This is a genomic window from Mycobacterium sp. ITM-2016-00318 (genome assembly GCF_002968285.2).
Lineage (GTDB): Bacteria > Actinomycetota > Actinomycetes > Mycobacteriales > Mycobacteriaceae > Mycobacterium.
Window position 1 is genome coordinate 2,051,160 of the sequence record NZ_CP134400.1, and the last position, 113,274, is coordinate 2,164,433.

General features: G+C 66.8%; 112 protein-coding genes and 5 pseudogenes (2 of these 117 running past the window's edge). 68 read left to right on the top strand and 49 right to left on the bottom strand.

Going from position 1 to position 113,274, the window contains the following annotated elements; all coding sequences use genetic code 11:
• A protein-coding gene (gene fni, locus C6A82_RS09890; RefSeq protein WP_105346644.1) for a type 2 isopentenyl-diphosphate Delta-isomerase crosses the window boundary here: on the bottom strand, nt 1–14 show its beginning. Its footprint begins 1,000 nt before the window's first position; only the first 14 of its 1,014 coding nucleotides appear in the window; it begins with the start codon at nt 12–14; its stop codon lies off the left edge, out of view.
• A 34-nt stretch (nt 15–48) separates the two neighbouring features.
• Here fni and ftsY point away from each other — a divergent pair, with 34 nt between their 5' ends.
• The 7 genes from ftsY (at nt 49) to C6A82_RS09925 (ending at nt 9,293) form a co-directional block, all read left to right on the top strand.
• On the top strand, nt 49–1,371 hold the full coding sequence (gene ftsY / locus C6A82_RS09895) for a signal recognition particle-docking protein FtsY (RefSeq protein ID WP_199193846.1): 1,323 nt from the start codon (nt 49–51) through the stop codon (nt 1,369–1,371).
• A gap of 178 nt (nt 1,372–1,549) precedes the next feature.
• Entirely contained in the window at nt 1,550–2,932 is a 1,383-nt protein-coding gene (locus C6A82_RS09900) for an ammonium transporter (RefSeq protein WP_199193847.1), read from the top strand.
• 8 nt (nt 2,933–2,940) lie between these two features.
• A complete protein-coding gene (locus C6A82_RS09905; protein WP_066983268.1) occupies nt 2,941–3,279 on the top strand; it encodes a P-II family nitrogen regulator in 339 nt (112 codons plus the stop codon).
• A gap of 73 nt (nt 3,280–3,352) precedes the next feature.
• A complete protein-coding gene (locus C6A82_RS09910) occupies nt 3,353–5,860 on the top strand; it encodes a [protein-PII] uridylyltransferase (protein ID WP_311101769.1) in 2,508 nt (835 codons plus the stop codon).
• A 9-nt stretch (nt 5,861–5,869) separates the two neighbouring features.
• Nucleotides 5,870–7,426, top strand: coding sequence for a signal recognition particle protein (ffh, locus tag C6A82_RS09915; protein ID WP_105345758.1), 1,557 nt, complete (start codon nt 5,870–5,872; stop codon nt 7,424–7,426).
• On the top strand, nt 7,427–8,521 hold the full coding sequence (locus C6A82_RS09920; protein WP_105345760.1) for an amidohydrolase family protein: 1,095 nt from the start codon (nt 7,427–7,429) through the stop codon (nt 8,519–8,521).
• Nucleotides 8,505–9,293, top strand: a complete 789-nt coding sequence (locus C6A82_RS09925) for a CDP-diacylglycerol diphosphatase (RefSeq protein WP_233216958.1) — start codon at nt 8,505–8,507, stop codon at nt 9,291–9,293. The genes C6A82_RS09920 and C6A82_RS09925 overlap by 17 nt, the downstream gene beginning before the upstream one ends.
• Nucleotides 9,294–9,296: 3 nt before the next feature.
• Here C6A82_RS09925 and C6A82_RS09930 read toward each other — a convergent pair whose 3' ends face one another.
• On the bottom strand, nt 9,297–10,124 hold the full coding sequence (locus C6A82_RS09930; protein WP_396836790.1) for a D-alanyl-D-alanine carboxypeptidase family protein: 828 nt from the start codon (nt 10,122–10,124) through the stop codon (nt 9,297–9,299).
• 103 nt (nt 10,125–10,227) lie between these two features.
• The gene (locus tag C6A82_RS09935) at nt 10,228–11,124 is read right to left on the bottom strand and encodes a D-alanyl-D-alanine carboxypeptidase family protein (protein ID WP_105345763.1); all 897 of its coding nucleotides are present in this window, start codon (nt 11,122–11,124) and stop codon (nt 10,228–10,230) included.
• A 58-nt stretch (nt 11,125–11,182) separates the two neighbouring features.
• Between C6A82_RS09935 and C6A82_RS09940 the strand changes: the two genes are divergently transcribed.
• From C6A82_RS09940 to trmD, 5 genes are all read left to right on the top strand, one after another.
• Entirely contained in the window at nt 11,183–11,605 is a 423-nt protein-coding gene (locus tag C6A82_RS09940; protein WP_105345765.1) for a nuclear transport factor 2 family protein, read from the top strand.
• A gap of 175 nt (nt 11,606–11,780) precedes the next feature.
• A complete protein-coding gene (rpsP, locus tag C6A82_RS09945; protein ID WP_105345766.1) occupies nt 11,781–12,344 on the top strand; it encodes a 30S ribosomal protein S16 in 564 nt (187 codons plus the stop codon).
• On the top strand, nt 12,341–12,583 hold the full coding sequence (locus C6A82_RS09950) for an RNA-binding protein (protein ID WP_099040063.1): 243 nt from the start codon (nt 12,341–12,343) through the stop codon (nt 12,581–12,583). The genes rpsP and C6A82_RS09950 overlap by 4 nt, the downstream gene beginning before the upstream one ends.
• A gap of 9 nt (nt 12,584–12,592) precedes the next feature.
• Nucleotides 12,593–13,114, top strand: coding sequence for a ribosome maturation factor RimM (rimM, locus tag C6A82_RS09955; protein WP_105345767.1), 522 nt, complete (start codon nt 12,593–12,595; stop codon nt 13,112–13,114).
• 12 nt (nt 13,115–13,126) lie between these two features.
• On the top strand, nt 13,127–13,813 hold the full coding sequence (gene trmD / locus C6A82_RS09960) for a tRNA (guanosine(37)-N1)-methyltransferase TrmD (RefSeq protein ID WP_105345768.1): 687 nt from the start codon (nt 13,127–13,129) through the stop codon (nt 13,811–13,813).
• On the opposite strand, the gene C6A82_RS09965 is transcribed toward trmD, so the two are convergent.
• Complete coding sequence (locus tag C6A82_RS09965; protein ID WP_105345769.1) at nt 13,810–14,736, bottom strand: serine hydrolase; 927 nt, start codon at nt 14,734–14,736, stop codon at nt 13,810–13,812. The two genes, trmD and C6A82_RS09965, sit on opposite strands and share 4 nt — an antisense overlap.
• A gap of 104 nt (nt 14,737–14,840) precedes the next feature.
• Nucleotides 14,841–15,758, bottom strand: coding sequence for a serine hydrolase (locus tag C6A82_RS09970; protein ID WP_105345770.1), 918 nt, complete (start codon nt 15,756–15,758; stop codon nt 14,841–14,843).
• A 285-nt stretch (nt 15,759–16,043) separates the two neighbouring features.
• Here C6A82_RS09970 and rplS point away from each other — a divergent pair, with 285 nt between their 5' ends.
• The 4 genes and pseudogenes from rplS (at nt 16,044) to C6A82_RS09990 (ending at nt 18,337) form a co-directional block, all read left to right on the top strand.
• Nucleotides 16,044–16,385, top strand: coding sequence for a 50S ribosomal protein L19 (gene rplS, locus C6A82_RS09975; protein WP_105345785.1), 342 nt, complete (start codon nt 16,044–16,046; stop codon nt 16,383–16,385).
• A 43-nt stretch (nt 16,386–16,428) separates the two neighbouring features.
• Complete coding sequence (lepB, locus tag C6A82_RS09980) at nt 16,429–17,268, top strand: signal peptidase I (protein WP_105345772.1); 840 nt, start codon at nt 16,429–16,431, stop codon at nt 17,266–17,268.
• Nucleotides 17,268–18,006, top strand: a pseudogene (locus C6A82_RS09985) (ribonuclease HII). Before lepB ends, C6A82_RS09985 begins: the two are co-directional and overlap by 1 nt.
• A 25-nt stretch (nt 18,007–18,031) precedes the next feature.
• Nucleotides 18,032–18,337 (top strand): DUF2469 domain-containing protein, encoded by a 306-nt coding sequence (locus C6A82_RS09990; protein ID WP_018600763.1) that lies wholly within the window; start codon nt 18,032–18,034, stop codon nt 18,335–18,337.
• 4 nt (nt 18,338–18,341) lie between these two features.
• On the opposite strand, the gene C6A82_RS09995 is transcribed toward C6A82_RS09990, so the two are convergent.
• From C6A82_RS09995 to C6A82_RS10025, 7 genes and pseudogenes are all read right to left on the bottom strand, one after another.
• Nucleotides 18,342–19,046, bottom strand: coding sequence for a dienelactone hydrolase family protein (locus C6A82_RS09995; protein WP_105345775.1), 705 nt, complete (start codon nt 19,044–19,046; stop codon nt 18,342–18,344).
• Between the two features lie 93 nt (nt 19,047–19,139).
• A complete protein-coding gene (locus tag C6A82_RS10000) occupies nt 19,140–20,330 on the bottom strand; it encodes a serine hydrolase (RefSeq protein ID WP_105345786.1) in 1,191 nt (396 codons plus the stop codon).
• A 213-nt stretch (nt 20,331–20,543) separates the two neighbouring features.
• Nucleotides 20,544–20,618, bottom strand: a pseudogene (locus C6A82_RS26950) (cytochrome P450); the annotation flags it as partial.
• 782 nt (nt 20,619–21,400) lie between these two features.
• Complete coding sequence (locus C6A82_RS10010; protein ID WP_105345777.1) at nt 21,401–22,003, bottom strand: TetR/AcrR family transcriptional regulator; 603 nt, start codon at nt 22,001–22,003, stop codon at nt 21,401–21,403.
• Nucleotides 22,004–22,054: 51 nt separating this feature from the next.
• Nucleotides 22,055–22,561 (bottom strand): DUF3237 domain-containing protein, encoded by a 507-nt coding sequence (locus C6A82_RS10015; RefSeq protein WP_105345778.1) that lies wholly within the window; start codon nt 22,559–22,561, stop codon nt 22,055–22,057.
• Nucleotides 22,558–22,821, bottom strand: a pseudogene (locus C6A82_RS10020) (nuclear transport factor 2 family protein); the annotation flags it as partial. The gene C6A82_RS10015 and the pseudogene C6A82_RS10020, both read right to left, overlap by 4 nt.
• Nucleotides 22,822–23,042: 221 nt before the next feature.
• Complete coding sequence (locus tag C6A82_RS10025; protein WP_233216959.1) at nt 23,043–24,101, bottom strand: acetylserotonin O-methyltransferase; 1,059 nt, start codon at nt 24,099–24,101, stop codon at nt 23,043–23,045.
• 149 nt (nt 24,102–24,250) lie between these two features.
• Here C6A82_RS10025 and C6A82_RS10030 point away from each other — a divergent pair, with 149 nt between their 5' ends.
• Genes C6A82_RS10030 through C6A82_RS10055 form a run of 6 tightly spaced genes read left to right on the top strand, consistent with a single transcriptional unit; the run spans nt 24,251 to nt 30,320 of the window.
• The gene (locus C6A82_RS10030) at nt 24,251–24,991 is read left to right on the top strand and encodes an HAD-IIA family hydrolase (protein WP_105345788.1); all 741 of its coding nucleotides are present in this window, start codon (nt 24,251–24,253) and stop codon (nt 24,989–24,991) included.
• The gene (locus C6A82_RS10035; RefSeq protein WP_158261642.1) at nt 24,988–25,152 is read left to right on the top strand and encodes a hypothetical protein; all 165 of its coding nucleotides are present in this window, start codon (nt 24,988–24,990) and stop codon (nt 25,150–25,152) included. The genes C6A82_RS10030 and C6A82_RS10035 overlap by 4 nt, the downstream gene beginning before the upstream one ends.
• Before the next feature lie 3 nt (nt 25,153–25,155).
• Nucleotides 25,156–26,073 carry an arginase family protein gene (locus tag C6A82_RS10040; RefSeq protein ID WP_105345781.1) on the top strand — a complete coding sequence of 306 codons (918 nt, stop codon included), beginning with the start codon at nt 25,156–25,158 and terminating at the stop codon, nt 26,071–26,073.
• 12 nt (nt 26,074–26,085) lie between these two features.
• Nucleotides 26,086–28,260: a thiamine pyrophosphate-dependent enzyme gene (locus tag C6A82_RS10045; protein WP_311101771.1), complete on the top strand. Its 2,175-nt coding sequence runs from the start codon at nt 26,086–26,088 to the stop codon at nt 28,258–28,260.
• A 42-nt stretch (nt 28,261–28,302) separates the two neighbouring features.
• Nucleotides 28,303–29,508 carry a CoA transferase gene (locus C6A82_RS10050; RefSeq protein ID WP_311101772.1) on the top strand — a complete coding sequence of 402 codons (1,206 nt, stop codon included), beginning with the start codon at nt 28,303–28,305 and terminating at the stop codon, nt 29,506–29,508.
• Complete coding sequence (locus C6A82_RS10055; protein WP_105344682.1) at nt 29,505–30,320, top strand: acyl-CoA thioesterase II; 816 nt, start codon at nt 29,505–29,507, stop codon at nt 30,318–30,320. Before C6A82_RS10050 ends, C6A82_RS10055 begins: the two co-directional genes overlap by 4 nt.
• On the opposite strand, the gene C6A82_RS10060 is transcribed toward C6A82_RS10055, so the two are convergent.
• From C6A82_RS10060 to C6A82_RS10095, 8 genes are all read right to left on the bottom strand, one after another.
• On the bottom strand, nt 30,289–32,787 hold the full coding sequence (locus tag C6A82_RS10060; protein WP_105344683.1) for an AMP-binding protein: 2,499 nt from the start codon (nt 32,785–32,787) through the stop codon (nt 30,289–30,291). The two genes, C6A82_RS10055 and C6A82_RS10060, sit on opposite strands and share 32 nt — an antisense overlap.
• Entirely contained in the window at nt 32,784–33,851 is a 1,068-nt protein-coding gene (locus C6A82_RS10065; protein WP_105344700.1) for an ABC transporter ATP-binding protein, read from the bottom strand. The genes C6A82_RS10060 and C6A82_RS10065 overlap by 4 nt, the downstream gene beginning before the upstream one ends.
• 5 nt (nt 33,852–33,856) lie before the next feature.
• Complete coding sequence (locus C6A82_RS10070; RefSeq protein ID WP_105344685.1) at nt 33,857–35,431, bottom strand: iron ABC transporter permease; 1,575 nt, start codon at nt 35,429–35,431, stop codon at nt 33,857–33,859.
• Nucleotides 35,432–36,445, bottom strand: coding sequence for an iron ABC transporter substrate-binding protein (locus C6A82_RS10075; RefSeq protein ID WP_105344687.1), 1,014 nt, complete (start codon nt 36,443–36,445; stop codon nt 35,432–35,434).
• Nucleotides 36,446–36,686: 241 nt separating this feature from the next.
• Nucleotides 36,687–37,508, bottom strand: coding sequence for a DUF1206 domain-containing protein (locus C6A82_RS10080; protein ID WP_105344688.1), 822 nt, complete (start codon nt 37,506–37,508; stop codon nt 36,687–36,689).
• A 144-nt stretch (nt 37,509–37,652) separates the two neighbouring features.
• Nucleotides 37,653–37,877 carry a hypothetical protein gene (locus C6A82_RS10085; protein ID WP_233216905.1) on the bottom strand — a complete coding sequence of 75 codons (225 nt, stop codon included), beginning with the start codon at nt 37,875–37,877 and terminating at the stop codon, nt 37,653–37,655.
• Between the two features lie 249 nt (nt 37,878–38,126).
• On the bottom strand, nt 38,127–38,852 hold the full coding sequence (locus tag C6A82_RS10090) for an alpha/beta fold hydrolase (protein WP_105344690.1): 726 nt from the start codon (nt 38,850–38,852) through the stop codon (nt 38,127–38,129).
• A gap of 31 nt (nt 38,853–38,883) precedes the next feature.
• The gene (locus C6A82_RS10095) at nt 38,884–39,297 is read right to left on the bottom strand and encodes a hypothetical protein (RefSeq protein ID WP_105344692.1); all 414 of its coding nucleotides are present in this window, start codon (nt 39,295–39,297) and stop codon (nt 38,884–38,886) included.
• A gap of 130 nt (nt 39,298–39,427) precedes the next feature.
• Here C6A82_RS10095 and C6A82_RS10100 point away from each other — a divergent pair, with 130 nt between their 5' ends.
• The 6 genes and pseudogenes from C6A82_RS10100 to C6A82_RS10125 all read left to right on the top strand — a co-directional run bounded on the left by C6A82_RS10100 (nt 39,428) and on the right by C6A82_RS10125 (nt 45,483).
• Entirely contained in the window at nt 39,428–39,796 is a 369-nt protein-coding gene (locus C6A82_RS10100; protein ID WP_105344694.1) for a YraN family protein, read from the top strand.
• Complete coding sequence (locus C6A82_RS10105; RefSeq protein ID WP_105344696.1) at nt 39,796–41,307, top strand: YifB family Mg chelatase-like AAA ATPase; 1,512 nt, start codon at nt 39,796–39,798, stop codon at nt 41,305–41,307. The genes C6A82_RS10100 and C6A82_RS10105 overlap by 1 nt, the downstream gene beginning before the upstream one ends.
• Nucleotides 41,304–42,437: a DNA-processing protein DprA gene (gene dprA / locus C6A82_RS10110; RefSeq protein WP_105344697.1), complete on the top strand. Its 1,134-nt coding sequence runs from the start codon at nt 41,304–41,306 to the stop codon at nt 42,435–42,437. Before C6A82_RS10105 ends, dprA begins: the two co-directional genes overlap by 4 nt.
• Before the next feature lie 68 nt (nt 42,438–42,505).
• Nucleotides 42,506–43,362, top strand: a pseudogene (locus C6A82_RS10115) (siderophore-interacting protein).
• A 25-nt stretch (nt 43,363–43,387) separates the two neighbouring features.
• Nucleotides 43,388–44,548 (top strand): alpha-hydroxy-acid oxidizing protein, encoded by a 1,161-nt coding sequence (locus C6A82_RS10120; RefSeq protein ID WP_105344699.1) that lies wholly within the window; start codon nt 43,388–43,390, stop codon nt 44,546–44,548.
• Between the two features lie 32 nt (nt 44,549–44,580).
• The gene (locus C6A82_RS10125) at nt 44,581–45,483 is read left to right on the top strand and encodes a tyrosine recombinase XerC (protein WP_311101773.1); all 903 of its coding nucleotides are present in this window, start codon (nt 44,581–44,583) and stop codon (nt 45,481–45,483) included.
• 61 nt (nt 45,484–45,544) lie between these two features.
• Here C6A82_RS10125 and C6A82_RS10130 read toward each other — a convergent pair whose 3' ends face one another.
• Complete coding sequence (locus C6A82_RS10130) at nt 45,545–46,984, bottom strand: YdiU family protein (protein ID WP_105341352.1); 1,440 nt, start codon at nt 46,982–46,984, stop codon at nt 45,545–45,547.
• 83 nt (nt 46,985–47,067) lie between these two features.
• Here C6A82_RS10130 and C6A82_RS10135 point away from each other — a divergent pair, with 83 nt between their 5' ends.
• Nucleotides 47,068–47,322 (top strand): hypothetical protein, encoded by a 255-nt coding sequence (locus tag C6A82_RS10135; protein WP_105341354.1) that lies wholly within the window; start codon nt 47,068–47,070, stop codon nt 47,320–47,322.
• Nucleotides 47,315–47,953 carry a cyclase family protein gene (locus tag C6A82_RS10140; protein ID WP_311101774.1) on the top strand — a complete coding sequence of 213 codons (639 nt, stop codon included), beginning with the start codon at nt 47,315–47,317 and terminating at the stop codon, nt 47,951–47,953. The genes C6A82_RS10135 and C6A82_RS10140 overlap by 8 nt, the downstream gene beginning before the upstream one ends.
• Before the next feature lie 82 nt (nt 47,954–48,035).
• On the opposite strand, the gene C6A82_RS10145 is transcribed toward C6A82_RS10140, so the two are convergent.
• Nucleotides 48,036–48,527 carry a M23 family metallopeptidase gene (locus C6A82_RS10145; protein WP_105347413.1) on the bottom strand — a complete coding sequence of 164 codons (492 nt, stop codon included), beginning with the start codon at nt 48,525–48,527 and terminating at the stop codon, nt 48,036–48,038.
• A 291-nt stretch (nt 48,528–48,818) separates the two neighbouring features.
• Here C6A82_RS10145 and rpsB point away from each other — a divergent pair, with 291 nt between their 5' ends.
• From rpsB to C6A82_RS10160, 3 genes are all read left to right on the top strand, one after another.
• Complete coding sequence (rpsB, locus tag C6A82_RS10150; RefSeq protein WP_105347415.1) at nt 48,819–49,682, top strand: 30S ribosomal protein S2; 864 nt, start codon at nt 48,819–48,821, stop codon at nt 49,680–49,682.
• Nucleotides 49,683–49,692: 10 nt separating this feature from the next.
• The gene (gene tsf / locus C6A82_RS10155; protein ID WP_105347416.1) at nt 49,693–50,508 is read left to right on the top strand and encodes a translation elongation factor Ts; all 816 of its coding nucleotides are present in this window, start codon (nt 49,693–49,695) and stop codon (nt 50,506–50,508) included.
• A 69-nt stretch (nt 50,509–50,577) separates the two neighbouring features.
• Entirely contained in the window at nt 50,578–51,993 is a 1,416-nt protein-coding gene (locus tag C6A82_RS10160; protein WP_105347418.1) for an amidase, read from the top strand.
• Here C6A82_RS10160 and C6A82_RS10165 read toward each other — a convergent pair.
• Complete coding sequence (locus C6A82_RS10165) at nt 51,990–52,430, bottom strand: MarR family winged helix-turn-helix transcriptional regulator (RefSeq protein WP_105347420.1); 441 nt, start codon at nt 52,428–52,430, stop codon at nt 51,990–51,992. The two genes, C6A82_RS10160 and C6A82_RS10165, sit on opposite strands and share 4 nt — an antisense overlap.
• Before the next feature lie 36 nt (nt 52,431–52,466).
• Between C6A82_RS10165 and C6A82_RS10170 the strand changes: the two genes are divergently transcribed.
• The 4 genes from C6A82_RS10170 to C6A82_RS10185 all read left to right on the top strand — a co-directional run bounded on the left by C6A82_RS10170 (nt 52,467) and on the right by C6A82_RS10185 (nt 55,473).
• Complete coding sequence (locus tag C6A82_RS10170; RefSeq protein ID WP_199193896.1) at nt 52,467–53,156, top strand: class I SAM-dependent methyltransferase; 690 nt, start codon at nt 52,467–52,469, stop codon at nt 53,154–53,156.
• Nucleotides 53,157–53,273: 117 nt separating this feature from the next.
• Nucleotides 53,274–54,026, top strand: coding sequence for a UMP kinase (gene pyrH / locus C6A82_RS10175; protein ID WP_105347422.1), 753 nt, complete (start codon nt 53,274–53,276; stop codon nt 54,024–54,026).
• Nucleotides 54,027–54,043: 17 nt separating this feature from the next.
• A complete protein-coding gene (frr, locus tag C6A82_RS10180; protein WP_105347424.1) occupies nt 54,044–54,601 on the top strand; it encodes a ribosome recycling factor in 558 nt (185 codons plus the stop codon).
• Nucleotides 54,601–55,473 carry a phosphatidate cytidylyltransferase gene (locus tag C6A82_RS10185; protein WP_105347426.1) on the top strand — a complete coding sequence of 291 codons (873 nt, stop codon included), beginning with the start codon at nt 54,601–54,603 and terminating at the stop codon, nt 55,471–55,473. The genes frr and C6A82_RS10185 overlap by 1 nt, the downstream gene beginning before the upstream one ends.
• 101 nt (nt 55,474–55,574) lie before the next feature.
• Here C6A82_RS10185 and C6A82_RS10190 read toward each other — a convergent pair whose 3' ends face one another.
• On the bottom strand, nt 55,575–57,077 hold the full coding sequence (locus C6A82_RS10190) for an HNH endonuclease signature motif containing protein (protein WP_105347428.1): 1,503 nt from the start codon (nt 57,075–57,077) through the stop codon (nt 55,575–55,577).
• An 81-nt stretch (nt 57,078–57,158) separates the two neighbouring features.
• Here C6A82_RS10190 and C6A82_RS10195 point away from each other — a divergent pair, with 81 nt between their 5' ends.
• The gene (locus C6A82_RS10195) at nt 57,159–58,151 is read left to right on the top strand and encodes an LLM class flavin-dependent oxidoreductase (protein ID WP_105347429.1); all 993 of its coding nucleotides are present in this window, start codon (nt 57,159–57,161) and stop codon (nt 58,149–58,151) included.
• Here the strand turns inward: C6A82_RS10195 and C6A82_RS10200 are convergent.
• A pseudogene (locus C6A82_RS10200) lies at nt 58,079–58,333 on the bottom strand (EamA family transporter); the annotation flags it as partial. The gene C6A82_RS10195 and the pseudogene C6A82_RS10200 overlap by 73 nt on opposite strands.
• Nucleotides 58,334–58,379: 46 nt before the next feature.
• On the opposite strand from C6A82_RS10200, the gene rlmN reads away from it, so the two are divergent.
• Nucleotides 58,380–59,495 (top strand): 23S rRNA (adenine(2503)-C(2))-methyltransferase RlmN, encoded by a 1,116-nt coding sequence (gene rlmN, locus C6A82_RS10205; protein ID WP_105347431.1) that lies wholly within the window; start codon nt 58,380–58,382, stop codon nt 59,493–59,495.
• On the opposite strand, the gene C6A82_RS10210 is transcribed toward rlmN, so the two are convergent.
• Genes C6A82_RS10210 through C6A82_RS10220 form a run of 3 tightly spaced genes read right to left on the bottom strand, consistent with a single transcriptional unit; the run spans nt 59,486 to nt 61,570 of the window.
• The gene (locus tag C6A82_RS10210; RefSeq protein ID WP_105347432.1) at nt 59,486–59,917 is read right to left on the bottom strand and encodes a nuclear transport factor 2 family protein; all 432 of its coding nucleotides are present in this window, start codon (nt 59,915–59,917) and stop codon (nt 59,486–59,488) included. The genes rlmN and C6A82_RS10210 overlap by 10 nt on opposite strands.
• Nucleotides 59,917–60,474, bottom strand: coding sequence for a TetR/AcrR family transcriptional regulator (locus tag C6A82_RS10215; protein WP_105347434.1), 558 nt, complete (start codon nt 60,472–60,474; stop codon nt 59,917–59,919). The genes C6A82_RS10210 and C6A82_RS10215 overlap by 1 nt, the downstream gene beginning before the upstream one ends.
• A 43-nt stretch (nt 60,475–60,517) precedes the next feature.
• A complete protein-coding gene (locus tag C6A82_RS10220; RefSeq protein ID WP_105347460.1) occupies nt 60,518–61,570 on the bottom strand; it encodes a phosphotransferase in 1,053 nt (350 codons plus the stop codon).
• Between the two features lie 145 nt (nt 61,571–61,715).
• On the opposite strand from C6A82_RS10220, the gene C6A82_RS10225 reads away from it, so the two are divergent.
• A complete protein-coding gene (locus C6A82_RS10225) occupies nt 61,716–62,876 on the top strand; it encodes a CoA transferase (protein WP_105347435.1) in 1,161 nt (386 codons plus the stop codon).
• Here C6A82_RS10225 and C6A82_RS10230 read toward each other — a convergent pair.
• The gene (locus C6A82_RS10230; RefSeq protein ID WP_105347462.1) at nt 62,857–63,393 is read right to left on the bottom strand and encodes a TetR/AcrR family transcriptional regulator; all 537 of its coding nucleotides are present in this window, start codon (nt 63,391–63,393) and stop codon (nt 62,857–62,859) included. The genes C6A82_RS10225 and C6A82_RS10230 overlap by 20 nt on opposite strands.
• Before the next feature lie 79 nt (nt 63,394–63,472).
• Here C6A82_RS10230 and C6A82_RS10235 point away from each other — a divergent pair, with 79 nt between their 5' ends.
• Nucleotides 63,473–63,664, top strand: a complete 192-nt coding sequence (locus C6A82_RS10235) for a ferredoxin (protein ID WP_105347437.1) — start codon at nt 63,473–63,475, stop codon at nt 63,662–63,664.
• A gap of 70 nt (nt 63,665–63,734) precedes the next feature.
• Here C6A82_RS10235 and C6A82_RS10240 read toward each other — a convergent pair whose 3' ends face one another.
• Both C6A82_RS10240 and C6A82_RS10245 read right to left on the bottom strand, forming a co-directional pair.
• Nucleotides 63,735–64,550, bottom strand: coding sequence for a thioesterase family protein (locus C6A82_RS10240; RefSeq protein WP_105347438.1), 816 nt, complete (start codon nt 64,548–64,550; stop codon nt 63,735–63,737).
• Nucleotides 64,547–65,365 carry an SMP-30/gluconolactonase/LRE family protein gene (locus C6A82_RS10245; RefSeq protein WP_105347440.1) on the bottom strand — a complete coding sequence of 273 codons (819 nt, stop codon included), beginning with the start codon at nt 65,363–65,365 and terminating at the stop codon, nt 64,547–64,549. The genes C6A82_RS10240 and C6A82_RS10245 overlap by 4 nt, the downstream gene beginning before the upstream one ends.
• 75 nt (nt 65,366–65,440) lie before the next feature.
• On the opposite strand from C6A82_RS10245, the gene C6A82_RS10250 reads away from it, so the two are divergent.
• From C6A82_RS10250 to C6A82_RS10285, 8 genes are all read left to right on the top strand, one after another.
• Nucleotides 65,441–66,178, top strand: coding sequence for an NIPSNAP family protein (locus C6A82_RS10250; protein ID WP_105347463.1), 738 nt, complete (start codon nt 65,441–65,443; stop codon nt 66,176–66,178).
• Entirely contained in the window at nt 66,175–67,416 is a 1,242-nt protein-coding gene (locus tag C6A82_RS10255; RefSeq protein WP_105347441.1) for a cytochrome P450, read from the top strand. Before C6A82_RS10250 ends, C6A82_RS10255 begins: the two co-directional genes overlap by 4 nt.
• Nucleotide 67,417: 1 nt before the next feature.
• Entirely contained in the window at nt 67,418–68,386 is a 969-nt protein-coding gene (locus C6A82_RS10260; RefSeq protein ID WP_105347443.1) for a zinc-binding dehydrogenase, read from the top strand.
• Complete coding sequence (locus tag C6A82_RS10265) at nt 68,383–69,129, top strand: HpcH/HpaI aldolase/citrate lyase family protein (protein WP_105347445.1); 747 nt, start codon at nt 68,383–68,385, stop codon at nt 69,127–69,129. Before C6A82_RS10260 ends, C6A82_RS10265 begins: the two co-directional genes overlap by 4 nt.
• Entirely contained in the window at nt 69,126–69,848 is a 723-nt protein-coding gene (locus C6A82_RS10270) for an SDR family NAD(P)-dependent oxidoreductase (protein WP_105347446.1), read from the top strand. The genes C6A82_RS10265 and C6A82_RS10270 overlap by 4 nt, the downstream gene beginning before the upstream one ends.
• Nucleotides 69,849–69,906: 58 nt before the next feature.
• Complete coding sequence (locus C6A82_RS10275) at nt 69,907–70,776, top strand: alpha/beta hydrolase (RefSeq protein WP_105347465.1); 870 nt, start codon at nt 69,907–69,909, stop codon at nt 70,774–70,776.
• A gap of 234 nt (nt 70,777–71,010) precedes the next feature.
• A complete protein-coding gene (locus C6A82_RS10280) occupies nt 71,011–72,441 on the top strand; it encodes a hypothetical protein (protein WP_105347448.1) in 1,431 nt (476 codons plus the stop codon).
• Between the two features lie 42 nt (nt 72,442–72,483).
• On the top strand, nt 72,484–73,647 hold the full coding sequence (locus C6A82_RS10285; protein WP_105347450.1) for an acyl-CoA dehydrogenase family protein: 1,164 nt from the start codon (nt 72,484–72,486) through the stop codon (nt 73,645–73,647).
• Here the strand turns inward: C6A82_RS10285 and C6A82_RS10290 are convergent.
• On the bottom strand, nt 73,644–74,576 hold the full coding sequence (locus tag C6A82_RS10290) for an LLM class flavin-dependent oxidoreductase (RefSeq protein WP_105347452.1): 933 nt from the start codon (nt 74,574–74,576) through the stop codon (nt 73,644–73,646). The two genes, C6A82_RS10285 and C6A82_RS10290, sit on opposite strands and share 4 nt — an antisense overlap.
• Entirely contained in the window at nt 74,573–75,400 is an 828-nt protein-coding gene (locus C6A82_RS10295; protein ID WP_105347453.1) for a MaoC/PaaZ C-terminal domain-containing protein, read from the bottom strand. Before C6A82_RS10295 ends, C6A82_RS10290 begins: the two co-directional genes overlap by 4 nt.
• A 64-nt stretch (nt 75,401–75,464) precedes the next feature.
• Between C6A82_RS10295 and C6A82_RS10300 the strand changes: the two genes are divergently transcribed.
• Nucleotides 75,465–76,385, top strand: coding sequence for an LLM class F420-dependent oxidoreductase (locus C6A82_RS10300; RefSeq protein ID WP_105347455.1), 921 nt, complete (start codon nt 75,465–75,467; stop codon nt 76,383–76,385).
• 3 nt (nt 76,386–76,388) lie between these two features.
• Here C6A82_RS10300 and C6A82_RS10305 read toward each other — a convergent pair whose 3' ends face one another.
• From C6A82_RS10305 to C6A82_RS10330, 6 genes are all read right to left on the bottom strand, one after another.
• The gene (locus tag C6A82_RS10305; RefSeq protein ID WP_233217077.1) at nt 76,389–77,204 is read right to left on the bottom strand and encodes a PaaI family thioesterase; all 816 of its coding nucleotides are present in this window, start codon (nt 77,202–77,204) and stop codon (nt 76,389–76,391) included.
• A complete protein-coding gene (locus C6A82_RS10310; RefSeq protein ID WP_105347456.1) occupies nt 77,201–77,692 on the bottom strand; it encodes a nuclear transport factor 2 family protein in 492 nt (163 codons plus the stop codon). Before C6A82_RS10310 ends, C6A82_RS10305 begins: the two co-directional genes overlap by 4 nt.
• 81 nt (nt 77,693–77,773) lie before the next feature.
• Nucleotides 77,774–78,964, bottom strand: coding sequence for a cytochrome P450 (locus C6A82_RS10315; protein ID WP_233217078.1), 1,191 nt, complete (start codon nt 78,962–78,964; stop codon nt 77,774–77,776).
• Nucleotides 78,964–80,493 carry a bifunctional 3-(3-hydroxy-phenyl)propionate/3-hydroxycinnamic acid hydroxylase gene (locus tag C6A82_RS10320; RefSeq protein ID WP_311101775.1) on the bottom strand — a complete coding sequence of 510 codons (1,530 nt, stop codon included), beginning with the start codon at nt 80,491–80,493 and terminating at the stop codon, nt 78,964–78,966. Before C6A82_RS10320 ends, C6A82_RS10315 begins: the two co-directional genes overlap by 1 nt.
• Entirely contained in the window at nt 80,490–81,428 is a 939-nt protein-coding gene (locus C6A82_RS10325) for a fumarylacetoacetate hydrolase family protein (protein WP_105342941.1), read from the bottom strand. Before C6A82_RS10325 ends, C6A82_RS10320 begins: the two co-directional genes overlap by 4 nt.
• Nucleotides 81,425–82,555 carry a VOC family protein gene (locus C6A82_RS10330; protein WP_105342940.1) on the bottom strand — a complete coding sequence of 377 codons (1,131 nt, stop codon included), beginning with the start codon at nt 82,553–82,555 and terminating at the stop codon, nt 81,425–81,427. Before C6A82_RS10330 ends, C6A82_RS10325 begins: the two co-directional genes overlap by 4 nt.
• Nucleotides 82,556–82,661: 106 nt before the next feature.
• Here C6A82_RS10330 and C6A82_RS10335 point away from each other — a divergent pair, with 106 nt between their 5' ends.
• Nucleotides 82,662–83,324 carry a TetR/AcrR family transcriptional regulator gene (locus C6A82_RS10335; RefSeq protein ID WP_233216797.1) on the top strand — a complete coding sequence of 221 codons (663 nt, stop codon included), beginning with the start codon at nt 82,662–82,664 and terminating at the stop codon, nt 83,322–83,324.
• Nucleotides 83,325–83,477: 153 nt separating this feature from the next.
• Entirely contained in the window at nt 83,478–84,263 is a 786-nt protein-coding gene (locus C6A82_RS10340) for a family 16 glycosylhydrolase (protein ID WP_105342936.1), read from the top strand.
• Between the two features lie 51 nt (nt 84,264–84,314).
• On the opposite strand, the gene C6A82_RS10345 is transcribed toward C6A82_RS10340, so the two are convergent.
• Complete coding sequence (locus C6A82_RS10345; RefSeq protein ID WP_105342935.1) at nt 84,315–84,992, bottom strand: DUF427 domain-containing protein; 678 nt, start codon at nt 84,990–84,992, stop codon at nt 84,315–84,317.
• A 143-nt stretch (nt 84,993–85,135) separates the two neighbouring features.
• Between C6A82_RS10345 and C6A82_RS10350 the strand changes: the two genes are divergently transcribed.
• Nucleotides 85,136–86,566, top strand: coding sequence for a wax ester/triacylglycerol synthase family O-acyltransferase (locus C6A82_RS10350; protein WP_105342945.1), 1,431 nt, complete (start codon nt 85,136–85,138; stop codon nt 86,564–86,566).
• Nucleotides 86,567–86,570: 4 nt separating this feature from the next.
• Here C6A82_RS10350 and C6A82_RS10355 read toward each other — a convergent pair whose 3' ends face one another.
• Nucleotides 86,571–86,825: a DUF2631 domain-containing protein gene (locus C6A82_RS10355; protein WP_105342933.1), complete on the bottom strand. Its 255-nt coding sequence runs from the start codon at nt 86,823–86,825 to the stop codon at nt 86,571–86,573.
• A gap of 77 nt (nt 86,826–86,902) precedes the next feature.
• Between C6A82_RS10355 and C6A82_RS10360 the strand changes: the two genes are divergently transcribed.
• A complete protein-coding gene (locus C6A82_RS10360) occupies nt 86,903–87,736 on the top strand; it encodes a mycofactocin-coupled SDR family oxidoreductase (protein ID WP_105342931.1) in 834 nt (277 codons plus the stop codon).
• Here the strand turns inward: C6A82_RS10360 and C6A82_RS10365 are convergent.
• Entirely contained in the window at nt 87,729–89,021 is a 1,293-nt protein-coding gene (locus tag C6A82_RS10365) for a deoxyribodipyrimidine photo-lyase (protein ID WP_311101776.1), read from the bottom strand. The genes C6A82_RS10360 and C6A82_RS10365 overlap by 8 nt on opposite strands.
• Before the next feature lie 62 nt (nt 89,022–89,083).
• Between C6A82_RS10365 and C6A82_RS10370 the strand changes: the two genes are divergently transcribed.
• The 3 genes from C6A82_RS10370 to C6A82_RS10380 are packed head-to-tail and all read left to right on the top strand — an operon-like array spanning nt 89,084 to nt 91,310.
• Nucleotides 89,084–89,953, top strand: a complete 870-nt coding sequence (locus tag C6A82_RS10370) for a TIGR03619 family F420-dependent LLM class oxidoreductase (RefSeq protein WP_105344993.1) — start codon at nt 89,084–89,086, stop codon at nt 89,951–89,953.
• 57 nt (nt 89,954–90,010) lie between these two features.
• Nucleotides 90,011–90,481 carry a histidine kinase gene (locus tag C6A82_RS10375; RefSeq protein WP_105344995.1) on the top strand — a complete coding sequence of 157 codons (471 nt, stop codon included), beginning with the start codon at nt 90,011–90,013 and terminating at the stop codon, nt 90,479–90,481.
• Nucleotides 90,482–90,506: 25 nt separating this feature from the next.
• Entirely contained in the window at nt 90,507–91,310 is an 804-nt protein-coding gene (locus C6A82_RS10380) for a DUF4097 family beta strand repeat-containing protein (RefSeq protein WP_105344997.1), read from the top strand.
• A 62-nt stretch (nt 91,311–91,372) separates the two neighbouring features.
• Here the strand turns inward: C6A82_RS10380 and C6A82_RS10385 are convergent, their stop codons facing one another.
• The 3 genes from C6A82_RS10385 to C6A82_RS10395 all read right to left on the bottom strand — a co-directional run bounded on the left by C6A82_RS10385 (nt 91,373) and on the right by C6A82_RS10395 (nt 94,611).
• A complete protein-coding gene (locus C6A82_RS10385; RefSeq protein ID WP_105344998.1) occupies nt 91,373–91,957 on the bottom strand; it encodes a fasciclin domain-containing protein in 585 nt (194 codons plus the stop codon).
• A gap of 133 nt (nt 91,958–92,090) precedes the next feature.
• Nucleotides 92,091–93,848 (bottom strand): cytochrome c biogenesis protein DipZ, encoded by a 1,758-nt coding sequence (locus tag C6A82_RS10390; protein WP_105345000.1) that lies wholly within the window; start codon nt 93,846–93,848, stop codon nt 92,091–92,093.
• A gap of 91 nt (nt 93,849–93,939) precedes the next feature.
• A complete protein-coding gene (locus tag C6A82_RS10395) occupies nt 93,940–94,611 on the bottom strand; it encodes a fasciclin domain-containing protein (RefSeq protein WP_105345002.1) in 672 nt (223 codons plus the stop codon).
• A gap of 304 nt (nt 94,612–94,915) precedes the next feature.
• Here C6A82_RS10395 and dxr point away from each other — a divergent pair, with 304 nt between their 5' ends.
• The 6 genes from dxr (at nt 94,916) to C6A82_RS10425 (ending at nt 102,018) form a co-directional block, all read left to right on the top strand.
• A complete protein-coding gene (gene dxr, locus C6A82_RS10400) occupies nt 94,916–96,064 on the top strand; it encodes a 1-deoxy-D-xylulose-5-phosphate reductoisomerase (protein ID WP_199193762.1) in 1,149 nt (382 codons plus the stop codon).
• The gene (locus tag C6A82_RS10405; protein WP_105345006.1) at nt 96,061–97,287 is read left to right on the top strand and encodes an RIP metalloprotease; all 1,227 of its coding nucleotides are present in this window, start codon (nt 96,061–96,063) and stop codon (nt 97,285–97,287) included. The genes dxr and C6A82_RS10405 overlap by 4 nt, the downstream gene beginning before the upstream one ends.
• An 8-nt stretch (nt 97,288–97,295) precedes the next feature.
• On the top strand, nt 97,296–98,447 hold the full coding sequence (ispG, locus tag C6A82_RS10410) for a flavodoxin-dependent (E)-4-hydroxy-3-methylbut-2-enyl-diphosphate synthase (protein ID WP_105345008.1): 1,152 nt from the start codon (nt 97,296–97,298) through the stop codon (nt 98,445–98,447).
• A 54-nt stretch (nt 98,448–98,501) separates the two neighbouring features.
• The gene (locus tag C6A82_RS10415) at nt 98,502–99,356 is read left to right on the top strand and encodes a GNAT family N-acetyltransferase (protein WP_105345009.1); all 855 of its coding nucleotides are present in this window, start codon (nt 98,502–98,504) and stop codon (nt 99,354–99,356) included.
• Between the two features lie 119 nt (nt 99,357–99,475).
• The gene (locus tag C6A82_RS10420) at nt 99,476–100,147 is read left to right on the top strand and encodes a GNAT family N-acetyltransferase (RefSeq protein ID WP_105345016.1); all 672 of its coding nucleotides are present in this window, start codon (nt 99,476–99,478) and stop codon (nt 100,145–100,147) included.
• A gap of 53 nt (nt 100,148–100,200) precedes the next feature.
• Complete coding sequence (locus tag C6A82_RS10425; protein ID WP_105345011.1) at nt 100,201–102,018, top strand: penicillin-binding transpeptidase domain-containing protein; 1,818 nt, start codon at nt 100,201–100,203, stop codon at nt 102,016–102,018.
• 45 nt (nt 102,019–102,063) lie between these two features.
• Here the strand turns inward: C6A82_RS10425 and C6A82_RS10430 are convergent, their stop codons facing one another.
• From C6A82_RS10430 to C6A82_RS10440, 3 genes are read right to left on the bottom strand one after another with little or no spacing between them, the layout of a single operon-like run.
• The gene (locus C6A82_RS10430) at nt 102,064–103,245 is read right to left on the bottom strand and encodes a sulfotransferase (protein ID WP_105345012.1); all 1,182 of its coding nucleotides are present in this window, start codon (nt 103,243–103,245) and stop codon (nt 102,064–102,066) included.
• Nucleotides 103,242–104,330: a DUF1214 domain-containing protein gene (locus C6A82_RS10435; RefSeq protein WP_105345014.1), complete on the bottom strand. Its 1,089-nt coding sequence runs from the start codon at nt 104,328–104,330 to the stop codon at nt 103,242–103,244. Before C6A82_RS10435 ends, C6A82_RS10430 begins: the two co-directional genes overlap by 4 nt.
• A gap of 42 nt (nt 104,331–104,372) precedes the next feature.
• The gene (locus tag C6A82_RS10440) at nt 104,373–107,678 is read right to left on the bottom strand and encodes a LuxR C-terminal-related transcriptional regulator (protein WP_311101777.1); all 3,306 of its coding nucleotides are present in this window, start codon (nt 107,676–107,678) and stop codon (nt 104,373–104,375) included.
• 108 nt (nt 107,679–107,786) lie between these two features.
• Between C6A82_RS10440 and C6A82_RS10445 the strand changes: the two genes are divergently transcribed.
• From C6A82_RS10445 to C6A82_RS10465, 5 genes are all read left to right on the top strand, one after another.
• Nucleotides 107,787–108,371, top strand: coding sequence for a DUF1707 domain-containing protein (locus tag C6A82_RS10445; protein ID WP_105348732.1), 585 nt, complete (start codon nt 107,787–107,789; stop codon nt 108,369–108,371).
• Nucleotides 108,372–108,419: 48 nt separating this feature from the next.
• Nucleotides 108,420–109,277 carry a type I methionyl aminopeptidase gene (gene map, locus C6A82_RS10450; RefSeq protein WP_105348733.1) on the top strand — a complete coding sequence of 286 codons (858 nt, stop codon included), beginning with the start codon at nt 108,420–108,422 and terminating at the stop codon, nt 109,275–109,277.
• A 79-nt stretch (nt 109,278–109,356) separates the two neighbouring features.
• Nucleotides 109,357–110,844, top strand: a complete 1,488-nt coding sequence (locus C6A82_RS10455) for a cobyric acid synthase (RefSeq protein ID WP_105348735.1) — start codon at nt 109,357–109,359, stop codon at nt 110,842–110,844.
• Between the two features lie 9 nt (nt 110,845–110,853).
• Nucleotides 110,854–111,522: a hypothetical protein gene (locus C6A82_RS10460; RefSeq protein WP_105348737.1), complete on the top strand. Its 669-nt coding sequence runs from the start codon at nt 110,854–110,856 to the stop codon at nt 111,520–111,522.
• Between the two features lie 62 nt (nt 111,523–111,584).
• The gene (locus C6A82_RS10465) at nt 111,585–112,148 is read left to right on the top strand and encodes an alpha/beta fold hydrolase (protein WP_105348738.1); all 564 of its coding nucleotides are present in this window, start codon (nt 111,585–111,587) and stop codon (nt 112,146–112,148) included.
• A gap of 5 nt (nt 112,149–112,153) precedes the next feature.
• On the opposite strand, the gene ngg is transcribed toward C6A82_RS10465, so the two are convergent.
• Nucleotides 112,154–113,274, bottom strand: partial view of an N-acetylglutaminylglutamine synthetase gene (gene ngg, locus C6A82_RS10470; protein WP_105348740.1) — the 3' portion only. The gene runs 772 nt beyond the window's last position; only the last 1,121 of its 1,893 coding nucleotides appear in the window; its start codon lies off the right edge, out of view — the gene reads right to left on this strand; its stop codon occupies nt 112,154–112,156.

Sequence of the window (113,274 nt, forward strand, 5' to 3'; positions counted from 1 at the left end):
TCCATGGGGTCCATCGTCACCGTCTACCCATATTGGGACAATGACTGCGTGTCCGAGTCTTTGTGGATCGCAATCGCGGTCATCGCCGTCCTGGTCGTCGCTGCAGTCGTGGTGTACGGCCTCGTCCGATACCGCCGCGGCAAGATCAAGCTCGACTCGTCCACCAGCACCGACACTGCCACACCGGTCGATCGGTCAGGCGGATACGCCGCCTCTTCGACCATCACGTTCACACAATCGTCAGCATCTGCGACGGCCCCGCCGCCCACCAAGGCGCCACCGGAACGCCTCGACACCAGCGGTCTGCCCGCGGTCGGCGACGACGCCACCATCCCGCGTGATGCGCCCAAGCGGCCCATCGCCGACGTGGCGCTGCCCGAAGCGCCCAGCGCGCCCGCAGCGCCCGAGGTTGAACAGGAAGCGCCCGCGGCCCCCGATATCGGCGCTATCGCACCGACGGAAGGTCGCCTCGAGCGCCTACGCGGGCGTCTGTCCAAGTCGCAGAATGCGCTCGGCCGCAGCATGCTCGGCCTGCTCGGCGGCGGCGACCTCGACGAGGACTCGTGGCAAGCCGTCGAGGACACGCTCCTGGTCGCCGACCTCGGCGCGGTGACGGCCGAATCGGTGGTGACGGCGCTGCGCGGGCGGCTGGCCAGCGGCCGGGTACGCACCGAAGCCGACGCGCGCGCGGTTCTGCGCGAGGTGCTCGTTGCCGAACTGCAGCCCGACCTCGACCGTTCGGTCAGAGCGCTGCCGCACGACGACCACCCGTCTGTGCTGCTGGTCGTCGGGGTCAACGGAACCGGCAAGACCACCACGGTCGGGAAGCTGGCGCGGGTGCTAGTCGCCGACGGCCGCAGGGTGGTGCTCGGTGCGGCGGACACCTTTCGCGCAGCGGCGGCCGACCAGCTGCAGGCATGGGCGTCCCGGGTGGGCGCACAGGTCATTCGCGGCGCACAGGGCGCCGACCCCGCATCCGTGGCGTTCGACGCCGTCGACAAGGGCATCGAGACCGGCGCCGACGTCGTGCTCATCGACACCGCGGGCCGGTTGCACACCAAGACCGGTCTGATGGACGAACTCGGCAAGGTCAAGCGCGTGGTGAGCAAGCGAGCAGCGGTCGACGAGGTGCTGCTTGTGCTCGACGCGACGATCGGACAGAACGGCCTGGCGCAGGCCCGGGTATTCGCGGACGTCGTTGCCATCACCGGTGTCGTGCTGACCAAACTCGACGGGACAGCAAAAGGTGGAATCGTGTTTCGCGTCCAACAGGAACTCGGTGTGCCGGTCAAGCTGGTCGGTCTCGGCGAGGGCCCCGACGATCTGGCCCCATTCGAGCCCGAAGCGTTCGTCGACGCACTCCTCGGTTGACGAATACCATCTTTGAAAACCGCTCGATGTAACACCGGCGAAACGTAACCAGCGCATCCGTTCACACGAGCGAAACGCACAGGCGTCTTAGACGAAACAACCACTCAGCATTGTCTGAAGACCAGGCAACGGTCGGAAACCCTTTGCGGCCGTGCCTTGTCGAAGGAGGAAACAGCGAGTGGATGGATTCCCGACTATGGGCATACCGGACACCGGCGACACCGCGTGGATGCTTGTGAGCTCCGCGATGGTGTTGCTGATGACACCGGGCCTTGCGTTCTTCTATGGCGGCATGGTGCGCGCCAAGAGCGTGCTCAACATGATCATGATGAGCGTCAGTGCCATGGGCGTCGTGACGGTGCTCTGGGTGCTCTACGGTTACTCGCTGGCGTTCGGCAACGACGTCGGCAATCTGTTCGGTGATCCGACGCAGTTCTTCGGACTGAAGGGTCTGATCGGCGGTAACGGTGCCGAGGCCGTCGTGGCCGACGCGGCCGCGGGAACCGAAGCCGCCGACGCGATCAACATCCCGCTGGTCTTCACCTTCCCGGCCACGGTTTTCGTCGCGTTCCAGTTGATGTTCGCGATCATCACCGTCGCACTGATCTCCGGCGCGGTCGCCGACCGCATCAAGTTCGGTGGCTGGTTGCTGTTCACGGCGCTGTGGGTGACATTCGTGTACTTCCCCGTCGCGCACTGGGTGTTCTCGTTCGACGGTGGCACCGCTGAAACCGGCGGCTGGATCGCCAACAAGCTCGCGGCGATCGACTTCGCGGGTGGCACGGCGGTGCACATCAACGCCGGTACCGCGGCGTTGGTCCTCGCCATCATCCTCGGTAAGCGCAAGGGCTGGCCGGGCACACCGATGCGGCCGCACAACCTGCCGTTCGTGATGCTCGGGGCGGGTCTGCTGTGGTTCGGTTGGTACGGCTTCAACGCGGGCTCGGCGACCTCGTCGAACGGCACCGCAGGCTCGACGATGGTCACCACCACGGTCGCGACGGCGGCTGCGATGCTGGCGTGGCTGCTCACGGAACGCATCCGTGACGGCAAGGCCACCTCGCTGGGTGCCGCGTCGGGCATCGTCGCAGGCCTGGTTGCCATCACGCCGTCCTGTGGTTCGGTCAACGTGGTGGGCGCGCTGGCGATCGGCTTCATGGCCGGTGTGCTGTGCGCTCTTGCGGTCGGCCTGAAATACAAACTGGGCTACGACGACTCGCTCGACGTGGTCGGTGTCCACCTCGTTGGTGGTTTCATCGGCACCTTGATGATCGGCCTGGTCGCAGCGCCGGAGACCTACAACGGTGTCGCGGGCCTGTTCTACGGCGGTGGCTTCGACCAGCTGTGGCGCCAAGCGGTTGGCGCAGGTGCGGTTTTCCTCTACTGCGCGATTGCCAGCACTATCTTGGCTCTGATAGTGAAGTTCACTGTGGGGCTCCGTCTTGACGAGGAAGATGAAGCCACCGGAGCGGACGAGTCCGAGCACGCCGAAACGGGCTACGACTTCGCGACGGTCGGAGCTGGTTCGACACTCGGCCGTCACCCCGGCGTGGAGGGATAAGGGAGAACATGAAGCTGATTACTGCGATCGTCAAGCCGTTCACGCTCGAAGATGTCAAGACCGGCCTCGAGCAGACGGGAATCCTCGGAATGACCGTCAGCGAGGTGCAGGGTTACGGACGGCAGAAGGGCCACACCGAGGTGTACCGCGGGGCGGAGTACTCCGTGGACTTCGTGCCGAAGGTGCGCATCGAGGTGCTTGTCGACGACTCGGCCGTCGACAAGGTGGTTGACGTGATCGTGCAGGCCGCTCGCACCGGGAAGATCGGCGACGGCAAGGTGTGGGTGAGCCCGGTCGACACCGTCGTCCGCGTCCGCACCGGGGAGCGGGGGTCGGACGCCCTGTAACCAGGCGAAGTGAGACGTCGTCTCCCGGTGCAACGTGAGCGTTAAAAGGTAAAGGGCCGGGGGAGGACACGAAATGACAAAGCAAAAACCAGATTCCGCCGCCGGCGTTCCCCTAGCAAGCTGTGGGCCCACCCCATCGGGGGTTCCGGCGGCGGTTTCGTCGAAGGCCGCGACCGATCTGACCGCGGCATGCGCCCAGTTGCTCTCCGGTTCCCACCACCTCGATGCCGCTGCGCTTCGCGATGCATGGGTCGAACTGCACGAGTTCTGGCTTTCGACGAAGGCCACCGAGATCGGGATCACCCGAACCAGCGGGTTCGCGATCGTCGCCACCGGTGGCCTCGGGCGCCGCGAGCTGCTGCCGTTCTCCGACCTCGACCTGATGCTGCTGCACGACAACCTGCCCAAGAAGGTCGTCAGCGAGGTCGCCGAGAACCTGTGGTATCCGTTGTGGGACGCCAATATTCGGCTGGACCACAGCGTGCGCACCGTAGCCGAGGCGATGACGGTTGCCGCACAGGACATCTCGGCTGGGCTCGCGATGCTCGAGGTCCGCCACATCGCCGGTGACGCCGATCTGTCGTCACTGCTTGTCGGCGGCGCGCGTAGGCAGTGGCGCACCGGAATCGCCTCACGCTTCGACGAACTCGTCGAACACACCAGGCAACGATGGCAACGCAGCGGCGAAATCGCCCACCGCGCCGAGCCGGATCTGAAAGCTGGCCGCGGCGGCCTGCGCGACGTGCAGCTTCTCAATGCGCTGGCGATCGCTCAACTGGCCGACGTGTACCCGAGCCGGTCGCTGGCCTCACCGACCGAAACACTCGGCGAGGCGCACCTCGCCCTGCTCAACGTGCGCACGGAACTGCACCGGGTTTCGGGCCGCGGCCGCGACCTTGTGCTGGCCCAGCACGCCGACGAGATCGGTGCCGCGCTGCACATCGGCGACCGTTTCGACCTGGCGCGCACGCTGTCCGACGCCGCGCGCACGATCAGCTTCTATGTCGACGCCGGGATACGCACCGCCGCCAATGCTCTTCCGCGTCGGGGCTTCGCCGCGCTGCGGCGCCCCGTCCGTCGCCCGCTCGACGAAGGTGTCATCGAGTTCGGCGGCGAGGTCATCCTGGCCCGCGAGGCACGGCCCGAGCGCGACCCGGGGCTGATCCTGCGGGTGGCCGCGGCGTCGGCGACCACCGGCCTGCCGATGGCGGCGTCCACACTCGCCCGGCTCGGCCAGACCGCGCCCGAATTGCGCACCCCGTGGCCGCAGCAGGCCCTCAACGACCTCCTTGTGATGCTCGCCGCAGGGCCGTCGGCGGTCGCGACCATCGAAGCGCTCGACCGCACCGGCCTGTGGGGTCGGCTGTTCCCGGAGTGGGGCGCCGTTCGTGACCTGCCACCGCGCGACGTCGTGCACATCTGGACCGTCGATCGCCATCTCGTCGAAACCGTTTCCCGGGCAAGCGCATTCACCACCCGGGTGTTCCGGCCCGACCTGCTGCTGCTCGGTGCTCTCTGCCACGACATCGGCAAGGGCCGAGGGGGCGATCACAGCGTGATCGGAGCGGAACTCGCCACGCAGATCGGCACGCGGCTCGGGCTGTGGCCGTCCGACATCGAACTGCTCGCCAAGGTGGTGCGGCACCACCTACTGCTGCCGCACACCGCAACTCGCCGGGACCTGCAGGACGCGAAGACCATTGAAGCGGTCGTCGAAACACTCGACGGCGACACCGTGCTGCTGGAGTTGTTGCACGTGCTGGCCGAGGCCGACTCGCTGGCGACCGGTCCCGGTGTGTGGGGCGACTGGAAGGCGTCCCTCATCCGCGACCTCGTGCAGCGGTGCAGGCTGGTGATGGCGGGTGAGGCGCTGCCACGTCCGGAACCCCTTGATCCCCGCTTCATTTCGCTCGCCTCAACCGTCGGTGTGCATGTCGAGATGACGCCGGGTGAGGGCGCACACATCTACGACGTCACGATGATCGCACCGGACCGGCGCGGGCTGCTGTCGAAGGCGGCCGGTGTATTGGCACTGAATTCGCTTCGGGTGCACTCGGCTTCGGTCAACGCTCATGAGGGCTCGGCGATCAACACGTTCGTCGTCTCACCGCACTTCGGTTCGCCGCCAGCCGCCGAACTGTTACGCCAACAGCTCATCCTCGCCCTCGACGGCGAACTCGACGTGCTGGCGTCGTTGGACCGTCGCGACCGGGACGCCGCACAGTACGGCACGGCCCGCGCGGGCGAAGTGCCCGCCGGTGTGCCGATAAACCATGCCTCGGCGCCGCCGAAGATCCTCTGGTCGGAGGGTGCCGAACCGGGCGAGCTCGTCGTGCAGATCCGATCCAGCGACCGCGGGGGCCTGCTGGCGCGGCTGACCGCGGTGTTCGAGCGCGACGGTGTCGACATCGCGTGGGCGAAAGTGACCACCTTGGGCTCGTCGGTTGTCGACCTGTTCGGCATCGTGATCCCTGCCGAGAAAGCAGCGGACGGCTCGACGGTCCGCGACGAGCTCGACAAAGATCTCTATGAGGTTCTGCCGGCGCCGCCGCCCGCGAAGCCGGTGTCCGAGGCCGGTTAGGCTAGCTGCGTGTTTGAATCTCTGTCCGACCGGTTGACCGGTGCCCTGTCGGGCCTGCGTGGCAAGGGGCGGTTGACCGACGCCGACATCGACGTGACCACCCGTGAGATCCGGCTGGCGCTGCTCGAGGCCGACGTCTCGCTGCCCGTGGTGCGCGAGTTCGTCAGCCGCATCAAGGAGCGGGCGCGCGGCGCCGAGGTCTCCGCAGCGCTGAACCCGGCCCAGCAGGTCGTCAAGATCGTCAACGAGGAACTCATCGGAATCCTCGGCGGGGAGACCCGTCAGCTGGCATTCGCCAAAACCCCGCCGACCGTGGTGATGCTTGCGGGCCTGCAGGGTTCGGGTAAGACGACTCTGGCCGGCAAACTCGCGAAATGGCTGAAGGGACAAGGCCATACGCCGCTGTTGGTGGCCTGTGACCTCCAGCGCCCCGGCGCGGTGAATCAGCTTCAGGTCGTCGGCGGCCAGGCAGGGGTCGAGGTTTTCGCGCCGCATCCCGGCGCGTCGGCCGACGGTTCCGTCGACACTGACGCCAGCGCCCCGGTCAAGGTGGCCTCTGACGGCCTCGCCGAGGCCAGGGCCAGGCACTTCGACGTGGTCATCGTCGACACCGCGGGCCGGCTCGGCATCGACGACGAGCTGATGGCACAGGCCGCCTCGATCCGTGAGGCCGTGGATCCCGACGAAGTGCTGTTCGTCGTGGACGCGATGATCGGCCAGGACGCCGTCACCACAGCGGAGGCGTTCCGCGAGGGCGTCGGGTTCACCGGCGTGGTGCTCACCAAGCTGGACGGCGACGCCCGCGGCGGCGCCGCGCTCTCGGTGCGCGAGGTCATCGGCGTGCCGATCCTGTTCGCGTCGGCGGGCGAGAAACTCGACGACTTCGACGTCTTCCACCCCGACCGGATGGCCAGCCGCATCCTCGGCATGGGCGATGTGCTCACACTCATCGAGCAGGCCGAGCAGGTCTTCGACGCGCAGCAGGCCGAGGATGCCGCAGCCAAGATCGGCTCGGGCGAACTCACGCTGGAGGACTTCCTCGAGCAGATGATGGCCATCCGCAAGATGGGGCCGATCGGCAACCTGCTCGGCATGCTGCCCGGCGCCGGGCAGATGAAGGATGCGCTGGCCGCGGTCGACGACTCTCAGCTCGACCGGGTGCAGGCCATCATCCGCGGCATGACACCGCAGGAGCGCGCCGAGCCGAAGATCATCAACGCGTCCCGACGGCTGCGCATCGCCAACGGCTCCGGTGTCACTGTGTCGGAGGTCAATCAACTCGTCGACCGGTTCTTCGAAGCCCGCAAGATGATGTCGCAGATGGCAGGCCAGATGGGAATGCCGTTCGGCCGCAAGGGTTCGTCGCGCAAGAGCGCGAAGGGCAAGAAGAAGGGCAAGAAGGGCGGGCGGGGTCCTACACCGCCGAAGGTCAGGAGTCCGTTCGGCGCCGGTGCCGGTGTGCCGGAGGGCTTCCCCGATCTGTCGAACATGCCGAAGGGTCTCGACGAGCTGCCGCCCGGCCTGGCCGACATCGACCTGTCGAAGCTGAAGTTCCCCAAGAACTAGATGACGTCGCCGCAGCGCCTCCACGTCAGAGGTCGGGGATTGCCCGACGGCGAGCCGGTTGAGTGGTGGATCGTCGACGGGGTGCTGAGCGCCGAACCGGTCGCCGACGCGCAGACCGTCTTCGGTGCCGACGGTGTCGGCGGCTGGATCGTGCCGGGTCTGGTAGACGCGCACTGCCATGTCGGCCTCGGCGAGCACGGCCCGCTCGACAACCTGGACGACTGCATCGAGCAGGCCGAGACCGAACGCGGGGTGGGCGCGCTGCTGCTGCGCGATTGCGGCTCACCGATCGACACGCGTGCCCTCGACGAGCGCGACGATCTGCCTCGCATCATCCGGCACGGCCGCCATCTGGCCCGGCCGAAGCGCTACCAGCGCGACTTCGCGATCGAGTTGGAGGACGAATCGCAGCTGCCGGAGGCGGTCGCCGAGCAGGCGCGCTGGGGCGACGGCTGGGTCAAGCTGGTCGGCGACTGGATCGACAGAGAGGTCGGAGACCTGGCGCCGCTGTGGTCCGACGATGTGCTCGAGGCGGCGATGAAGGCGGCGCATGCCGAGGGTGCGCGGGTGACCGCTCACGTGTTCGGCGAGGACGCGCTGCCCGGTCTCATCACGGCCGGGATCGACTGCATCGAACACGGCACGGGACTGACCGACGACACGGTCGCGCTGATGGTCGAACACGGAACCGCGTTGGTGCCGACGCTGATCAACATCGAGAACTTCCCGGGGATCGCCGACGGCGCGGCGAAGTACCCGCGGTATGCCGGCCACATCCGCGACCTCTACGAGAAGAGCGGCGCCCGGGTCGCGGCCGCACACGAGGCGGGGGTGCCGATCTTCGCGGGCACCGACGCGGGCAGCATGGTCGCCCACGGCCGCATCGCCGAGGAGATCGATGCGCTGAAACGGATCGGGATGACACCGACCGAAGCGCTCGGCGCGGCGAGCTGGACCGCCCGCGGCTGGCTGGGCAGGCCTTCGCTGGAGCACGGCGCCCCCGCGGATCTCGTCTGCTACGCCGAGGACCCGCGCACCGGTGCAGCCGTCATCAACGACCCGGACGTGGTCATACTGCGTGGCCGCGTCCACTAGTTCCCGGCGGCTGCGCGCCGCGGCCGCACTGCTGACGGTGCTGGCGCTGGCGGCCGGCACGCCGTGCGCGGTGGCCGACCCCAACGCCTTGTGGGACATCGTCAACGGCCAGTGCGTGCCCGCCGAGCTGACGGTGCACCGGCCCGCACCGTGCGCACACGTCGATCTGGGCGGCGGCTACGCAGTGCTGAAGGACTTCGTCGGCGCGACGCAGTTCCTGGTGATCCCGACCGCGCGCGTAGCAGGTATCGAAAGCCCTGAGGTCCTCGCCTGGAATGCGCCGAACTACTTCGCCGATGCGTGGCGCGCCCGCGCGTATGTCGAGCAGCGCGCAGGGCGCGGGCTGCCGCGCGACTGGGTGAGCCTGGCCGTCAACTCCGCTGCGGCGCGGTCGCAGAACCAGCTGCACATCCACGTCGACTGCGTGCGCGCCGACGTCCGGAAGGCCCTGGCGACGCACGCCGGGGCCATCGGACCGACGTGGTCGGCGTTTCCCGTGCCGTTGGTGGGGCAGCAGTACCGCGCGATCGCGGTGGCCGCCGACGGGCTGGACGGCGTCAACCCGTTCCGGCTGCTTGCAGACGGCCTTGCCGGCGGAGATGTGATGGCGGCGCAGACTCTGGTGGCGGTCGGGACCACCGGCGTCGACGGAGCGCCCGGATTCGTTCTGCTCGCAGGACGCGCCGACGCCGCTGATCCAGGCAGCGGCCATGGCGAAGACCTTCAGGATCACGACACGTGCCCGCCGCCTGCCGAGGTGATGGGCAAATAAGGCTCAGGGTTGCGCGAAGCCCCAGTCGAAGAGGCTGATCGCCTGACCGTACAGATCGCCGTCGCCGTACATCTCGACGACGACGAGCCTGCGGTTACCTCTCTGGGCCGCTGCGACGAAGGTGTCGCGCGCGAGGTTCGTGTAGCCCGTCTTGCCGGCGATCGTGCCGGGATAGCGTGACAGCAGCTGGTTCTGCGCGGTGATCGTCTTACCGGGGAAGGCTGCCGATGGCTCGCGGAAGATCTGTGCGATCAGCGGATAGGTGAGTGCCGTGCGGTAGATCACCGCGAGATCGTGGGGAGTGGTGATCGACTCCCATCCGGGGCCGTCGAGGCCGGACGGCGACGACGCACGCGTGCTCCGTGCGCCGACAGCGGCCGCCTTGCGGTTCATCGCGGCGACCGCGACCTGCTGCCCGCCCAGCATGTCGGCCAACATGTTCGCCGCGTCGTTGCCCGACACCATCAGCAGGGCTTCCAGCAGCTGCCGGGTGGTGTAGACCTGGCCGGGTTCCAGCCCGACACATGAACATTCGACTTCGGTGTGGGATTGGTTGGCGCGCGCGAAGTTGTCCGGCCGCAGATTGTCGAGCACGACCATGGCGAGTAGGGGCTTGATCGTGCTGGCAGGCGCATGCTCCCCGAACGGGTCGTGCGACGCCAGAATGCGTCCCGAGTCGAGATCGGCGACCAGCCACGCCTGTGCCGGACCGTCAGGGAGAGCGACCGCGCCGGCCGGTTGGACACCCGGCTCAGCTGACGCGGTCGGCGCGGCGACCGCAGAGCCCGTCACAGCGAGCGCGGTTGCCAAGGCTGCCAACATATTTCGCACGAACGCCGAGAGTAACCTGCGCAAACACCGGTTTCGGCCGCGCGCAGGTCTCGGATCCGTTGCGGATCAACAACTTTTGACTACGTTTGTTTAACGTCGATCGCTACAGCGACGCGACGCTCAACTGCGTGTCCTGGGCGAAGCCCCAGTCGAAGAGGCTCACCGCCTGATCCCAGTACGTCGGGCCACCCTCCTTGACCAGCCCGTACATCATGGCGATCACCAGCCGGCGTCCGTTGCGGTCGGCGGCGGCGACGAACGTCTTGCGCGCGGCGTCGGTGAACCCGGTCTTGCCGCCGAGCGTGCCTGGATAGCGGTGCAGGAGTTGGTCGTCGTTGACGATGGGGCTGTCGCCCGTCTTCGTCGGGAACGTGGCCGCAGGCTGGGCGATGATCCGTGCGAACACCGGGTTGGCCATCGCCGCGCGGAAGATGACCGCAAGGTCGCGCGGCGTGGTGGCCCCTGGGCCCGCCGGTCCGTCGAGACCCGACGGTGTCGACGCGTAGGTGCCGAGCGCGCCGATGGCGGCGGCCTTGGCGGTCATCTTGGCCACCGCGACGTCGTAGCCGCCGATCATGTCGGCCAGTGCATTGGCGGCGTCGTTGCCCGACATCAGCAGGACCGCTTCGAGCAGCTGCCGTGCGGTGTAGGCGCGGCCCGGCTCGACGCCTGCGCACGTGCACTCGACCTGGGTGTCCGCCTCGGTTCCGAGGACCGTCGCATCGAGATCGGTCACCTCGTCGAGCGCGGTCAGCACCAACAGTGTCTTGATCGTGCTGGCCGGGGGATGAGGGACGTTCATCTCACGCTCGGCGAGCACCTGCCCCGTGTCCATATCCGCGACGATCCACGCCGGTGCGGGACCCTCGGGCGGCGGCGACACGTTGCCGACCGGCTGGACGACGGGCTCCGCCTCGGCCATCGGCACGTCGGACAACGGTGCCACCGACAACGAGAGCATGCTCAGGCATGCGGCCACGACCGCGAAAAACCTCCCCATGGGTTTAGCACAATAACCCTGATCCACGGGTGGCCGCTGGCCGGTGTTCAATCGACCCATGCTGAGCCTCGAAGAAATCTCCGACCGCCTCGAACTGCAACACCTGCTGATCAGCTATTCCGAGGCCATCGACCGTCGCGAATTCGACGAGCTGGACGACATCTTCACCCAAGACGCCTACATCGACTACCGCGACACCGGAGGCGTCGACGGCCGATATCCGCAGATCAAAGCCTGGCTGGCCGAGACGCTGCCGACCTATTTCGAGCGCAACGCCCACATGCTGGGACTGCCTGCGATCACGCTCGCAGGCGATACCGCCACCGCGCGCACCTTCTGCTTCAACCCGATGATCCTCAAAGGGGAAAAGCCCAAGGTGATGCAGGTCGGCGTCTGGTACGACGACGAGTTCGTCCGCACCGCCGCCGGCTGGCGGCTGTCCCGCCGCGTCGAGATCAAGTGCTACGACAAAATCTTGTGAGGCCGCCGCAGCACGATTTCGCCCGGTAGCGGCTGTTCTGGCACAATGGGCGGCTGTCCGCCGCAGGACCACGGCCCCGCGGCGGTCACACACGTAAGGCAAAACCGGATCCGGGCAACCGCCCGCGGTCGCTGAATTGCAGCGTGGCAACTGCACGAGGAGAGTTCGCTTAATCATGGCTGTCAAGATCAAGCTCACCCGGCTTGGCAAGATCCGCAATCCCCAGTACCGCATCGCCGTCGCCGACGCGCGCACCCGCCGCGACGGACGCTCGATCGAGGTCATCGGCCGGTACCACCCGAAGGAAGATCCGAGCCTCATCGAGATCGACTCGGAGCGCGCCCAGTACTGGCTCAGTGTCGGCGCCCAGCCCACCGAACCCGTGCTCGCGCTGCTGAAGATCACCGGCGACTGGCAGAAGTTCAAGGGCCTGCCCGGCGCGGAAGGCACGCTGAAGGTCAAGGAGCCCAAGCCGAGCAAGCTCGATCTGTTCAATGCGGCGCTCGCCGAGGCCGACGGCGGCCCCAGCACCGAGGCCACCACCGCCAAGAAGAAGAAGGCGCCCGCGAAGAAGGCCGCCAAGGTCGCCGGAGCCGATGCGTCGGCGACATCAGAGGATGCGGAGACCACCGAGGCGCCGGCCGTCGAAGCCGAGGCCGCTCCCGTCAAGGACGAGTCCGAGCCGGCAGCTGAAGGCGCAGACGCCACGGTGCCTGCCGAGCAGGCCGACCAATCGTGAGTTCGGTCGTCGTCGACGCGGTCGAGCATCTGGTCCGCGGCATTGTCGACAACCCCGACGACGTCCGGGTCGACATGGTGACGTCCCGCCGCGGCCGCACCGTTGAGGTGCACGTGCACCCCGAGGATCTCGGCAAGGTCATCGGGCGCGGCGGCCGGACGGCAACCGCGCTGCGCACCCTGGTCGCGGGCATCGGCGGCCGGGGCATCCGCGTCGACGTGGTGGACACCGACCAGTAGCAGTCCACGATGGACCTGGTAGTCGGACGTGTCGTGAAGGCTCACGGCATCACCGGCGAAGTTGTCGTCGAGGTTCGCACCGACGATCCCGACACGCGTTTCGCGCCGGGCACGCGACTACGGGCACGACCGTCGCGAGGCGGGCCGCAGCGCGAACTCGTCATCGAATCGGCCCGCGAGCACAGCGGGCGGCTGCTGGTGCGATTGGAAGGCGTCGCTGACCGCAACGGTGCCGAAGCGTTGCGCGGCAACGTCTTCCTCGTCGACACCGAGGATCTGCCGCCGATCGACGACCCCGACGAATTCTACGACCATCAGCTCGAGGGGTTGCGGGTGGTGACCATCGACGGCCGGCTCGTCGGAAACGTCAACGAAGTGCTGCACACCGCGGCGGGCGAATTGTTGTCGGTGACGTCGGAGACGGGCGCCGAAGTGCTGGTGCCGTTCGTCAGCGCCATCGTCACTGAGGTGTCGCTGCAAGACGAGACCATCGAGATCGACCCGCCCGAAGGTCTTCTGGAGCTTCAATGAGGATGGCCAACCGTGCTCATTGAGGTCGTGACGATCTTCCCCGACTACCTGGATCCGCTGCGACAGTCGTTGCCCGGCAAGGCGATCGAGGCCGGCACCGTCGACCTTCGGGTGCACGACCTGCGGCACTGGACGCATGATGTGCATCGGTCAGTCGACGACTCCCCGTACGGCGGGGGGCCGGGAATGGTGATGAAGGCCCCCGTGTGGGGTGACGCGCTCGACGAAATATGTTCGCCGCAAACACTTCTCGTTGTCCCGACGCCCGCAGGGCGGCTGTTCACGCAAGCGACGGCACAACGCTGGGGCGAGGAGTCGCACCTGGTGTTCGCGTGCGGCCGATACGAGGGCATCGATCAGCGCGTGATGGACGACGCCGCGCAGCGGATGCGCGTCGAAGAGGTTTCCATCGGCGATTACGTATTGCCCGGCGGCGAGTCGGCTGCGCTGGTGATGATCGAGGCCGTCGTGCGCCTGCTACCGGACGTGTTGGGAAATCCCGCGTCACACCAAGAGGATTCGCACTCAGACGGTCTGCTGGAGGGTCCGAGTTACACCCGGCCGCCGAGTTGGCGCGGCCTGGATGTGCCCGATGTGCTGCTCTCGGGGGACCACGCGAAGGTCGCGGCGTGGCGACGGCAGCAGAGCCTGGACCGCACCCGCGAACGCCGACCGGATCTGATCGACGGGCCCGACTAGATCTTGCCGCCGGGGAACATCGTCTTGACCGCCTGGGTCATCCTGTCGCGCGCCGCCGCCGCACCGGTCGGATCCAGCGATCCCATCGCCATGACATAGCGACGGTCGGGTCCGATCGCGCCGGTGGAGACGTGCAACTGGTTGCCGCCGTTCCAGCAGCAGAACCAACCCTGTTTGACTGCGACGGGCTGGGCATAGAGGCCCTCGGGAATGCCGAAGCGCTGCGGGTAGCCATCGATCCCGGTCGGCGTCGACTGTGCGAGGTTGCCCATGATGACGGCGGCCTGTTCGGCTGGGAGGCCGCCGCTGCCGTCCAGCAGCATCTTGTAGTAGCGGACGAGATCGCTTGCGGTGCTGGTAGTGACATCCCAGTGCCCGTTCCAGGGCGCCGCAGTGCCGCCCAACCCGTACCGCGCCTTGACGCGGGCGATGACGGCGTTGCCTCCGAGGCGGTCCCAGAACGTCTGGGCCGCGCCGTCGTCGGAGGACCGCAACATGACGTCAAGGGTCTTGCGGTCGGTGGGAGACAGTGTCGTCTCGCCCTTGGAGTCCCTCAACAGCAGTTCGTCGGCGATGAACAGCTTCACCACCGAGGCGATCGGAAACGATGAGCCGCTCCCTACCGAGACGGTCTGGCCGGTGTTGCGATCCAGCACGACAACCGACATGTCGGCGCCGGCGTTCGCCGCGTCGGCGACGGCCTGCCGGGTGCGTGCGTCGAGGCCGTCGAACCCCGCAGAGGGTGCCTTCGGCGGCGCCTGGGGCATCGGCAGAGTGTTGTTCTGAGGCTCGACGATGGCCGCCTGCGGTGCATCCGAATCCGGTGGTGTGCCGGAACCCTGCGCTTCACAACCGGCAACGAGCAGCGCCGCGCACATGATGGCCGCGATCGCCGTCGACCGACTCGACGGCTGCCCACGCATAGCTCTCCTCACAGGAACGATGAACAAGTCTTTACCCGGCGAGGCGATGCGCCAACCATGATGCGACACCTGCCGTCCGCGCGGTCCCAGCCTAGTAGGGCGGGCTAGATCCGCCCGCCGGGGAACATCGTCTTGACGGCCTGGGTGATGGTCGCTCTGGCCGCGTCCGGGGTCGCAGGCTGGTCCGACGCGATCGCCATGACATAGCGGTGGTCGGACCCGATGATGCCCGTCGAAAGATGCATCCAGTCGGCGCCGACGCAGCACATCCAGCCCTGTTTGACCGCGACCGGTTCGGCGTAGAGGCCTTCGGGGATGCCGAACCGCTGCGGGTACACGCCGCCCGGCATCATCCCGTCGATTCCCGTCGGGGTGGACTGCGCGAGGTTGTCGACGATCATGTCGGCCTTGTCCCGGGGCAGGCCGCCTGCACCGGACAGCATCATGTCGTAATAGCGCACCAGGTCGGCCGCCGTGCTGATGGTGTTGAACCACAGTCCGTTCGGTCTGGTGCCGGAGAGCCCGTAGCGGGCCGCGACCCGCGTGACGATTGCGCTTCCGCCATTGCGTTCCCAGAACACCTGCGCCGCGCTGTCGTCGGAGGACCGCAGCATCGACTGGAAGTACTTGAGGCCCTCCGGCGAGAGCGGCGGACCGCGCAGAAGCATGTCGTCGGCGATGAAGAGCTTGACCACCGAGGCGATCGCGATGCCTCTGCCGTTGCCGTTGGTGATCCGTTGACCCGTCGACCGGTCGAGCACGACCGTGGTGATGTCGGCGCCCTTGGCGGCGGCGTCCGCGGTGGCCTGCGTGGTGCGGTCGTCGAGTCCGTTGAACGACGAGGCGGGTTCGTCGGGCGGTGCCTCGGGCAGCGGTGCCAGCGGTCCCTGCGGCGCGACGACGGTCAAGGTAGGTGGGTCCGGCCTGGCCGACGGCGGTGTGCCGTACGACCGGGCCTCGCACGCGGCCACAGCAAGCGCCGCTGCGATCACCGCGACCAGCCTCGATGGCCGCCGACGCATACGAATCCTCCAAGAAGTGCTTCAAGCGGGGAACGGGCGTGGCTGACGCCGCCCGCCCGTAGTCGTCAGCCTAACCAATTGGCGGTTGCCTGTGCGCCCCGGCGAGGCGAGCGATTTCACTGCATGCGGACCCGTCTGGCACAATTGACCAGTTGTCTGTGCGGGATGCGGGCACGGCCGGGCCGTGAACCGCGAGATGCACAAGATACGCCCGAACCCATCGGCGCGGCGACGCGTGACACCGCGGGGCCGCCGAGAGCCGCGAACAGCAAGGAAGAGTCACCGATGAACACGCTGGACTTCGTCGATCAGTCGTCGTTGCGCGACGATATTCCGGACTTCAGCCCCGGGGACACCGTCAACGTGCACGTCAAGGTCATCGAGGGCGCCAAGGAGCGCATCCAGGTGTTCAAGGGCGTCGTGCTGCGTCGCCAGGGCGGCGGCATCCGCGAGACCTTCACCGTGCGCAAGGAAAGCTACGGCGTCGGCGTCGAGCGGACCTTCCCGGTGCACTCGCCCAACATCGACCACATCGACGTCGTCACCCGTGGTGACGTGCGTCGCGCCAAGCTGTACTACCTCCGCGAACTGCGTGGCAAGAAGGCGAAGATCAAGGAAAAGCGCTGACGTCGCACGCGGTTGTCAGACGCGTCGTGGCTACGCTGATCCCGTGAGCGGATCCACGGACTCCCCAGACTCCTCAGCTGAGCGCACGCTCGACAACGACGCCGAGGCGACCGACGAGCAGGCCGACGAGGCCGACGACAAGAAGAAGCGCAAGGGCGGGGCACTCCGCGAGGCCGCAATTCTCGTGGTGATCGCGGTGGGTCTGTACTACCTCATGCTGACTTTCATCGCCCGGCCCTATCTCATCCCGTCGGAGTCCATGGAACCCACGCTGCACGGCTGCACAGGATGTGTCGGCGACCGCATCATGGTCGACAAGCTCACGTACCGGTTCACCGAGCCAAGGCCGGGCGACGTGGTCGTGTTCAAGGGGCCGCCGAACTGGAACGCCGGCTACAAGTCCATCCGCTCCGACAACCCCGCTGTGCGGTGGGTGCAGAATGCGCTCTCGTTCATCGGCTTCGTCCCGCCGGACGAGAACGACCTCGTCAAACGGGTGATCGCGACCGGCGGCCAGACCGTGGAATGCCGTCAGAGCACCGGTCTGACCGTGGACGGCAAGCGGCTCGACGAGCCGTATCTGGACCTTGCGACGATGAACGTGCCCGATCCCGACAAATACCGGTGCTTCGGGTTCGAGTTCGGGCCCGTCAAGGTGCCCGACGAGCGGGTGTGGGTGATGGGCGACAACCGCACGCATTCGGCCGATTCGCGGGTGCACTGCGTCGACAATCCGGCCGACTTCCAGAGCGGGATCAAGTGCACCGGTGACCCGAACGCCGGAACCATTCCGCTGGACAACGTCATCGGAAAGGCGCGATTCATCGCCTGGCCGCCATCGCGATGGGGTGGGGTTAGCTCGGTGGATCCGCAGACGCAGTAGTGCCTGCGACCTGGCCGCCGCGAACGGTCATCCGCAAGTCCTCCGGGCTGCGCACGCTTGAGTCGGCGCTGTACCGCTCCGGCCTCGGGCCTGTGGCCGGAGTCGACGAGGTCGGCCGCGGCGCCTGTGCCGGACCCCTGGTCGTCGCCGCGTGCGTGCTCGGGCCGAACAGGCTGGAGAGCCTGGCCGCGCTTGACGACTCGAAGAAGCTCACCGAAAAGGAACGCGAGCGGCTGTTTCCCTTCATCCGCCGGTACGCCGTGGCGTATCACGTGGTGTTCATCTCGTCGGCCGAGGTGGATCGCCGCGGGGTTCACGTGGCCAACATCGAGGGAATGCGACGGGCGATCGCGGGGCTGTCGCTGCGGCCGGGATACGTGCTGAGCGACGGGTTCCGGGTACCCGGCCTCGCGGCGCCGTCCCTGCCGGTGGTGGGCGGCGACGCGGCGGCGGCCTGCATCGCCGCGGCGAGTGTGCTGGCGAAGGTCAGCCGCGATCGGCTGATGGTGAAGATGGAGGCAGAACATCCGGGCTACGGATTCGCCGACCACAAGGGCTACAGCACGCCGGCCCACGGGGCCGCGCTCGCCCGACTCGGGCCGTGCAGCCAGCACAGATACTCGTTCATCAACGTTCGGAGGGTGGCCACGCCGACGGGCACCAAGGTCGTCACCGAGCTCGTGGGTGACTGCCTACCGGAGCAGCGCGGCGAATTCGGGTAAGGGAAGATGGTTCTAAACGATCACGAAGGACTGTTGAAGCGATGAGTGCCGAAGATCTCGAGAAGTACGAGACCGAGATGGAGCTCTCGCTGTACCGCGAATATAAGGACATCGTGGGGCAGTTCAGCTACGTGGTGGAAACCGAGCGGCGGTTCTATCTGGCAAACAGCGTGGAGCTGGTGCCCCGCAACGCCGACGGCGAGGTGTACTTCGAGCTGCGGCTGGCCGACGCCTGGGTGTGGGACATGTACCGACCCGCCCGGTTCGTCAAGCAGGTTCGGGTCATCACCTTCAAGGACGTGAACATCGAAGAGGTCGAGAAGCCGGAGCTGCGGCTGCCCGAGTAGCGGGTCAGCTTTCGGTCTCGTGCAGGTGCTCGCCGAAGAAGGCGAAGACCCGCGACCAGGCATCCTCCTCGGCCGCCGCGTTGTAGCCGAACCCGAAGATGCGGACGAGCGGTTGGGCGGGCAGCTGGTTGGCGAAGCCGTGTCCGGCACCCGGATATGCCTTGATGTCGGCCGGGATGTCCATCTCGTCGACGGCCTTCTGCAGTTTGTCCGCCGCCCCGATACCGATGGGGTCGCGACGGCCGAAGCTGGCGACGATCGGGCAGGCCCCGTCGAGCGTCTCGCGCAGGTTGCGTGGCAGCGGCGTGCCGTAGAACGGCGCCGAGGCGCCGAAGCCCTTGGGGGACATCACGAGTGCAAATTGGCCGCCCATGCAGAAACCCGCGATGCTGACGGCGCCGGTGGCCTGCGGCATGGCGAGCAGGTGATCTCTGGTGGCCAGGATGTCGTCGAGCGCACGGCCGCGCTGGCTCAACAGCTCGCGAAAGACCCGGGTGATGCACCGGGCCCGCCCGCCGCGGGCGAACATGTTCGGCGTGATCGTGATGTACCCCGCGGCGGCCACCTTTCGGGAGATTCGCTCGTTGTCAGGTCCGTAGCCGATCGCGTCGTGGACGATCACCACGCCCGGCCACGGTCCCATTCCGTCGGGAACGCTGCACAGCGCGTCGATCGGACCGTCGGGTGCGTTGATCGTGATGGTGTCCACGCTGCCAATCTAACGGCGACGCCGAGCGTGGGCCTTGTGTACGGAAAAGGCCCGAACTCCTGACCTCAGGCACACGCGCGATGTCGGGCATCGTCACGACAACTGGGTGGCGATCTCGTCGAACGCGGCGATCGTCGGGAACAACTTCCCAGGGTCTTCGGGCAGCGGCCAGCTCGACAGCTTGGCGGCGACCATATCGGCTGCGCGGTTGACGTAGATCAACTGGCCGTGAATCCCGGTGCACACCAGCACGTTGTTGCCCGGATACGGGAACCAGACCTGGTTGCGGTACATCCCGCCCGGCATTCCGGTGTCGCGCGGGCTGGCTGCGAACGCCGTTCGTGAGTCGAGCCCGCCCGCGAACGTGTCGGCGATCCACGACAACGAGACCACACGTTCGCCCGTCGCCGATGTGCCGCCGTTGAGGAACAGCGAACCGACTCGCACCAGGTCGGACATGCACGCGTTGATGCCGCCGTCGAACATGCCGGTGCCGACGGAGTCGACGCCGATCGACGCGTTGATGCGCGCCCCGAGTTTGGACCACAGCAGCTGCGACATCAGCTCGGGCATGCGCATCCCGCCCGCCGCCTCGCAGATCCAGCCGAGCACATCGGTTTCGCAGGACCGGTATTCGAACGGCCCGCCGTGGGGTGACTTCTGCCGCAGTGAGACCAGGAAGTCGTACATCGTCGACGGCAGGTCGGCCACCGTTCGCGGTGCCCATCCGATGGCCTGCTCTATCAGACGCACCTCGGCCATCGGGTCCTGGTAGTCCTCGGAGAACTTGATGCCCGAGCGCATGTCGAGCAGGTTGCGCACTGTGGCCCCCGCATAGCCGGACTCGGCGAGCGCGGGCACATAGTGGGTCACCGGGGCGTCGGGATTCACGGCGCCGCTGCTTACGAGCGCACCGACGACCGTCGCTACCAGCGTCTTGCTCACCGACATCAGAATGTGTGGCGAGTCGGCCGTCATGCCGCCGTAGTAGTGCTCGCCGAGCAGCTTGCCGTGCTGGGTGACCATCCAGCCGTCGGTGATGGTCGCATCCATCACCTCGCCGACGGTCGTCCGCCTGCCGTTCGTCCGGTCGTACAGCGGGATGCCGGCCAGCTCCGTCGGGGCCTGCGACATCTCGGCGACCGGGCCGGTCCCGCGGGAGATCACCGCGGTGGGCAGGAATTCGGCGACGTGCTGAAACGCCCAGTGCAGCTGGGGGGCCGACTGCCAGTTGGCCAGCGTCACGCCCGGCGGCACCCGTCCGGTGTCGCCTCCGAGAGCCATGGCGACGACTGTAGTGGCCCAGCTGCTCAGCCGGGCCACCGCTTTTTCCGACGGTGGGTGCACAGACCTGCGCGGGTTGCGTGTGCGCGTGCACGACACCTGGAGTGTCATCTCCCGGTGGGGAAGGGTGGCGATGCCGCGGGGCACAGCACGGGGCGGTTTGCGCCTTCGTTCGGTGCGGGACACCGTCAGGTCGACGTCACCCATGATGGTGCCGATCGCGATCGTGAGCTCGTTGTGCGCGAACGCCGCTCCTGGACAGCGCCGGTAACCTCCGCCGAACGGCACGTATTCGAAGGGGTCGGGGTGCGGTCCAGGAACCGATCGGGATTGAATCGTTCCGGGTCGCGCCAGATGGATGGGTTGGAATGCAATGCAGGAACGGCGGTCCGACGATATCGCCGGCCCGGCATTTCCTTCCGATGACGGTTCGCGGCTCCGCGAGTTTGCGGTGCGGTGTTGGCGTTCAACAACTCCGACACCACCCGTTCGAATGCGTCGCTGCCTGAGCCGGGTGCGACACCGAGAACGGTTTGGATGATGATCCGCTTCGTGATCGCCTGCGAGATGTGGTGAAGCCGCACCCGATCGCCCTGTCGCAACTGCTGCGAGTCAGTCGCGACGGCGTGCGCCATCGCGCGAGCCCGATCACGTATCTGGGCACCGCGAAAGGCGGGGGACAGGTGCCGGCGCTGACGTCGGTGCTGTTCACCTGAGGTCAGGATCACCGAGGACGGCCCGACGATCGGTTCGATGGGGTTCGGTGTCGGCGCGCACAGCACATCGCGCGGCAACGTCAGGATCTCGCGCGCGCCCTCGGCTGTCGCGACGAAGTGGACACGGCCCATGCCGGGAAAGATGACGGTGAACGGTTCGGTGCGCTCCGCACACTCGCGCATGACGCCGTCAGGGTCGAAGCCGGCGCGCAAGGACCGCCACCAGTCCCCGCACCAGCGCGTGAGCGCGCCCGGCCAACGTGTCTGCACATCTGACTACGACGACTGTGTGCAGCCCAGGGTTCGGGTTACCTCGCTCACACCGACGGTTACGCATTTGCCGAGAGGTTCGCGTCAGTCGAGCCGCAGTCCGTTCAGCACGTGGCTCAACTCGGCAAGCGCCCTGCGGTGAGCCGCCTTCTGGTTGTCGGCCCGCGCGACGTTCATCGATGTCTCGCACAGGGCGCCGTAGAGGAACACGGCAAGGGGTGTGGCAGGCCGTGGCGCGATCCGGCCCGCCTCCACCGCCTGGAGGATGGCGGTCTCCATCATCTCCATCATCGGGGCCTCTATGCGGCGCACGCCTTCCCATCCCACCGCCGCGAGCGCGTCGAGCAGCATGATCCGTTGCAGTCCCGGCTCGAGGCACTCCTCCAGGAAGGCCCGGCAGCACGCCTCGAACGCGTCCCACGGGTCACGCTTGGACGCGTAGACCTCGGGCATCACCGCGCACAGGCGGTCGACCTCGCGTGCGAACACAGCCTCGAACAGCTGCGGTTTGCCCTCGAAGTGGTGATAAACGGCGCCTTTGGTGACGCGGGCTTTGGCCGCCACCGCATCAAGCGAGGTGTCCGCGTATCCGTTTCGGGCGAAAAGTTCGCGCGCGGCGTCGACGAGCGCGGTGATCGTCGCCTCGGTGCGCTCCGACTGAGTTCGTCTTGCCTGCTTGGTCGGCACGAACTCACGATAACGGCTGCTCAGCAACGGCCTGCTCCAACCCGCGCCGGGTCACAGAACCCGGTAGATGCGGTAGTCGATGTGATCGGGCGACAGCACGTTGTAGCCCACGGCGACAATCTCGTTCAGCCACGTGTACCGCTCGTCGGCGGTCTCGAACTTCGGGGTCGTGCGCACATAGGTCTGCTCGAATCCCAGCACCTCGCCCGCCGCGAGCCGCTCGAGGCCGTCGGCGGGAATCTTGATCACACCTCTGGTCTGGTAGTGGATGAGGGCGCCGTCGTGAGTGCGCAGCGTCGCGCGGACGTCTATCCGGCCCACCTGGTCGGTGCCCACAAGCAGCCAATCCCCGCCACCGGGCAATATCTCGCCGCGTAGCCGCGGCCCGTCGATGACGCCGCCTCGTGCGATGAAAGTCAGCCTGGTGCCCACCGCCGTTGGAATCATTTGTGCAGGTTGAAGATCGACGTGCATGTCGAAGAGATGCTCGGCAGGTAACCGGTCGAACAGTGGAAGCTGCTCGGCTGGGCTGCCACTCTCGGTGGCGATGGCGGTCATCGGTTCGCGGCCTCCATTGCGGCCTGCAGTTGGACCGAGTCGATGAACGTGTCCTTGCGCGCGACGAGGCCGTCGGGGGAGACCACGACGATATCGAGGCAGTCGAAACGGATGTCGCCCGAGATCAGCGCCCAGTCAAGCACCCAGTGGTCGTCTCCGTAGAACACTCGATACGTCTCGAACGCGAAGTCGGGGAACAACTCGAACAGTTGCGAGAAGGTGGCGCGGACGGCATCGCGTCCGTCGACAGGATCGCCGCCGGTGTGTGTCCAGAACCGGGTGTCTTAGGTGTGCAAGGCGACGATCGCGTCCGGATCGCGCTTCGCCCATGCGGCGAAATAGCGCTCGGAGGTCGCTTTGATGTCAATGGCGGCAGCGGCGGTGGGGGACATGAGGGCTCCGATCTCGCGATGATACATACTCTAGGTAGGTAATAACCTACCACGGGTATGCAATTTGTCCATCCCGATGGGTCGCGAGGTCAGCGTTTGAAGCCGTACACCATCGACGTCGGACCGATGAGGTGTCGCACCTTGATGTCTTGAAATCCACTGAAGAGCAATGATTCCGCGCACTCAGAGGTGGTGGATTCATAGCCGTCACGCGTCTCGAGCATGATGTTGAGGCTCGACAACAAGCTGTGGAAGCGGTTCTTCGACCGGCCGGGCATGGGCATCGCGTCGTAGACGATCAGCGCACCTCCGGAAGGCAGAGCCTCGCGCGCCTTGCACACCAGTTCGCGCCTGCCGTCGTGGCTCTGCCCGTGGAAGACGTGTCCGAAGGACAGCACGTCGGCGGCCGGCAGCGGGCCTTCGAAGAAGTCGCCTGCGGCGAACCCGAGCCGGTCGTGAAGGCCGAACGACTTCACGTAGTCGGTGAAGACCGGCTCGACGACGGGAAGGTCGAAGCCCGTGCCGTGCAGGTGTGGGTGGGTCAGTGCGACCCGCACCGCCAACGCACCCTGCGCGCAGCCGACATCGGCGAACGTCGCGAAGCGTTTCCACGGAAAGCGGGCAGCCAGCAGCGTGACTTCCCCGGTGGAGATGCCCGTCATTCCGGACAGAAACCTCCTGAGTGCGACTGGGTCGCGGTAGAGGACGTCGAAGAACTCGTTCCCGTCGTGCTCCTCGACGGCCGCGGGGACACCCGTCTGCAGCAGATCGTCGAGGCCGGACCAGAGGTCGTACAGCCGCGTGCTCGACAGTTCCATCAAGCCGCCGATGTAGGTCGACTTGTGCCGGTCGAGGAACGTCGACGCCCGCAGCGTGTTCGCATATCGGCCCGCCCTGTCGCGCCGAAGCAGGCCCGCGGCGACCAGCGCGTCGAGTGCGGTCGCTGCGGCCCGCGGGTGCCAACCGAGTCGTTCGGTCAGCTCTCCCGCCGACATCGGCCCCTGCGCCAGCAGCGTGAACACGCCTTTCTCGACGGCCGTCATGACCAGCCGCGACGACCAGAACGCCATCCCGCTCTCGATGATGTCCTGCGGATTGACCAACCTGCGCAGTAGCGCGGACACCACCGGGTTCTGAAAGGCGCGCATCAACCGACGTTCACGCTGCACATCGACTGTGGACCTGTCATCTGACATATCGCACCTCCGCTCCTTGATTGTCGCGAAGGCCGGAACCGGCCGAACGGAATTGGCAGACTAGGCGGGTGGAATCCGCGCGCCACTGCTGGCTGACCGATATGGACGGTGTTCTCGTCCACGAGGATCGTGCTCTGACGGGGGCCGCCGAGTTCCTGCAACGACTCGTGGAGAAGAAGCGCCCCTTCCTCGTCCTGACCAACAACTCGATCTTCACCCCGCGCGACCTTTCGGCGCGGTTGGCCCGATCCGGCCTGTCGGTGCCGGAGTCGGCGATCTGGACATCGGCGCTGGCCACGGCGGACTTTCTCGGCGACCAGCTGCCCGGCGGGTCGGCCTACGTCATCGGGGAGGCGGGGCTGACGACCGCTCTGCACGAGGTCGGCTACACGCTCACCGATGTCGCGCCGGACTTCGTCGTGCTCGGCGAAACGCGCACCTACTCGTTCGAGGCGATCACCAAGGCGATCCGGCTGATCCTGGCAGGCGCTCGGTTCATCGCGACCAATCCCGACGTCACCGGACCGTCGGCAGAAGGCCCGACGCCCGCCACGGGTTCGGTCGCGGCGATGATCACCAAGGCCACCGGGCGGGAGCCCTACTTCGTGGGCAAGCCCAACCCGATGATGTTCCGCAGCGCGCTCAACCGCATCGAGGCGCACTCCGAGGACACCTACATGGTGGGTGACCGGATGGACACCGATGTCGTGGCCGGAATCGAGGCCGGCTTGGAGACCATCCTGGTCTTGACCGGGTCGACGACGCGCGACGAGGTCGAGCGGTATCCGTTCCGGCCCAGCCGCATCCTGCCGAGCATCGCAGAAGCCATCGAGCTGGTGTGATTCCGTCGATCGGCGCCAGAGGTCCTGGCCGAAAGGCCAAGAACGAGATTTTCGACGGCGCCACCCCATACACGACCTATGTTCGGGGAGTGATCGTCGACGGGGACCGCGGAGTGCTGCTGACCGGCAGGGACGACAGCGCGCTGATCACGGAGGGTTAGCCGATGGCCGAGATCGAACTGATCGGAGTTCCGTTCGACGGCTACGGGCGACCGGGCAACCAGGCTCGGGCGGCGGTCGCTCTGCGTGACGCCGGCCTGCTCGACGCCTTCGAACACCATCACGTCGCAGGACACGGTGATCTCGAGTTGCCCGCAGGCGACCCCGCCCGCGGTCCGACCAGCCTGGTCAACGAGGCGGCATTGCTGGCGATGACGCGGGCGCTCAACGAGCGCGTCGGATCGGCGGTGACGGCGGGCAGGTTGCCGATCGTCTACGGCGGCGACTGCTCAACACTGCTCGGCATCGTCACCGCACTGCGCGATCACGTCGGCGACGTCGGCCTCGTGTTCATCGACGGCCACGAGGACACCATGCCGCTCGATGTGTCCGAGGACGGTGAGGCGGCCAACACGGAACTCGGGCTGCTGCTCGGGCTGACGGGCCGCACGCTGGCGGGGGGACTCGGCGACCGGCTGCCTGCGCTGCGCCGTGACCGGCTCGTGGTGCTGGGCCCTCGCGACGACGCGTGGCGCCGGCAGTTCAACGTCGGCACGCTCGCCGACAACGGGGTCTGGGTGGCGCCGCTCGCCGAGGTCGCCGACGACCCCGCAGGCGCGGGACGCCGGGCCATCGAGCAGCTCGCCAGTCGGGTCGACCGGTGGTGGCTGCACATCGATCTCGACGTACTCGATCCGGTGGAGTTTCCCGCCCAGGGTGTGCCGGACTTTCCCGACGAGCCCGGCGGCCTCACCTGGGAGCAGCTCACCGACATGGTGATGGCGCTTTTCACCACGTCGGCCTCGTGCATCGGCGGCAGCGTCGCGATCTACGACCCCGACCAGGATCCGGACTCAAGGGGCGCCGCGCAGATCGTCGCGTTCATCCGTAACGTAGTGGCCCGCCCCACGATCAGTCGCTGAACCAGGAGACCCGTGGCCGAACACATCGACGAGCACTTCACCGCTGCCGTCGCGGCGATGAACTCCTCGACGCGCCGAAGCCCGGATGACCAACCGGTGCGCGACGGGTCGTCGTTAACGGCGCGAGTCTGCCTGGCGCTGTTCGACGTTCAGGTGGTTAGTCGGCATCTCGACCTGGCCGCGCGGTGGTTGCGTTCGCAGGGCAGGGGTTACTACACCATCGGGTCGTCCGGCCACGAGGGCAACGCCGCCGTCGCCGCCGCGCTGCGTCCCACCGACCCGGCGCTGCTGCACTACCGCTCAGGTGCCTTCTTCCTTGCGCGCGGCGTGCTGGTCGACGGGCGCGAGCCGCTTCGCGATGTGCTCCTCGGCCTGGTCGCGGCCACCGACGAACCGATCGGCGGCGGGCGGCACAAGGTGTTCGGCCGCCATGACCTCCACATCATCCCTCAGACGTCGACGATCGCCTCGCATCTGCCACGCGCGCTGGGGGTCGCGTTCTCGATCGCGCGGGCGAAGAAACTCGGTGTCGCCTGCGCGTGGCCCGACGACGCAGTGACGGTGTGCAGCTTCGGCGACGCGTCGGCGAACCACTCGACTGCGGTCGGGGCGATCAACGCTGCGCTGCACTCGGCGTACCAGGGCGTCCCGCTGCCCCTGTTGTTCGTGTGCGAGGACAACGGCATCGGCATCAGCGTCAAGACACCGCGCGGCTGGATCGAGCAGAGCTACCGAAACCGGGACGGTTTGGCGTATTTCGGCGCCGACGGATGCGACCTGCCCGACGCGTTCGACGCCGCGACCGCGGCCGCCGACTGGGTGCGCACCCGTCGCCGCCCGGCGTTCCTGCATCTGCGCACGGTTCGGCTGATGGCCCACGCCGGCTCCGACTACGAACCGGCCTACCGCAGGCCCGACGAGATCGCCGCCGATTACGAACGGGACCCGTTGGTGCGCACCGCCGAACTGCTGGTGTCGGCGGGGGTGCTGACGCCCACCGAGGCGATCGAGCGCTACGAGGCCAAACGCGCCGAGGTGATGGCGGTGGCCGCCGATGTCGCCGACTCAGCACAGCTCGACAGTGCGGAGGCGGTGATGGCACCACTGGCGCTCGGTGCGGCAGACGTGGCAGGTGCGGCGCCCGCTTCGCTGGCCGCGTCGGTGCGGGCGGGTGATCCCGACGCACCGATGACCGTCGCGATCGGGATCAACCGCGCGCTCGCCGACATCCTCGACCGCCATCCCGAGGCGATCGTCTTCGGCGAGGACGTCGCACGCAAAGGCGGCGTCTACGGGGTCACCCGCGGCCTGCTCAACCGGACCAGTTCGGCGAGGGTGTTCGACACGCTGTTGGACGAACAGTCGATTCTGGGCTTGGCGCTCGGCGCAGGCGTTTCCGGACTGCTGCCGATACCGGAGATCCAGTACCTCGCCTATTTGCACAACGCGGCGGACCAGATTCGCGGCGAGGGCGCGACGCTGCAGTTCTTCTCCAATCGGCAGTACCGCAACCCGATGGTCGTGCGGGTGGCGGGTTACGGCTACCAGAAGGGATTCGGCGGGCACTTCCACAACGACAATTCGATCGCCGCCATCCGCGACATTCCCGGCGTGGTGATCGCGTCACCCGCGCGTCCCGACGACGCGGCGGCGATGCTGCACACCTGTGCCGCCGCCGCGAAGACAGCAGGCGCGGTGTGCATCTTCCTCGAGCCCATCGCGCTGTACCACACCCGCGACCTTCACTGCGACGGCGACGAGCAGTGGCTCGCGGGCTATCCCGCCGCGGGGGTGGTCGTGGGCAGAGCTCGAACCTACGGCGAGGGAACGGATTTGACGATCCTCACCTTCGCCAACGGTTTGCGGATGAGCCTGCGCGTCGCGCGACGACTCGAGGCGCGTGGCATCGCGGCCCGCGTCGTCGATCTGCGGTGGCTGGCGCCTCTGCCCGCCGTGGACATGCTGCGCGAGGCGAACGTCACCGGTAAGACGCTGATCGTCGACGAAACCCGGCAGACCGGGGGAGTCGGCGAGGGCGTCATCGCCACGCTGCTCGAGCACGGCTATACCGGAGAGCTGGCCCGGGTCGCCAGCGCGGACAGCTTCATTCCGCTCGGCGACGCGGCGCTCGAGGTGCTGCTGTCCGAGGAGACCATCGAGGCGGCGGCGGTCAAACTGGCAGGCTGAGCAACCCGAGGGCGTCGGTATCACGCTTGATAGCTTGAGCCGGTGACTGATGTCCCGAGCGCCGCGCAACCCCTGTCCGGAGTGCGGATCGTCGAGATCTCCAGCTTCGTCGCAGTGCCGTTGGCAGGCATGACCCTCGGTCAGCTCGGCGCGGAGGTGGTGCGGGTCGACCCGATCGGCGGGGCCGCCGACTACCACCGCTGGCCGGTCACCGACGAGGGCACCAGCATCTACTGGGCAGGGCTCAACAAGGGCAAGCGGTCGGTTGCCGCCGACTTCCGGTCGCCGGAGGGACAGGAGCTCGTGCAGCGGCTGATCGCCGACGCCGGGGTGCTGATCACGAATGTCGCGGGACGCGAATGGCATTCCTACGACACGCTCACCGAGCTGCGACCCGACCTGATCCACGTCGAGGTGTCGGGGCGGACCGACGGAGGCACTGGCGTGGACTACACCGTCAACGCCGGCGTGGGATTCCCCTTGGTGACCGGACCTGCCGACCTCGCTACTCCCGTCAACCACGTGCTGCCCGCCTGGGACGTGTCATGCGGTCTGTATGCGGCGCTGTCGGTGGTGACTGCGCTACGACACCGCGACACCACAGGACGCGGCCAGCGGATCTCCATTCCGCTCGAGAACGTCGCGCTGGCGACGGCGGGCAACCTCGGCTTCCTCACCGAGGTGATGGTGAACGGCGAGACGCGGCAACGGATCGGCAATTCGATATACGGTCAGTACGGTCAGGAGTTCGCCAGCGGCGACGGAACGTCGTTCATGGTCGTCGCGCTCACCCGGCGGCACTTCCGGGACCTCACCGAACTCACCGGAACGACGAATGCCGTTGCCGCGTTGGAAGAATCACTCGGCGCCGACTTCACCGACGAAGGTGACCGGTACCGGCACCGCGACGCGCTGAGCGGACTGTTCGCCGAGTGGTTCGCCGCGCACCCGGCCGCCGACGTCGCCGACGCGCTGTCGGCGTCGTCGGTTCTCTGGGAGCGCTACCGCACCTTCGCCGAGGTGGCCGTCGACGAGCGGGTGACGGCCAATCCGTTGTTCACCCGGCTCGACCAGCCTCGCATAGGCGAATACCTCGCACCGGGCCTGCCGGTGGCGATCGACGGTGTTTACGCTCCCGCGGTCGCCGCGCCTGAGCTCGGCGCGGACACCACGGAGGTGCTCGCCGAGTGGCTGGGGCTCGGCGCGGGTGACGTCGAGGCAATCAAAGAATCGGGGACCGTCCGGTGAGCCGGCTGCTTCGACTACTGGAGCTTCACCGTGGTCCCGACGACGGCACGTGGGTCGGACCGGCCAGCGGCCCGGAAGGCAAGCGCTCCTTCGGCGGTCAGTTCGTCGCGCAGAGCCTGGCCGCCGCCTGCCGCACCGTCGGATCGGACCGCTCGCCGACCAACATGCACCTTCAGTTCCTGCGCGGTGGGCAGGCAGGCGATCCCGTCGAGTACACGGTCACACCGGTGTTCGACGGACGGACCGCGGCGGCCCGCCGGATCGACTGCCGCCAGGATGGGCGGCTGCTGACGACGTCGTCGGTGTCCTTCGCGGTGGACCTTGCCGGACCCGAGCACGGCCGTCGGGATGTCATGCCGGGCGATCCGGATGCGCTGCCGAGGACCGGGCCTGCCGGGCCCGCGCCGTCGATGCCGCTCGACGAGCTGGACATCAGGATCGCCGACGACAACAGCGGCCACGAGTTCGTACGGCGGTTCTGGTGGCGGGCAACGGTTCCCATCCCCGACGAGCCGCTCATTCACACGCTGGTCGCGGTCTATGTCACCGACGTGTACATGATCGACCCCGCGCTGGCTGTGCACGGTCATTCGATGCAGGCAAGGACTCACCGCAGCGGCACCACCGATTCGTCCATCTGGTTTCACCAGCCGGTGCGCGCCGACGAGTGGAACCTGCTGGAGACCAGGTCGCCTGCCGCCGCGCGTGGACGCGGTGTCGTGACGGGCAGCCTTGTTCGCGCCGACGGGGTCGTCGCTGCGACGCTGGTTCAGGAAGGGCTCATCGCAGAGCGGGAACCGAAGCCGCAGTAGCGGCGCCCCGGCTGCGCTCGCGGATGCGGGTGCGCGTCGCGTTGACCAGTCGGGTGATCAACACCCCAACGACGATCGCGCCGATGACGCCGAGCAGCGGATGGGCATCGAACAACGGGTAGATCTGGTAGTGCGTCAGGTAGGTGTACAGCGATGCCTCCGCGACGGTTCCCGCCACGGCCGTGCACCATGCCGGGCAGCGGATCGCGGGTAGCCAGATCAGCAGCAGGAAACCCGCCAGCACCAGCATCTCGCGGTGCGTGTTCTCGAAATAGCCGTACATACTAACGATCAGCACCACCGTCACCAGCAGCCGTTGCCACACCGTCGACGACTTCGCCGCCACCCAGCCCACCGCGAAGAACCAGAAGGCCAGGATCGTGAACCACGCCTCGCGACCGAAGTGCAGGCTCAACAGGTCGTAGCGCACCGCCAGCCCGAAGGCGAGGAAGGCGGCGGCGAAAGCGAACGGCCGTCGACGTTCCAGCCGGTCGGCGGCGGGTAGCCAGACGACAAGGGTCAGCGCCAGCAGGATCCACACCAGCACCTCGATGAACCACAGGCGGCCTGCGGTCATGCTGTCGTCGGGGCCGAAGAACTTCTCGACCAGGAGCAGATTCGTCCAGTGGTAGTCGTCGGTGATGACCAGCGCAAGCGCGATCCAGATCGCCGAGGGCACGATGATCCACGTCATCGTCTTGCGTAGGTGTCGGACACGATTTGCACGAGGAACGGGCGTCAGGCAGAACCGGCCGAAGTTGTAGCCCGCGATCCCCAGCAGGAGGTGCGCGCCGCCCCACATCTCGTAGAGCGTGGCGTGGGAGCCGACGATCAGCACGATCGCCGCCGCGCGCAGCGCGACGCTGGTTTCCAGCGTCGCGCCGAGCCACGGCCACGACCGGCGGCTCGGCGGTGAGGTGCGCTCAAGCTCGGCAAGTGGCCGTCGCTGCCAATCCGACGGGAGCCTGCCGAGAGCCCGCTCCAGCCGAACCGACATCGCCACGTAGGACAGGGAATTTCCGCCGAGGTCGACGAAGCTCTGCTCGGGGCGGATCGTGCCGGCATCGATCTGCAGCACGTCGGCGAACAACGCGCGCAGGTCGCCGGAGGACTTTGCGGTCTCGCCCGTTCGGTGAGCCTCGTCTCGGATGGCTTGGTAGTCCGGTTTACCCGACGGCAGCAGCGGCAGTTCGGCCATGGAGATCACCCGAACGGCGGTCGCAGGCAGTCCGGATGCAGCCACCGTAATGCGTTGCACGGCAGCACTCTCACCGCTGACGGCCGCGATCACCAGGCGCTCGTCGTCGTCGACGCAGAACGCCGTCACGCCTTCTTCGCGCAGCGCGGCCTCCACCCGCTGCAGGTCGATCCGCAATCCGTAGAGCTTGACGAAGCGGCTGCTTCGGCCGATCACCTCGTAGAGCCCGTCCGGCGCGCGTCGAGCGACGTCGCCGGTGCGCAGCGTGTCGACCGTCTTGCCGAGCGCCAGGTCTGCCGGGCTGTGCGCGTAGCCCATCATGACGTTCGGACCCTGGTACACCAGCTCGCCGACGTTTGGTTCGGACCACCCGTCCAGCGGTTCGAGTGAGAATGAGCCGCCGGCGATGGGGCGCCCGATGAAGGCGGGCTGTGACTCAGCGAGTTCCGGTGGCAGATAGGCCATTCTGGCGGTAGCTTCGGTCGCGCCGTACATGACGAACAGTTGCCAGCCGTTGTTTCGCCCGAGGGCCGCGAAGCTGCGCACGCGTTCGGGTGGCAGCCTGCCACCGGCCTGGGTGACGTAACGGAGGTCGGGTAGATCGGTGCCGTCGAAGCCGATCCGGTCGAGCATCTCGAACGTGTAGGGCACGCCGGCGAACGAGGTGCCGTGGTGCTCGCGAAAAACCGACCAGAAGTCGTCGTCGACGACCGAGCGATCGGTCACGATGAGGCCGGCGCCGCGGATCAGATGACTGTGGACCACAGACAGGCCGTAGCAGTACGACATCGGGAGCGTCGTTGCAGCTCTGTCGATTTCGCTGATGTCCAGAAACTCGGCGATCGACTCGGCGTTGGCCACCAGGTTACGGCGCGACAACCTGACCAGTTTCGGCGAGCCGGTGCTGCCCGAGGTCGACAGCAGCAGCGCCAGGTCAGGGTGCAACCGGTGCGCAGTGCCGTGCCGCCGCTCGTGGAAGCCGCCGCTGTCGACGATGACGTCGGGGTCATAGGCCTGCAGCACGGCAGAATGACTGCGGCCGGGAGAAATCGGAAGCACCACGTGATCGCCCGCGAGCGCACCGAGATAGTGCACCAACGTGGTCAGGTCGTTGCGGGTTTCGACCATGACCAGCCTGCGGGTCGGACCCAGCATGGCTGCGATGTCAGCCGCCCGGTCGGCGAGTTCACGGTAAGTCAGCGAAGTGGCGTCGGTCAGCACAGCGACCCCGTCGCCGTGGCTGCGCAGATGGTCGACGAGCAGTGTCATCTCAGCACGACCCCGTTGCCGATCACGTCGATTCGCACTTTGGCGTCGATCGGCGGCGGGTCGAGGCTGTGCTGCCGCACGATGATCGGTGCGATGTCGTCCGCGGGGTCGATCGTCAGGAGCACGTCGTGGCCGAGAAACTCGGTGGCCACCACCGTGCCGATGCCGTTGTCGGCTTCCTGTCCTTTGCTGCTCACGTGCGCGGCGCTGTCGGAGATGACCGTCGCCACAAGCTGTTCGGGCCGAAGCGCAAGCGTGGCGGGCCCGTCGCCGAGCGAGGTCTGCACAGGCACCCCGCCCAGCGCGCAGTGGGCGAAACCGGAGGAGACGGTGCACGGCAGGGCGATGCAGTCGCCGAGGAACTCGGCGGTGAAGCGGTCGTTGGGCCGGCGGTAGACCTCCTGCGGGGCGCCGACCTGGGTGAAACGTCCGTCGCGCATGACCGCTATCTGGTCGGCGATCGACAGCGCCTCCTCCTGGTCATGCGTCACCAGCAGCGTCGTCACCCCGGCCTCGGCCAGCAATCGGGCGACCGCTTTGCGGGTCGACGCGCGCAGTCCGGTGTCCAGCGCGCTGAACGGTTCGTCGAGGAGCATCAGCACCGGCTTGCGCGCCAACGCACGGGCGAGCGCCACGCGCTGCTGCTGACCACCTGACAACTCATGCGGCTTGCGCGACGCGTATGAGGCGTCAAGGGAGACGGTTTCGAGCAGTTCGGCCACCCGATTGCGAACCTCGCGACTGCGGGCCGAGCCCGCCAGCCCGTACGCCACGTTCTGTCCGACGGTCAGATGGGGAAACAGCGCACCGTCCTGCGCGACGTAACCGACGCTGCGGCGGTGGGACGCGACCGACCGATCGGGGGCTGCCACTTGGCGGTCGGAGATGGTGACCGTTCCGGCGTCGGGGGTCTCGAATCCGGCGACCAGCCGCAGCAGCGTTGTCTTGCCGCAGCCCGACGATCCGACCACGGCGGTCGTGCTGCCCGCTTCCACATGCAGGTCGATGTGGTCGAGCACCGTGTTGCCGTTGAACGACTTCGCCAGTCCGCGGATATCGAGCATGGTGGTCACAGCGCGGCCACCTTCGTCGACTGCCGGAACAGGATCAATGTCACTGGAATGGCGAGCACCACGAGCGCGAGTGCATACGGTGCCGCCGACGCGTAGTCCAGCTCGCTGCTGAAGGACCAGAACAGCATCGACAGCGTGCGGGTGCCGGTCGGGGCCAGCAGCAGTGTGGCCGTCAATTCGGTTGCCACCGCCACGAATACCAGGGATGCGGCCGCGGCCGCGGCGGGTGCCGTGAGCCGAAGGGTGACCCGAAGGAAGGTGGCGCCCGGCGAACGCCCCAGCGACCGCGACGCCTCCTCGAGGCCCGGCGGCACCTGCGCCAGACCTGCGCGCACATTGACCAGGGCACGCGGCATGAACAACAGAACGTACGCGAAGACGATCAGCGGAACGGTTTGATACAGGGGCCGGACGAAGTGGATCGCGACGGTCACCAAGGCGAGCGCGGTGACGATACCGGGCAGGGAGCTGGTGACGTAGTTGGCGCCCTCCACCGCGCGCGCCAGCACCCCGTTCGACCGGACCGCCACCCATGCGACGGGAAACGCCAGCACCGTCGTCAGCGCCGCCGCGACGCCCGCCAGCGCGACCGTCTGACCGAGCGCGTTGGCGATCTCGCCGATATCCCACACTCGTGCGCCGCCGATCCACAACCAGCGCATGATGGTCCACACCGGAACGCCGATCGCCAGCACGGCAAGCATCAACAGGCCTACTGTCGCCGGGATCGTGTTGCGGCCAAGGGCAACCGGCACGGCGGCACGGGGTACGCCCGCGCCGATCCTTGCGTACCTTGCCCGACCGCGCGCGGCGGCTTCGGCGATCAGCAGCACCAGGCACAGCAGCACGAGCACGCCCGCCAGCATGCTGCCCGCGGCTCCGTCGAAGGTGACCTGGAACTGTTGGAAGATGGCGACGGTGAAGGTGTCGAACCGGACCATGGCGAACGCGCCGTACTCGGCGAGCAGATGGACGCCGATCAGCAGCGCGCCGCCGAGGATCGCCAACCGCAACTGCGGCAGCACCACCCGGAAGAACACACCGGCGGTATCTGATCCGAGCGTGCGCGCTGATTCTTCGACGGCCGGGTCGAGCCTGCGCAGCGTCGCGGCGACGGGCAGATACATGAACGGGAAATACGACAGCGTCGTGATCAACACACCCGCCCACAAACCGTTCATCGACGGGATCGCGGCCACCCACGCATAGCTGTTGACGAAGGCCGGAACCGCTAGCGGCGCAACGAACAACGGGCGCCAGAACGCCCGGCCCGGCAGGTCGCTGCGCTCAACGAGCCACGCCACCCCGACGCCGATCACCACACACAGCGGCACGGTCACCACCACAAGGGCGACGGTGTTGACGAGCAGCTCGGCGACACGAGGGCGGACAACCAGTTCGTAGGCGCGGGTCCAGCCGACGTCGATCGCGCCCCAGACCACGTAACCCAGCGGGATCGCCGTGGTGGCGACCAGGAGCGCGACCGTGGCCGACACCAGCGGACCGGGACGGGCGCCCGGATCCGACCGCGGAGCCGGTGCCGCGGGGCGCGAGACTGGGGGAGCGACCACCTACAGCAGGCCCGCCTTCGTCATCAGATCGTTCACCTTCTGCGCATCCAGTGTCGACGGGTCGACCTTCGGCGCCTGCAACGAATCAAGGGGCGGCAGAGCGGAGTTCGCAGGCACGCCGCTGGCCACCGGATACTCGAACGAGGTGCCCTTCTCCAGGACTTCCTGGCCGGCCTTGCCCGTGACGAACTTGACGAACTGCTGTGCCTGCTCGGCCTTCTCGCTCGACTTCAGCACACCGCCGCCGGACAGGCTGACGAACGCGCCCGGGTCCTCGTTCTTGAAGTAGTGCAACGCCGTATTGCCGCTGCCCTCTTTGGTATTGGCCTGATCGCGGAACCAGTAGTAGTGGTAGATGATGCCGCCGTCGACTTCACCCGCATTGACGGCCTTCATCGTCGCGATGTTGTCGTTGTAGATCGTGGCGTTGGCCTTCATGCCCGCCAGCCATTGCGCGGTCCCGGCTTCGCCCTTCAGCTGCAGGTACGCCGCGACGATGGCCTGGAAATCCGCCTTGGCCGGCGCGCCGCCCCAGCGCCCCTTCCAGGCGGGCTGCTGCAGGTCTGCCATCGACTTCGGCAACTGATCGGGCGTCAGCCTGGTCTTGTTGTAGACGAACACGGTGCTGCGCGCGGCCACCCCGGTCCATTTGCCGGTGGCGGGCCGGTAGGAGCCCGGAACCTGATCGAGGGTGTCGCGGTTGACGTCGGCGAACAGGCCCGCCTTCTCAACGGCCGCCATGGCGGGGGAGTTCTCGGTCAAGAAGACGTCGGCGGGTGAGGCATCACCCTCGGCGACCAGTTGATTACCCAGCTCGGTGTCGCCGCCCTGCCGGTAAGTGACCTTGATGCCGGTCTCCTTGGTGAAGGCGTCGATCCATTCCTTGGTCAGGGATTCGTGCTGAGCGTTGTAAATGAGCAGATCGTCGCCCTCACCCGAGCTCGAACAAGCGGTCATTGCGAGCACGACGGCGAGCGTCGTCACGAGTGCGGCGAGCCGGCTCTGGGGTCGCATCCAGCGTCCCTTCCGCACCTGACGGCGCTTTAGCTGAGGTTTACCTAAATGAAGATACCCTTTGCCGCCCGCCCGAACTGCCGCCCCGTCGGAAACCGAAACCTATGAAACTGTTGGCACGTCGTGGCTTGCCACGTGGAAGACTTTCAGCACTGCTGGCCTGCAACGAACCGAGCGGTGTCAAGGCAATGAAGCGGTCTGCAACTGTGCAAAGGCCCGCGTGTATTTGGCGGGCCGGTCGCTACATCCGGCCGTGCTTGCTCCGGACGAAGCTGTATGCGCCGAAGGCGGCGATGCCGAGCGCGGCGACGATCAGAAGAATCTTGCCGAACGGCGCCTGACCGAGCGTCTTGACGGCGGAATCCAATCCGGACGCCTTCGCGGGGTCGGCCTGCAGTGTCGCGAGGATGACCAGCAGTCCCGCACCGGCGAGGACGACACCCTTGGCGACATAGCCGGCGACGCCCACAGCGGTTATCGCGGTACCGCCGGAAACCTGAAGGTCCTTGAGGAACTTCTTCGACGCGCCCTTGTAGACGTGATAGCCGCCGACAGCGGCCACGCCGAGCCCAACAGCGATCAGAAGCGCTTTACCCCATCCCGATTGCATGAGCTGGGCCGAAAGCCCGCTGTTCTGCTGGCCGCTCGCCTGTCCGCTGCCCATCGCGAACTTGAGCGCCGAGAAGGCGATCGCGAAGTTCACAACGGCCAGTGCCAACGCTTTAACGCGTTTCCACGCCGGCGAGTGGTCCTGCTGCTGTCCGCCATAACTCTCACCGGGTTTGGTGCCGATGACGGCTTCGCCGACGCGCCAGAGGCCGAGCGCGAACAGGCCGATCGCGGCGATCCATAGCATCACCGAGCCGCCGGGTTGCTTGGCGAGTGTGCTGAGTGCGCCGGACTGGTCGGCGTCGCCGCCGGACCCGAACGCCAGCCGAAGGATGATGAAGGCGACGAGCAAATGAAGCACACCACTGGCCGCGAAGCCGGCTCGGGCGGTGTATTCGAATGCCTTGCTGTCGGCCGCGCGGTTGACGGCTCCATGGACTGAAGTGTTGGTCATTCGACCTCCTCGCCGACGCTTGTACCCCTTTGTTGACGTGGGCGAAACCCCGGGGTCACTCGGTCATGCCGAGATCCTTCCTGGGGGTCGATTAAACACCTGCGACGAATGAATGTGCTGCGCGTAGGGTTCTGGCCGAGGAGCCTACTGCGTGACCTTGTCAATCGTGTTAGCCGTGCTCTTCTCGGCGTTGTTGCACGCGACATGGAATTCGTTGGCGCACGCCGTTTCTGATCGGCTGGTGGGCTTCGCGCTGATCGGGGTGGCAGACGGGCTGGGCGGCGGCTTGATGGTGGCCTTCGCAGGGCTGCCGCCCTCGAGCGCATGGCCGTTCATCATCGCGTCCGCGGTGCTGCATGTCGTGTACAACCTGCTCCTGCTCGCCAGCTACCCACCAATTGCGGTGCTCGCGGTGATCCGGCGCGGCCGCGGGCTGCCCGCCGCTGTCCGGGCCTCGGCGGGTCCCGGCCTCGTTGGCGGCGCCATCTCGATCGTCGCCTACACGATCGTGCTGTGGGCGCATCTTCGGCGCGTTGATCGGCGCGGTGTTTCTGGGGGAGCGGCTCGGCGCGAAGCGTGCGATGGCCGCAGCGGTGGTGTTGGCCGGGGTGGTCTTGATCAGCCTGCCGTGAGGGCGGCGACGCGGCCGAGCAGTTCGGCCACCTTTGCCGACTCGGTGATCATCAGGTCGTGGCCGGTGTCGACATCCCACACGCGGCCGTCCGACTGCTCGAGCAGGAGGTCGACGTTGCGCAGGGACATGAACGCGGTCGTGCTGATATGCGACTGCGGAATCGATTGTAGCGCAGTCTCGTTGGTGAACTTCACAGGTTGTTCGAAACATCTCCAGGGATGGGGCGTCAACCGTTCACGCATCCATTCGAGGGTGCCAGGATCCGTCACGCCGTAGAACGGCAGGGTGTCGTCCCCCGGGAAGAGACACATCTCCACACCGTCGATGACTCGGCTGTCCGCTCTGGCCGCAGTCATGAACGGGCCCGAGACGTCGACCAGCGACTGGCCGTCGCGTGGAGGCTTCGCATCGAGGTAAACCCGGTGGCCGACCCGATCGGGGGCACGGTCGGCCGCACCCGTGATGACCATGCCGCCATAGCTGTGACCGACCAGGATGGCGTCGCGCAGATCCGCGTAGTGCAGGACGGCCACGATGTCGGTGATGTGGCAGTCGAGGTCGACGTCGGCCCGGAACAGGTGGGCCCGCTCACCGAGCCCTGTCAGCGTCGGGGTGTAGACGTCGTGGCCGTTTTCCCGAAGGACGCTTGCCAGCGGCTGAAAGCACCAGCCGCCGTGAGCGCCGCCGTGCACCAGAACGAAGGTCGCCATCAAGGCATGACGATATCGATTCCGCGCCGAGTCAGTCGCAGTTCGCACATGCTCCGGTGAGAGACAACTGCATGCCGCAGGGGCAGAAGGCGCCCTCTCGGCGCTTGTCGAGTGTGCGCGCCGACCCGGGACGGACCTTGGTTACCGGATGCTCGACCCACCACGTGCCCTTCCGGGTGCTGGCGCCGCGGGTAGCGCCGCCTGCGATGCGGATGAGCTCGTCTTCGGAGAATCCGTTCGTGTACCCGAAGTTGATATGCAGGTTCCGATGACCGTCACGCCGCACCGCTTTGATGTAGGTCTTGCTGGTGGTCACCACAGCGTGGAACTCGACGACGCCGACCGCGCTGGTGATTCTTCGGATGAACTCGTGGTTCTCCGATGGGATCTGAGCCTTCGCCAATGCCTCGGTCAGGGATTCAGAAATCTGATTTCCCGTGGTCATGGTGATGACAGGATATGCGTTTCCCGTGAGCAATAGGCAAGAAGCGCGCAAATTGTGAGCAATCGCGCAACTGTTGATAACTCGGCCTCGCTGTCGTCGCGGTGTCCGCTGCGGTCTGCAGAGTGTCGGCATGACCACATGGAGCCGTGCCGAGATCGGCGCTTTGGGTGAACAACTGGCGGTCGAGCACCTGGTGGCGCTCGGGCTGGAGGTGCTCGACCGCAACTGGCGTTGTCGCTACGGTGAGCTGGACGTCATTGCCGCCCACAAGGCAACGCGCACAGCTGTTTTCGTCGAGGTGAAAACGCGTACCTCCGACCGGTTCGGGGGAGTGCAGGAGGCGGTCACGCTCGAAAAGGTCCGTCGGCTGCGCAGGCTCGCCGGGCTGTGGCTCGCCGGTCACGGCGGAAACTGGTCGGCGGTGCGGATTGATGTCGTCGGTGTGCGCATCGGCAGGCAGCGCACGCCCGAGATCACTCATCTGCAGGCGGTCGGCTGATGGCGCTGGGAAGAGCGTTCTCGGTGGCGGTGCGCGCGCTTGAGGGCGAAATCGTCGAGATCGAGGCCGATATCAGCTCGGGGCTGCCGGGTGTCCATCTGGTCGGGCTGCCCGACACCGCCCTGCAGGAGTCGCGTGACCGTGTGCGCGCCGCGATCACCAACTGCGGCAACAACTGGCCGCAGTCCCGGCTGACGCTTGCGCTTTCCCCTGCGACTCTTCCGAAGATGGGCTCGGTCTACGACCTCGCCCTGGCCTGCGCCGTGGTCTCAGCCGAGCTGAAAAAGGAGTGGCCACGGCTCGAGAAGGCGGTTCTGCTTGGCGAACTCGCGCTCGACGGCCGCGTGCGGCCCGTCAAGGGCGTCCTTCCTGCCGTGCTGACGGCCAAAGGCCATGGGTGGCCCACCGTGGTGGTTCCCGTCGACAACCTGAGTGAGGCCAGCCTGGTTGACGGGGTCGAGGTGCTCGGTGTCCGAACGCTGGGACAACTGCACTCCTGGCTCGCAGGCAAGGGCGAACTGGCCGGGCGGATCGAGACACAGCCGCTGCGGCCCGAGCAGCCGACCGATCTGGCCGACGTGGTGGGCCAGATCCACGCCAGGTATGCCATCGAGGTCGCGGCCGCAGGTGCGCATCACCTGACCTTGACGGGGCCTCCTGGGGTGGGGAAAACGATGCTGGCGCAGCGACTTCCCGGTCTGCTGCCGGAGTTGTCGGCATCCGAGTCCTTGGAAGTGACGGCCATTCATTCGGTGGCGGGCCTGCTGGCGGGGGACACGCCGCTGATCACCCGGCCGCCGTTCGTGGCACCGCACCACACCTCGAGTGTCGCCGCGTTGGTCGGCGGCGGTACAGGCATGGCCCGGCCGGGCGCGGTCAGCAGGGCCCATCGCGGGGTGCTTTTTCTCGACGAGTACGCCGAGATCGGTAACAGTGCCTTGGAGGCACTGCGTACTCCGTTGGAAGACGGTGAGATTCGACTGGCGCGTCGTGACGGCGTAGCGACATATCCGGCGCGCTTCCAGTTGGTGCTCGCGGCGAACCCGTGCCCGTGCGCGGCAACCGACCCGAAGGAATGCCTCTGCACCTCGACCGCGAGACGACGGTATCTGACCAAGCTGTCAGGGCCGCTGCTGGACCGGGTCGACCTGCGCGTGGAGATGCACCGCGAGAAGGCGCAAGCCTTCGAGGTGGAGGCGGCGGAGTCGACAGCGAAAGTCAGGGATCGCGTGCACTCGGCTCGTGCGGCGGCCGTCGACCGATGGCGGCCATACGGCATCCGGACCAACGCCGAAGTCAGCGGTGTGTTGCTGCGCCGTCAGTTCCGGCTCGGCCGGGACGTGATGGCCCCCTTGAGGACGGCCGTCGACCGCGGCGTGCTGAGCCTGCGGGGCTGCGATCGCACTGTGCGGGTCGCGTGGACACTTGCCGATCTGGGTGGACGTACGACGCCGAGCAAAGAGGATGTCACAACGGCACTGAGCTTTCGCGCGGCCGGAGCAGTGCGGTGAGCGACGACGCGCGCCTGGCGTTGGCGTATCTGTCCCGGGTGGCTGAACCGCCGTGTCCCGGGCTGATCGAGCTCGTGCGCCGAGTCGGGCCTGTGCAGGCCGCCGCGCTCGTCAAGTCAGGCGATGTCGATGATGACCTTGGCCGCCACACCATCGCCCGTCGCGAAATCGACAGCGCGGCAGAAGATCTCGAACTGCTCGATCGACGCGGCGGACGGTTGGTCGCTGCCGATGACGACGAGTGGCCGTTACTGTCCTTTACCGGCTTCGCCCGTGTGGATCACCGCCAACGGCCACAGGCTCATCCGCCGCTGGCGTTGTGGATGGTCGGCACCGCGCGGCTCGACGACGTGGTGCGGCGGGCCGTCGCAATCGTCGGAACAAGGGCCGCAACGGCGTACGGAGAGCACGTGGCCGCCGACCTCGCCGCGGGTCTCGTCGAACGCGATGTGACGGTGGTCTCGGGCGGCGCGTACGGCATCGACGGAGCCGCGCACCGCGCGACGCTGGGCACTGACGGGTGCACGGTCGCGGTGCTCGCGGGCGGTATCGATATTCCCTACCCGTCGGGGCACGCCGGCCTGCTGCACCGGATCGGACAGGACGGACTGGTGGTCAGCGAGTATCCGCCCGGCGTGCGTCCCGCCCGCCACCGATTCCTCACCCGTAACCGGCTGGTCGCGGCGCTGTCGGGGGCGACCGTTGTCGTCGAGGCCGGTGCCCGCAGCGGGGCGGCGAACACCGCGGCATGGGCGCGGGCGTTGGGGCGGCCGGTGTGCGCGGTGCCGGGACCGGTGACGTCGGCGGCGTCGATCGGTTGCCACGCGTTGTTGCGGGACGACGACACGACCCTCGTCACGCGTGCCGCCGACGTCGTCGAGCTCATCGGACACATCGGCGAACTCGCACCCGACGAGGAGCGGCCCGAAACGCTGCTCGACGGTCTCAGCGAGGCCGAACAGCGGGTCTATGAGGCACTGCCTGCCCGCGGGCGCCGCACCGCCGACCAGATCGCGGTGGCCTCGGGACTGCCGGCGACGCAGGTGCTGGGACCGCTGTCGATGCTGGAAGTGTGCGGTCTGGTCACCCGAGCCGACGGTTACTGGAAGCTGAGCAGGCCGAAGACGTAGGCGACCACGGAATAGCGCGCGCTCGTATCCTTGTTGAGACTGGCTAACGAACAACAGCTGGAGGAACAGTGGCAGGACGTCCGGTGCACACCTTCGAGGTGCTGCGCACTGAGCAACTGACGCCGCCGCACATCGTGCGCGTGGTGCTCGGCGGCAGCGGTTTCGACACGTTCAAGCCCAACGACTTCACCGACTCCTACGTGAAGATCGTGTTCGTTCGGCACGACATCGACGTGGCGGCGCTTCCTCAGCCGCTGACGCTCGACAGTTTCAATGAGTTGCCCGTCGAGCAGCGGCCCACGGTCCGCACCTACACCGTGCGCAGCGCCGACACCGAAAAACGGGAACTCACCATCGATTTCGTCGTCCACGGCGGCCATGGTGTCGCAGGTCCGTGGGCGGAAGCGGCAAAACCCGGGCAGCCCGCTTACCTGATGGGTCCCAGCGGGGCCTATGCGCCCGACCCCGAGGCGGACTGGCACCTGATGGCAGGAGATGAGGCGGCTATCCCCGCGATCAGCGTGGCGCTGAAGGCGTTGCCCGACAACGCGATCGGCAAGGTCTTCATCGAGGTGGCCGGACCCGACGACGAGATTCCGCTGACGGCGCCCCCCGGTGTGGAGGTGAACTGGATCTACCGCGGCGGCGCGCCGATTTGGTTCCCGACGAGGCGGCGGGCGATCACGCGCCGCTCATCGCCGCGGTGAAGGAGACCGACTGGCTGCCAGGCCAGGTCCAGGTCTTCATCCACGGCGAAGCGCAGGCGGTCATGCACAACCTGCGGCCCTACATCCCCAAGGAACGCGGCGTGGAGGCCAAGTGGGCGAACTCCATCTCCGGCTATTGGCGGCGTGGCCGCACCGAGGAAACGTTCCGTCAGTGGAAGCGCGAACTCGCCGAAGCGGAGCAAGGCGCCAACGCCTGAGCACCGGCCTGGCACGCTAGCGCGTATGGCGTTCAGCGACTACCAACTCGAGATCTACCTTCAGGGCTTGTCCGGCGTCTTGCCGCCGCTGCCCATGTCCTTCGCCGAACTGGAGGCGAAGGCGCAGGCGGCGATGTCGCCCGGCATGTGGTCCTACGTCGCGGGCGGTTCGGGTGACGAGCGCACCCAACGGGCCAACGTCACCGCCTTCGACCACTGGGGCCTGATGCCCAGGATGTTCGTCGGCGCGAAGGAACGCGATCTGTCCATCGATCTGTTCGGGATGATCCTGCCCTCTCCTGCGATGATGGCGCCGGTCGGCGTCATCGCCCTCTGCGCACAGGACGGCCACGGCGACCTGGCCACGGCCCGCGCGGCGGCCAGAACCGGTGTGCCGATGATCGCCTCGACGATGTCGGCCGACCCCATGGAAGAGGTCGCCGCCGAATTAGGCGATACGCCAGGGTTTTTCCAGCTCTACACGCCCACCGATCGCGACGTGGCGGCCAGCCTGGTGCACCGCGCGCAAGCGGCCGGATTCAAGGGCATCGTGGTCACACTCGACACCTGGATTCCCGGTTGGCGACCCCGCGATCTCAGCACCTCGAACTTCCCCTTCCTGCGTGGGCACTGCCTCGCCAACTACACCAGCGACCCCGTCTTCCGCGACAAGCTGCCTCAAACGCCCGAGGAGAATCCGCAGGGCGCGGTGATGCAGTGGATCCAGATGTTCGGTAACGCGCTCACGTGGGAGGACCTGCCCTGGTTGCGGTCGCTGACGGATCTGCCGCTGATCATGAAGGGCATCTGCCATCCCGACGACGCACGCCGAGCCAGGGACGGCGGCGTGGACGCGATCTACTGCAGCAATCACGGCGGACGGCAGGCCAACGGCGGTATTCCGGCGATCGACTGCCTACCCGATGTGGTCGCTGCGGCCGACGGGCTGCCGGTGCTGTTCGACTCTGGCATCCGCAGCGGCGTCGACATCGTCAAGGCGATCGCCCTCGGTGCCGCGGCTGTGGCGATCGGTCGGCCCTACGCCTACGGCCTCGCATTGGGTGGCGTCGACGGGATCGTGCATGTTCTGCGGTCATTGCTGGCCGAAGCCGACGTCACCCTGGCCGTCGACGGCTACCGCACGCTGAAAGATCTCACCCCGGACACGCTCCGGCGCGTCATCTGAGCCGCTGCGACCGCATCTGCCACGGTGACTGGGTGGAGGCGATCCTCGAGCAGTTCGACGAACACCTCGCGTTGGAGCGCGGTCGCTCCGACCACACCCGCCGCGCCTATCTGGGCGATCTGCGGTCACTGTTCGAGTTCATGTCCCTGCGTGCACCCGGCGCTGGGCTGAGCGGCCTGAGCCTGCCGGTGTTGCGGTCGTGGCTGTCGGCTCAGGCCGGTGCGGGTGTCGCACGCACCACGCTCGCCAGGCGCACCTCGGCGGTGAAGACGTTCACCGCGTGGGCGACGCGACGGGGTCTACTTTCCACCGATCCGGCGACGCGCCTGCAGGTCCCGAAGGCGCGGCGGACACTGCCCGCGGTTCTGCGTCAGGATCAGGCGCTCGACGCCATGGCCGCCGCCAATTCCGGTGCGCAGCAGGGTGACCCGATGGCGCTGCGCGATCGGCTCATCGTGGAGATGCTGTACGCCACCGGAATCCGGGTCAGCGAACTGTGTGGCCTCGACGTCGACGACGTCGACATGTCGCGGCGGCTGCTGCGGGTGCTGGGCAAGGGCGACAAGCAGCGCACCGTGCCGTTCGGCTTGCCGGCGCAGGACGCGCTGACGGCGTGGCTGACCGACGGTCGGCCCGCCCTTGCCACCGGCGATTCCGGACCCGCGCTGCTGCTCGGCGCGCGCGGCCGTCGGCTCGATCAACGGCAGGCCCGCACGGTCGTGCACCAGACGGTCTCCGCCGTCGACGGAGCACCGGACATCGGCCCGCACGGCTTGCGGCACAGCGCGGCCACGCATCTGCTTGAGGGCGGAGCCGATCTGCGCATCGTGCAGGAGCTGCTCGGGCACTCGACGCTGGCCACCACGCAGCTCTACACCCACGTCACGGTGGCGCGGCTGCGCGCCGTCCACGACCAGGCGCACCCGCGTGCCTGAGTGTGATTTCGGCGCGTTAACCGACGCTCAGCGCACGTGAGCGCGCCGAAATCCATGAGACTTAGGTGCCGCAGAAGGTTTGGTAACAGCCGCCGAATTCCTCCGGGGCGGGTTCGGCGTAGCGCTCGAACCCGGGTCGGGGCTCGTACGGGGATGTCACCGCCGCGAGCAGCTTCTCGAGTGGTTCGAGATCACCTGCGGTCGCGGCGGCCAGCGCCTCCTCGACGAGATGGTTGCGCGGGATATAGACGGGGTTCACGCGGTCCATCGCGTCGGCGTCGGGCCCGAGCGCGCGCCAGCGAGCCACCCAGTCGCCGGATGCCGGACCCGCCTGACCGCGCGCCGCTTCGGCCAACCGACGGAAGAACGATGTGTAGTCGAGGCGGTCGCGCCCGAGGAACTCGATCACCTGGTCGGCGATCTCACCGACCACTGTGTCGTCCACATCCTCGGAGAGGCCGAGCTTTCGCCGCATGCCCGCGGTCCACGCGGCCGCGTATCGCCGGGGGAAGTCCTGCAGCGATTCGGTCGCCAGCGCCATCGCGTGATCCTGGTCCTCGGCGAGCAACGGCAGCAGCGTCTCGGCGAACCGTGCGAGGTTCCAACCCGCCACCGTCGGCTGATTACCGTAGGCATAGCGACCCCACGAGTCGATCGAACTGAACACCGTCGTGGGGTCGAAGGTGTCCATGAACGCACAGGGCCCGTAGTCGATCGTCTGACCCGAGATCGTCATGTTGTCGGTGTTCATCACCCCGTGGATGAACCCGACAAGCATCCACTGGGCGACGAGTTCGGCCTGTGCACCGATGACCGCGTCCAGTAGAGCGAGATACGGGTTGTCAGCGTCGGCGGCGGCGGGGTGGTGCCGTGCGACGGCGTGGTCGGCGAGCCGTCGCAGAACATCGACTTTGCCTGCCGCGGAGACATATTCGAAGCTGCCCACGCGCAGATGGCTGGCGGCGACCCTTGCGAGCACGGCGCCGTCGAGCAGAGTCTCGCGCTGCACCGGCCGCCCTGTTGCGACGACGGCCAACGAGCGAGTGGTCGGGACGCCGAGGGCGTGCATCGCCTCGCTGACGACGTACTCGCGAAGCATGGGCCCGACGGCCGCCAAGCCGTCCCCGCCGCGGGCGAACGGCGTGCGTCCGGACCCTTTGAGATGAAGGTCGCGCAACCGCCCGTGGCTGTCGACGAGTTCACCGAGGAGCAGGGCGCGACCGTCGCCGAGGCGGGGTACCCAGCCGCCGAACTGATGCCCGGCGTATCCCTGCGCGACTGGTTCGGCGCCTGCAGGCACCCGCGTGCCGGTGAGTAGGCCCAAGCCGTCGGCGCTGCGGAGCCAGCCGCCGTCGAGGCCGAGGTCGGCGGCCAACGGTTCGTTGAGCACCAGCAGCCGGGGCCGCGGGGACGATTCGGCCTTCCAGCGCACGGCGAGTTCGGGCAACTCGGTGGCGAACCGGTTACCGAGGGCGACGGTGGTCTCGGGAGCGACACTCATCGCTCTCCAGCGTACGGACAGTGGATTCCCGCGCCGATCTCTCTAGAGTGAGAGCTGCCAACCCGGCGGCCCGAGGAGCGGCCATGTCGACCCAGGAACCCACTTCCGACGACGTTGTCCGTGCCGCCGACGTGATCGTCGACGCTTTCGCGTCGAACGACGGCGGCCTCCTACCTCTGGACGTATGCGGTGCGCAGCCCGATCGGTGCGACCATCCCGGCCTTCGTCTCACGTTCGTGCTCTACGGCCTGGCGATGTGGCGTGAGCGGACACGTCACCCGCGGGAGGACAGCACGCATCTCGCCGATGTCGCATCAGCGGAGCCTGCCGATGCGTGAGCTGAGCCATCCGATCACCCCGGGAATGCAGGTGTATCCGGGCGATCCCGCTGTCGACATCGGGCCGGCGCTGGTGCTCGCGCGCGACGGGGTCGACGTCGCTCTCCTGCATCTCGGCTCGCACACGGGCACACATCTGGACGCGCCATCGCACTGCATTGCCGGCGGTCGCACAACGGGCGCGATCGGGTTGGACGAACTCGTCGCGGACGCACTCGTCGTACACCTCGATCCGTTAGCCCCCCGCGCCACCTACGGCCTGGCTGAGATCTCGGCGGCGCTCGACGGCGGATTGCCGGGAAAGTTGCCCCCTGTCCTGGTTTTCGACACGGGATGGGCCGCGAAGTTCGGCAGCAGCGCTGCGCTGGACCACCCCGCGTTGTCGGTGGACGCCGCAACCGAGCTGGTCCGCCGTGGCATGCACGTGCTGACGGTCGACACACTGAGCCCAGATCCCACCGGTGTTCCTGGCTCGGGTTTCCCCGTGCATCAGGTCGTGCTCGGCGCCGACGCGCTGATCGTCGAGAACATCTGCGGTCTCGACGGCCTCGATACTCATGTCCGGATCGGCTTCTTCCCGCTGGCGATCGACGCCGACGGAGCACCGGTGCGCGCCGTCGCGTTCGTGTGAGTGAGGCCTGCCGCGCGAGCAGACGCAAAAGCACCCGATACGCCGCGGCGACACGCACTTTCGCGTGTGCTCGCGGGCGAAGTCAGCGGTGTAGGGGCTTGAGGCGGAGCGGGGTGGCGGCCAGCAGCCCGATCGGGTCGACGTAGTCGGCGTTGGCGGCCGGACCCCACATCGCACCCCAGTGCAGGCACGCAGGCGCGGGGCAGCCTTCGTGGCCGGCGACCACTTCGCCGAGCGGTGAACCCGCACCAACCAACTGACCCCGCCGCACCGCGGCGATCACGGGCTCGTAGCTGGTTCGCAGCCCGCCGGGATGAGCCACCGACACCACCGGGCGGCCGGCCAGGTCACCGGCGAACGCAACCGTGCCCCGCCCGGCCGCATACACCGGCTGACCAGGCACTGCAGCCAGGTCGACACCGCGATGGCCGCGTTGCCAGTCCGGCGACGGCGCATCGAAGGCCCGCACAACTGCAGGTCGCGGCTGCAGCGGCCAGTTCAGTCGGCCTTCGTCGGCCGCTGCGGGCGCCGCGCACACCAGCGTCAGCACCGCAACGGCCGTCGCCAGACGCATACGCCCAGCTCAACGCGGCGAGGCGGAATCGGGAAGGTGCGAACTGCTCACCTGGGGATCAGGCCGTCGGTGTGGACAAAGCACCTGCTGACAGCGTGTAAACTCAGACCCGCAATTCGCGCCAGCGGATTGACTTCGCGCGCCTGCCGCAGCCCCGTTCTTTCAGGGTTGATCCGCATGCCGGGCGGTCCCGAAACGGAGAACTCCCGATCGGGTCCGGCATGCAGCAGACGCCAGGGCCCGGCATCACCCGACGCCGGGCGGCAACCGACAACGCAAGGACATGGCCGAATGGCTGTTGTAACCATGAAGCAGCTGCTTGACAGCGGCACCCACTTCGGGCATCAGACCCGTCGTTGGAATCCCAAGATGAAGCGGTTCATCTTCACCGACCGCAACGGCATCTACATCATCGACCTCCAGCAGACGCTGACCTACATCGACAAGGCGTACGAGTTCGTCAAGGAGACCGTCGCCCACGGTGGCTCGATCATGATGGTCGGCACCAAGAAGCAGGCGCAGGAGTCCATCGCCGAAGAGGCCACCCGTGTCGGCATGCCGTACGTGAACCAGCGCTGGCTGGGCGGCATGCTCACCAACTTCTCCACCGTGCACAAACGTCTGCAGCGTCTCAAGGAGCTCGAGACGATGGAGCAGACCGGTGGCTTCGAGGGTCGCACCAAGAAGGAGATCTTGATGCTGACCCGCGAGAAGAACAAGCTCGAGCGGTCGCTCGGCGGTATCCGGGACATGCAGAAGGTGCCGTCGGCGATCTGGGTGGTCGACACCAACAAGGAGCACCTCGCGGTGGCGGAGGCGCGCAAGCTCAACATCCCGATCATCGCGATCCTCGACACCAACTGCGACCCCGATCTCGTCGACTACCCGATTCCGGGCAACGACGATGCGATCCGGTCGGCCGCGCTGCTCACCAAGGTCATCGCATCGGCCGTCGCCGAGGGTCTGAAGGCCCGCGCGGGCGCAGGCGGCAACGGCGACAAGCCGCAGGCCGATGGCGCCGAGCCGCTGGCCGAGTGGGAGCAGGAGTTGCTGGCCAGCGCGACCGCTACCGCAAGCCCGACCGCCGAAGGTGCCGCGCCGGGCACCCCCGAGGCTGAGATTCAGACCGAACCCAAGCCCCCGACGAACCCCTAGAAAGGCAGATATGGCGAACTACACCGCTGCCGACGTCAAGCGACTTCGGGACTTGACCGGCGCCGGCATGCTCGACAGCAAGAACGCGCTCGTCGAGGCCGACGGCGACTTCGACAAGGCTGTCGAGCTGCTGCGTATCAAGGGCGCCAAGGACGTCGGCAAGCGCGCCGAGCGGGCCACCGCCGAAGGCTTGGTCGCCGCCAAGGACGGCGCGCTGATCGAGCTGAACTCGGAGACCGACTTCGTCGCGAAGAACGCCGAATTCCAAGCCGTCGCCGACCAGATCGTGGCGGCTGCCGCTGCCGCGAAGGCCGCCGACGTCGACGCGCTCAAGGCCGCCAAGGTCGGTGACACCACCGTCGAGCAGATCGTCGCGGACCTGTCCGCCAAGATCGGCGAGAAGCTCGAACTGCGTCGCGCCGCGTACTTCGACGGCACCGTCGAGACGTACCTGCACAGGCGCGCTGCGGACCTGCCGCCTGCGGTCGGTGTGCTCGTCGAGTTCACGGGCTCCGACAAGGCGGCCGCGCATGCGGTCGCGCTGCAGATCGCCGCGCTGAAGGCGAAGTACCTGACGCGCGACGAGGTGCCCTCCGACATCGTCGACAACGAGCGGCGCATCGCCGAGGAGACGGCCAAGAGCGAGGGCAAGCCTGAGCAGGCGCTGCCCAAGATCGTCGAAGGTCGGCTCAACGGGTACTTCAAGGATGTCGTGCTGCTCGACCAGCCGTCGGTTTCCGACAACAAGAAGACCGTCAAGGCGCTGCTCGACGATGCAGGCGTGACCGTGACACGGTTCGTGCGCTTCGAGGTCGGCCAGGGCTGACCCGCCCGAGCCACAGAAGTCCCCGCCCGCTCGTCGTGGCGGGGACTTTTGTATTGGTAGGTTCGCCATGTGAATCGCATCAGCGCCTTCGATTTCGGTGACGATGCCCTCGGAGACCTCGACGCGGTCGCTTTGGTCGAGGCGCTGAGCGCGGGCAAGGTCACCGCGTCGGAACTCGTCGAGGCCGCGATCGCGCGCACCGAGGCGGTGAATCCGGATCTCAACGGCCTGGCGTACGAGGCCTTCGACCGCGCGCGCCAACGTGCGAGGCAGTCGCGCCCGTACGGCGGCTACTTCGACGGCATCCCGACTTTCTTCAAGGACAACGTGGACGTCGCCGGAATGCCGACGATGCAGGGGACCGATGCGTGGGATCCGAGGCCCGCGAAGGCCGACGGCCGGTTCGCGCGTCTCTTCCTGTCCACCGGCCTTGTGCCGCTCGGTAAGACGCAGATGTCGGAGTTCGGTTTCAGCGGTTCTGCGGAACATCCACGGATCGGTCCTGTCCGCAATCCGTGGAATCCCGAGCGCACTGCGGGAGCGTCGTCATCGGGGGCGGGCGCGTTCGTCGCCGCAGGCGTGGTGCCGATCGCACACGCCAACGACGGCGGCGGGTCGATCCGGATACCGGCTGCCGTCAACGGATTGGTCGGCCTCAAGCCGACCCGCGGCAGGCTTCCGCTCGACGAGCAGGCCGCCCGCATGCCACTGCAGCTCGTCGCGAACGGCGTATTGACCCGGTCGGTGCGCGACACCGCGGCGTTCTTTCGTGAAGCCGAGCGGGTGTACCGCAACCCGAAGCTGCCGCCGATCGGAGACGTCAGCCGACCGGGCAAGCAGCGGCTGCGCATCGCGTTCTGTACGAAGTCCATTGTGCGACAAGTCAGCCCGGAGATGCGCGAACTGACTTTGAAGGCCGCGGCGCTGCTCGAGGAACTCGGCCACAAGGTGACCGAGATCGACAATCCGGTGCCGGCCCGCTTCAAGGACGACTTCCTGCTGTACTGGCAGTTCCTCGCATTCGCCATCGTGCGCGGCGGGCGCCGGATGATCGGCCCGAGTTTCGACCGGGCGAAGCTGGACAGTCTGACCCTCGGCCTTGATGCGGGTGCGGCGCGCAATCTGTACAAGCTTCCCGCGGCGATCGCGCGGCTGTCGGCTTCGCGACGGATCACCGCCCGCCTGTCGGCCAGCTATGACGCCGTGCTCATGCCGACGCTGGCCGAAGAGACGCCGCGCATCGGACACCTCGATCCCACCGCACCCTACGAGCAGGTGATGGATCGGCTCATCGACTGGGTGGCGTTCACCCCGCTGCAGAACGCCACCGGCGACCCGGCGATCTCGCTGCCGCTGGCGGAGTCGGCAGCGGGCATGCCGGTCGGCATGATGTTCTCGACGATCAGGGGCCGCGAGGCGCGCCTGCTCGAGCTCGCCTACGAACTGGAAGAGGCGCGGCCGTGGCCGCGTATCCAGGCGCCTTAGCCGGAATCCGAGCCCAGGATCATCAGCATCCGCCTGAACTCGCGGCGCTGCTCGCTGGTCAGACCGGCCATCAACCGGCGCTCGGCGGCCTTGACGCCGGCATCGGTCTTCTCGAGCAGCGCGCGGCCCTCGCGCGTCAAGTGGGCGGGAAGCGACCGGCCCGACGACACGCTTGCCGGCCTGGTGACCAGACCGCGGTCCTCCAGCCCCCGCAGCACCATGTTCATCGCCTGCGGTGACACGTTGGTGTCGCGCGCAAGCTCGGCATTAGAGCGGTCCGGGAAGCGGTCGAGTATTCGCATGCAGATGTACTGGGGGAAGGCCAAACCCAGCGGTTCCAGAACGGCTGTGGTCACCTCGGAGCGCAGCGCGTTGGCCACCCTGTGCAGCAGGTAACCGAGCGGCTGCTCTTCCAGGAACTCACTCATATCAAGCATATTGACATGTATCAACCTACTTGATAGACCAGGGGTATGACCACGCAACCAGAACAAGAGATGTTCGAATCGGCCTACCGCGGAGAATCCGAGGAGTTCAAGGGCTTCCGTCCGCCGTGGAGCATCGGCGAGCCACAGCCCGAGATTCAGGCGCTGATCGATGCAGGCAAGGTTCACGGGGATGTTCTCGACGCGGGCTGCGGCGAGGCCGCTACCGCGCTGCACCTGGCGGAGAAGGGCTTCACCACGGTCGGCCTCGACGCCGCGGAGACCGCGATCAAGCTCGCCAAGGAGGAAGCCGCCAAGCGTGGGCTCACCAAGGCCAGCTTTGAGGTCGCCGACATCAGCAACTTCACCGGCTACGACGGCCGGTTCCGCACGATCATTGATTCCACGCTGTTCCACTCGATGCCCCTCGAACTGCGCGAGGGCTACCAGCAGTCCATCGTGCGGGCCGCGGCCCCTGGCGCGTCTTACTACGTGCTGGTGTTCGACGCTGCGGGGATGCCTGCGGATTCGCCGGTCAACGCGGTGACCTCAGACGAGCTGCGCGACGTGGTGTCCAAGTACTGGGAGATCGACGAGATCCGGCCCGCTCGCATCCACGCGTATGTGCCCGAGGAGCACGCCGGATTCCTCCAAGCGTTCGGCGGCGTCGACGTCCGCGACGAGCCGAACAGCCGCAAGTCGGTGGGCGCCTGGCTGCTCTCGGCGCATCTCCGCTAACCGCTCCGGCACTGACCCCATAGCGGCTGTGTGGCCGCTATGAGGCAGGATTAGGGCTGGCCGTCCCGGCGAGCTCCGGGATGGCGATCTCATGCGAGGGCCGGGTGAAGGAGTCGGATGGCGGAGCCCACGACCACCAACGGCGTCGCACCCCCGATTCGGCCGATGTATTCGCGAGTGCTGCTCAAGCTCGGTGGCGAGATGTTCGGCGGCGGCGAGGTGGGCCTCGATCCCGATGTGGTGGCCCAGGTGGCCCGCCAGATCGCCGAGGTGGTCCGCAGTGGGGCGCAGGTCGCCGTCGTGATCGGCGGAGGCAACTTCTTCCGTGGCGCCCAATTGCAGCAGCGCGGAATGGAGCGCACCCGCTCGGACTACATGGGCATGCTCGGCACCGTGATGAACAGCCTTGCGCTGCAAGATTTTCTGGAACGCGAAGGCATTGCTACCCGCGTGCAGACGGCCATCGCCATGGGGCAGGTCGCCGAGCCCTATATCCCGCTGCGCGCCGTTCGTCACCTGGAGAAGGGGCGCGTTGTCATCTTCGGCGCCGGTATGGGGCTGCCGTATTTCTCCACCGACACCACCGCCGCACAGCGGGCACTGGAGATCGGCGCCGAGGTGGTGCTGATGGCCAAGGCGGTCGACGGGGTCTTCACCGACGATCCGAGATCCAACCCCGACGCCGAACTGCTCACCGCGATCTCCCACCGCGAGGTCATCGACAGGGGCCTGCGGGTCGCCGACGCCACGGCGTTCAGCCTCTGCATGGACAACCGCATGCCCATCCTCGTGTTCAACCTTCTTGTCGACGGCAATATCGCGCGAGCGGTCGCAGGTGAGAAGATTGGGACACTGGTCACCACCGACTGACCCGAAATGGAGCATTCGTGATCGACGAAACCCTCTTCGATGCCGAAGAGAAGATGGAGAAGGCGGTGTCCGTCGCACGCGACGACCTGTCATCCATCCGCACCGGTCGGGCCAACCCGGGCATGTTCTCCCGCCTCTCGATCGACTATTACGGCTCGTCGACCCCGATCACCCAGCTGTCCAGCATCAACGTGCCGGAGGCCCGGCTGGTCGTCATCAAGCCGTACGAGCAGTCACAGTTGAAGGCCATCGAGGACTCCATTCGCAACTCCGACCTCGGCGTCAACCCGTCCAACGACGGCAATGTGATCCGCGTCGCGATCCCGCAGCTGACCGAGGAGCGTCGGCGCGAGCTGGTGAAGCAGGCCAAGGCCAAGGGTGAGGACGCCAGGGTGTCGGTGCGCAACATCCGCCGCAAGGCGATGGAGGAACTGCACCGCATAAAGAAGGATGGCGAGGCGGGCGAGGACGAGGTCAAACACGCCGAGAAGGAACTCGACAAGACGACCCATACCTACACCAGCCAGATCGACGAACTGGTCAAGCACAAAGAAGGCGAACTGCTGGAGGTCTGATGGCCGAACAGCAAGCCGATCCCGTGTCCGACACCCCGGTCGAAGAACCGCAGAAGAAATCGCGGGCAGGACGAAACCTGCCTGCCGCGATCGGCGTCGGCGTCCTGCTCGGCGCGATGGCGATCGGCGTCCTGCTGTTCTGGCCGATCGGTTGGCTTCTGGTGCTGACCGTCTTCATCCCCGTAGCCGTCAACGAGGTGATTCGACGGCTGCGCGAAGCCGGCTACGCGTTGCCCGTCATCCCGCTGCTGCTCGGCAGCGTGGCGATGATCTGGCTGACGTACTACGGCCCGACCGGTCTGCTTGGCGCCTACGGCGGCACGATCGTCGTCTGCATGGTGTGGCGTCTCGTGGGCCATGGAATCCGGGAAGCGCCAGTCAACTACCTGCGCGACATGGCCGCCACAGTGCTGCTGGCGACGTGGGTGCCGCTGTTCGCGAGCTTCAGCGCGCTGCTGATCTTCCAGGACCACGGTGGCGCTCGGACGTTCACCGTGATTGTGACCGTGGTGTTCGCCGACATCGGCGGGTACATCGCGGGAGTGTTGTTCGGCAAGCACCTGATGGTGCCTGCGATCAGCCCGAAGAAGTCGTGGGAGGGGCTGGGCGGTTCGCTCCTCTTCGGCATCACCGCGGCGGTGCTGTCGGTGGCGTTCCTGTTGGACAGGCCCGCATGGGTCGGCGTGCCGCTCGGACTGTTCCTCGTCATCACCGGTGTGCTCGGCGATCTCGTCGAATCCCAGGTCAAGCGCGATCTCGGTATCAAGGACATGGGCACGGTGCTTCCCGGCCACGGCGGCATCATGGACCGCATCGACGCGATGTTGCCGTCGGCGGCGGCCGGCTGGATCGTGTTGACTCTGCTGGCATAGCCGCGCAGGGTCCACGGTGTGATCGCTGATCGCGACCTCAAACACCCTGTCGGTCGTTAAGTTTCGGCTTCGCAGTCAGGTTTCGACTGGCGGTGCGGGATTCATGCTGCTTGATCGTTGGGTGGTTCGGGCCCACCGGGTGCCTCGCTGGTACCCAGATCCCACGGGGCGAAGTCGGTGTCGTTGCGTCGGTTCGGTTCTGGTGATTTCTGTTCGGGTGGCGCCTCGTCGTCGGGCGGTCTGAGGAGTGCTTCGGGGCGGTGAAGGTAGTTGATTCTGGTTTGGCCGTGGTCGAGGTCGGGCGGGGGGTGCCATTCGCATTCGCCGCGGGTGTTGATGGTGGTCTGCCAGCCGCCGTCGCTGTCGGCGAGACGGTTGTCGGTTCCGCAGGCCAGGGTCATGTCGTCGACGTTGGTGTTGCCGCCCTGGGCCCAATCTTGCGAGGCGTGGTGGGCTTGGCAGCCGTAGGCGCTGACGGTGCAGCAGGGTTTGGTGCATCCGCCGTCGCGGGCGATGAGCATGATCCGTTGAGCGGGGGACGCGACGCGTTTGGTGCGATAGAGCGCCAGTGCTTGACCGGTCGCACCGTTGAACACGGCAAGGTTGTGGTGGGCGTGCGCGCCCATGCGGATGACGTCGGCGATGGGCAGTTTGGTGCCGCCACCGGTGATACCGATGCCTGCGCGGCTTTCCAGGTCCTGCAGGGTGGTGCGGATGATGACGGTGACCGGGAGCCCGTTGAGGTGGCCCAGTTCACCGCTCATCAAGGCGATGCGGCCGACCGCCAGCATCGCGTCGTGTTGGCGTTGTTCGAGGGTGCGGTGGTCGTTGTCGATCTGGGCCTGCGACGGGGTGCCCGAGGTGCACGGCTGCTCATCGGCGGGATTGCACATCCCGGGGGCGGCGTACTTGGCGAAGATGACCTCCCACACCGCCCACGCCTCGGGTGTCAGATCGGCGGTCAGCGGTGTCATCGCGTCCCGGCCTTGTCGGCCCGCCGAGAGCCTGCGTTTGCGCTCACGCTCTGCGTCATCGGGTTCGGGGCCGTCCTGATCAAGAAGGAACAACCGCAGCGCTGCGGTCTCGCGCAACTCCTTGGGGCCGACGCCGGCCGCAACCCGGACCAGGTCCACCTCGAACTGCGCCGTGGTGATCGTGTCGACCCACGACGGCAGGCGCTTGATGGCGTCGCGGATCGTGGAGACGTGCTCGCCGGTGATCAGCCCCGCTGACTGAGCGGCCGCGACCGCGGGCAGCACCGGCGCCAAGGGCTGCCCCAGCAGGCTTTTCCGGGCTCCCAGTTCGGCCGCCTCATGCAGGCGCCGTGACGCTTCTGCCGAGGAGAGGCGCCAGCGGATGCGCAACACCTCGTTCCATGATTTGGCGCCCATCTGCTTGGGCGTGGTCTCCGCCTGCAGCCGAGTCAGCAGCCGATGGGACTGAGTGGGCGCTTGGCATGTCAGTGTCTCGAAATCGTCGATGACCGCGAGCAACTCGGTGCGATTCAACGCGTCGAGGTCGCAGGCGGCGAAGGCGTCGTAGGCGGCGCGCAGGTTCGCCATCGCCTCTCGTACCGCAGCCGCTGACATAGTTCGAACATACATTCGACTGCCGACACATCCAGTAACTCAAGCTGCGGTCGTGACTTGATCGAGGCCCGGAGCGCGCCGGTAGGTTTTACGCGCATGAAGCTTTCGTGCGCCTTGGTCACCACCGTCGACTCGCCGGAACTGATCGCCGAGGCGGAACGGCTCGGCTACCACCGGGCGTGGCTGTACGACTCGCCCGCGATCACCTCAGACGTGTGGATGGCGCTGGCGCTGGCGGCGCAGCGGACGTCGACGATCGGCCTCGGACCGGGAGTGCTGGTACCGAGCCTGCGCCACCCCATGACGAATGCGGCCGCCATCGCCACCCTCGCCGCGCTTGCGCCCAGCCGGGTCGCGGTCGCTCTCGGGTCAGGCTTCACCGGCCGCTACATTCTCGGAAAACGGCCGCTCCCATGGGCATTCGTCGAGCGGTACGTGACCGCGCTGCGGGCGTTGCTACGCGGTGACACCGTGCAGTGGGAAGACGCCCCGATCCGCATGCTGCACACCGAGGGGTTCGTCGCCGACCGTCCCGTCGAGGTCGAGGTGCTCATCGGAGCCGACGGCCCCAAAGGCACCGCGGTCGCCGAACGGGTGGCCGACGGGGTCTTCGCCGCGGGCGTGCCGAACCCGGCGGCAGCGGGCAGACCCTATTCGCTGCTGCAGTTCGGCACGGTGCTCGACGACGGCGAAGACTGCCACAGTGAGCGCGTACTGCAGCGCGCCGGGCACGGCCTTGCCGTGGTGTTTCACGCCCTGTTCGAACGCAACGGGCCCGACGCCGTTCGCGCGCTACCCGGCGGCAAGGAATGGGTGCGGGCCATCGAGGCGATTCCACCCGCCGAACGTCACCTCGTCACCCATGAAGGTCATCTCGTCCGGCTAACCGCTGTGGACACCGAGGCGGTCGCGCTGGCGGCCGACCTGCTTCCGCAGTTCACTTTCAGCGGGACGGCCGGCCAACTCCGGGCACGCGTCGCCGAATACGAGGCGGGCGGCGTGACCGAGCTCGTCTATCAGCCCGCAGGCCCCGATATCGCAGGAGAACTCGGCCGCATGATGGCCGCCGTCGGTGACCCTTCGTCCTGACGCTGTTTACGGGACACGCGAGCGTTCAGCCAACACGCCGCCGCGCCGACGCCCAGCCCGACGGCGATTCCAATGTCCGGCCGTTGACCGAGCATCAGCCAGGAGAGCACCCCGGCAACGGCGGGAATCACCGCGAACAGCATCGCCACCGCCGCCGCGCCGTAATTGCCGATCGCGCGCACGCCAATCAATTTCCGCCAGCTGTGGATGGGATACTGACAAAAGCCCATGCCAACCTCTCTGCCGCTGATTTTCGATCCGCCGCGACGCTCGATGCCGCCGCGCCACTTCGCCGACTTCGACGAGGCCGGTCGCGTCGACGCCGTCGCTGAGCTCGGCCTGCCGAAGTTCCGTGCCAAACAGCTGGCCAACCAGTATTACGGCCGGTTCATTGCCGACCCGCGCGACATGACCGACCTGCCCGCCGCGGCGCGTGAACAGGTGGCCGAGGCGTTGTTCCCCCGGTTGCTCGACGCCGCGCAGGAGATCGAATGCGATGCGGGGGAGACCCGCAAGATGCTGTGGCGCGCGGTGGACGGCACGACGTTCGAGTCGGTGCTGATGCGCTACCCACAGCGCAACACGGTGTGCATCTCGTCGCAGGCGGGATGTGGGATGGCGTGTCCCTTCTGCGCTACCGGGCAGGGCGGCCTCAAGCGCAATCTGTCGACGGCCGAGATCCTCGAACAGGTGCGTGCCGCCGCGGTGGAACTGCGCGACCGCGACGGCGACGGGATCGCGCGCGGCGGCCGCCTCTCGAACATCGTGTTCATGGGGATGGGTGAGCCGCTGGCCAACTACAACCGAGTGCTCGCGGCGGTTCGCCGCATCACCGCACCGCCGCCGAACGGCTTCGGCATCTCGGCGCGTTCGGTGACGGTGTCGACGGTCGGACTGGCACCGGCGATCCGCAAGCTGGCCGACGAGCGTCTCGGCGTGACACTGGCGTTGTCACTGCACGCTCCTGACGACGAGCTGCGCGACACGTTGGTGCCGGTGAACAACCGGTGGAAGGTGTCCGAAGCTCTCGACGCCGCACGGTATTACGCAGATGTGACAGGCAGACGGGTGTCGATCGAATACGCACTGATCCGCGATGTCAACGATCAACCATGGCGAGCCGATCTGCTGGGCAAACGTCTGCACGGCGCGCTGGGTCCGCTGGTGCACGTCAACTTGATTCCGCTGAACCCGACGCCGGGCAGCGAGTGGGACGCCAGTCCCAAGGCGGCCGAACGCGAGTTCGTCAGGCGCGTCCGCGAGCGCGGGGTGTCGTGCACCGTGCGAGATACCCGTGGCCGCGAAATCGCCGCCGCCTGTGGGCAATTGGCAGCTCAGAGCTGATCATCGCGCGGGGAGCCAGCCGTCCACACCATCTCCTCGCGCAGGCTTCTGCTGCGCCAGCCGTCCGGGGTGCGAACCAGGTCGTGGTGGTAATAGCCGCCGAACACGGCGGTCTCGGCAACGCCGGAGAAACGCGTCGGGTTGTAGAACATCGCGCGGACCCGCGCGGTGTCGCCGTCGATGGTCGACTCGACGTTGGTGATGTAGTGCATGCTCATCGTGACCAGTTCTGAGAACATGCCGGTCAAGAACTCGATCGCTTCGTCGACTGAGCCCACGAACACGTCAGCCGAGTAGTCGATGTGGGCGTCGTCGGTGAACACCGATCGGTACAGTTCCCAATCCTTGGTGTCGACGGCGCGCGCGTATCTGTTGAGGAGCGCGACGATCGCGAGTTCGTCGCTGACGGGTTGCGAGGCCATCAGGTGGCCGGCTTGATACCGACCGCGTGACGCAGCTGCGCAAGGAACTGGTCATCGTCGTCGCTGCGAACGATGTAGTGCGAGATCGCAACCCGGATGGCCGTCGCGGCCTTGATATCGCTGTTGGCTCCCGACAGCAGCTTCCGCAGCCGGGCCCGCATGATCGGGATGATCCGCGTCAGCTGCGTGATGACGACTTCCGGCTCGATGTCGACCAGCCGCACACCCGAGTAGGAGTGCTGATAGGAGACGATGAACCTCAGTGCCGCGTCGAGCTTGTCGGTGCCTCGCAGTCCCGCGGTGGCGCGGCCGATGCCGGTGTCGAACATCTCGCGCTCGTAGACGCCGAACGCGTGCAGCAACTCGCTCTTGTCGGCGAACCAGCGGTACAGCGTGGGACGCGATACGCCTGCCTGCAGCGCCACCTCGGAAAGGCTGAGCTTGGTCTGTCCGCTGCGGCCGAGCACCTCAGCGGTGGCCACCAGGATTCGGCGCCGGGTCGAGGTGTCTTCGGCGTCGCCCGGTGCTTCCTTGCGGTCGCGCAGCGGTTCGTTCACGTCAGGCCTCACTCGTCGGGATTCAAAGATCGTAGAGCCTGGGTCACAGTGACTTCTCCAAGAGTGCGACCGTGTCGAGGTCTTCGAGCGCGGCGACGCCTCGCCGCAGGCCCTCCATCGCGATGGCCTCGGCCTGCATACCACCCATCCCCGCGGTGATCAGCGGCGCGACGTAGGCATAGAGCGCGCCGGAGCGGTAGCGGTCCCACAACTCGTCGCGACCGAGTTCGGGGCCGCCTGCGCCTGACAGGGCTCGGCGATAGCTGTCGAGCAGTTCCCGCTGGTGCGATCGACGGTCGTCCGTCGTCATGCTCGTGACGAGTGCGTAGGCCAGTTCGCGGCCGGGGTGCCCGCGTCGCACGAACTGCCAGTCCAACAGCCCCGCCTGGCCGTTGCGGAAGTAGATGTTTCCGGGGTGGGCGTCACCGTGGGTCACGGTGTTCGGCGTCCTGTCCATGACGGCGGCGACCGCGCGGTAGTTGTCGGCGATGAACCGGCCGTGCTCGACGGGGACATCGGTCTTTTCGACGAGTCGACGCACCGACGTCTTCAACAGTGGGCCCGTCACGAGCGCCGCGGTGTCGGCCGAGATGCTGTAGATCCAGTCGGGCACCCGCTCCCAGTACGTCGCGTGCAGACGGGCCAGCAGCTCGACCACCTGGCTTACCTGATCGGGGGTGAGCGGATGAAGAGTGTCGGGGAATTCGCAGTGGTCGACGGCCAGGTCCTCGAGCACGAGCACGAAGCGGCCGGTGACCGAATCGAACTCGGAGCCGTAATAGCGCGGAACGTTGGACAGTTCCGGGGCGAGCTCTCGGTAGAACCGCGTCTCGGTCTCGGCCAGCCTGCCCAACTCGCCCATGAGACGGGTCGCCGAGGTTTCTGCTGCCATCTTGACGAACGCCGACGCCGGCACGCCGTCTCCGGTCAGGGCCAGCCTGGCGCGTGACGATGTCCCCGCATCGCCGTCGATGACCGACACCGACGTCACGGTGGTGCCCATGATCCGTGAGAGAGCTCGGGCGTCGAGATCACCGATCGTGCGGGGCAGCGAGCGCATGCGTCCGACGGTCAGGTCGGCCGCGACTCTCTGCATACCGCGACCCAGATGGGCGGCCAGCCCGATGACGGGTCCGACCCGGCCTGCTGTCTGCGGCACCGCCACCTCCTAGTCTTGGTCTGGAGCCAGGCAAGCTTTACAAACTCGCCTAGGTTTGTAAACCCCTGGAGGAGGGATCGACATGGCCGGACCTTTGGAGGGCATCCGAGTCGTCGAACTCGGCGTGTGGGTCGCGGGCCCCGCGGCGGGCGGCATCCTGGCCGACTGGGGAGCCGACGTGGTCAAGATCGAACCGCCGACGGGCGACCCGGCTCGCATGTTCGGCCGGATGCTGGGCCTCGAGGATGGCGCGAGCCCGCCGTTCGAGATGGACAACCGCGGTAAGCGCAGCGTGGCGCTCGATCTCACGACCGACGACGATCGAGGTCTCGCGCTCGAGTTGGTCGGCGGTGCCGATGTTTTCATCACCAACGTCCGGCCTGGCGCGCTTGGCCGCATCGGACTGGACTTCGAGACGGTTGCCGAACTCAACCCCCGTCTGATCTACGGGCTGATCACCGGTTACGGGACGGCCGGGCCGGACGCCGACCGCGCCGCTTACGACGTCGCAGCGTTCTGGGCGCGGGCCGGGCTGGCGCATCTGCTGACGCGCCCAGGCGACACTCCGCCCTTCCAGCGCGGCGGCATGGGGGACCACACGGCGGGAATGACGTTGGTGGCCGCGGTATCCGCCGCACTCGTCGCCCGTGCGCGCACCGGCGTCGGCCAACTGGTGTCCACCTCGCTGTACCGACAGGGCGCCTACACCGTCAGCTTCGACCTGAACACGTTCCTCATGACAGGCCACGCCATCGCGATCGGGCAGCGCGAGTCCATGGCCAACCCCTGCATGAACAACTACGCCGCGGCGGACGGCAAGCGGTTCTGGATCGTCGGCCTCGAGGTCGATCGGCACTGGGGGCCACTGTGCCGGGTCGTTCGACGCCCCGACTGGCTTGCCACCTATCCGCGACCACGCGACCGGGCGGCCAACTCGGTGGAGATCATCGGCGCGCTCGACGAGATCTTCGCGACCAGGCCACTTGACGAGTGGGCGGAACTGTTTGCGGCTGAACCGGATTTCTTCTGGTCGCCGATCAACTCGGTCGAGGATGTCATCGCCGACGAGCAGTTCCACGCCGCCGGCGGCATCGTGTATGTGCCAGACGGCGATTCCAGCGTTCCGATGGTGGCCACCCCCGCCGACTTCCACGGCACCCCGTGGGAGACCCGCTCTGCCGCGCCCGCGGTGGGCCAACACACAGAGGAAGTGCTCGCCGAGCTCAGGTCGCGGCGTGCTTGACGCCAGCGGCATGGCGTAGTTGTGCGAGGAACTGGTCGTCGTCATCGCTGCGAACCAGGTAGTGCGACACCGCGACTCGGACTGCTGTCGCCACCGCGAGCGCGGCGTCGGGCCCCTGCGCGAGACGCTCGAGGCGATCGCGCATCAGCGGGATGGCACGGGCCAGTCGCCGGATGACCTGTGCCGGTTCGATGTCGATCATCCGCAGGCCGGGATAGGACTGCTGGTACTCGACGATGACGCGCAGCGCGGCATCGAGCTTTTCGCCTGCAGGCAGTCCTGCGGTCGCGTCGGCGACGGCGCGTTCGTAGTACTTGCGTTCCCAGACCACGAAGCCGTCGAGCAGATCCCGCTTCGACGCGAACCAGCGATAGAGGGTCGGCCGTGAAACACCTGCCTGCAGCGCCACCTCTGACAGGCTCAACTTCGTCATGCCGTTGCGGCCCAGCACCTCAGCGGTCGCGGCGAGGATCCGTTGACGCGTCGAGTTGTCGTCCTCGACCGCCGCGTCCTTCATCGGCATAGCTTTACAAAAATCCAGTGAAATGTCACGCTGAGTCTGTTTCGGCAGCCGCCCACGTTCGGCAGGAGGGATCATGCGGGTCGAAGTGGACCTCGACAGGTGCACGGGACACGGCATCTGCGAATCGATCGCCGAGGACGTGTTCGAGGTGCAGGACGACGGCACGGTGCGCATCGAGGGGGATGAGCGGCCCGAGTCCGACCGCGACCGCATGCAGGGGGCCGTAACGCAGTGTCCCGCTGCGGCCCTGCGCCTGGTGGATTGATCGCGAGATAGCATTCACGGCTGTGGAATGCGCGAGATCACGACCAGGAATGCTATTTCGCGGGTAGTTACTAACGGCCGGGCATGGGGCGCATCAGCACGGACTGCTGGATCGCTCCGATGGCGCCCGCCTCGTCGAAAAGCGTGCCGATAGTGGTGCCGATACCGTCGGGGCCATAGCTGGTTTCGGCGCGAACGCCGATCCACTCCCCATCGGGAATCCGGTGCACATGCGCAACCAGATCGGTGTTCATGAACATCCACTTCCGGATGTCGAGCTTGGACCCGATCCCGTTGGCGCAGTCGGCGACCGCAAACAGCCGCTCGAGCGCGGTCATGTTCTCGCCCTTGACCAGATCGACCTCCGGCTTGATCCATGATTCGCGGGGTCCCTCGTTCAGCGGCTCGGTCAGCCATCGCCAATCTAGGCTGTGCACGTAGTTGCGATCCCAGTCCTTCTTCAGGTCGCGGCTCCACGCTTCGGCGACGGGTCGCAGCGCGGGAGCAGGGGCCTGCAGGAGGCCAGTGGTGTCGAGCTTCTGCAGCCGCCATCCGCTCGCCCTGGCGACAGGACGCGGCTGACCGTCGGGTCCTACTCCCAACATCTCGGCGCTGATCAGCTCGATCTGCTTGCCGGACCGCTCCCGCTGCGCACGCACCCAGATGTCGCCTTCGGCGGGCACGGGCCCCAACAGGTCGACCAGCACCCGGCTGAGACGGGTGTCGTCGCGCGCCTCGCAGCGTTCCAACGCGCGGGTCAACAGGGCCGAGACCGGTGCGCCGTGCTGGATCGCGGCCGTCCACGTGCTGCGCACCAGGTCGGTCGCGACGAATCTTTCGCCCTGCGGGTCGTTTTCGTCGACAAGCTCGTAGTACGAGTCACTCATGGCAGGCCGGCTCCTGGGATGTCGACGGCGGTCACATCGAGTCGCGACAGTTTCGTCCCGAGAAGCCGTTGGGGATAGGCATCGGTACTCGACAGCAGGAACAGCGTGCGGCGCTCCGGTCCACCGAGCGTGCAGGCGATCGCAGTGCGGTCACCGATGTCGATGCGATCGGTCACCGTGCCGCCCTCAATGATTCGCTCGAACTGGTGGGCCAGCGTCATCGCCGCCCATACGCCGCCTTCTGCGTCGAGCGTGATGCCGTCGGGCGGCCCGTCGAGCCCGTCGGCGAAGACCCGCCGATCCGAAAGCGATCCGTCGCCGCCGACAGCGAACGCGGTCAGACGCCTGCCGACCGACTCGGCGACGATCAGCGTCGATCCGTCCGGCGTGATGACCATCCCGTTCGGGAAGTCGAGGTCCTCTGCCACGACGCTGACAGCGTTGTCGGGGTCCACCCGCACGATGACGCCGCCTTCGAACGCCTGCGAGCCGATGTAGGCGCGGCCATGCTCATCGACGACCATGTCGCCGATGCTCGCGGGCACGATGTCGGACAGGTCGGCGACGGCGTCCACGCTCTCGCCGTCATAGCGCAGCAGTGTGCGGTTCTCGGTGGAGGCGATCAGCAGCGACCCGTCGGGCCGAAACCCCAGCCCCGACGGGGCATGTCCGACAAGGGGCAGCGTGGTCAGATCACCCTGCAGGTCGACGGTGTGCACCGCCTCGCCGAGCATGTCGGAGAACCACAGCAGCCCCTCGAACCAGCGGGGGCCCTCCCCGAAGCAGAATCCGTTCGCCAGGGGCGTGAGGCTCATCCGGTACCTTTACAAAACACGTCGTAAGTGTCACGCTCGCACCGTGTCGATGTCAAACAGGTGCTGGTCATGAACATGAAGAAGTATCACAGCCATACCCTCATGTACCTGCACGAGACCATCGATCTCGGCTCCGGGCGCAGCGAGCAGTTCACCGCCGACGAGCGCTCGCGCGAAGACATATTCACCCAGGTTTTCAGCGACGTCTACCAGCCGATGATGGAAGAGCTCGGCGCGCGGCTGTTCGCGATCTGGGGGACGACACCGTTCAACGGGCACTGGCCGCAGGTGACTGTCGTCTGGGAGATCGACGCGTTCGCCGACTATGCGCGGATCGGTCGGGCGCAGTCACGAGGCGGCAGTCACGAGGCACCGTTCGGCACGTGGCGTGCGTTCCTGTCGGAGACCGGAGCCCGCGGCGAGGGCCGCATCATGTACGCGGGCAGGAGTAACAACACGCTGGCGCAGCTGAAGGACGCGGGCTTCAGTGCTGGCCTCGTCATCCAGGAGATCATGCAGACCAAGCCTGGACGCCAGGACGACTACATCCGCGAGTTGGAGCGGCTGTATGTCCCGTGGTCGGAGAGCACCGGCAAGATGTGGCTCGGCTCGTTCATCACGACCTTCCGGTTCAACGAGGTCATTCACTACTGGGCGCTCGAGGGCGACTGGGCGTGCTTCGAAAACCACTACCCGTCTTGGAAAGACAGTCCGCCCGCCGAGATCGTCACCTGGATGAGCGTCGCGCCCGCACTTCGCGACGGATGGGAGGACTCGATCCTGCAGGCGCTACCCCCATCACCGCTGCAATGAACACGCCCGTGCGCCAACAGTTCTCATACGACCCTTTCGATCCTGCGGTGATGGCCGACCCGCTGCCGTATTACCGCATCCTGCGCGACCACCACCCGGTTTACTACATCGAGAAGTGGGACACATACGCCTTGTCGCGGTTCTCCGACATCTGGGAGGTGCTGGAGATCAACGACGGAACCTTCGTCGCATCGGAGGGGACACTGCCCGCCGCAACGGTTCTGGCTGCTCACAATGACGGCCCGGTGGCCGATCCGCCGCTGCATCCCATGCCGTTTCACGCGAACTTCGACAGCCCGATCTACGACAGCGTTCGGCGGTGCACTTCTGTTCCGTTCCGTCCGAGATCTGTCGCCAAGCTCGCCGACCGCATTCGTACGCTGGCCAACGAGCGCCTCGACGAACTGCTGCCGCGCGGAACCTTCGACCTCACCCAGGAGTACGGAGGCATTGTCGCCGCATCGGTGGTGTGCGAATTGCTCGGCCTTCCGGTCGATCTCGCCGCCGACATACTGGCCACCGTCAACGCGGGCAGCCTCGCCCAGCCCGGAAGCGGAGTCGAGGTGGCCAACGCCCGACCCGGATACCTTGAGTATCTGGTGCCGATTGTGCAGCGCAGCCGAAGCGGTGGCGGTGACGACCTCCCGATCGCCGCCAACCTCGTCGACTACCGGTTGCCTGACGGCTCCCCGTTGTCCGACATCGAGGCGGCCACCCAGATGCTCGGCGTCTTCATCGGCGGCACCGAAACCGTGCCGAAGATCGTCGCGCACGGCCTGTGGGAGTTGGGCCTGCGGTCCGACCAGATGGCCGCCGTCCGTGCTGATCTGAACGCAGGAGTACCGAAGGTGCGGGAAGAGATGATCCGCTACTGCGCGCCCGCCCAATGGTTCGCCCGCACCGTCCGCAAACCGTTCACCGTTGGCGACACCACCATCCAACCGGGTCAACGAATCATCATGCTGCTCGCTTCGGCCAACCGCGATGAGCGCGAGTACCCCGATCCGGACGCATTCATCTGGGATCGAACGATCGAGCGACTCTTGGCATTCGGCCGCGGACAGCACTTCTGTCTCGGCGTGCACCTGGCCCGGCTCGAAATCACGGTCATGGTGACCGAGTGGCTCAAACGGGTGCCCGACTTTCGGGTCCTGCGTGACTCGGCGTCGCGGCCGCCGTCGAGCTTCCAGTGGGGCTGGAACCGTGTTCCCGTCGACGTCCAGGTGGAGGGCGGCTGAGGTGTGGTCGTATCGGCTGGTGGCCCCGTACACCCTTGAGCGGACCGACATTCCGGAGAAGACGCCGGAGTCGCTCGCCGACGGTCAGGTGCTCGTCCGGTTCATGGCGGCGGGGGTGTGCGGCAGCGACCTTCCCGGCTTCCGCGGTGCCAAGGGTCGGCTTCCCGGCGATGTGGGAACGAGCGCGGCCGAAATGGACGGCTTCCCGATTCACGAGATCGTCGGGGAAGTCGTCGCCGGCAGGCACAGCAGCCACGAGATCGGCGACCGCGTCGTCGGGTGGGCATCAGGCTTCGACGGGTTGATGGAGTACATCACCGCCGACGGTGACGGCCTTGCGCCGTTCGACCCGTCGTTGTCGCCACAGCATGCGGTGGCGCTGCAACCGCTGGCATGCGTGCTGTATGCGATCGAACAGCTTCCGGAGCTGTCGGGACGCCACGTCGCCGTAATCGGCCAGGGCTCGATCGGTCTGCTGTTCTCCTATGCGGTCAAGGCCGCAGGAGCGCGGCGTGTCACCGGGGTGGATCCGATCGACCGCGACCGCGTCGCCAAGGAGTTCGGTGTGGACACCGTCGTCCGCGCCACGAGCGACCGGTGGGTCAGCCACCTCGATGCGCACGACAAGCCCGACATCGTGATCGAAGCCGTCGGTCATCAGGTCGCCACGCTCGGCCACGCGATCGAAGCGGCCGCGTTCGGGGGCACCGTCTTCTACTTCGGTGTCGCCGACGACGACAGCTACCCGATCAGCATGCGCACCATGCTGCGGAACAACCTGACGCTGAAATCCGGTGTGACAGTCGACCGTCGCCGCATGCTGAATGCCGCAGGCGAGTTCGCGCGTGACCATCCGGAGTTACTCTCCGCGTATGTCACTCACACGTTCAGCGTCGACGACGTACAGCAGGCTTTCGAGCTGGCGAGCAGGCCGGCACCGGACCGCATCAAGATAGCGCTGGTTCGATGATGCGCAGCAGGCTGCAGGAAGCCCTCGCCGCCAAGGAGCGGATATTCGGCGGCTGGGTGGTCGGACCCACCAACATCGGACCCGAAGAGTTCGCTGCGGCCGGATACGACTACGTCGGGATCGACATCCAGCACGGCTATCTCGACGACGTCGACGTCGCGTTGCTGCTGCGCAGGCTCGAGCACGTTCCCATCGCCACCGCGGTGCGGCTGCCGTCGGCCGACCCGGCGCCGATCGGCCGCGTGCTCGACGCGGGCGCCGACGCGGTCATCATCGCCATGGTCGAGTCGCCCGAGCAGGCGGCCGCCGCCGTCGCGGCGACCCGGTATGCACCCGAGGGAGTGCGCAGCTTCGGGCCCCTGCGCGCGAGCCTCGGTGTCGATCCTGCCGATCACGAAGCGAGGACGAGCGTCTTCGCGATGATCGAGACCGCGAAAGGTCTTGCGGCGCTCGACGACATCTGCGCGGTGCCGGGTCTGACCGGTGTCTATGTCGGTCCCGCCGACCTCGCGATGTCGCTGGGGCACCGCCCGGCCGAGAGCCTGACCACGCCTGCCGTTCTCGACGCGGTCGCGCGCATTCGGTCCGCCGTGTCTGACGCCGGCCTCGTTCCCGCCATTCACGCCAACGCGGGTAAGCCAGGGAAGGCCATGGCCGACATGGGCTTTCGGATGATCAGCCTCGCATCGGAATCGCAGGCCTTGCGGCGTGGCGCCGCCGAACACCTCGAGGAGGCGCAGTGACCGACCGGGTCGCGCTGGTGACCGGAGCCGCGCGAGGACAGGGTGCGGCGATCGTCAGACGGCTGCACGACGACGGGTATCTCGTCGCCGCATGCGATGTGCGTGCCGACGAGCTGGCGGCATCGATCGACGGCCTTGACGGGGTGGCCGCGGTGTCGCTCGACGTCACGTCCGAAGAGCAGTGGAACGCCGCCGTGCGCGAGATCGTCGAGCGGTTCGGATCCTTGACGACCTTGATCAACAACGCGGGCATCTTGCATCGGGCGTCGCTTGAGGACGAGACTCCCGCAGGCTTCGAGGGCAGCTGGCGGTTCAACTGCCTGGGACCGTTCCTCGGAATCCGTTCCACCCTCGCGCATCTCCGCGTCGCCGACGGCGCGGCCATCGTGAACACGTGCAGCACCGGCGCGATCCGGCCGTTCCCCAATCACACCGCGTACGGCTCGTCGAAGTGGGCGCTGCGCGGGCTCACGCAGGCGGCCGCTGCGGAGCTGGCTCCGGCGGGCATTCGCGTCAACGCCGTCTTCCCTGGTCCGATCGCGACACCGATGCTCGATGCCGCGACGCAGGCGCGCCTCGCGGAGGCGGCGGCTTTCGGGCGGATCGGCGAACCGCGCGAGGTCGCCGACGCCGTAGCGTTCTTGGCGTCCCAGCAGGCCTCGTTCATCACCGGGTCCGAGCTCGTCATCGACGGTGGCCAGATCCTGAAGATCGGGTGACACCGTGGCCACGTCGGTGTCCGAGCGGCTCGACCCCGCTCTTCGTCACCTCGCCGGGATGCGGGTCGATCTCTCGGCCGAAGTGCTTCCCGTGTTTCGCGACTCACTGAACCGGCGTCGGCGCGACGAGATGCGCACGATCGACGTCACCGACGTCGCCATCGAGGAGTTGCGGGCGGGTTCCGTGCCGGTTCGCATCTATCGAGGCGGGCCGTCGCCTGCCCCGGCGGTGATCTATTGCCACTCGGGCGGTTTCGTAGTGGGCAACCTCGACATCGACCATCGCCAGTGCGTGGAACTCGCCAGACGCGGCCGATGCACCGTCATCTCCGTCGACTACCGGCTGGCACCCGAGCATCCGTTCCCCGCTGCCATCGACGATGCGACGGCGGTACTCCACTGGTCGTCCGACAACGCGAGCCGACTGCAGATCGACACCGATCGACTGGCGGTGGCAGGCAACAGCGCAGGTGGTGCGTTGGCGGCCTGTCTCGCGCAGCGCCACGCCTCGCGAATCCAGTTCCAGCTGTTACATCAACCCGTGCTGGACGACCGGCCCACCCCCTCGGCGGAGGAGTTCGACTCCACGCCCGGATTCGACGGGCCTGCCGTCGCATCGATGTGGCGTCTCTATCTGTCCGGCGCCGAGGGCTCGGCAGACGCCGCCCCTGGCCGCAGCGAGGAACTCGCCGGCCTGCCGAGCGCGCTGATCACCTGTTCGGAGCTGGACCCGCTGCGAGACGAAGCGATCGACTACGCGATGCGTCTCTTGCAGGCGGGCGTGGCGACCGAGATGCACGTGTACGCGCGCACCTGTCACGGCTTCGATTCTTTTTTGCCGGAGTGGGAGACCAGCCGACAGCTGTATGCGTTACAGGGAACTGCATTGGCACAGGCCTTCGGGCAAATTGTCGATCACGCTCGGTGAGTTCTGCGACCAGTGCTGATTTAACCATTAAACTCCGCCCGACTCATGATCAAATTAGCGAAATCCTTGATCAATCGAATTGTCGGCGGAGTAAATAAGGCTTGCGGTATTCCCGGCCGCCCGAGCAAACAAAACATTCTCTCGATATGGCTTTACCAATCCCGATCCGTGTGTAAAACTTTGCCTCAACCGGGGGGTTAGCTGGGTCGCATTGGCAAATGGAGGGGTTCTGTCATGGGTAAGCACAACAAGCCGCGGGGTATTAATCGGGGCGGGCAGATCGCGGTCGCGGCGGCAGCGGCGACCGTGCTCGCGGGATGGGCGGCTCCGGTTGCCTACGCCGACGACGGCGCCGACACCGATACCGGCTCGAATGCCGTCAGCAGGACGGCCGGCGCGGTCAAAGATGCAGTGGACTCCGTGCGGAAGACGGCGCGCGACGTCGGTTCCTCAGTGCGGGGCGCTGCGCGGGACTCAATGCAGGTCGGCTCCGGTGGCGCTGGCAGCTTACTGCGTCCCAAGTCCAACAGCCCGAGGTCGACGCTTTCGGCACAGCAAACCACCGGCGATACGCAACGCAATACTGTCGCGCCCGCCCTCGTGGCGCCCACGACTCCGGACAACGCCACGGGTTCGGTGACCATCCCCATTGTGGACGTCACTCTGCCGGGTCTGCCGGACGGGCCGACGTTCGCCCTGCCCACGCCGAGTCCCGGAATCCCGCCTGGTTTCGGCTCCCAGGGCAGCAACTTCTTCGGCCCCCTCGGTGCAGCAACCAACGGCAATAACCTGTTCGGGCTGAACTTCTTCAACATCGGCGATAACAACCTTCTAACCGCCAACAACATCGGCACGGGTCTTCAGGGTGTTGTCGCCGGAGACCGTAACTTCCTGGCGGGTAACCAGGTGATCGTGCCGACGAGTTTTGGCACCAACTTCGGCTGGATGGGTGACGACAACGGTGACTTTGATCTGAACCTGCCCGACAGCCCAGGCGACCTGCTGAACCTGAACCCGTTCGAGATTCTGGCTTTAGAGCCGTCCGGTAACAACATCGTCGCCAGCCCCTTCAGCTACGGCAACAACACCTTCATCATGGGTGACGGCAACGACGGCACCGCGAACAACATCATGTTGGGTGCGGGCAACTCCGGCAACAACATGCACTGGATCGGAGACAATGCCGACGGCGCCGGGAACAACATTGTCACCGGGATCGGCAGCCTCGGCAACAACATGTCGATCATCGGAGACAACAGCAACGAGTCAGGCAACAACTTCAATCTCGGCGCATTCGGCTTCGCCAACAATATGGGCCTTATCGGCAGCGCTGCCACCAGATCCGGCAACAACACCAACGTGTCGCCATTCGGTGGGTTCGCGCAGAATTTCGTGGTGGTAGGCGATGGCGCTGACTATTCCGGCAACAACTCCAACGTATCCGCGTTCGGTGGGTTCGCCCAGAACATCGCGCTGATCGGCAGTGGGGCTGACGGATCCGGTAACAACTTCGGCATCTTCAACTTCGCGCTCGTCGGAAGCGGCGTCGAGGATGCCGGCAACAACGAGGGCGGCGGCTTCAACTTCGCGATCTTCCCGAACGCAGGCCAGAACTGCACGGGCCCGGCCTGCTTCAACTTCTTCGGAGCGCAGTTCGGGAACTGACCTGCCTTTACAGGTAGGCGTGCAAGTGTCACGCTAGCGGGGATGGACTTCTCCCGTGTGGCACTGTCCGACGACGACGAATCGTTCAGGGACGACCTCAGGTCGTTCCTGAACGACATCGTCACCGACGAGGTCCTCGCGCGTGACCGCGCGACCGGCGAGAACTTCGACGAGGGCGTGCATCTCGCACTCGGCAAGGCCGGTTACCTCGCCGCCGATTTCAAGACCGGCACCGACGGCGGCTTCAGTCGAATCCGTAAACGGATCTGGGACCTGGAGATCGGCCGCGCCCACACCCCGTGGTTTCACTGGGGGACGACGGCGATGGTGGCGCGCGCTGTCGAGGCGTTCGGCTCACCCGAGCTCAAGGAGGAGGTGCTCGAGCGCACCCTGGCCGGTGAGTTCCGGCTGTGCTTGGGCTACACCGAACCCGAGGGCGGCTCTGACGTCGCCACCGCCAAGACCCGTGCTGTCCGCGATGGTGACGAGTGGGTCATCAACGGCTCGAAGATGTTCACGTCGAACGCGCAGAACGCGTCGTACGTCTACCTGATCACGAACACGGACCCGGACGCACCGAAGCACCAGAGCCTCACCATGTTCCTCGTTCCGCTCGACTCGCCCGGTGTGGAGATTCAAGCGCTGCGGACGGTCGACGGTGACCGCACCAACATCACCTACTACAGCGACGTCCGCGTTCCCGACCGGTACCGCATCGGCGAGGCGAACGCGGGCTGGTCTGTGCTTCGCGATGCGCTGAACGACGAACACGGCACCGTCGAGCGCGGCGATGACGGGTTGCAGAAGATCGCCGCCATGTCTGAGCACGTCCTGGTGCTCGCCGAGGCGCTCGACAAGGTCGCGTCGCTTACGGCCGACGAGGATTCGGTGAGGTTCCGGCTCGGACGCGGTATCGCCCGCATGGAGGCCGCGATGAGCACGCCGGACATGTTCGGCAGGGTCGCAAATGCGCAAGTCATGCGCGATGTCTCACCGGATCTGATGGACATTCTCGGGACGGCATCGAGTCTGCCAGGGGATGAGAAGGGGGCCGTCGGCGACGGCGGCGCCGAGTACGCGTTCCGGCTGGCCGGGCCGACCGGCATCTACGGCGGCACGCTCGAGGTGTTCCGGAACATGATCGCCCAGCACGCACTCGGCCTCGGCAGGCCGAACTACTCGCCGCCGGCGCGGAACAGTTCCTAGAGGCGGGCGATAACCCCCGACGCCAGCAATTCCAGCGTCTCGTCGGAGCCGCGGTCATGCGTGAACAGCACGATCTGACCGAAGCCCATGTCCTGTAGTTGGTTGAGGCGATCGACGATCGCGGGCGGCGTGCCGATCAGACCGCCTTCGTGCAGCCCGAAAGCAGGAATCCCGAAACGCTTTTCGGCGAGCTGTCGGACACGGGGCAGTGACGCGTCATCGGGCGCCAGCGCCATCACCGCCTCGATCGACATGACAATGGTGGCCGGGTCGCGGCCGATGTCTTCGCACTGCTGTCGAAGCACCGCGATCTTGTGATCGAGTTCGCCGAGCGCGTACGTCGGCACGTTCCACACATCGGCGTAACGGGCCACCAGCGGCAAGGTGTACTTCTCACCGACGCCGCCCACCACGATCGGTGGGCGCGGCTGTTGCACCGGTCCCGGTTTGATCGGCATGTCCGTCACCGTGAAGTGCTTGCCTGCGAAATCGATCCGCTCGTCGGTGAAGGCCTGTTGCAATATCTCGAGTGTCTCGCCGAGCCGCTCTGAGCGCTGCGCGAACGTGCCCCATTCCATTCCGACACGCGCATGCTCATCCTCGATCGACCCGCTTCCGATCCCCAGTTGGAGGCGGCCCGCCGATATCTGGTCGAGGGTGGTGGCCATCTTCGCCAGCACAGCAGGATGGCGAAATTGGTTGCACAAAACCATGTGCCCGACCTGAATGTGCTCGGTTCGGCTGAGCAGGGCGGTTGCCAGAGTCCACGCCTCGAGCGAGGGATAGTCGGGCGCGCCGGGTCCGTAGAGGTGGTCGTAGAGCCACAACGAGTCGATTCCGAGTTCCTCGCAGCGCAGTGCGCGGTGGAGAACATCGGCGTAGCTGAATCCCATCTGGGGTAGGTACACCCCGATTTCGGCCCTTGTCATGCGTGAAGTTCCAGCCTTCCGTGAGTGATGGTCGTGGCGCCGCCTGCGACGGCGTCGAATGCGAAGCAACGGTCTTCGATGCCATAGGCGTTCACCGTCAGCTCGCAGTCCAACGGTGTAGGGGAGGCGAACCGGACCGCCACCCGGGATACGCGGCTCGGGTCGTCGACGCCGAGCAGGGCGAGCAGTCGGTGCGTGCAGATCGCCATGGTGCACAGGCCGTGTGCGAAGACGAACTCGAAGCCCGCCGCACGCGCGACCTCGATGTCAAAATGGTGTGGCGACCAGTCGCCGGAGACCTCGGCGTAGCGGTGTGCAGTCTGCTCGTCGATGTGGACGGTGGTCGACCCGAGAGCGCTTCGGCGGGCGGCGTCGGGAAAGCGATGACCAGCGGGCATGGTCCCTAGATCGGGTAGGCCGTCGAGTCCGAGCAGCACCATCGTCCACCACTGCTCTACGGCGACCACGCCGTCGGTGTCGACCTGTTCCAGATGCACGGCGACCTGCGTGCCGGCTCGCGACGTCCGCATCCCGGTGATCTGCGACCACGTCGTCAACGACTCGCCGGGTTCGAGGCGGCGGTGCGCCACGATGTCGTGGTCGCCATGCACACCGCCACGGACCCGCGCCCAGGCTTCTGCGGGCACATCGCCCCTCACGGCGTTCACGGCATCGAACACCAGAATCACCGGGAACGTCGCGGGAACCACGCGTCCCGCGAGCACCGGAGCGGTGTCGTCGCCGGTGGCGGCGGCATAGGCCGTGATGGTGTCCGGCGCCAATCGGCCGGGATACGGGCCGTGTCGCGCAGGGTTGACCGTCATATGAGTGGCATGGTAACGACATTCTCAACTTTGGAGAAGCTAATTCACGTAAAGGCGGCGGCTGATGAAGTTCACGTTCACCCACCCGATGCACAGCCACCCCTACAACCCCGAACTGGTCACGGGCTCGGGAATCGCGGCCGTCGCGGCCGCGGCCGAGAGTGCGGGCTTTCACGGATTCGGCTTCACTGACCATCCGGCCCCGTCGCAACGGTGGTTGGAGGCAGGCGGGCACGACGCCGTCGACCCGTTCGTCGCGATGGGATACGCCGCCGCACACACCACGACGCTGCGACTGATCCCTAATATCGTGGTTCTGCCGTACCGCAATCCCTTCGTGGTCGCGAAGGCGGGCGCAACGCTGGATCTGCTGTCCGACGGTCGATTCACCCTTGCGGTGGGCGTCGGCTACCTCAAGCGCGAGTTCACCGCACTCGGCGTCGAATTCGACGAACGGGCCGCTCTCGTCGAGGAGGCGCTCGAGGTGATACGTGCTATCTGGACCACCGATGACCTCACCTACGAGGGCCGCCACTTCACCGCGAAGGGCATCACGGCCCACCCGCGCCCGGTCAGTACGCCACATCCACCGATCTGGATCGGCGGCAACACCGCGGCCGCCCGTCGGCGCGTCGCGGTTCACGGTGACGGCTGGTGCCCGTTCCCCGCGCCGGCGATGCTCGCTCAGACAGCCCGCACAGCGTCGCTCGAGTCGGTGGAGGGGCTCGCCGACGGCATCGACGACCTCAAGCGCCGGTTGGACTCCGCGGGTCGGGACTGGTCGACGATCGACATCACGTTCACCAACATCGGCGGCGGCAACCCGGCCGACGTCGACTTCAACGCCGACGCCTACCTGTCGGCGCTCGAGAAGCTCGCAGCGGTCGGGGTCACCTGGGTGCAGGTCACAGTGCCCGGCGACAGCCTTGCGCACGCGGTCGATGTCATCGAACGTTTCGGCAGCTCGGTCATCCGGGCCGCCTAGCGCTCACCGGTAGGCGGTGACCCGGCCGACGAGCGCGATCTGACCGTCGGCGCCGATCGCCTGCGCTTCGGCGACCCCGCTGCGCCTGCCGACTCGCAGCGCCGTTGCGGCATAACGCGATTGGTCGCCGCTGAAGAACTGCCGCAGGAAGTTCACCCGTAACGACGCGGTGTTCAAGGGGTGTTCGGGTCGGTCGGCGTTCAGGGCGGCGCACGCCGCGAGCTCGAGCCCGGCCGCGGCCACCCCGCCGTGCACGATCGCGAGGCTGTTGTTCAGCACCGGATTGGGTTGCTGGTGAATCACCGATGAGCCGTTGTCGTGCCCGAGGCGCAGCGCCATGATCTCGCCGAGCTCGGTCGGCCGTTGACCTGTCTCGGGCTCGGGCCATTCCTGCGGAAATTCGCCTGGATGTTTGACGTAAACCGACCGGACCGTGCCGACGCCGATGACCTCATCGTCCAGTGCGAGCTCACACATGCCGAACGCGGACGAGGCCCTTGTGCCGATGGGCCGCCCGGTGGCGACCACGGGTACGTCGGGGCCTTGCGCGATGACGGTCAACGCGGTCGGAGTCAGCTCGAGCGACAACTCGCTGGACACGGTCCACTCGTCGTCGGCGCGGCGGTAGTGGTTGACCAGCCCCGCGACGTGGTCGACCAACACCGCGAGCGGTCCGGCGGTCGGTGTCAAGGTCGCCGGGTTGACCAAGCCCTTCACCGGCATCGAGCTGACGAACGGATCGGGGCTGTCCACAAGGTTGGCGATGCCGAACCGGCCAAGGGCGGTATTGGTTCCGTAAAGCAGCGGCGCTTCGGTCATTTCATCACCCGGCCGGCGGCCCTACCGATCAACCGCCGCAGCCGGGGCGAGACATACACCGCGACAACGCCGTTGAAGATGTCCTCGCGCAGCCGGGTCAGCGTCGAGCTCGTGATGAGCCACTTCCCTTCGAGTTTCTCGTAGGTCTCGGCATAGTGTCCGTAGCCGCGTAGGTTCACGGCGGGCCCGAAGCGGACGACATCTTCGAGCGCCCACACGCCGCGCGCGCTGGTGGTCGACGTCAGCTCGATCTCGGGCGCGTGGACCTGATGCACCGTGGCCTGGTTCCGCAGGCCTTTGCGGGAGAAGGCGACGAATTCGTCGGCGCCGCGGATGATCTTGCCGCCCGCCTGCGACGTGTCGCTGAGGAAATCGTCGCTGAACAACTTCCGCCACGCGTCCCAGTCTTTGCTGTCCAGAAGCCGACAGTAGCGGGCCTTGAGCTGCTTGATCGCCTCGATCTCCAGCAGCGCAGTGGCGTCGTCCATGAGCAGAGAGTGACAGTTGGCTAGACAATTGTAAAGTTGGCGTGGCGACTCTGCGGGGTCGGCCATGCGACGTGGTCGCCGCTAAGGGATGAGCTTGAGCGGCATGCGTTCGTGGCGCCGAATGACATTGTTGAGCGCCCACGTCGGCTCCGCCGTCAGCTCGATCCGTTCGACGCGCTCGAGCAGCGCGCGCAGCATCGCCGACGTCTCCAGTCGCGCCAGACTCTGTCCGGCGCACGCGTGTGCTCCCTGCCCGAAGCCGAGATGGCGGTTGGCGTCGCGGCGGATGTCGAAGGTGTCCGGGTCGTCCCACTCGCGTTCGTCGCGGTTCGCCGACGCATACAGCACCAAAAGGCGCGCGCCCGCCGGGATTCGGACATCGGCGATCTCCGTGTCACACCGTGCGTGACGCGCGAACGCTCGCAGCGGAGCCTCGTATCGGACGACCTCGTTGACCGCGTTGTTGATCAGCGAGGGATCATCCTTGAGCGTCTGCCACTGCTCGGGGTGTGTCGCGAACAGATACAGCGCGCTGGAGATGGCGCTGATGGTGGTGTCCAGCGACGGCGCGATGTAGTCGATCATCAGCGGCGCGCATTCATCATGCGACAGCTCGCCGGCATCCGCGGCGATGAGCAGCTCATGGGCCATACTGCCCTCGATCACGCTCCGTTGACGGACCACCCGTTTGGCGAACCAAAGCATCTGCAGGGAGGCGGGGGTTGACTTCACGGCCTGCTTGTTCAACGGGCCAAGGACGTCGAAAGTGGCCGCGCCCCAGCGCAATAGCTTGTCGCGTTTGTCGCGCGGCCAGCCGACCAGGTCGGGTACCACCGCGTGCGGTAGCGCAGAGGCCACGTCGTTGACGCCGTCCACCTCGCCCCGCTCGACGGCTGCGGTGACGACATCGGCGGCGAGCTGGTCGACGTTGTCGCTGATGTCCCGCAGTGCGCGGGGCAGCATCCGGTGGGCCACCAGCTTGCGTCGCCGATCGTGTTCGGCGCCGTCGCTGATGAGCGTCGTGCCGCGGGACAGCCGATTGGTGAACGGGTTCAGCGCCACACCCTTGCCCGATACGAAGGTCTGGTCGTCGCGCAGAACCGCCTTGCATTCGGCGAACCGGGGAAGCGCATAGAGCCGGTGCCTGGACAGCCATACCACCGGACCCTGCTTGCGCATTCGCGCGTAGTGCGGATATGGATCGACGATCGCGGCGGGGGTATAGATGTTCGCCGGATACACCGGCACGCCGTTCGGCGCCGTGATGCGCATCATCGTTCCCCTCGGGCAGGCGTGAATGTCGGTGTTGAGCCACACAATCTGTCGATGTTCCGGCCTGCCCGCATCACGGTGCGGTCCGGCCGCACCACCGCAGCCGTCGAATGGCTGCGGTGCAGCCAGTCGGCGAGTTCTGTTCCGGCCGCCGCGAAATAAACCACCGTGCCACGCTTCTCGAGGTCTGCGCGTCGCGAGGCGTCGACGGGCACAGCTGAGATGAGCGCGAAGCCGTTTCCGACACTGTCGTCGAGTCGACGGCCTTCAGACAGCACCGGGTTCGGGCAGAGGGTGCCTGTCAGTGACCCGTGCCTGCGTGCTGGGCGAACCATTGCGGAGCGGTGCAGTGCCGGGGTCCTGCTGTCGACGACCTTGTCGCGAAGGCCCGGAATGTGGTGCAGCCGCGGAACGACCATGCGCCGAACCAGATCGCCGAACTCGCCGCCGGCGGTCATCGACCGCCCGACGTTGAGCGCGAGCCTGATCAAGACGCGGGTGTGCGGCTTGCGTTCCTGCTCGTAGCTGTCCAGAACGTTCTCGGGAAGCTCACCGGCGAGAACACCCGCCAGCTTCCACGACAGGTTCATCGCATCACGAAGCCCCGCACCCATGCCCTGCCCGATGAACGGCGGAGTGAGGTGTGCAGCGTCTCCGAGCAGGAAGACGTTGTCGCGCCGCCATTTGTCGGCGATCTGCGCCCGAAAGGTGTACTCAGTGACACGGATCAGGTCGAGTTGGTCGTCGCGGGCAACAGCTGTCCACGGTGCGATCAGCGGTCGTAGTTGCGTCAGGCTCGCGTAGTCCTCGACGGTTTCGCCGGGCAGCAACCGGAACTCCCAGCGGTAGCGGGTGTCTCCTATCCGCATGTACGTGCCCGCACGTACCGGATCGCACACCTGGTGCACGCCCTCCCACTGGTGGAGGTCGACCTCGGTGGCGACGTCGACGACGAGCCAACGTTGCTCGAACTTGAGATCTCTCATACACGAGCCTATTTCGCCGCGCACCACGCTGTTGGCGCCGTCGCAGCCCAGCACGTAGGCGGCGTCGATGGTGTGCTCGTGACCGTTGACGCGGTCGCTGTACGTCACCCGCACGCAGCCATCTTCGTGATCGGCGATGCCGGTGACTTCGGCATCGGGACGAAGAGTTGCACGCGGATACCGTTTGAGGTTGGTCCGCAGCAGCGCCTCGAACTCCGGCTGGTCGAACATGTTGGCCTGCGGGAATCCGTTCACACTGTGAGCGGTGTTGCGGCGGAATTCGGCCAGCACGCGCATGGTGTTGTCCAGCAGTCGAAGACCGTGCGCCGGGCGCGAGATCGCGGCGAATTCCTCGGCGATGCCCAACCTCGCGACGATGCGGTAGATCTCGTCGTCGAGGTGCACGGCGCGCGGCTGCGGGTAGACGTCGGCCCATCGGTCGAGCACGACGGTCTCGACGCCGTACTGCGCCAGCAGGGTTGCGGCGGTGATGCCCGTCGGGCCCGCGCCGACGATCACGACCGGGATGCGGGAGTGCGTCACCCGTACCTCACGACGGCGCGCTGTGAGCCCAGGTCGATGGCGCCGTCGTCGGTCGCGATCACCGATTCCACGACATCGCCGTCATGCAGGTACTTGGTGTTGCCTGCCTGGCGCTTGAAGAACGCCTTCCACTTCACGGCGGGTGGCAGCAGGTTACCGATGATCTCGATCGGCTTCGCAGGTGCGCTGAGCGCGGTGCCTGCCGGGGTGCCGGTCATCACCAGATCGCCCGCATCGAGGGGTTGGAATCGGGTCAGCGCCTGCAGCGCCTGTAGCGGGCGGTAGATCATGTCGCCGTCGACGACCATGTCCTGTCGGACCTCGCCGTTGACCCGCAGCTGCAGCCGCAGATCGCCGAAGCGCTTGAGCTCGTCAGCATCCAGGAGGACGAGCGCGGGTCCGACCGGCGTGAAGGTGGGGTAGGACTTCGCTTCGTAGAACTGGGTCTGGGGAAGTTGGATGTCCCGTGCGGACACGTCGTTGGTGACGACGAGTCCGGCGACGTAGTCGGCCAGATTCGCCTCGGTGACCGTTGCGCCAACGGGCAGCTCGCGCGCCATCACGAGACCGATCTCGACCTCGTAGTCCAAAAATCGGACGTGCGGCGGCTTGACGATGTCATCATGCGGCCCGCTGATCGACCCGGACGACTTGCGGAAGAACGTCAACGGGATGGACTTCGGGTTCATTCCGGCGTCGGTGACGTGCGAGGCGTAGTTCGTCATCTGCGCCACGACGCGGCACGGCGCAGTGACCGGTGACCGCAACTCCAGCGTCTCGACGGGCACGATGTCGCTGCTATGCGCCGCGGCCTCGATGGCGGACCGGTCGGTGAGTAGTTCACGGGTGGTGCGCGCCGTCGTCGCGATTTGTGCTGCGCCAGTCGCGGTTTGAGCCCACCATGCGTCGGCGGTGCGGAGAATGGAAGTGGTCACGAACTGGCTACTTTCAGAAGGCCGCGCAGGCGGGTGAGGGTGAACTCGTTGTCGCTACGGAGTGCGTTGACGACGGAGAGCGCTTCATGGGGAAGCGCCTTGGGCGTAATACCGAGGAAGTCCTTGGTGACCGGAGGGCCCCATTGAGCGAGGCCGGTGGCCGTGAACGGCGCCCAGCCGGGCTCGAGCCTGTTGTCGAACATGTCGCCGTCGGCGAAATGCTCGACGAGGAAGCCGTCCGGATCGCGCCAGTAGTCGAACAGCTGGCTGCCCTGAATGTGGCGGCCGATTCCCCAGGACCGGAAATACCCGCTGTCCCTGAGGTATTCGCCGCCCGCGGCGAGCGCGTCGAGATCGCACACCTGGTATGCCGAGTGCACGTATCGATTGCTGGGCCCCAACGCCAGGGCGACGGTGTGGTGGTCGGCGGGGACCGAGCCGCGATCGCAGCGGATGAAGCTCATCACCGGCCCGCGGGCGCGCTGGCCCGGGTAGAAGAGGAAGTCGCTGACGATCATTCCGAGGGTGTCGAGGTAGAAGTCAAGCGCCTCAAGATATTTGGTGGTCTGCAGGACGACGTGGCCGAGCCGCTGGACGCCTGCGGGTATCCGCGGCGGGCGTTGGGTGGCGTTGGTGCGATTGAGTTGGTGGCCGACGTTGACCACGAGCGGCTGCTGCGGGGTGAGCTCGGGCAACTCGTGTGTGCCCGCGACCACCCGAACCGGCAAGCCGCCCGGGTCGATCAGGTGGACGGAGATGCCTCCGATCGATTCCGGCATTGGCGTGGCCCCCGCTCCAGTGGCTTCGGCCAGTCGGAGGACGTCGACCTCGTCGACCGCCTTGAACGCCGTTCCTACGAAGCGCGACCTGGCGCCGCGTCGCAGCAGTACGCACGGCGTGCCGGCGTCCGTGCCGCGCAGCTGGAGCTCGTCGGGCGTGCGCAGCACGGTGGTGAAGCCGAATGCCCGAGCGAACGCCTCAGCGCCGTCCAGGTCGGGCTTCTCGAACTCGAGCCACGCGATGTCGGTGACCTTGATGACCGGATTGCGCCCACGACCGGTGTGCTCGCCGGGTAGTGCACCCTGCTCGCTATGCAGCTCGTTGTGGGCGCCTACGGTGCCGCTCATCGGAACCTCCTCAAGAAGTTGACGAAATCGTCACATGCCGGGATCGCATCAGTCAACTCTTTCTGACGAAATCCTCAAAACTGACTACCCCTGCTACCGTAGGAGGGTGACCGATCCGTCCGAGGCGCCCGTCAACCGCCTCGAGCGCCGCAAGCAGCGCACCCGCGCCGCGCTCGTCAAGGCTGCTCAGAGCTTCATTGCCGCGGGCAAGGTCAATGTTCCGGTTCTCGAGATCACCCAGGCCGCCGACGTCGGCATGGGGTCGTTCTACAACCACTTCGACAGCAAGGAGCAGTTGTTCGAAGCCGCCGTCGCCGAGGTGCTCGATGCCCACGGCGCGCTGCTGGACCACCTGACCTCGTCGATCGACGACCCCGCGGAGACCTTCGCGAGCAGTTTCCGGCTCACCGGGCGGCTCTTCCGCAGGCGCCCGCAGGAGAGCCAGATCCTGCTGGCCAACGGGATCGCGCTGCTGTCGTCGGACCTCGGGTTGGCGCCGCGCGCGCTGCGTGACATCGAAGCGGCCGTGCGAGCGAGGCGATTCACGATCGACGACCCCGAATTGGCGCTTTCGGTCGCGGGCGGTGCCCTTCTCGGGCTGGGCAACTTGCTTCGCAATCAACCCGACCGCGACGACGGGGCCGCGGCCGACGCAGTGACCGAGGACGTTCTGCGGCTGTTCGGCCTGCCCGCCGACGAGGCCCGTGAGATCTGCCGCCGACCCCTACCCGACCTGGACGGTCTGGAGCTACCCGACTCCGCGGCCTGATTTGTCGGTGCGAGCGCTACCTCATGCCCGACGAAAAATTTTGACACCAGGGGCGATCATGGCGATGACCAGGGCGAACGCGGCGTAGAGCCGCCCTGAAACCCTCATGCGCGATTTGCGCCGGACGCCTATGTCGGGCTTTCATATCTTGTTATGCCTGAATTGGACCGTCGCAGCATGATGTATCTGTCGGGACTCGGCCTCCTGTCGGCGGCTGTACCGCTACCGAAAGCTGGAGCAGCCTCGACCTACGTATTCGAGGACAACTTCGACGGACCTGCGGGTTCGGCGCCCGACGGCTCGAAGTGGATGATCTCCAAGGCCCGCGAGTCGATGCAGGACCCGACGTTCTGGGAGTTGCCCGAAAACGTCGGCCAGTACCGCGACGACCGCCGCAACGTGTACGTGGACGGCAAGTCCAACCTCGTCATCAAGGCGTTCAAAGAGGGCAACACGTATTACGGCGGCAAGATCAACACCAGGTGGGAAGGGACCATCGGCCACACCTGGGAGGCCCGCATCAAGTTCGAGTGCCTGACCCCCGGTGCGTGGCCCGCATTCTGGTTGTCCAGTGACGCCAACGGCGAGATCGACATCATCGAGTGGTACGGCAACGGCGAGTGGGCGTCCGGCACCACCGTCCATACCCTGGCCAACGGCTCCGAGTTCGCTACCCACAATCTCGCGGTGGACACCGCGTGGCACACCTGGCGAGTCAAGTGGGACGAATCCGGCATGAGCTTCTGGCAGGACTACACCGAGGGCGCGGCACCGTACTTCACCGTTCCGGCGAACTCGCTGGGGGATTGGGCGTTCAACAACCCGGGCTACAAGCTGTATCCGATCTTGAACCTCGCGATCGCCGGTTCCGGTGGCGGGGACCCCAGCGGCGGCACCTATCCCTGCCAGATGCTCGTCGACTGGATTCGCGTCTGGTAGTCGCGATTTCGGCGCGCGCAGTCACGCTCAGCGTGACCCAGCGCGCCGAAATCACCAGCTCGGGAGTTCGGCCACGACGTCGGCACGGGTGGTGTCGAACGCGAAATGCCCCCTGAGAGGCTCGGTTTCGGGCAGCGGATCGTCATAGCTCCATGCGACGTCGTCGACGACGGAGTCGCCGATCACCGCCGACCAGTACGTGGCCCAGCCCTTGTAATTGCAGTAGCTGCTGGTTTCCGAACGTCGCAACACATCGGTGCGCACATGTGACGGCGCGACGTAGAGCAGCGGTGCAAGCGCCGTCTCGAAGACGATCATCGTGTCCGAGGTGTCGACAAGCGTCGTGCCGCCGACGGTGACCCGCAGCGCGCGGCTCGTCGGGCGGCAGTCGACTCGGTGGTAGGGGTTCGGCGGGTAGTGGACGAGGGTGCGTCCCTCTTCGACCCAGGTGTCCACCGCGTCCCACGCGACGTGCACGTATCCCGGCGCCTCCGCGACGGGTTCGTGGGGGAGGCCGCCGACCACGTCGGGCGGGAACGCGAACTGCAGTGGTCGTCCGGCCCGATGCACGAGCAGCGCCCGTTCCGTATCGAGCACTACTGAGCCGTCGCGCAACGCCTGGACGCGACGCGGGTGGGGTTCGACGAACACCACGTCGTCGGGCAGCGGCGGTGCGAACCAGCCGGCGGGATCCTTGCTCAACGGACCGCGTCCGGTGACGAGACTCATTCCCAAAGCCTGACAAAAGACCGGCCAACCGTCACGCTCCGGGTGTCACTTTCCCCGAAGCGGCCTGCGGTGGCCTCATAGAGAGTCAAATGGCGGGGTACATGTGTCGGTGTGTCGGGGGTTGACGACGGATTGGGGTGGGCGTGAAACGACTCAACGGCGTGGACGCCTTGATGCTGTACATCGAAACACCCGAGGTCCACATGCACACGCTCAAGATCGGCATCCTCGATGTGTCTGGCCTGGGCGGATTCAGCTTCGACCTTTTCCGTCAGGTCGCGTTCCCGCGGCTGGCGGCCATGGCGCCGCTTCGCTATCAGCTCGTCGACATCCCGATGAAGCTGCATCACCCGATGTGGGTGATCAACGAAGAGATCGATTTCGACTATCACGTCCGTCCGATCCGGGTGCCCGCCCCTGGTGGACGTCGTGAGCTGGACCAGCTGATCGGCGAGATCGCCAGCACGCCGTTGGACCGCAGTCGACCACTGTGGGAGATGTACGTCGCCGAGGGTTTGGCAGACGACCGCATCGCGATCATTCACAAGGTCCACCATGTGCTTGCTGACGGGACGGCGTCGGCGAACCAGATGGCGATGGCGATCCAGTCGCAGGTGCCGTCGGGGATCATGGGCGTATTCGAAGAGCCCGACATCGCGCGCACCTCGCCTGCGCTGCTCAAGGCGGCCGCGCGCGATCACGTCAGGCTGATCCGGAAGCTGCCCCGACTGGTCAACGAGACCGCGTCGGGGATATCGCGAGTGCGGCGCCGGTCGAAGGAACGCGGCGAGCAACCCGATCTCGCGCGTAATTTCTCCCCGCCCGACTGCTTCATCAACCATGTGGTGACCCCTGGGCGCCGCTTCGCGACCGCGCCGCTGTCGCTGACGGACGTCAAAGAGGTGTCCAAGCGCCTTGGCGTCACCCTCAACGACATCGTCCTCGCGATGTCGGCGGGAGCGCTGCGCAAGCTCCTGCTGCGGTACGACGGCAAGGCCGACGCCCCGTTGATCGCCGGCGTGCCGGTCAGCACCAACCCGTCGACGGAGCGGTTGGCGGGCAACGAGTTCACCTACATCACGCCGTCGCTGCCCGTGCACATCGCCGACCCGCTCGAGCGGGTCAGGGTGACCGCCTTGTCGACCACCATCGCCAAGGAGAACCACCAACTGCTCGGCCCTACGATCCTGCCTGCGTGGCTGTCCTATCTTCCGCCTTCGCTCGCGCCGCCCGTGTTCCGCAAGCAGGCCCAGCGACTGGAATCGGCCAGCGTCATGAACCTGACCATCTCGAACGTGCGGGGGCCGCGCGAACGAGGCTTCATCGAGGGTGCGACGGTCAGCGAGATCTATTCGGTGGGACCGGTCGTCGTGGGCAGCGGCATGAACATCACGGTGTGGAGCTACGTCGACCAGCTCGCCATCTCGGTGCTCACCGATGACCGCACGCTCGACGATCCGCACGAGGCGACCGACGCGATGCTCGAGGCGTTCAGCGAGATCCGCGAGGCAGCGGGCATCACCGGCGACCTGACGCCGGTGGGCGCGGTGTTGCCGCTGGCCGCGGCGACCTGAGGCGCTAGCGGGTCCAGCCGCGGCGGCGCAGCCACCAGTCGCGGAAGACGACACCGAAAATCACGATGGCGAATGCGACCAGGAAGATGTCCTCGACGCGCCCGACGTGGTTGCCCTTCAGCATCGCCAGGATGAACAGGCCGGATAGAATGCCGCCGATCTGAACCGCCTTGTGGCTCTCCTTGGACCAACCCCATGCCGCCGACGGCACGTCCTCGATGTCGACACCATTGGTCTTGTCCAACTCGGTGCTCACCACGGCTGCTCCTCACGGTCGGGTTTGGCTGACGACATTCTTTCATAGGGCTACTACGCGTCGCCGTAGTGTGGTGCGTCATGACGGGACAGTTCGAGGGCAAGGTGGTCTTCATCTCCGGAGCGGCGCGGGGTCAGGGCCGATCACACGCGGTCCGGTTCGCGCAGGAAGGCGCCGACGTCATCGCCGTCGATCTGTGCGACCAGCTCGACAGCGTCGCGTACCCGATGCCGACCCGCGAGGACCTCGACGAGACCATCAACCTCGTCGAGAAGGCCGGTCGACGCATCGTCGCCGAGCAGGCCGACGTGCGCGACTTCGAACGGCTCAAGGACGTCGTCGCCAACGGCGTCGCCGAATTCGGCCGAATAGACTTCGTGCTCGCCAACGCCGGCATCTTCCCGGCCGCAGGACCGCAGCGACTGGACATCTCGTCCTTCGTCGACGCCATCGACGTCAACCTCAAGGGCGTCTACTTCACGATCGAGGCGGCGCTGCCGGCGATGTTGGAGCATGGCGAGGGCGGGGCGATCGTCATCACCAGCTCGGCGGCGGGATTCAAATCGGTCAGCACCACCTTCGACACCATCAGTCACGGTGCAGCGGGGTACACGGCCGCCAAGCACGGCGTCATCGGGGTGATGCGCCATTACGCTACATCGTTGGCCGAGAAGAACATTCGGGTGAACTCTGTGCATCCTGGCGGCGTCGCGACGCCGATGATCATCAACGAGGCGATGGGCCTTCTCGTCGGCGATCAGCCCGAGTTCGGTGAGGCGCAGCGACCGAAGCTGTCCATGCCGCCGATGGAGCCGTCGGAGGTCACCGACGCGATCGTGTACTTCTGCGGCCGCTCGGGCCGCCATGTCACGGGTGTCGCACTACCTCTGGACGGCGGCCTGACGCTCAAGTGAGGGCGCTGTAGCGGCGCAGCGCCTCGGCGCGCTCGGCTTTGTGGTTGACGATCGGGGCGGGGTAGTCGTCAGTGCCCAGCTCGGGAATCCAGCGTCGTGTGTACGTCCCGTCGGGGTCGAACTTGTCGCCCTGCGTGGTCGGGTTGAACACCCGGAAGTACGGTGCGGCATCGGTGCCGGTACCCGCCGCCCACTGCCAGCCATGCTGATTGTTGGCCATGTCGCCGTCCACCAGCTGCTCGAGAAACCAGCGCGCACCCCACTGCCACGGCAGGTGCAGGTCCTTGACGAGGAACGAGGCCGTGATCATCCGCACACGGTTGTGCATCCAGCCGGTCTCCGAAAGCTGGCGCATGCCGGCGTCGACGATCGGATAACCCGTCCTGCCCGCCTTCCACGCTTCGAACGTCTTCTTCGCCGCGGCGTCTTCGTTCACCTTCATTGAGTCGAAGTTCTTGTTCCAGTTCCACCAGACGCTGTCGGGCCACTCGTTGACCACCGATGCGTAGAAATCGCGAAAAGCCAACTCCCGCAAGTACGCCTGCGCACCCTTGCCTCCGCCGAGGTCGACGACCATGGTGCGGGGGTGAATGGTGCCGAACTTCAGATGCGCCGACATCCGGCTGGTGGCAGGCAAATCGGGCCGGTTGCGGTCGTCGGCGTAGCCGGCGAGATCCTCGCTCACGAAATTCTTCCACTGCTTCAGCGCGGCCTGCTCGCCCGCGGGCAGATCGAGTTCCACTCCGAGGTCGGGTATTTCGACTCCACCCGTGATGCCGGCCGGGTCGATCCATTTCGCCGTCTTCGGACCCGACTTCGCCGGTGCTCGCCAGCCGTGTTTCCGCCATGCGCCGAAGAACGGGGTGAAGACCTTGTACGGCTCACCGCTGTCCTTGACGACGCGGCCGGGAGAGGCCAGATACGGCGACCCGGACGTTTCGAGCGGAATGTCGCCCAGCGCGTCGCGGACCGCCTCGTCGCGCCGGCGGCCGAACGGGGTGAAGTCGCCCGAGACATGCACGGCGGTGGCGCCGACGGATTCGGCCAGCGCAGGGATGCGCTCGTCGGGCCGCCCGCGGGTGACCATCAGCTTGCCGTCGAGCTCCTCGTCGAGTGAGCGCAGCGCGTCGTAGAGGTACTGCAGGCGCCTCGGGCCCGATGATGCCTTCAGCCGCGGGTCAAGAACGTAGCAGGCCAGCACCTCGCCGTCGGCGTCCGCGGCGTCCAGCAACGCGGGCAGATCATGCAGCCGAAGGTCGCGCCTGAACCACATCAGGGTGGGCATGGGATTGATGCTGCCCGAAATTCGCGATAGGCAAACGGGGACAACCGACGGAAGGGTGACGCATGCAGTTCTGGTCCGGTACGGCTTTCATGGACCCGTTGGAGGCCGTGCCGGTCGCCAAGATGCTCGATGAAGCGGGGTACGACGGGATCGTCACCTCGGATCACATGATCTATCCGCGCGAGCTGTCGTCGCCGTACCCCGATTCGGAAACTGGGAAGCCGGGCTGGGAACCCGACAACCCGTGGCCGGATCCCTGGGTGTTCACCGGCGCGATGGCTGCGGTGACACACCGCCTGCGCTTCTCGAACGCGGTCTACATCGCGCCCGCCCGTCCTCTCCTCGAAGTGGCCAAGCTCGTCGCGGCGGCCGCCGTCGTGTCACAGGGGCGAGTGGCGCTTGCGGCAGGGGTCGGCTGGATGCGCGAGGAGTACGACCTGATGGGTCAGGACTTCGCCACCCGCGGCAAGCGGCTCGACGAGATGATCCCCGCGCTGCGGGAGCTGTGGAAGGGCGGCTGGGTGTCGTGGAATGGAGAGCACTATCAGGTGCCCGAGATGATGATCGAACCCCACCCGCCGGCACCCGTACCTGTCTACTGCGGTGGGGAGTCTGATGCCGCGCTGCGCCGTGCCGCGCGGTTGTGCGACGGCTGGGTCGGCTACGCCTACGGATTCGACGACGCGGTCGGATACGCCGGGAGGCTGACTGCGCTGCGCAGGGAGTACGGGCGCGAGGACGAACCGTTCGACATTCTGCTTGCGCTTCTCGAACCGCCATCGGTTGATGTGTATCGCCGCGCAGAAGACGCGGGCATCACCCAGGTGATGGTGCGGCCCTGGTTCGGTCAGGAGACCGGTGCGGCCGGTGCGGAGGCCTACCGGCCGGCGATCGAGGATTTCGCCGAGAACTTCATCCAAAAGTGCAGGTGAATCCCGCACAGCAGGCGTGACATTGCACTGACATCAAAGTGATGTCACCATGACACAATGGACTTGCAGCCGTACGTCGACGCGGTGCGTCATCAGCTTGGTGTCGCCGCCGCTGCCGGGGGAGTCGACGCGGAGGCTCTCGCCGACCGCCTGACCGCGCCGCTGGATTCGGCGCTTCGCCTTGCCTTGCTCGAGGCGCTTTCAGATGCGGCCGAGGAGATCACCCGCGAACTCGCGCCGCGATCGGTGGACGTGCGACTGCGCGGACGCGACCCGCAGTTCACTGTCAGTGCCGACGAGGATTCGCCCGACCACGCGCCTCCGGTCCCGGACGCCACCGACGACGGCGGTACGTGGCGGGTGACACTGCGGCTTCCGGAAAGCCTGCGGTCCGCTGTCGACGCGGCCGCCCGCGCCGAGGGCCTATCGGTGAATGCCTGGCTGGGCCGTGCCGTCGCGTCGGCGCTCGGCGGCAGGCGCCGTGCACGCGCCGATACCGACAAGCACTTCAGCGGCTGGGTTCGCTGACAACAGAGACAACCGAGGAGAGAACATGCCGAGATACCCGACCTCGCAGCCGATCACGGCCTCCGTCGAGATCGTCAGCGGTGTCGTGCACGTGGTCGCGACAGACCGCGAAGACACGGTCGTCGAGGTGAGTCCACGCGACCCGGATTGCGCCGCGGACGTCCGCGTAGCCGAGAATGCGCGTGTCGACTTCCGCAACGGCACCCTCACCGTGTCGGCGGGCAGGCGCTTCGTCTCGCTCGGTCGGGGCGGTGCCGTCGTCGTCGAGATCGAGTTGCCGTCGAGGTCCCGTCTCCACGTGTCGTCCGCATCCGCCCGACTTCATGCCGAAGGTGTCTACGGCGACTGCCGCTCAGCCACCGCCAGCGGCGACGTGGCCATCGAATCGGTCACCGGAAACGTGAAGGCGGACAGTGCCTCCGGTGGCATCACAGTCGACGTGCTCGACGGCGTGGCGGTCGTGTCGACCGCGTCGGGCGATGCTGCCTTCGGTGAGGTCAGCGGTGACGTCAGGTTGCGGGCGGCCAGTGGTTCGCTGTCGGTCCGACGACTCCGCGGAACAGTCAACGCGCAGACCGCTTCCGGCGACGTTGCAGTGGCCGCAGCGGTGAACGGTGAGATTTCGGTGCAGACCGCCAGCGGCGATGTCGAGGTCGGCATCGGGGAGGGCACCGTGGCCCGGCTCGAACTGCGGACTCATTCGGGGACAGTGAGGAACGGCCTCGAGTCGACCGACGGACCCGGCCAGGCCGAGGAGACTCTCGGCGTCAACGTGCGGACCGGCTCGGGTGACGTGACGGTGCGACGCGCCACGGTGGCAGCGGTCTAACCCGACGGCGGCGGCCCGGTCGTAGAGACCGGGCCGCCGGGCGTATTCGTCTGTGCTGGAACCTAGTTCGTCGGGGGCATCAACACGGTGTCGATCATGTACACCTGCGCGTTGGCGGTCGACACGCCACCGCAGACAACCGAGGCGTCGTTGACCTTGAGGCCACCGCCCATCCCGGTCACGTTGACGTCGGCGCCCTGCACGGTCTTGTGTGTGCCGACGACCTGCATCGGGCTGGCCTGACCCGGTACCACGTGGTACGTCAGGATGCTGGTGAGCAGCGCGGAGTCGGTCTTGAGCTTCTCGATGGTCGCCGGGTCGATCTTGGCGAATGCGTCGTCTGTGGGGGCGAAGACCGTGAACTCGCCGCCGTTGAGCGTGTCGACGAGATTTACGTTCGGGTTGAGTTGCCCCGAAATCGCTTTCGTGAGTGTTGTCAGCATCGGATTGTTGGAGGCGGCGACCGCTACCGGGTCCATCGCCATCCCGGCGACCGAGCCAGGACCGGTCGGCACCTTCTCGGCATAGGCGGTACAGGCGGTCCCGACCAGTTCGGCCGACGCACTGCCTGCGGTGGTCAGGGACATGCCCATGGCCGCCGCTGCCGCAAGGCCCGCGACCGCAACGGTCCTCTTCACATTCTTCATCGGTTATCCACTTCCTGTTAGCGGACGACACCGGCTGTCGTCTCTGTTCGGGTTTCCGTAAGGAATTCGGAGCCCGGACACGTGCGGATTGGTCTCGAGCCGAATCGGTTTCACATCGGGGCCCGATCCGCCGTCAGCCATAGGTGAACGAGAACGCTTGCAGACCTCGGCTCAATCGCACCTCGAGCTCTCCGCGACCGACGTCGCCGCGCGCTACGAGCTGGTATGACGTCGGCGCGCCGGTGATCGGCACCGTCCTCGATCGGCCATTGCCGATGACGGTGACAGTGCCCTCGCCGCCGGCGACGATGTAGACGTTCTTCGCGTTGTACTTCAGCGCGATCCGCGAGTCATCCGACTCGGCCGTCGCGCCCTGATAGTCGAGCCTCCAACGACCGCGGTAGGCGAAGGTGTCGTCGGCGAGCCGCAAGGGGTAGACGAAGTCTGTGGTGCCTTCGTCATAGGTGTCGGGCCCGCCGTAGTTCACCATCTTGCCCACCCCGAGGTACGTCTCGGGTGTCTGTCCCGCCGTGGGAGTCTGATCGACCGAAGCGGTCGCAGCGGGCAGATCCTCATCGGGGTTCGCGTTGAGTAGCAGCTGCCTGATCAGGTTCTCGGTGACGTCGTAGTCGCCCTCGCCGAACTTGATATGGCGCACAGTGCCGTTCGCGTCGATCAGGTACTCCGCCGGCCAGTAACGGTTGCGGTAGTTCGTCCACGTCGACAGGTTGTTGTCGAGCGCGACCGGGTAGGTGATTCCGAGTTCGGCGGCGCCGCTGGCGACATTGGCGCGGTTCTTCTCGAAGGCGTACTCGGGGCTGTGCACACCGATGACCTCGAATCCGGCGTCTCTGTACTTGGCGTACCAGTCGACCACGTGCGGGATGGCGCGCTGGCAGTTGATGCACGAGTAAGCCCAGAAGTCGACGAGCACGACCTTGCCGCGCAAGGAGCCGAGGTCGACGGAAGCACCGCCCGGTGTGTTCAAGTATCCGGCGATGCCTTTGATATCCGGTGCGGTACCGCAGCGTTCGAGCTGTGCGGCGCCGTTGGTGCAGTTCGACAGCTCGCGGTTCTGATCGTTCACCAGGCCGCCGAGATCGAGTTTTTTTCGGACCTCGTCGGACGCGACGACCTTGTCCTGAAGCGAGCCGGTGTAGTCGGGGATCGCCCGCTGTAATTTGGCCGGCATATTGAACACCAGGACCAGCGCGAAGACCAGCATCACGATGCCGCCGATCACCCGGATGCGGCGCTGATGGCGGCGGAAGCTGCCGACCCGTTCGGCCACCCGCTGACCGGCCAGCGCGAAGAACAGCAGGGGAAGGGCGGCGCCGACAGCGAAGGCGATCGTCAACGCGACGGTGTCGAGGCCGATCGAGCCGGTCGCACCCGCAACCACGATCGCGGCGAGCACGGGGCCCGCACACGGCACGTACAGCACGCCGAGCGCCAGGCCCAGCCCGAAACCGCTCTTGCCGTCGCTCATGTGAAGCGTTGGGATACGGCTGAACGGCTTTTCCAGGATCTGTTCGAAGCGCGGAAAGACGAGGCCGAGGCCGATGGCGGTCAACGCGACGAGGCCGGCCCATCTGATCGCGTCCTGCGGGAGATGCAGCAGCGACAGCGCAGACGTTCCGACGAGCGTGACCACGCTGAAGCTCAGCACCAAACCGCCGATCACCCGGTAGGGCCGTAACCGCTCCGACAGCGCAGGCTTCGCCGCGACGGCGACAGCGGTGCCGCCGCCCGCATCGGAGACCGAGTCGGTGTCCTGTGAGCGGGAACCGTGCGTGCCGGAGAAGAAGATCACCGGAAGCACCGGCAGGATGCACGGCGAGACGCCGGTGATCAAACCCCCCAAGCAGCCGATCAGTACCAGCGTGAGCATGTCGGATATTCGCAGCGGCAGCGCATTTGGATTGGTCTAGGCACAAAGAGCCCCCGACACTCGCAGTGCCGGGGGCCTTTGCGTCGGTCGGTTATGCCGCAGGTGGCATCAGCACGGTGTCGATCATGTACACCTGTGCATTGGCGGTCGAGACGGCGCCGCACACCAGCCCGGCGTCATTCACCTTGAGGCCGTTGCCTTCTCCGGTCACGTTGACCTCGGCGCCCTGCACTGTCTTGTGTGTGCCGACGACCTTCGCCGGACTGGCCTGGCCGGGCACCACGTGGTAGGTCAAGATGCCGGTCAACAGATCCTTGTCGGTCTTGAGCTTCTCGATGGTCGCCGGGTCGATCTTGGCGAACGCGTCGTCGGTCGGGGCGAACACCGTGAACTCACCGCCGTTGAGCGTGTCGACCAGGTTCACCTGTGGGTTGAGCTGACCCGACAGCGCCTGCGTCAGGGTCTTGAGCATCGGGTTGTTCGACGCCGCCACAGTCACCGGGTCCTGTGCCATGCCCGCGACCGAGCCGGGGCCCTCGGGCACCTGCTTGGCGTAGGCCGCACAACCCGAACCGATGAGGTTCGCCGCCGGATCGGCCTTCGCCGACGACGTGGGCGCAGGTGCAGCGGAGGACGATTCTGCCGCCGCCGAAGAAGATGTCTCGGATTCGGTCGAGCTGTCGGTCGAACACGCCGACAGGCCGAGTACCGCCAGTGCCGCGATAGTGGCTGCCGTCAGCGTGCTGCGTTGAACATTTCTCATTTGGTGCTCTGACTCCTTGGTCACGGACGTTGTGGCCGCCCATTGGCATGACACGGGTGCATTCGACGTCAGGCCGGTCGCGGATGGGCGCGCGACGGGTCACGTCATACTTGGGTCACTTTCGGCCGGGCACGCCGAACAGCGGCACAATGGGGCGGTGAGCACAGCGGACGCGAGGAGCAGAACAGGCACAGCGGACGGGAGGAGCACGACAGGCACAGCGGACGCGAGGAGCAGAACAGGCACAGCGGACGCGAGGAGCACGGAAGGCACAGCGGACGCGAGGAGCAGAACAAGCCAGCGCCTGCGGGTGCTGATCCTCGGCAGTACGGGTTCCATCGGCACCCAGGCGCTCGACGTCATCGCCGCCAACCCCGACCGCTTCGAGGTGGTCGGCCTGGCCGCAGGCGGCGGAAACCCCGATCTGCTGGCCCGTCAGCGCTCGGAGACCGGCGTCACGAACATCGCCGTCGCGGACGTCGACGCGGCGGAGAAAGTCGGCGACGTCACCTACAGCGGCGCGGAGGCCGCCACGTCGCTGGTGGAGAACACCGAAGCCGACATCGTGCTCAATGCGCTGGTGGGCGCGCTCGGCCTGCCGCCGACGCTGGCGGCGCTGGCCAGCGGTGCGCGGCTGGCGCTGGCGAACAAGGAATCGCTGATTGCGGGCGGCCCGCTGGTGTTGAAGGCGGCCGCGCCCGGGCAGATCGTGCCCGTCGACTCCGAGCATTCCGCGATCGCCCAATGCCTGAGGGGCGGCACCCCCGACGAAGTCGCCAAGATCGTGCTGACCGCCTCGGGCGGACCGTTCCGGGGGTGGACCGCCGAGCGCCTCGAAGACGTGACCCCCGAGCAGGCAGGCGCCCATCCGACCTGGTCGATGGGCCCGATGAACACGCTCAACTCGGCGTCGCTGGTCAACAAGGGCCTCGAGCTGATCGAGACGCATCTGCTGTTCGGCATACCGTACGAGCGGATCGAGGTGGTCGTGCACCCGCAGTCGATCGTGCACTCGATGGTGACGTTCACCGACGGCTCGACGATCGCCCAGGCCAGCCCGCCGGACATGAAGCTGCCGATCGCGCTGGCCCTCGGCTGGCCGTCGCGGGTGCCCGCCGCGGCGCAGGCCTGCGACTTCACCAGCGCCTCGACCTGGGATTTCGAGCCGCTGGACGCTGCCGTATTTCCGGCCGTCGAACTGGCCAGGGAGTCTGGCCAGCGCGGTGGCTGCCTGACCGCGGTCTACAACGCGGCCAACGAAGAGGCGGCCGCGGCCTTTCTGGACGGCCGGATCAGGTTCCCCAGAATCGTGCGAACCATCGCCGACGTGCTGCACGCCGCAGACCAGTGGGCCGCAGAACCAGCTACCGTGGAAGAAGTACTTGACGCGCAGCGCTGGGCCCGGGACAGGGCAAGGGGCGCGGTTTCTCGGGAGGTTGTCGCCACAAAATGATGTGGGTCATCGGCGTCGTGCTGTTCGCGCTGGGCATTTTGATCTCAGTGGCGCTACACGAGTGTGGGCATATGTGGGTGGCGCGTGCGACGGGAATGAAGGTGCGCCGCTACTTCGTCGGTTTCGGTCCTACCCTGTGGTCCACCCGCCGACCCAACAAGCTCGGCTCCACCGAATACGGCGTCAAGGCCATCCCGCTCGGCGGGTTCTGCGACATCGCGGGGATGACGTCGATCGACGAGATAGCGCCAGAAGACCGCCCGTATGCCATGTACAAGCAGAAGACATGGAAACGGGCCGCGGTGCTCTTCGCCGGTCCGGGAATGAACTTCATCGTCGGCCTTGTGATCCTCTACGGCATCGCACTGTATTGGGGTCTACCCAACCTGACCCCCCAGCCGGCCGCCTACGTCAGCCAGACCTCCTGTGTCGCACCGGAGATCAGTAAAGGGAAGTACGCCGCGTGCACAGGTGGCGGTCCAGCCGCCGCCGCCGGGATCAAGCAGGGCGACGTTATCGTCAAGGTCGGCGACACCGATGTCTCCAACCCCGACGAGATGGTCGCCGCCGTCCGCGAGGCCAGCGGCCCGACGCCGTTCGTCGTCGAGCGCGACGGTCAGCAGATCAGCACGGTCGTCGACGTCGGCAAAACCCAGCGCTTCACCTCGGACACCGCCACAACCCCGTCGACGGTCGGCGCGGTAGGGGTGTCGGCGTCCGAAGTCGGGCCAGTCGAGTACACGCAGTACAACCCGGTGACCGCGATCCCCGGCACGGCGGCGTTCACCGGTGACCTGGTCGTCGAACTGGGCAAGGCGCTGGCGAAGATCCCCACCAAGATCGGCGCACTGGTGCAGTCCATCGGAGGCGGCGAACGCGATCCGGAAACCCCGATCAGCGTCGTCGGCGCATCCCGCATCGGCGGTGACGCGTTCGAACGCGGGCTCTACCTCGCGTTCTGGTTCTTCCTCGCACAGCTGAACTTCGTGCTCGGGGCGGTCAACCTGGTACCGCTGCTGCCGTTCGACGGCGGTCACATCGCGGTGGCCTTCTTCGAAAAGATTCGCAATGTGATCCGCAAGGCACGCGGTATGGCCGCCGCGGCTCCGGTCAACTACCTGAAGTTGATGCCCGCGACCTACGTGATCCTCGTGTTCGTCGTCGGGTACATGGCGCTGACCGTGACCGCCGACTTCGTCAACCCTCTCAAACCTTTCGAGTAGGAGACCTCATGTCCGTCGGCTTAGGCATGCCGGCACCACCCGTACCCACGTTGGCGCCGCGGCGAAAAACCCGTCAGCTCATGGTCGGCGACGTTGGCATCGGCAGCGACTACCCGGTCGCGGTGCAGTCGATGTGCACCACCAAGACCCACGACGTGAACTCGACGCTGCAGCAGATCGCCGAGCTCACCGCCTCTGGCTGCGATATCGTCCGCGTCGCATGCCCCCGACAGGAGGACGCCGACGCACTGCCCGCGATCGCTGCCAAGGCGAACATCCCCGTCATCGCCGACATCCACTTCCAGCCGAAGTACATCTTCGCCGCGATCGACGCCGGCTGCGCGGCGGTGCGCGTGAACCCCGGAAACATCAAGGAGTTCGACGGCCGGGTCAAGGAGGTCGCCAAAGCCGCCGGCGCGGCGGGCATTCCGATCCGCATCGGCGTCAACGCCGGATCGCTGGACAAGCGGTTCATGGAGAAGTACGGCAAGGCCACCCCTGAGGCGCTCGTGGAGTCTGCGCTGTGGGAGGCGTCGCTGTTCGAGGACCACGGCTTCGGCGACATCAAGATCAGCGTCAAACACAACGACCCCGTGGTCATGGTCGCCGCGTACGAACAGCTCGCCGCGCAGTGCGATTACCCGCTGCACCTCGGCGTCACCGAGGCGGGCCCGGCGTTCCAAGGCACCATCAAGTCTTCCGTCGCGTTCGGTGCGCTGCTGTCGCGGGGGATCGGGGACACCATCCGGGTGTCGCTGTCGGCGCCGCCCATCGAGGAAGTCAAGGTGGGCAATCAGATCCTGGAATCGCTGAACCTGCGGCCACGCAGGCTGGAGATCGTGTCCTGCCCGTCGTGCGGGCGCGCCCAGGTCGACGTGTACACGTTGGCCAACGAGGTCACCGCGGGCCTCGAGGGGATGGAGGTCCCGCTGCGTGTCGCGGTCATGGGCTGCGTGGTCAACGGACCGGGCGAAGCGCGCGAGGCCGATCTCGGCGTGGCGTCCGGAAACGGCAAGGGACAGATCTTCGTCAAGGGTGAGGTCATCAAGACCGTGCCTGAGCACCAGATCGTGGAGACTCTGATCGAAGAGGCGATGCGAATCGCCGAGGAGCGGGGGGTCGAAGATTCTGCCGGTTCGCCCGTGGTCACCGTAAGCTGAACGTGATTCCTGTGCCTGGAGTCACCACGCCCTGAGGCCGCAGAAAGAGTCCCGATGTCGGCTCCGCCGCTATTCCGCTTCGTCGACGAGCGACGGGTCTCGGTGGTGCGCGACGTCGCGGCGGTCCGGCAGGTGCTCGACGCCGACCCGGTCGGTTGCTGCATGGTGGACTCCCGGGTCGCCGAGCACGGCGTCGACCCCAGCGCCATCGGCGGCGAGCTGTGGACGCGCGGCCGGGCCACCGAATCGCTCTGCTATGCCGGTGCCAATCTCATCCCCTTGCGCGGCGTGGCCGCCGACCTGCACGCGTTCGCCGACAAGGCGGTCAGCTCCGCGCGGCGCTGCTCGTCGCTCGTCGGCCGTGCCGAGTTGGTGCTGCCGATGTGGCGCAGGCTCGAACACGCGTGGGGGCCTGCCCGCGACGTGCGCGACCGCCAGCCACTGATGGCGCTGGCGACCGCACCGCAGTGTCCGGTGGACCCTGCGGTGCGCCCGGTGCGCATGGAGGACCTCGACGTCTACCTGGTCGCCGCCGTCGACATGTTCATCGGGGAGGTCGGCATCGATCCGCGCATCGGCGACGGCGGCCGCGGCTACCGGCGGCGCGTCGCGGGGCTGATCGCGGCTGGGCGGGCATGGGCGCGGTTCGAGCGCGGCCAGGTGGTGTTCAAGGCCGAAGTCGGATCGCAGTCACCAGCGGTCGGTCAGATCCAGGGCGTCTGGGTGCATCCCGACTGGCGCGGTCAGGGCCTTGGCACGGCGGGAACGGCCACGCTGGCCGCCGCCGTGGTGCGCAGCGGGCGCATCGCGAGCCTGTATGTCAACGACTTCAACACCGTCGCCCGCGCGACCTACGACCGGATTGGCTTCGCCGAGGTCGGCACCTTCGCCACCGTCTTGCTGGACTGAGTCGCCGGCACGTCGTTGGTTCTTATGCTCCTCGCGTGCGCGGGTTAGTTTTATGCTCCTCGCGTGCGCGGTGGTTGGTTTTTATGCTCCTCGCGTGCGCGGTGGTTACGCTTCACGCCATGACCGACGACGCGCAGAAAGCCGAACGCAGAGAGATCGCCGACGCGCTCGTGCGCGCGCTCGAACGGCGCCACGAACTCCTCGACGTCATCGTCGAGTCCGAGGATTACGACGCGGCGGTCCGGGCGATCGCGTCCATGCTCTCGACGACGCACGTCGCGGGCGAGGCGGTCCTTCGACTCTCGTTCGATCGGCTGACAAAGGTTTCGCGACGCCGGATCCGCGACGAACTCAATGATCTCAACCACGAGCTGAGCTTCATGATCGGGGAGCGGCAGCGGAGCCCGGGCGAGAACCTGCAGCTTCGTCCGTTCTCGGCGGACACCGACCGCGACATCTTCGCCGCCCGCACCGAGGACGTCCGCGCGGCAGGCGACGGGTCCGGCGCTCCCGCGGGCCATCTCGATGACGAGATCCGCGCGGCCGTCGGCCGGGTGCACGCCGAAGAAGCGGTATGGCTGGTGGCGACCGACGGCACTGAGAAAATCGGCATGGTGTTCGGCGAATTGGCCGGCGGCGAGGTCAACGTGCGCATCTGGATCAGCCCATCGCACCGCAAGCAGGGTTACGGCACTGCGGCGCTCCGGAAGTCCCGTTCGGAGATGGCGGCGTACTTCCCTGCGGTGCCGCTGGTCGTCCGCGCACCCGCTGCGGGACCTTTCGGCGCCTGACTCGTGGCGCGCCTCCGCCGATTTGAGGTCTCAGTTTCTTAACATTTGCCTCAATGGCAACATTATTCACATCTGCAACGCGTATGGCGGGCCTGCTTGCGGTCGTGGTGACGTCGGTATCTTTGAGCTCCTGCACCCCCAAGCCGAACGGGCCGACACCAGCGGCGCAAGAGTTCTTCTTCGCGCTGGCCAAGGGCGACACCGGCGGTGCCTCGGCACTGACCGACCGTCCGGAGGACGCCAGGGCCGCGCTGAATCAGGCATGGAAAGGCCTGCAGGCCTCGTCGCTGCACGCACAGGTATTGGGGTCGAAGTTCGCCGAGGACACGGGCACGGTGTCCTACCGCTACACGTGGCACCTGCCGAAGAGTCGAACCTGGACCTACGACGGCCAGCTCAGCATGGTGCGCAACGAGGGACGTTGGGAGGTGCGGTGGACGACCACCGGCCTTCATCCCAAACTCGGTGAGCACCAGACATTCGCGCTGCGTGCCGACCCGCCGCGGCGGGCATCGGTCAACGAGCGCAGCGGCAGCGACGTACTGGTGCCCGGCAATCTGTATCACTTCGCGTTGGATGCCAGGAGCGCGGGCGCCTACCTGATGACAACGGCGACCGCAGTCGTCGATTCGCTGCGGCCGTTCGACGACACCCTGGACGCGCAGCGCCTCGCCGAGGAGGCGAGTTCGTCGCCGGGCCCGCTGAGCCTGATCACCCTTCGGCAATCCGACCGCGACCAGGTTGCCGCCGTGCTGGGCGAGCGGCCCGGGCTGGTCATCACGCCGCAAGCCGAATTGCTGCCCACCGACGAGACTTTCGCGCCAGCGATCATCGGTGAGGTCAAGAAGGCGGTGGTCGACGACCTCGACGGTCAGGCAGGCTGGCGGATCGTCAGCGTGAACCAGAACGGCGTCGACTCCGACATCCTCAACGAGGTGGCGCCCGCGCCCTCGCCGTCTGTCACCATCAGCCTGGATCGCGCCGTGCAGAACGCCGCCCAGAACGCCGTCGACGGCATCGGCGGCAAGAAGGCGATGATCGTCGCGATCAAGCCGTCGACCGGTGAGATCCTCGCCGTCGCACAGAACGCCGCCGCCGACGTCGACGGGCCTGCCGCGACAACGGGTCTGTACCCGCCGGGGTCGACGTTCAAGATCATCACCGCGGGCGCGGCCATCGAACGCGACATGGCAACGCCCAACACGCTTCTCGGCTGCCCGGGCACCGTGGATATCGGGCACCGGACGGTACCGAACTACGGTGGGTTCGACCTCGGGGTGGTGCCGATGTCGCGGGCCTTCGCCAGTTCCTGCAACACCACCTTCGCCGAGTTGGCCAGCCAGATGCCGCCGCGCGGCCTTACCCAGGCCGCCGCCCAGTACGGGATCGGCGCCGACTACAACATCGAGGGCATCAGCACAGTGACCGGTTCGGTGCCGCCGACGGTGAACCTCGCCGAGCGCACCGAGGACGGCTTCGGCCAGGGCAAGGTACTGGTCAGCCCGTTCGGTATGGCGATGGCGGCGGCCACGGTCGCAGCGGGCAAAACCCCTGTGCCGCAACTGATCGAAGGTCGCCAGACCGCTGTCACCGGTGACGTGTCTCCGATCACACCCAAGATGCTCGACGGGCTGCGGCCGATGATGCAGCTCGTGGTCACCAACGGCACCGCCAAGGATCTCAACGGGATGGGCGATGTGCGCGGCAAGACCGGCGAGGCCGAGTTCAACGGCGGTTCGCACTCCTGGTTTGCCGGCTACCGCGGCGATATGGCGTTCGCCGCGCTGATCGTCGGGGGCGGCAGCTCGGAGTACGCGGTGCGGATGCTGCGATGGATGCTCGAGGGCCTGCCGCCGGATTATCTCGCTTAGCGATAACAACGCAACGGTTGACGAGTGCTTGGGCCGCGACGCGGATTACTTCAGCGGCTCGCTCGGGACGTGATAGCGCTCCTGATAGCCCGCCACCTGCTCGCGTAACCGGTCTGCGTCAAGGCCGGTATCGGCCCAGCAGTAGCGGCCCCCGCCGGCGTCGCCGGGGTGGGCCGCCAGGTGATCGCGCATCCGCCGTTCGGCGGTCGGGGTCAGCTCACGGTCAAGCCTGCCGTAGAGCGATCTGATCGTCGCGAACGGATCACGCATGAAATCGGCGAACTGCACGTCGATCACCTGGCCCGGCGACAGCGAGTCGCGCAGTGTCATCCCGCGCTCCAGCCCGACCACTATCTCCTCGCAGGACTGCACGGCGCAGTCGGGAATCGACGTTTCATCCGACGCCATCCGGCGCAGGTGGTTGGTCAACGCGCTGACCGACGAGATGACCTTAAGCGGGTCGCGGTGCGTCTGCACGATCACCGCGTCGGGGTAGGTCGCCACCAGCGCGTCGAGTGTCCACAGGTGCGCGGGCGATTTCAGCAGCCACTGACCGCTGACACCGGACTGTAAGTGCTGCAGGAAGATTCGGTGATACCGGTACGCGTGCCGATGGTCGGCCTCGTACAGAAGCCATTTGTAGTAGGCCGGCAGCCGGTACTGAACCGAGAAGATCATGCTGCAGAACTGCGAGGCGGTGATCCGCACACACTCCTGGCCGACCTGCGCTCCCATCGGGTGCCAGTCCATGAAGCCGGGAATGATATGTTCGCTCATCTCGAGCGTGGCCTGAGTTTCGGCGATCCGCGGGTCGGTGTCGTAGGTGTCGGGCTGTGGCACCGGCAGAGGTGCGTCGACCTCCCAGGTGAGCGGCGGTCGCAGTTGCGGGTCCTTGGCAAGAAGATCGAACAGGATCGTGGTTCCGGTGCGGGGCTGTCCGACGATGAAGATCGGCCGTTCGATCCTCTGCTCGGCGATCTCGGGATTCGCCTTGCGCCACTCGACGACCTGTAGCCGGTTCTTCAACGCGCGCACGATATCCAGCGCGGCGATCTCCACCCCGAGGTCGTTGAGTCGCGCGTCGGCGACGAACCCTTCGCACAGCAGGCCCAGCCCCTCGCGCCACGTCTCCTTCTCGTCGAAGTCGGCGCCGAAGTCGTCGCTGCCCGCCCATTCGCAGGCCTGCGCGACCAGTACCTCCTGGTCGAACCGGTCGGCGGCGCTCACCGCGCCGCCCCACCGCGACGTACCTCGACCGACACGTTCGGCGGATCGGGGTTGTCCAGCCAGCGGAACACCACGAAGCCGCGGTGCCGTCCGCCGGTGTCCAACCAGTGGCCGTGGTCGAAATCCCTTGCGCCGATGGCGATCCGCACGACGCCGTCGGCGTCGGGTGACACCCCCTTGTTGGTGACGGAGCTGTGCCTGCGGCGCGGCTCGAGGCATTCGTGCCAGATGTTCTCCAGCGTGATGTTCCAGTAGCGGGTGTCCGGCGGTTCGAACTGGATGACCAGCGACTCGTCGGGAGCCAGTCGGAAGGTGCCGATCATGTACAGGTTGTCCGGAGTAGTGTCGGCGGCGCCCAGGTCGGCGGGTTCGGCGGTGACGAGGGTGTTCGGCTGCGTCAGCAGTTCGGGTTTGATCGTGCGGTGCAGCGTGGTCAGCTTCATGATGGTCCACGCCATCGCGGTGAACTGTTCTGCCGCTTCGTCGTCCGACAGCGCCAGCGGCGATTGCGGCTCGGTGAGCGGCTCGATGCGCAGCGTCGCCGACTGTTCGCTATCGGCGTCGGCGATGTACTCGCGCACGACGATCGAGGTCGCGTCGTCGGGAATCTGCACCCATTGCGCGCCGTTGAGGTCAGCCGGCTCCGCAGCGGAGAACACCAACGCGAACGCGCCGCCGTCGAGCTTCAGGTCGGTGTCGCTGACGTAGGCGGCCATCCGTCGCGGCGTCATACCCGTGCCCGCGAGCACCTGAAATCCGAGATAGGCGGTGCTGCCTCGTGTTCCCGTGACGCGATAGCCGCGGTCGCCGCGGATCATCGCCAGCAGATACCTGCCGTCGGGGTTGGGTCCGCCGACGAGCCGGGTGGGTGAGCACATGTCGAAGAACCACGGCAGGTCGGGATCGGCCTCAACGGATAACTCCGAGCACAGCGCGGTGACGCGGGAGACGACAGCGAGGCCCTCGCGCAGCTCGCGTTCGTTCTCCGCGTCTTCCGTCACGATCGCGGTGATATCGCCGATCATCTTCTGCACGAACGCCCATGCTTCGACGGTCTTGGGCGCTCTGGAGTCATTCGGCGTCATGAAGACACACCTATCAACATCGCTGTTGTCGCCATGGCCGAATCAGTTATTTAACCCCGCCGACCGGCGTGCCGCTTCCTGAGCCAGCTGAACCCGCGACGTCAAGCCGAGCTTGGTATAGACACGGGTGAGGTGCGATTGCACCGTTCGCGGCGACACGAATAGCCGCTGCGCGATGTCCTTGTTTGCGAGCCCTTCGCTGACAAGCCACACGACGTCAAGCTCGGACGGGGTCAGCGACGCCCAGCCGCTCGACGGCCGCCTTCGTTCGCCGCGGCCGCGCTGCGCGTAGGCGATCGCCTCGTCGGTCGACAGGGCGGCACCTTCTGCCCAGGCTGATTGAAAATCCTTGTCGTCTAATGCAGTTTGGAGTTCTGTCAGCAATGCTTGGTAATCGGCCTCATAGATCTTGAAGCGGACTTCGCCGGTGCGGTGCCGAATGCCCTCCGCCGCACCGACGAGCCGGGCCGCTTCGCAATGGCTGGCGGTGTGGCACGCGAGAGTACCGAGGATCTCAAGGATGTTGGGTACGCCTAGATACGCTCCGACGCCTACGCTGCACCCGAGGGCGCCGTGGGCGTCTTGCTCTGCTCGATCCGGGTTGCCGTCAGCTATTTCGACGCGGGCGCGGGTTGTCAGTGCCGCTGCTCGATTCCACCCTGACGTAGCCGCGAGGCCATCATCTATCCGGCGTCGAGCCTCAGTGAGGTCACCGCGCGCCAGGGCGGCCTCGGCGATCAGCGGGCTATTGAGGTTAGCGGTCCCCTGAAGACCACTGAAGTGGGACCATGCAGCCGCAGCCGCGTCTGACGCCCGTGCGATGTCACCAGCGGCAAGGTGCGCGATCATGATCTCTACGTAGACAGCACCGACGAAGACATCGCCGAGTTCCTCAGCGGACTCAATCGCCCCCTCAGCGGATGCCTGCGCCGTACTCAGGTCTCCCCGATATGCGAGCGCCTGCGGCAGGATGAGAAGAGCCGTGACCTGCGAGATACCGTCATGGTGGGCCTCGGCGTCGGCGACCACCCCGTGCAGCAGCTCGATCGCCGAGGTCAGATCGGCCTGCATCACGTACGCGGTTGCAAGCCGCCACCCGCATTGGCGTGATCCGAAGCGGTCGCCGATGGCTTCGGCGATCTCGCGCCCTTCTTCGGCAGAGGCCCGCAATGCGATGGGATTGCCGGTGACCAAGGCGGATTGAGCTTGCTGAGCCAGAATTTGCGACAACCTCCATTTGTCCCCGAGGGCTCGGGCCAGGTCAATCGCTTCGGAAAGGTAGCGCAGCGCCACGTCGGTGTCGTAGACAGCGGCGCTGCCACATGCAGTGAGGGCTCTGACGAGGAGTGGGGGGTCGTCGAGGTCGCGCGCGAGCGCAAGAGCCTGCTCTGCGTGTTCCAACTCGTAGTTGTTGACCCACGCGTCGAGGATGGCTTTGTCGGCGAGCACCCGAGCGCGCGCGTGTGGCGTTAACTCGCCGAGGCTTGGGGTGCCGTACTCCAGAACGGCATTGAACCACGCCAGCCCCTCCTGAATGCGACTGCGCGACAGCCACAACGGCATCAGCGACGACGCCAGTTCCAGTGCGCGCGCGGTCTCGCCCGATTCGATGCTCCAGCCGAATGCACTTCGCAGATTGTCCATTTCCTCGTCGGCCTGCTGCACACGCTGCTCATAGTCAGAACGTGCTGGCGCGTCGAGCAGGGCCGCCAACGCGTTGTAGTGGTCGCGGTGGCGTACCCTTACGGCTTCGGCCTCGCCGGACTCGCCGAGCTTCTCCTGCGCGTACTGCCGAACTGTCTCGAGCAGCCGGTACCGCGTTCGTCCGCCGCTGTTTTCGGCGGTCACCAACGACTTGTCGACCAGCAGCGCCAGTTGGTCGAGGATTTGGTAACGCTCGACCTCGGCATCGCCCGCGACGGACTGCGCGGCGTCGAGGTCGAAACCGCCGAGGAATACCGCGAGCCGACGAAACAGAATTCTCTCGGGCTCCGTGAGCAACGCATGCGACCAATCGACTGAGGCGCGCAATGTCTGCTGCCTGCGCACCGCCGTCCGTGCACCTCCGGTCAGGAGACGGAACCGGTCGTGCAGGCCGCCGACGATCTCCTCCAGCGAGAGAGCGCGGACGCGTGCGGCGGCCAACTCGATCGCCAGCGGCATGCCGTCGAGCCTTTTGCAGATCTCGGTGACGGTGACGACGTTGTCGTCGCCGACGGTGAAATCGGGCCGGACCCGCCGCGCGCGGTCGGCGAACAGATCGATGGCCTCGTCGGCGAGCGAAAGCGACGGCACCTGGAACGTAACCTCACCCGGCACACCCGTCGACTCACGGCTGGTGGCCAGGATCTGTAGGCCCTGGCACCTCGCCAGCAGCTCTGCAGCCAACGACGCGGCGGCGTCGAGCAGGTGCTCGCAGTTGTCCAGCACGACCAGCGTCTGCCGGTCGCTGACGAACTTCACGAGCGTTTCCATCGTCGAACGGCCCGGCTGGTCCGGAAGGCCGAGCGCACGAGCCACTGCCACCGGCACCACGGCTTCATGGGTGACGGGAGCCAGGTCCACGTAGTGGACGCCGTCGCGATATTCGCGCGCGGTGTCGGCCGCGATCCGGATCGCCAACCGTGTCTTGCCTGCGCCGCCCGCGCCTGTCAATGTGACGATCCTGTTGTCAGCCAACAATTGGCGAACGTCTGTGATCTGTACGACGCGGCCGACAAAGCTCGTCAGTTGAACGGGAAGGTTTCGGGTGTCGGCGCTCTTCGACACTCGCAACGGCGGAAACTCGTTGTGCAGGTCGGGGTGGCACAGCTGCGAAACACGTTCAGGCCGAGGCAGATCCCGTAACTCGTGCGAACCCAGGTCCATCAACCAGGCATCGTCGGGCAGCCAGTCGGCGATCAGCTGCTCGGTCGAGCCCGACAGCACGGTTTGCCCGCCGTGCGCGAGGTCCCGCAGCCGTGCCGTTCTGTTGATCGTCGGGCCGATGTAATTACCCTCATCGCGCAGCTGGACCTGGCCGGTGTGCACACCGATGCGCAGTCGGATCGGCGACAACGGTGCGCGCTGCAGATCGAGTGCGCATGCCACCGCGTCACTGGCCCGGGCGAACGCTGCGACGAAGCTGTCGCCCTCGCCCTGCTCGACGGGCCGCACCCCACCGTGGACGGCGAGTAGGTCGCCGAGGGTGGTGTCGAGGGCGGCGACGGTGGCCGTCATCTGGTCCGGCTGGGTCTGCCAAAGCCGCGTTGAGCCCTCGACGTCGGCCAGCAGCAACGTCACAGTCCCGGTCGGCAGTTCGCCCATGACCTCGCCTACAACCAGGTCGGTCCATTCGGATGCGATCATGCTAGTCAGCATCGAGCGGTTGAAGTTCGGAAACATCAGCGAAATGGCGCAAACATCGCAGTAGCCTCGCTGAGCTGTCGGTGGCGACGGCGGTATTTTGGAAGGGCCATGACCGGGACAAACGAGCACGCAGCGGTGCTGCGCGTATCCGACGCCGACCGCAACGGCACGTTGCGCAGGCTCCACAACGCGGTCGCCCTTGGGCTGATCGACATCGACGAGTTCGAGGAGCGCTCGGCGCTGGTGTCGCAGGCCCGGCTGCGCTCCGACCTGGACACGCTGGTGGGCGACCTGCCGGGGCCCGGCGCGATCGTCACCTCCGCCACCGACAAGGTCGAGCTGCGCGGCGTGATGGGCTCGCTCAAGCGTCAAGGCGAATGGACCGTCCCGACCCGGCTGGCGTTGTATCGGCGGATGGGTTCCGTCGACCTTGACCTCACCGGCGCCCGCTTCGCCGGTCCCATGGTTGTGGTCGAACTCGACATGAAATTCGGCGGGCTGGATCTCCGGCTCCCCGAGGGCGCCAGCGCCTCGATCGACGACGTCGAAGTCGTGGTGGGAAGTGCCAAGGATCACCGAAGGGATGCGCCAGGTGAGGGCACACCGCACGTCATCCTGACCGGCAAAGTGGTCTGCGGCTCGGTCGATATACGCGGACCGCGCAAGTCGCTCCTGCGCCGCGACCGCCGCTAGCGCTTGAACAGCGGCGACCCGTTCCCCGCGAGTCGCTATCCTGGCGTGATGCCTGTTCGCACCGCACTTCGTCCCGGCGTGGTTTCGCCGACCCTTCCGGTGCCCAAGTCGATCGAGCGTCCCGAATACGTGGGAAAGGCGACGGCAAGGGAGGGCACCGAACCGTGGGTGCAGACGCCCGAGGTGATCGAGAAGATGCGGGTGGCGGGCCGAATCGCGGCACGGGCACTCGCCGAGGCGGGTAAGGCCGTCGCGCCGGGTGTCACCACCGATGCACTCGACCGGATCGCCCACGAATACATGGTCGATCACGGCGCCTACCCGTCGACGCTGGGCTACAAGGGCTATCCGAAGTCCTGCTGCACCTCGCTCAACGAGGTCATCTGCCACGGCATCCCGGACTCGACCGTGATCGAGGACGGCGACATCGTCAACATCGACGTGACCGCATACATCGACGGTGTACACGGTGACACCAACGCAACGTTTTTGGCAGGCGACGTCAGTGAGGAGCACCGGCTGCTCGTCGAGCGCACGCACGAGGCGACGATGCGCGCGATCAAGGCCGTCCGTCCCGGCCGTGCACTGTCGGTCGTCGGGCGGGTCATCGAGTCGTACGCGAACCGCTTCGGCTACAACGTCGTTCGCGACTTCACCGGCCACGGCATCGGCACCACGTTCCACAACGGGCTCGTGGTCCTGCACTACGACCAGCCCGCGGTGGAGACGATCCTCGAGCTGGGGATGACCTTCACAATCGAGCCGATGATCAACCTCGGCGCGCTGGACTACGAGATCTGGGACGACGACTGGACCGTCGTCACGAAGGACAAGATGTGGACCGCGCAATTCGAGCACACGCTCGTGGTCACCGACGACGGCGCCGAGATCCTCACCCAGCCGTGAAATTTTTCCGGCGAGCAGACGCAAACGTTCCCCAAACGGCGGTAAAAAGGGCACTTTTGCGTCTGCTCGCCGGGAAAAAGTGAGCGGGGCGCTTCTGGTCGCAGGCACCAGTTCGGACGCCGGAAAGTCGATGGTGGTCGCCGGGCTGTGCCGGCTGCTGGCCAGCAAGGGCGTCGCCGTGGCGCCGTTCAAAGCGCAGAACATGTCGAACAACTCGGCGGTCACCGTCGAGGGCGGGGAGATCGGCCGGGCGCAGGCGATGCAGGCGCGCGCTGCGGGGTTGGCGCCCAGCGTGCGCTTCAACCCGATACTGCTGAAGCCGGGCAGTGACCGCACGTCGCAACTGGTGGTGCGGGGGCGCGTCGCGGCAACGGTTGCCGCGGGCGACTACTTCACCCACCGCGACCGCCTTGCCGCGGTTGTCAACCGCGAACTGGCGCAACTGCGAAGCGAATTCGACGCGGTCATCTGCGAAGGTGCTGGATCGCCCGCCGAGGTCAACCTTCGCGCAACCGATCTCGCCAACATGGGACTGGCACGCGCTGCCAATCTTCCCGTCATCCTGGTCGGCGACATCGACCGCGGCGGGCTGCTCGCCCACCTCTTCGGTACGGTCGCCGTGCTCGCGCCGGAGGACCAGGCGCTGATCGCGGGATTCGTGGTGAACAAGTTTCGCGGCGACCCGGCACTGCTGGCACCGGGCCTGACGCAACTGGCGGACCTGACCGGCCGGCCCACCTACGGTGTCCTCCCGTTCGAGGACGAATTCTGGCTCGACACAGAGGATTCGGTGTCGGTACAGGCCCACCGCGTTGTCGGACAGCCGCAGCCGCCGGTCGGGGAGCAGTGGCTGCGCGTCGCCGCGATCAGGCTGCCCCGCATTTCCAACTCCACCGATGTGGAGGCACTGGCGTGCGAGCCCGGCGTGCTGGTGCGCTGGGTGACCGATCCCGCCGACCTGCCCGACGCCGATGTCATCGTCATCCCAGGCAGCAAGTCGACCGTCGCCGACCTCGGCTGGCTGCGTGAACGCGGGCTGGCTGACGGCATCGTCGCCCACGCCCGCGCAGACAGGCCGGTGCTGGGTATTTGCGGCGGTTTTCAGATGCTGTGCCGCCGCATCGACGACGCCGTCGAATCCCGCGCTGGCGGGGTGGACGGTCTCGGGCTCCTCGACGCCGACATCGAGTTTGCGGCTGAAAAGACATTGCGCCGCCACGACGCCCCGCTGCACGGCTACGAGATCCACCACGGCCAGGTGTCGCGATGCGCTGACGACGAGTGGCTGGGCGTGGGAATCCGCGACGCCGCGGTGTACGGCACGCATTGGCACGGCCTACTCGACAACGACGAGGTACGCAGACGGTGGCTCTCCGACGCCGCCACGGCCGCCGGGCGGAGCGGGTTCACCGCCGCAGACGACGTCGACGTCTCGGCGCGGCGGGACGCTCAACTGGACCTGATGGCCGATCTACTGGCGGGCCACGTCGACATCGACGCGATAGTCGGGCTGCTGGAGAACGGTCCGCCAGCGCGGCCGGCCATCGTCAGCACCCTGCGTCGGTAGCCTTGGCCCATGATCAGCCGGTGTGTGGGGGCGCCAGCGTTGACGCTTCTGCTGGCCGCCGCCGGCTGCGCCAACACCGTCGCAGGCACCGCGACGTGGCCCGGCCCGCGACTGGACCGAACCGTCCTGACCGCGGCGGAATTCCCCCAGGGCGTGCAATACGACCGCATCGTCGACAAGCCCGGCCAGCCCGACGGCGAAGGCGGGCCACCCGCCATGCTGTCGAAGCCCGAAGGGTGTTCCGACGGGCTCACCAGAGTCATCGCCGTTTCAGCGGAGCGCGGTGCGGGCAGCGCGGCGAAGTACAACGTCGCCTACGACGGCGCGCGCATCGTGATGACGGTGCTCACGTGGAATCTGGATCTGGACGAGCTCTCAGCAACGGCGCAGCGGTGCGCGTCGTACCAGACCTTCTTCGACCCGTCGTCGGACGGCATTCCGATGACCACCACCGAACTCCAGACTTCACGACGAGACGCGCTCACCTACCAGCAGACGATGGACCTAAACGGGGCGAAGAGCAGTGTGTTCTTCTCCTTCGAAAACGTCGGCACGATGGCGGTGTTCGGGATCGCTTTTCCCACACCGAATCCGGGGATCGCTGTCAAAGGACCGCTGCCGCAGACCTTTATGGACGTCCACGACAAACAGGCCGACCGCTTGCTGCAAAACGGCTGAATGAGCGGTTGGGAGCCGCGCAAAACCGCCCGCCGATCAGTGCCGGGTTGTAGCGTGACCGAATGCCTTCGACGATGGTCACCGTCGACGGTTTCCCCGTTCCCGTCGATGTCGCCGGCCCGGAAAAGGGATCCGTCGTGGTGTTGCTCGGCGCCGCGCAGCAGGCGGCATCGGCGTATGACGCCGTGTGCCAACGGCTGCACACCGCGTCCTTGCGGACCATCGTGGTTGGCCCCGATCCGCGGCTGACCGCCAAGTCGGTCGTCGGCATCATGGACATGCTCGACGTGCAGTGGGGGTTGTTGGTCGGCGACCGGATTGGCGGCGAGATGGCGTGGGAACTGGCCGCCACCCGTCTGGACCGCTTCATCGGCCTCGTCGTGATCGACCGCGGTCATCCTCGGGTCGCCGACCAGTCCGGCGTGATCCGCGACGAGCACTGCCCGCCGGTGGAGATGAACACGACCGCTCTGGTCAGCACGCCCGCGGCGCGGGCCGTGGCCCGCGCAAGCCAGCGTTTCGTCTACGGCGACTTCCGGCTGGTCGAACTGCTCGGGCGGCGCAACGCCCAGGAGTCCACGGCGCAGCTGGCCGCCGAGATCGTGTTGCGCACCAGCACCTGGTGAAGCCGCTATTCAGGGGCCTCGGTAGGGGTCCAGGCCTGCGGCAGGCCTGGCGTGGTCGGGAACAGGTAGTCGACGAAGGCCGCGGCGGTCGGCTGCGGCTCGTGGTTGGCCAACCCCGGCCGCTCATTGGCCTCGATGAACACGTACTCGTCCGCCGTCACCTCGGGCACCAGCAGATCGATGCCGGTGACCGGGATACCGATCGCCTCTGCCGCCGCGACCGCCACTCGGCACAGCTCCGGGTGCACCTCGGCGGTCACGTCGTGGATGGTGCCGCCCTGATGCAGGTTCGCGGTGCGCCGCACGCGCAACCGCTGCCCCTCGGGCAACACGTCATCAAATGACCAACCGGCCTCGGCCACGGTCGACTCCGTGACGGCGTCGACCGGGATGCGCGACTCGCCGCCGGTGGCGGCGGCGCGACGCCGGCTCTGCGTCTCGATCAGCTCACGAATGGTGTGGTGTCCGGTGCCGACGATCTCGGCGGGTCTGCGGATCGCGGCCGCGACCACCTTGCCGTCGATCACCACAAGCCGAAGGTCGTCGCCGTTGGCGCGCTGCTCGATGAGCACCTCGGGATGCTGCTCGCGGGCCCAGGCAAGTGCGCTGTCGAGTTCGTCGGGGCCGGCGACCCCGACGGTGATGCCCTTGCCCTGTTCGCCTCTCGTCGGTTTGACCACGACATCGCCGACCTCGGCGAGAAATTCGTGGTCCCCTTCGTCGAAGGTGGCCAGCCTGCCCCTCGGCACCTTGATGCCCGCTTCGCCGACGATCCGCCGGGTCTGCCGCTTGTCGTCACAGCGACTCATCGCCACCGCGGACGTGAACTCGGACAACGATTCCCGGGTCACCACGCTGCGGCCCCCGTAGGACAGCCGCATCTCGCCCGCACCGGCGTCGAGCACCTCGACCCAGATGCCGCGGCGCATGGCCTCGTCGGCGATGATGCGCGCGTAGGGGTTGAGGTCGTCGACCGTCTCGGGGGGATGGGTGAACAGGGGCTCGTTGATCGCGTTCTTGCGCTTGACGGCCATCACCGGAACCCGCTGGAACCCGAGTTTCTCGTACAGCCCGATCGCGGCCACGTTGTCGTGCGTCACCGACAGATCCATGTACGACCGGCCCC

Bases quoted from the DNA above. Each gene is read 5' to 3' on its own strand.
- C6A82_RS10385 (WP_105344998.1), bottom strand. From the start codon at position 91,957: ATGAAGAATGTGAAGAGGACCGTTGCGGTCGCGGGCCTTGCGGCAGCG.
- C6A82_RS10315 (WP_233217078.1), bottom strand. From the start codon at position 78,964: ATGCGCATCACGGCGCCGAACGGCGTGCCGGTGTATCCGGCGAACATC.
- C6A82_RS10025 (WP_233216959.1), bottom strand. From the start codon at position 24,101: ATGCGCGCCTTTCAGAACCCGGTGGTGTCCGCGCTACTGCGCAGGTTG.
- C6A82_RS09920 (WP_105345760.1), top strand. From the start codon at position 7,427: ATGACGTCGCCGCAGCGCCTCCACGTCAGAGGTCGGGGATTGCCCGAC.
- C6A82_RS10380 (WP_105344997.1), top strand. From the start codon at position 90,507: ATGCCGAGATACCCGACCTCGCAGCCGATCACGGCCTCCGTCGAGATC.
- C6A82_RS09965 (WP_105345769.1), bottom strand. From the start codon at position 14,736: ATGCGTGGGCAGCCGTCGAGTCGGTCGACGGCGATCGCGGCCATCATG.
- map (WP_105348733.1), top strand. From the start codon at position 108,420: ATGCCTGTTCGCACCGCACTTCGTCCCGGCGTGGTTTCGCCGACCCTT.
- C6A82_RS10405 (WP_105345006.1), top strand. From the start codon at position 96,061: ATGATGTGGGTCATCGGCGTCGTGCTGTTCGCGCTGGGCATTTTGATC.
- C6A82_RS10095 (WP_105344692.1), bottom strand. From the start codon at position 39,297: ATGACCACGGGAAATCAGATTTCTGAATCCCTGACCGAGGCATTGGCG.
- C6A82_RS10100 (WP_105344694.1), top strand. From the start codon at position 39,428: ATGACCACATGGAGCCGTGCCGAGATCGGCGCTTTGGGTGAACAACTG.
- C6A82_RS10075 (WP_105344687.1), bottom strand. From the start codon at position 36,445: ATGCGACCCCAGAGCCGGCTCGCCGCACTCGTGACGACGCTCGCCGTC.
- C6A82_RS10395 (WP_105345002.1), bottom strand. From the start codon at position 94,611: ATGAGAAATGTTCAACGCAGCACGCTGACGGCAGCCACTATCGCGGCA.
- C6A82_RS09940 (WP_105345765.1), top strand. From the start codon at position 11,183: ATGCTGAGCCTCGAAGAAATCTCCGACCGCCTCGAACTGCAACACCTG.
- C6A82_RS10060 (WP_105344683.1), bottom strand. From the start codon at position 32,787: ATGACACTGCTCGTCGACCATCTGCGCAGCCACGGCGACGGGGTCGCT.
- C6A82_RS10250 (WP_105347463.1), top strand. From the start codon at position 65,441: ATGAAGAAGTATCACAGCCATACCCTCATGTACCTGCACGAGACCATC.
- C6A82_RS10440 (WP_311101777.1), bottom strand. From the start codon at position 107,678: ATGATCGCATCCGAATGGACCGACCTGGTTGTAGGCGAGGTCATGGGC.
- C6A82_RS10370 (WP_105344993.1), top strand. From the start codon at position 89,084: ATGCAGTTCTGGTCCGGTACGGCTTTCATGGACCCGTTGGAGGCCGTG.
- C6A82_RS10310 (WP_105347456.1), bottom strand. From the start codon at position 77,692: ATGGACGACGCCACTGCGCTGCTGGAGATCGAGGCGATCAAGCAGCTC.
- C6A82_RS10140 (WP_311101774.1), top strand. From the start codon at position 47,315: ATGCGTGAGCTGAGCCATCCGATCACCCCGGGAATGCAGGTGTATCCG.
- C6A82_RS10235 (WP_105347437.1), top strand. From the start codon at position 63,473: ATGCGGGTCGAAGTGGACCTCGACAGGTGCACGGGACACGGCATCTGC.
- rimM (WP_105345767.1), top strand. From the start codon at position 12,593: ATGGACCTGGTAGTCGGACGTGTCGTGAAGGCTCACGGCATCACCGGC.
- C6A82_RS10375 (WP_105344995.1), top strand. From the start codon at position 90,011: ATGGACTTGCAGCCGTACGTCGACGCGGTGCGTCATCAGCTTGGTGTC.
- C6A82_RS10295 (WP_105347453.1), bottom strand. From the start codon at position 75,400: ATGACGGTCAACCCTGCGCGACACGGCCCGTATCCCGGCCGATTGGCG.
- C6A82_RS10340 (WP_105342936.1), top strand. From the start codon at position 83,478: ATGCCTGAATTGGACCGTCGCAGCATGATGTATCTGTCGGGACTCGGC.
- C6A82_RS09935 (WP_105345763.1), bottom strand. From the start codon at position 11,124: ATGGGGAGGTTTTTCGCGGTCGTGGCCGCATGCCTGAGCATGCTCTCG.
- C6A82_RS09970 (WP_105345770.1), bottom strand. From the start codon at position 15,758: ATGCGTCGGCGGCCATCGAGGCTGGTCGCGGTGATCGCAGCGGCGCTT.
- C6A82_RS10415 (WP_105345009.1), top strand. From the start codon at position 98,502: ATGTCGGCTCCGCCGCTATTCCGCTTCGTCGACGAGCGACGGGTCTCG.
- C6A82_RS10445 (WP_105348732.1), top strand. From the start codon at position 107,787: ATGACCGGGACAAACGAGCACGCAGCGGTGCTGCGCGTATCCGACGCC.
- C6A82_RS10290 (WP_105347452.1), bottom strand. From the start codon at position 74,576: ATGACAAGGGCCGAAATCGGGGTGTACCTACCCCAGATGGGATTCAGC.
- C6A82_RS10015 (WP_105345778.1), bottom strand. From the start codon at position 22,561: ATGACCGCCATCGCCACCGAGAGTGGCAGCCCAGCCGAGCAGCTTCCA.
- C6A82_RS10345 (WP_105342935.1), bottom strand. From the start codon at position 84,992: ATGAGTCTCGTCACCGGACGCGGTCCGTTGAGCAAGGATCCCGCCGGC.
- C6A82_RS10225 (WP_105347435.1), top strand. From the start codon at position 61,716: ATGGCCGGACCTTTGGAGGGCATCCGAGTCGTCGAACTCGGCGTGTGG.
- C6A82_RS09910 (WP_311101769.1), top strand. From the start codon at position 3,353: ATGACAAAGCAAAAACCAGATTCCGCCGCCGGCGTTCCCCTAGCAAGC.
- C6A82_RS10065 (WP_105344700.1), bottom strand. From the start codon at position 33,851: ATGCTCGATATCCGCGGACTGGCGAAGTCGTTCAACGGCAACACGGTG.
- C6A82_RS10135 (WP_105341354.1), top strand. From the start codon at position 47,068: ATGTCGACCCAGGAACCCACTTCCGACGACGTTGTCCGTGCCGCCGAC.
- C6A82_RS10170 (WP_199193896.1), top strand. From the start codon at position 52,467: ATGACCACGCAACCAGAACAAGAGATGTTCGAATCGGCCTACCGCGGA.
- C6A82_RS10365 (WP_311101776.1), bottom strand. From the start codon at position 89,021: ATGCCCACCCTGATGTGGTTCAGGCGCGACCTTCGGCTGCATGATCTG.
- C6A82_RS10185 (WP_105347426.1), top strand. From the start codon at position 54,601: ATGGCCGAACAGCAAGCCGATCCCGTGTCCGACACCCCGGTCGAAGAA.
- C6A82_RS10255 (WP_105347441.1), top strand. From the start codon at position 66,175: ATGAACACGCCCGTGCGCCAACAGTTCTCATACGACCCTTTCGATCCT.
- C6A82_RS10420 (WP_105345016.1), top strand. From the start codon at position 99,476: ATGACCGACGACGCGCAGAAAGCCGAACGCAGAGAGATCGCCGACGCG.
- C6A82_RS10195 (WP_105347429.1), top strand. From the start codon at position 57,159: ATGAAGCTTTCGTGCGCCTTGGTCACCACCGTCGACTCGCCGGAACTG.
- C6A82_RS10090 (WP_105344690.1), bottom strand. From the start codon at position 38,852: ATGGCGACCTTCGTTCTGGTGCACGGCGGCGCTCACGGCGGCTGGTGC.
- C6A82_RS10285 (WP_105347450.1), top strand. From the start codon at position 72,484: ATGGACTTCTCCCGTGTGGCACTGTCCGACGACGACGAATCGTTCAGG.
- C6A82_RS10130 (WP_105341352.1), bottom strand. From the start codon at position 46,984: ATGAGTGTCGCTCCCGAGACCACCGTCGCCCTCGGTAACCGGTTCGCC.
- C6A82_RS10300 (WP_105347455.1), top strand. From the start codon at position 75,465: ATGAAGTTCACGTTCACCCACCCGATGCACAGCCACCCCTACAACCCC.
- C6A82_RS10080 (WP_105344688.1), bottom strand. From the start codon at position 37,508: ATGACCAACACTTCAGTCCATGGAGCCGTCAACCGCGCGGCCGACAGC.
- C6A82_RS10105 (WP_105344696.1), top strand. From the start codon at position 39,796: ATGGCGCTGGGAAGAGCGTTCTCGGTGGCGGTGCGCGCGCTTGAGGGC.
- C6A82_RS10230 (WP_105347462.1), bottom strand. From the start codon at position 63,393: ATGAAGGACGCGGCGGTCGAGGACGACAACTCGACGCGTCAACGGATC.
- C6A82_RS10145 (WP_105347413.1), bottom strand. From the start codon at position 48,527: ATGCGTCTGGCGACGGCCGTTGCGGTGCTGACGCTGGTGTGCGCGGCG.
- C6A82_RS10210 (WP_105347432.1), bottom strand. From the start codon at position 59,917: ATGGCCTCGCAACCCGTCAGCGACGAACTCGCGATCGTCGCGCTCCTC.
- tsf (WP_105347416.1), top strand. From the start codon at position 49,693: ATGGCGAACTACACCGCTGCCGACGTCAAGCGACTTCGGGACTTGACC.
- C6A82_RS10305 (WP_233217077.1), bottom strand. From the start codon at position 77,204: ATGACCGAAGCGCCGCTGCTTTACGGAACCAATACCGCCCTTGGCCGG.
- C6A82_RS10280 (WP_105347448.1), top strand. From the start codon at position 71,011: ATGGGTAAGCACAACAAGCCGCGGGGTATTAATCGGGGCGGGCAGATC.
- ispG (WP_105345008.1), top strand. From the start codon at position 97,296: ATGTCCGTCGGCTTAGGCATGCCGGCACCACCCGTACCCACGTTGGCG.
- pyrH (WP_105347422.1), top strand. From the start codon at position 53,274: ATGGCGGAGCCCACGACCACCAACGGCGTCGCACCCCCGATTCGGCCG.
- C6A82_RS10120 (WP_105344699.1), top strand. From the start codon at position 43,388: ATGGCGTTCAGCGACTACCAACTCGAGATCTACCTTCAGGGCTTGTCC.
- C6A82_RS09990 (WP_018600763.1), top strand. From the start codon at position 18,032: ATGAGTGCCGAAGATCTCGAGAAGTACGAGACCGAGATGGAGCTCTCG.
- C6A82_RS10240 (WP_105347438.1), bottom strand. From the start codon at position 64,550: ATGAGTGACTCGTACTACGAGCTTGTCGACGAAAACGACCCGCAGGGC.
- C6A82_RS10265 (WP_105347445.1), top strand. From the start codon at position 68,383: ATGATGCGCAGCAGGCTGCAGGAAGCCCTCGCCGCCAAGGAGCGGATA.
- rplS (WP_105345785.1), top strand. From the start codon at position 16,044: ATGAACACGCTGGACTTCGTCGATCAGTCGTCGTTGCGCGACGATATT.
- C6A82_RS10220 (WP_105347460.1), bottom strand. From the start codon at position 61,570: ATGCAGAGAGTCGCGGCCGACCTGACCGTCGGACGCATGCGCTCGCTG.
- C6A82_RS10245 (WP_105347440.1), bottom strand. From the start codon at position 65,365: ATGAGCCTCACGCCCCTGGCGAACGGATTCTGCTTCGGGGAGGGCCCC.
- C6A82_RS10330 (WP_105342940.1), bottom strand. From the start codon at position 82,555: ATGAGCGGCACCGTAGGCGCCCACAACGAGCTGCATAGCGAGCAGGGT.
- C6A82_RS10390 (WP_105345000.1), bottom strand. From the start codon at position 93,848: ATGCTCACGCTGGTACTGATCGGCTGCTTGGGGGGTTTGATCACCGGC.
- C6A82_RS09905 (WP_066983268.1), top strand. From the start codon at position 2,941: ATGAAGCTGATTACTGCGATCGTCAAGCCGTTCACGCTCGAAGATGTC.
- C6A82_RS10460 (WP_105348737.1), top strand. From the start codon at position 110,854: ATGATCAGCCGGTGTGTGGGGGCGCCAGCGTTGACGCTTCTGCTGGCC.
- rpsP (WP_105345766.1), top strand. From the start codon at position 11,781: ATGGCTGTCAAGATCAAGCTCACCCGGCTTGGCAAGATCCGCAATCCC.
- C6A82_RS10275 (WP_105347465.1), top strand. From the start codon at position 69,907: ATGCGGGTCGATCTCTCGGCCGAAGTGCTTCCCGTGTTTCGCGACTCA.
- C6A82_RS10190 (WP_105347428.1), bottom strand. From the start codon at position 57,077: ATGTATGTTCGAACTATGTCAGCGGCTGCGGTACGAGAGGCGATGGCG.
- C6A82_RS10000 (WP_105345786.1), bottom strand. From the start codon at position 20,330: ATGGCTCTCGGAGGCGACACCGGACGGGTGCCGCCGGGCGTGACGCTG.
- C6A82_RS10165 (WP_105347420.1), bottom strand. From the start codon at position 52,430: ATGCTTGATATGAGTGAGTTCCTGGAAGAGCAGCCGCTCGGTTACCTG.
- C6A82_RS10465 (WP_105348738.1), top strand. From the start codon at position 111,585: ATGCCTTCGACGATGGTCACCGTCGACGGTTTCCCCGTTCCCGTCGAT.
- C6A82_RS10040 (WP_105345781.1), top strand. From the start codon at position 25,156: ATGGCCGAGATCGAACTGATCGGAGTTCCGTTCGACGGCTACGGGCGA.
- rlmN (WP_105347431.1), top strand. From the start codon at position 58,380: ATGCCAACCTCTCTGCCGCTGATTTTCGATCCGCCGCGACGCTCGATG.
- C6A82_RS10435 (WP_105345014.1), bottom strand. From the start codon at position 104,330: ATGACGCCGAATGACTCCAGAGCGCCCAAGACCGTCGAAGCATGGGCG.
- C6A82_RS10030 (WP_105345788.1), top strand. From the start codon at position 24,251: ATGGACGGTGTTCTCGTCCACGAGGATCGTGCTCTGACGGGGGCCGCC.
- rpsB (WP_105347415.1), top strand. From the start codon at position 48,819: ATGGCTGTTGTAACCATGAAGCAGCTGCTTGACAGCGGCACCCACTTC.
- C6A82_RS10360 (WP_105342931.1), top strand. From the start codon at position 86,903: ATGACGGGACAGTTCGAGGGCAAGGTGGTCTTCATCTCCGGAGCGGCG.
- C6A82_RS10425 (WP_105345011.1), top strand. From the start codon at position 100,201: ATGGCAACATTATTCACATCTGCAACGCGTATGGCGGGCCTGCTTGCG.